111 protein-coding genes (2 of these 111 running past the window's edge) are annotated in these 112,946 nt (G+C 71.9%); 60 read left to right on the top strand and 51 right to left on the bottom strand.

Features of this window, described 5'->3' with window-relative positions; all coding sequences use genetic code 11:
• A protein-coding gene (locus J4557_RS05505; protein ID WP_208265270.1) for a M1 family metallopeptidase crosses the window boundary here: on the bottom strand, positions 1-920 show its 5' portion. It extends 559 nt beyond the left edge of the window; the window shows 920 of its 1,479 coding nt (coding positions 1-920); it begins with the start codon at positions 918-920; its stop codon lies beyond the left edge, outside the window.
• Positions 921-1,177: 257 nt separating this feature from the next.
• Complete coding sequence (locus tag J4557_RS05500; protein WP_243775314.1) at positions 1,178-1,849, bottom strand: class I SAM-dependent methyltransferase; 672 nt, start codon at positions 1,847-1,849, stop codon at positions 1,178-1,180.
• Between the two features lie 63 nt (positions 1,850-1,912).
• Here J4557_RS05500 and J4557_RS05495 point away from each other — a divergent pair, with 63 nt between their 5' ends.
• A complete protein-coding gene (locus tag J4557_RS05495) occupies positions 1,913-2,746 on the top strand; it encodes a TrmB family transcriptional regulator (RefSeq protein ID WP_307799432.1) in 834 nt (277 codons plus the stop codon).
• Positions 2,747-2,751: 5 nt separating this feature from the next.
• On the opposite strand, the gene J4557_RS05490 is transcribed toward J4557_RS05495, so the two are convergent.
• The 4 genes from J4557_RS05490 to J4557_RS05475 all read right to left on the bottom strand — a co-directional run bounded on the left by J4557_RS05490 (position 2,752) and on the right by J4557_RS05475 (position 7,274).
• The gene (locus tag J4557_RS05490) at positions 2,752-3,885 is read right to left on the bottom strand and encodes a carboxylate-amine ligase (RefSeq protein WP_307799430.1); all 1,134 of its coding nucleotides are present in this window, start codon (positions 3,883-3,885) and stop codon (positions 2,752-2,754) included.
• Positions 3,886-3,973: 88 nt separating this feature from the next.
• Positions 3,974-4,741 carry a methyltransferase domain-containing protein gene (locus J4557_RS05485; RefSeq protein WP_208265268.1) on the bottom strand — a complete coding sequence of 256 codons (768 nt, stop codon included), beginning with the start codon at positions 4,739-4,741 and terminating at the stop codon, positions 3,974-3,976.
• 39 nt (positions 4,742-4,780) lie between these two features.
• Positions 4,781-5,560 carry an alpha/beta fold hydrolase gene (locus J4557_RS05480; RefSeq protein WP_208265267.1) on the bottom strand — a complete coding sequence of 260 codons (780 nt, stop codon included), beginning with the start codon at positions 5,558-5,560 and terminating at the stop codon, positions 4,781-4,783.
• An 82-nt stretch (positions 5,561-5,642) separates the two neighbouring features.
• A complete protein-coding gene (locus J4557_RS05475; protein WP_208265265.1) occupies positions 5,643-7,274 on the bottom strand; it encodes a PucR family transcriptional regulator in 1,632 nt (543 codons plus the stop codon).
• A 172-nt stretch (positions 7,275-7,446) separates the two neighbouring features.
• On the opposite strand from J4557_RS05475, the gene J4557_RS05470 reads away from it, so the two are divergent.
• Both J4557_RS05470 and J4557_RS05465 read left to right on the top strand, forming a co-directional pair.
• The gene (locus J4557_RS05470) at positions 7,447-8,775 is read left to right on the top strand and encodes an aspartate aminotransferase family protein (RefSeq protein WP_208265263.1); all 1,329 of its coding nucleotides are present in this window, start codon (positions 7,447-7,449) and stop codon (positions 8,773-8,775) included.
• Complete coding sequence (locus J4557_RS05465; protein ID WP_208265261.1) at positions 8,775-10,292, top strand: CoA-acylating methylmalonate-semialdehyde dehydrogenase; 1,518 nt, start codon at positions 8,775-8,777, stop codon at positions 10,290-10,292. The genes J4557_RS05470 and J4557_RS05465 overlap by 1 nt, the downstream gene beginning before the upstream one ends.
• Here J4557_RS05465 and J4557_RS05460 read toward each other — a convergent pair.
• A complete protein-coding gene (locus tag J4557_RS05460; RefSeq protein WP_208265259.1) occupies positions 10,228-11,766 on the bottom strand; it encodes a phospholipid carrier-dependent glycosyltransferase in 1,539 nt (512 codons plus the stop codon). The two genes, J4557_RS05465 and J4557_RS05460, sit on opposite strands and share 65 nt — an antisense overlap.
• Positions 11,767-12,122: 356 nt before the next feature.
• Here J4557_RS05460 and J4557_RS05455 point away from each other — a divergent pair, with 356 nt between their 5' ends.
• From J4557_RS05455 to J4557_RS05405, 12 genes are all read left to right on the top strand, one after another.
• On the top strand, positions 12,123-12,467 hold the full coding sequence (locus J4557_RS05455) for a hypothetical protein (protein ID WP_208265254.1): 345 nt from the start codon (positions 12,123-12,125) through the stop codon (positions 12,465-12,467).
• A gap of 366 nt (positions 12,468-12,833) precedes the next feature.
• The gene (locus J4557_RS05450; protein ID WP_243775313.1) at positions 12,834-14,096 is read left to right on the top strand and encodes an extracellular solute-binding protein; all 1,263 of its coding nucleotides are present in this window, start codon (positions 12,834-12,836) and stop codon (positions 14,094-14,096) included.
• A 748-nt stretch (positions 14,097-14,844) separates the two neighbouring features.
• Positions 14,845-16,065, top strand: a complete 1,221-nt coding sequence (gene dxr, locus J4557_RS05445; RefSeq protein ID WP_208265479.1) for a 1-deoxy-D-xylulose-5-phosphate reductoisomerase — start codon at positions 14,845-14,847, stop codon at positions 16,063-16,065.
• A gap of 69 nt (positions 16,066-16,134) precedes the next feature.
• Positions 16,135-17,334, top strand: a complete 1,200-nt coding sequence (locus tag J4557_RS05440) for a M50 family metallopeptidase (RefSeq protein ID WP_208265253.1) — start codon at positions 16,135-16,137, stop codon at positions 17,332-17,334.
• A 110-nt stretch (positions 17,335-17,444) separates the two neighbouring features.
• A complete protein-coding gene (ispG, locus tag J4557_RS05435) occupies positions 17,445-18,638 on the top strand; it encodes a flavodoxin-dependent (E)-4-hydroxy-3-methylbut-2-enyl-diphosphate synthase (RefSeq protein WP_279575981.1) in 1,194 nt (397 codons plus the stop codon).
• A 367-nt stretch (positions 18,639-19,005) separates the two neighbouring features.
• Positions 19,006-20,664, top strand: a complete 1,659-nt coding sequence (locus tag J4557_RS05430; RefSeq protein ID WP_208265252.1) for an alpha/beta hydrolase — start codon at positions 19,006-19,008, stop codon at positions 20,662-20,664.
• A gap of 315 nt (positions 20,665-20,979) precedes the next feature.
• Positions 20,980-22,581: an alpha/beta fold hydrolase gene (locus tag J4557_RS05425; RefSeq protein ID WP_307799427.1), complete on the top strand. Its 1,602-nt coding sequence runs from the start codon at positions 20,980-20,982 to the stop codon at positions 22,579-22,581.
• A gap of 138 nt (positions 22,582-22,719) precedes the next feature.
• Positions 22,720-24,315 carry an alpha/beta hydrolase gene (locus J4557_RS05420; protein WP_208265250.1) on the top strand — a complete coding sequence of 532 codons (1,596 nt, stop codon included), beginning with the start codon at positions 22,720-22,722 and terminating at the stop codon, positions 24,313-24,315.
• 60 nt (positions 24,316-24,375) lie between these two features.
• Positions 24,376-24,504: a hypothetical protein gene (locus tag J4557_RS50735; RefSeq protein WP_279575980.1), complete on the top strand. Its 129-nt coding sequence runs from the start codon at positions 24,376-24,378 to the stop codon at positions 24,502-24,504.
• Between the two features lie 8 nt (positions 24,505-24,512).
• Positions 24,513-25,355: a GNAT family N-acetyltransferase gene (locus J4557_RS05415; protein WP_208265476.1), complete on the top strand. Its 843-nt coding sequence runs from the start codon at positions 24,513-24,515 to the stop codon at positions 25,353-25,355.
• A gap of 112 nt (positions 25,356-25,467) precedes the next feature.
• A complete protein-coding gene (locus tag J4557_RS05410) occupies positions 25,468-26,406 on the top strand; it encodes a helix-turn-helix domain-containing protein (protein ID WP_208265248.1) in 939 nt (312 codons plus the stop codon).
• 116 nt (positions 26,407-26,522) lie between these two features.
• Positions 26,523-27,431: a hypothetical protein gene (locus J4557_RS05405; protein WP_208265247.1), complete on the top strand. Its 909-nt coding sequence runs from the start codon at positions 26,523-26,525 to the stop codon at positions 27,429-27,431.
• A 1-nt stretch (position 27,432) separates the two neighbouring features.
• Here the strand turns inward: J4557_RS05405 and J4557_RS05400 are convergent, their stop codons facing one another.
• Both J4557_RS05400 and J4557_RS05395 read right to left on the bottom strand, forming a co-directional pair.
• Complete coding sequence (locus J4557_RS05400) at positions 27,433-27,864, bottom strand: DUF3037 domain-containing protein (RefSeq protein ID WP_372442445.1); 432 nt, start codon at positions 27,862-27,864, stop codon at positions 27,433-27,435.
• A complete protein-coding gene (locus tag J4557_RS05395) occupies positions 27,861-28,688 on the bottom strand; it encodes a HipA family kinase (protein ID WP_208265245.1) in 828 nt (275 codons plus the stop codon). The genes J4557_RS05400 and J4557_RS05395 overlap by 4 nt, the downstream gene beginning before the upstream one ends.
• Before the next feature lie 45 nt (positions 28,689-28,733).
• Here J4557_RS05395 and J4557_RS05390 point away from each other — a divergent pair, with 45 nt between their 5' ends.
• The 3 genes from J4557_RS05390 (at position 28,734) to J4557_RS05380 (ending at position 31,005) form a co-directional block, all read left to right on the top strand.
• Positions 28,734-29,414, top strand: coding sequence for a cyclase family protein (locus J4557_RS05390; protein WP_208265244.1), 681 nt, complete (start codon positions 28,734-28,736; stop codon positions 29,412-29,414).
• Between the two features lie 146 nt (positions 29,415-29,560).
• Positions 29,561-30,259 carry a protein phosphatase 2C domain-containing protein gene (locus J4557_RS05385; RefSeq protein ID WP_307799425.1) on the top strand — a complete coding sequence of 233 codons (699 nt, stop codon included), beginning with the start codon at positions 29,561-29,563 and terminating at the stop codon, positions 30,257-30,259.
• Between the two features lie 269 nt (positions 30,260-30,528).
• The gene (locus J4557_RS05380; protein ID WP_190868621.1) at positions 30,529-31,005 is read left to right on the top strand and encodes a hypothetical protein; all 477 of its coding nucleotides are present in this window, start codon (positions 30,529-30,531) and stop codon (positions 31,003-31,005) included.
• Between the two features lie 348 nt (positions 31,006-31,353).
• On the opposite strand, the gene J4557_RS51550 is transcribed toward J4557_RS05380, so the two are convergent.
• The gene (locus J4557_RS51550; RefSeq protein ID WP_208265240.1) at positions 31,354-32,010 is read right to left on the bottom strand and encodes a TetR/AcrR family transcriptional regulator; all 657 of its coding nucleotides are present in this window, start codon (positions 32,008-32,010) and stop codon (positions 31,354-31,356) included.
• Between the two features lie 111 nt (positions 32,011-32,121).
• Between J4557_RS51550 and J4557_RS05370 the strand changes: the two genes are divergently transcribed.
• Positions 32,122-32,670 carry a carbonic anhydrase gene (locus tag J4557_RS05370; protein WP_208265239.1) on the top strand — a complete coding sequence of 183 codons (549 nt, stop codon included), beginning with the start codon at positions 32,122-32,124 and terminating at the stop codon, positions 32,668-32,670.
• Positions 32,671-32,717: 47 nt separating this feature from the next.
• Complete coding sequence (locus tag J4557_RS05365; protein ID WP_208265237.1) at positions 32,718-33,542, top strand: TIGR03619 family F420-dependent LLM class oxidoreductase; 825 nt, start codon at positions 32,718-32,720, stop codon at positions 33,540-33,542.
• Between the two features lie 27 nt (positions 33,543-33,569).
• Here J4557_RS05365 and J4557_RS05360 read toward each other — a convergent pair whose 3' ends face one another.
• Positions 33,570-34,058 (bottom strand): DUF4870 domain-containing protein, encoded by a 489-nt coding sequence (locus J4557_RS05360; protein ID WP_307799422.1) that lies wholly within the window; start codon positions 34,056-34,058, stop codon positions 33,570-33,572.
• A gap of 141 nt (positions 34,059-34,199) precedes the next feature.
• Here J4557_RS05360 and J4557_RS05355 point away from each other — a divergent pair, with 141 nt between their 5' ends.
• Positions 34,200-34,832, top strand: a complete 633-nt coding sequence (locus J4557_RS05355) for a PaaI family thioesterase (protein ID WP_208265234.1) — start codon at positions 34,200-34,202, stop codon at positions 34,830-34,832.
• A gap of 10 nt (positions 34,833-34,842) precedes the next feature.
• Here the strand turns inward: J4557_RS05355 and J4557_RS05350 are convergent, their stop codons facing one another.
• Positions 34,843-36,180 carry an MFS transporter gene (locus J4557_RS05350; protein WP_208265232.1) on the bottom strand — a complete coding sequence of 446 codons (1,338 nt, stop codon included), beginning with the start codon at positions 36,178-36,180 and terminating at the stop codon, positions 34,843-34,845.
• A gap of 343 nt (positions 36,181-36,523) precedes the next feature.
• Between J4557_RS05350 and J4557_RS05345 the strand changes: the two genes are divergently transcribed.
• The 5 genes from J4557_RS05345 (at position 36,524) to J4557_RS05325 (ending at position 39,646) form a co-directional block, all read left to right on the top strand.
• The gene (locus J4557_RS05345) at positions 36,524-37,213 is read left to right on the top strand and encodes a hypothetical protein (protein WP_208265230.1); all 690 of its coding nucleotides are present in this window, start codon (positions 36,524-36,526) and stop codon (positions 37,211-37,213) included.
• Positions 37,210-38,031 carry an AAA family ATPase gene (locus tag J4557_RS05340; RefSeq protein ID WP_208265228.1) on the top strand — a complete coding sequence of 274 codons (822 nt, stop codon included), beginning with the start codon at positions 37,210-37,212 and terminating at the stop codon, positions 38,029-38,031. Before J4557_RS05345 ends, J4557_RS05340 begins: the two co-directional genes overlap by 4 nt.
• Before the next feature lie 16 nt (positions 38,032-38,047).
• Complete coding sequence (locus J4557_RS05335) at positions 38,048-38,575, top strand: hypothetical protein (RefSeq protein WP_208265226.1); 528 nt, start codon at positions 38,048-38,050, stop codon at positions 38,573-38,575.
• A gap of 139 nt (positions 38,576-38,714) precedes the next feature.
• Entirely contained in the window at positions 38,715-39,272 is a 558-nt protein-coding gene (locus J4557_RS05330; protein WP_208265225.1) for a hypothetical protein, read from the top strand.
• A gap of 11 nt (positions 39,273-39,283) precedes the next feature.
• Complete coding sequence (locus tag J4557_RS05325; protein ID WP_208265223.1) at positions 39,284-39,646, top strand: hypothetical protein; 363 nt, start codon at positions 39,284-39,286, stop codon at positions 39,644-39,646.
• A gap of 107 nt (positions 39,647-39,753) precedes the next feature.
• Here J4557_RS05325 and J4557_RS05320 read toward each other — a convergent pair whose 3' ends face one another.
• Positions 39,754-40,260, bottom strand: coding sequence for a hypothetical protein (locus tag J4557_RS05320; RefSeq protein WP_208265222.1), 507 nt, complete (start codon positions 40,258-40,260; stop codon positions 39,754-39,756).
• Positions 40,261-40,299: 39 nt separating this feature from the next.
• Here J4557_RS05320 and J4557_RS05315 point away from each other — a divergent pair, with 39 nt between their 5' ends.
• Both J4557_RS05315 and J4557_RS05310 read left to right on the top strand, forming a co-directional pair.
• Positions 40,300-40,986: a response regulator transcription factor gene (locus J4557_RS05315; RefSeq protein WP_208265220.1), complete on the top strand. Its 687-nt coding sequence runs from the start codon at positions 40,300-40,302 to the stop codon at positions 40,984-40,986.
• Positions 40,983-42,326 carry a sensor histidine kinase gene (locus J4557_RS05310; protein WP_208265218.1) on the top strand — a complete coding sequence of 448 codons (1,344 nt, stop codon included), beginning with the start codon at positions 40,983-40,985 and terminating at the stop codon, positions 42,324-42,326. The genes J4557_RS05315 and J4557_RS05310 overlap by 4 nt, the downstream gene beginning before the upstream one ends.
• A 16-nt stretch (positions 42,327-42,342) precedes the next feature.
• Here J4557_RS05310 and J4557_RS05305 read toward each other — a convergent pair whose 3' ends face one another.
• Both J4557_RS05305 and J4557_RS05300 read right to left on the bottom strand, forming a co-directional pair.
• Entirely contained in the window at positions 42,343-42,840 is a 498-nt protein-coding gene (locus J4557_RS05305) for a DinB family protein (protein WP_208265217.1), read from the bottom strand.
• 103 nt (positions 42,841-42,943) lie between these two features.
• A complete protein-coding gene (locus J4557_RS05300) occupies positions 42,944-44,164 on the bottom strand; it encodes a serine hydrolase domain-containing protein (RefSeq protein ID WP_208265216.1) in 1,221 nt (406 codons plus the stop codon).
• 323 nt (positions 44,165-44,487) lie between these two features.
• On the opposite strand from J4557_RS05300, the gene J4557_RS05295 reads away from it, so the two are divergent.
• Complete coding sequence (locus J4557_RS05295) at positions 44,488-45,858, top strand: erythromycin esterase family protein (protein WP_208265215.1); 1,371 nt, start codon at positions 44,488-44,490, stop codon at positions 45,856-45,858.
• A 179-nt stretch (positions 45,859-46,037) separates the two neighbouring features.
• Here J4557_RS05295 and J4557_RS05290 read toward each other — a convergent pair whose 3' ends face one another.
• From J4557_RS05290 to J4557_RS05275, 4 genes are all read right to left on the bottom strand, one after another.
• Positions 46,038-46,838, bottom strand: coding sequence for an SDR family NAD(P)-dependent oxidoreductase (locus J4557_RS05290; protein WP_208265214.1), 801 nt, complete (start codon positions 46,836-46,838; stop codon positions 46,038-46,040).
• A gap of 8 nt (positions 46,839-46,846) precedes the next feature.
• Positions 46,847-48,400 carry an AMP-binding protein gene (locus J4557_RS05285; RefSeq protein ID WP_208265212.1) on the bottom strand — a complete coding sequence of 518 codons (1,554 nt, stop codon included), beginning with the start codon at positions 48,398-48,400 and terminating at the stop codon, positions 46,847-46,849.
• Positions 48,401-48,403: 3 nt separating this feature from the next.
• Positions 48,404-49,630: a thiolase family protein gene (locus tag J4557_RS05280; protein WP_208265210.1), complete on the bottom strand. Its 1,227-nt coding sequence runs from the start codon at positions 49,628-49,630 to the stop codon at positions 48,404-48,406.
• Between the two features lie 103 nt (positions 49,631-49,733).
• The gene (locus J4557_RS05275; RefSeq protein ID WP_208265208.1) at positions 49,734-50,717 is read right to left on the bottom strand and encodes an alpha/beta hydrolase; all 984 of its coding nucleotides are present in this window, start codon (positions 50,715-50,717) and stop codon (positions 49,734-49,736) included.
• A gap of 64 nt (positions 50,718-50,781) precedes the next feature.
• Between J4557_RS05275 and J4557_RS05270 the strand changes: the two genes are divergently transcribed.
• A complete protein-coding gene (locus tag J4557_RS05270; RefSeq protein WP_208265206.1) occupies positions 50,782-51,336 on the top strand; it encodes a TetR/AcrR family transcriptional regulator in 555 nt (184 codons plus the stop codon).
• 32 nt (positions 51,337-51,368) lie between these two features.
• Here the strand turns inward: J4557_RS05270 and J4557_RS05265 are convergent, their stop codons facing one another.
• Positions 51,369-52,823, bottom strand: coding sequence for an APC family permease (locus J4557_RS05265; RefSeq protein WP_208265204.1), 1,455 nt, complete (start codon positions 52,821-52,823; stop codon positions 51,369-51,371).
• 199 nt (positions 52,824-53,022) lie between these two features.
• Between J4557_RS05265 and J4557_RS05260 the strand changes: the two genes are divergently transcribed.
• The 4 genes from J4557_RS05260 (at position 53,023) to J4557_RS05245 (ending at position 58,392) form a co-directional block, all read left to right on the top strand.
• Positions 53,023-53,649, top strand: coding sequence for a TetR/AcrR family transcriptional regulator (locus tag J4557_RS05260; RefSeq protein ID WP_208265203.1), 627 nt, complete (start codon positions 53,023-53,025; stop codon positions 53,647-53,649).
• A gap of 122 nt (positions 53,650-53,771) precedes the next feature.
• On the top strand, positions 53,772-55,124 hold the full coding sequence (locus J4557_RS05255) for a flavin monoamine oxidase family protein (RefSeq protein WP_208265202.1): 1,353 nt from the start codon (positions 53,772-53,774) through the stop codon (positions 55,122-55,124).
• A 2-nt stretch (positions 55,125-55,126) separates the two neighbouring features.
• Entirely contained in the window at positions 55,127-56,848 is a 1,722-nt protein-coding gene (locus J4557_RS05250; protein WP_208265201.1) for an aldehyde dehydrogenase family protein, read from the top strand.
• Positions 56,849-56,880: 32 nt separating this feature from the next.
• Positions 56,881-58,392, top strand: a complete 1,512-nt coding sequence (locus J4557_RS05245) for a long-chain-fatty-acid--CoA ligase (RefSeq protein WP_208265200.1) — start codon at positions 56,881-56,883, stop codon at positions 58,390-58,392.
• Between the two features lie 360 nt (positions 58,393-58,752).
• Here the strand turns inward: J4557_RS05245 and J4557_RS05240 are convergent, their stop codons facing one another.
• The 6 genes from J4557_RS05240 to J4557_RS05215 all read right to left on the bottom strand — a co-directional run bounded on the left by J4557_RS05240 (position 58,753) and on the right by J4557_RS05215 (position 63,096).
• Positions 58,753-59,898 (bottom strand): tyrosine-type recombinase/integrase, encoded by a 1,146-nt coding sequence (locus tag J4557_RS05240; RefSeq protein ID WP_208265199.1) that lies wholly within the window; start codon positions 59,896-59,898, stop codon positions 58,753-58,755.
• Positions 59,899-60,017: 119 nt separating this feature from the next.
• Positions 60,018-60,197: a helix-turn-helix domain-containing protein gene (locus tag J4557_RS49305; protein WP_067635957.1), complete on the bottom strand. Its 180-nt coding sequence runs from the start codon at positions 60,195-60,197 to the stop codon at positions 60,018-60,020.
• Positions 60,198-60,354: 157 nt separating this feature from the next.
• Positions 60,355-62,091 carry an FtsK/SpoIIIE domain-containing protein gene (locus J4557_RS05230; protein WP_243775311.1) on the bottom strand — a complete coding sequence of 579 codons (1,737 nt, stop codon included), beginning with the start codon at positions 62,089-62,091 and terminating at the stop codon, positions 60,355-60,357.
• Positions 62,092-62,150: 59 nt separating this feature from the next.
• Positions 62,151-62,495, bottom strand: a complete 345-nt coding sequence (locus tag J4557_RS05225; protein ID WP_208265197.1) for a hypothetical protein — start codon at positions 62,493-62,495, stop codon at positions 62,151-62,153.
• 28 nt (positions 62,496-62,523) lie between these two features.
• Positions 62,524-62,712, bottom strand: a complete 189-nt coding sequence (locus J4557_RS05220) for a hypothetical protein (protein ID WP_151544198.1) — start codon at positions 62,710-62,712, stop codon at positions 62,524-62,526.
• A 159-nt stretch (positions 62,713-62,871) separates the two neighbouring features.
• On the bottom strand, positions 62,872-63,096 hold the full coding sequence (locus J4557_RS05215; protein ID WP_208265196.1) for a hypothetical protein: 225 nt from the start codon (positions 63,094-63,096) through the stop codon (positions 62,872-62,874).
• A 178-nt stretch (positions 63,097-63,274) separates the two neighbouring features.
• On the opposite strand from J4557_RS05215, the gene J4557_RS05210 reads away from it, so the two are divergent.
• Both J4557_RS05210 and J4557_RS05205 read left to right on the top strand, forming a co-directional pair.
• Complete coding sequence (locus J4557_RS05210) at positions 63,275-64,018, top strand: helix-turn-helix domain-containing protein (protein WP_151544200.1); 744 nt, start codon at positions 63,275-63,277, stop codon at positions 64,016-64,018.
• Between the two features lies 1 nt (position 64,019).
• Positions 64,020-64,496, top strand: a complete 477-nt coding sequence (locus J4557_RS05205) for an NUDIX hydrolase (RefSeq protein WP_208265195.1) — start codon at positions 64,020-64,022, stop codon at positions 64,494-64,496.
• 5 nt (positions 64,497-64,501) lie between these two features.
• Here the strand turns inward: J4557_RS05205 and J4557_RS05200 are convergent, their stop codons facing one another.
• From J4557_RS05200 to J4557_RS05190, 3 genes are all read right to left on the bottom strand, one after another.
• Positions 64,502-65,056: an HD domain-containing protein gene (locus J4557_RS05200; protein ID WP_208265194.1), complete on the bottom strand. Its 555-nt coding sequence runs from the start codon at positions 65,054-65,056 to the stop codon at positions 64,502-64,504.
• 53 nt (positions 65,057-65,109) lie between these two features.
• A complete protein-coding gene (locus J4557_RS51545) occupies positions 65,110-65,562 on the bottom strand; it encodes a GntR family transcriptional regulator (RefSeq protein ID WP_208265193.1) in 453 nt (150 codons plus the stop codon).
• Positions 65,563-65,871: 309 nt separating this feature from the next.
• On the bottom strand, positions 65,872-66,234 hold the full coding sequence (locus tag J4557_RS05190) for a hypothetical protein (protein WP_208265192.1): 363 nt from the start codon (positions 66,232-66,234) through the stop codon (positions 65,872-65,874).
• A gap of 175 nt (positions 66,235-66,409) precedes the next feature.
• Here J4557_RS05190 and J4557_RS05185 point away from each other — a divergent pair, with 175 nt between their 5' ends.
• The 3 genes from J4557_RS05185 (at position 66,410) to J4557_RS52130 (ending at position 71,095) form a co-directional block, all read left to right on the top strand.
• Positions 66,410-67,129, top strand: a complete 720-nt coding sequence (locus J4557_RS05185; RefSeq protein WP_208265191.1) for a helix-turn-helix domain-containing protein — start codon at positions 66,410-66,412, stop codon at positions 67,127-67,129.
• 253 nt (positions 67,130-67,382) lie between these two features.
• Complete coding sequence (locus J4557_RS05180; RefSeq protein WP_208265190.1) at positions 67,383-69,929, top strand: ATP-binding protein; 2,547 nt, start codon at positions 67,383-67,385, stop codon at positions 69,927-69,929.
• On the top strand, positions 69,926-71,095 hold the full coding sequence (locus tag J4557_RS52130) for a hypothetical protein (RefSeq protein WP_208265189.1): 1,170 nt from the start codon (positions 69,926-69,928) through the stop codon (positions 71,093-71,095). The genes J4557_RS05180 and J4557_RS52130 overlap by 4 nt, the downstream gene beginning before the upstream one ends.
• 361 nt (positions 71,096-71,456) lie before the next feature.
• On the opposite strand, the gene J4557_RS05170 is transcribed toward J4557_RS52130, so the two are convergent.
• The 3 genes from J4557_RS05170 to J4557_RS05160 form a co-directional block, all read right to left on the bottom strand.
• Positions 71,457-72,059, bottom strand: a complete 603-nt coding sequence (locus J4557_RS05170) for a DUF2637 domain-containing protein (protein ID WP_208265188.1) — start codon at positions 72,057-72,059, stop codon at positions 71,457-71,459.
• Positions 72,052-72,273, bottom strand: a complete 222-nt coding sequence (locus J4557_RS05165; protein ID WP_208265187.1) for a hypothetical protein — start codon at positions 72,271-72,273, stop codon at positions 72,052-72,054. Before J4557_RS05165 ends, J4557_RS05170 begins: the two co-directional genes overlap by 8 nt.
• 397 nt (positions 72,274-72,670) lie before the next feature.
• Complete coding sequence (locus J4557_RS05160) at positions 72,671-73,231, bottom strand: TetR/AcrR family transcriptional regulator (RefSeq protein WP_208265186.1); 561 nt, start codon at positions 73,229-73,231, stop codon at positions 72,671-72,673.
• 72 nt (positions 73,232-73,303) lie between these two features.
• Here J4557_RS05160 and J4557_RS05155 point away from each other — a divergent pair, with 72 nt between their 5' ends.
• Positions 73,304-74,677: an amidase gene (locus J4557_RS05155; RefSeq protein WP_208265185.1), complete on the top strand. Its 1,374-nt coding sequence runs from the start codon at positions 73,304-73,306 to the stop codon at positions 74,675-74,677.
• Between the two features lie 61 nt (positions 74,678-74,738).
• Here J4557_RS05155 and J4557_RS05150 read toward each other — a convergent pair whose 3' ends face one another.
• From J4557_RS05150 to J4557_RS05140, 3 genes are all read right to left on the bottom strand, one after another.
• Positions 74,739-75,500 carry a glucose 1-dehydrogenase gene (locus J4557_RS05150; RefSeq protein WP_208265184.1) on the bottom strand — a complete coding sequence of 254 codons (762 nt, stop codon included), beginning with the start codon at positions 75,498-75,500 and terminating at the stop codon, positions 74,739-74,741.
• A 102-nt stretch (positions 75,501-75,602) separates the two neighbouring features.
• Positions 75,603-76,172, bottom strand: coding sequence for a TetR/AcrR family transcriptional regulator (locus tag J4557_RS05145; protein WP_208265183.1), 570 nt, complete (start codon positions 76,170-76,172; stop codon positions 75,603-75,605).
• A 66-nt stretch (positions 76,173-76,238) separates the two neighbouring features.
• A complete protein-coding gene (locus J4557_RS05140; RefSeq protein WP_208265182.1) occupies positions 76,239-76,964 on the bottom strand; it encodes an endonuclease V in 726 nt (241 codons plus the stop codon).
• An 82-nt stretch (positions 76,965-77,046) separates the two neighbouring features.
• On the opposite strand from J4557_RS05140, the gene J4557_RS05135 reads away from it, so the two are divergent.
• Positions 77,047-77,781: an SDR family NAD(P)-dependent oxidoreductase gene (locus J4557_RS05135; protein ID WP_208265181.1), complete on the top strand. Its 735-nt coding sequence runs from the start codon at positions 77,047-77,049 to the stop codon at positions 77,779-77,781.
• Between the two features lie 24 nt (positions 77,782-77,805).
• Here the strand turns inward: J4557_RS05135 and J4557_RS05130 are convergent, their stop codons facing one another.
• The 4 genes from J4557_RS05130 to J4557_RS51540 all read right to left on the bottom strand — a co-directional run bounded on the left by J4557_RS05130 (position 77,806) and on the right by J4557_RS51540 (position 82,260).
• Entirely contained in the window at positions 77,806-78,975 is a 1,170-nt protein-coding gene (locus tag J4557_RS05130; RefSeq protein WP_208265180.1) for a serine hydrolase domain-containing protein, read from the bottom strand.
• 88 nt (positions 78,976-79,063) lie between these two features.
• A complete protein-coding gene (locus J4557_RS05125; RefSeq protein WP_208265179.1) occupies positions 79,064-79,579 on the bottom strand; it encodes a nitroreductase family protein in 516 nt (171 codons plus the stop codon).
• A gap of 73 nt (positions 79,580-79,652) precedes the next feature.
• Positions 79,653-80,495, bottom strand: coding sequence for an SMP-30/gluconolactonase/LRE family protein (locus tag J4557_RS05120; RefSeq protein WP_208265178.1), 843 nt, complete (start codon positions 80,493-80,495; stop codon positions 79,653-79,655).
• Between the two features lie 109 nt (positions 80,496-80,604).
• Positions 80,605-82,260 carry a bifunctional lysylphosphatidylglycerol flippase/synthetase MprF gene (locus tag J4557_RS51540; protein ID WP_208265177.1) on the bottom strand — a complete coding sequence of 552 codons (1,656 nt, stop codon included), beginning with the start codon at positions 82,258-82,260 and terminating at the stop codon, positions 80,605-80,607.
• 195 nt (positions 82,261-82,455) lie between these two features.
• On the opposite strand from J4557_RS51540, the gene J4557_RS05110 reads away from it, so the two are divergent.
• The 3 genes from J4557_RS05110 (at position 82,456) to J4557_RS05100 (ending at position 84,195) form a co-directional block, all read left to right on the top strand.
• Positions 82,456-82,911 (top strand): flavodoxin family protein, encoded by a 456-nt coding sequence (locus tag J4557_RS05110; RefSeq protein WP_208265176.1) that lies wholly within the window; start codon positions 82,456-82,458, stop codon positions 82,909-82,911.
• 28 nt (positions 82,912-82,939) lie between these two features.
• Entirely contained in the window at positions 82,940-83,239 is a 300-nt protein-coding gene (locus tag J4557_RS05105) for a Dabb family protein (protein ID WP_208265175.1), read from the top strand.
• Positions 83,240-83,520: 281 nt separating this feature from the next.
• On the top strand, positions 83,521-84,195 hold the full coding sequence (locus tag J4557_RS05100; protein WP_208265174.1) for a response regulator transcription factor: 675 nt from the start codon (positions 83,521-83,523) through the stop codon (positions 84,193-84,195).
• Here the strand turns inward: J4557_RS05100 and J4557_RS05095 are convergent.
• Entirely contained in the window at positions 84,170-84,397 is a 228-nt protein-coding gene (locus J4557_RS05095; protein ID WP_208265173.1) for a hypothetical protein, read from the bottom strand. The two genes, J4557_RS05100 and J4557_RS05095, sit on opposite strands and share 26 nt — an antisense overlap.
• Positions 84,398-84,655: 258 nt before the next feature.
• Between J4557_RS05095 and J4557_RS05090 the strand changes: the two genes are divergently transcribed.
• Positions 84,656-86,782 carry an MMPL family transporter gene (locus tag J4557_RS05090; protein WP_208265172.1) on the top strand — a complete coding sequence of 709 codons (2,127 nt, stop codon included), beginning with the start codon at positions 84,656-84,658 and terminating at the stop codon, positions 86,780-86,782.
• A 63-nt stretch (positions 86,783-86,845) separates the two neighbouring features.
• On the opposite strand, the gene J4557_RS05085 is transcribed toward J4557_RS05090, so the two are convergent.
• Entirely contained in the window at positions 86,846-87,514 is a 669-nt protein-coding gene (locus J4557_RS05085; RefSeq protein WP_190864733.1) for a TetR-type transcription factor C-terminal domain-containing protein, read from the bottom strand.
• A gap of 171 nt (positions 87,515-87,685) precedes the next feature.
• On the opposite strand from J4557_RS05085, the gene J4557_RS05080 reads away from it, so the two are divergent.
• Positions 87,686-88,273, top strand: a complete 588-nt coding sequence (locus J4557_RS05080; protein WP_208265171.1) for an HAD family hydrolase — start codon at positions 87,686-87,688, stop codon at positions 88,271-88,273.
• A gap of 36 nt (positions 88,274-88,309) precedes the next feature.
• Here J4557_RS05080 and J4557_RS05075 read toward each other — a convergent pair whose 3' ends face one another.
• Complete coding sequence (locus J4557_RS05075) at positions 88,310-89,287, bottom strand: zinc-binding dehydrogenase (protein WP_307799414.1); 978 nt, start codon at positions 89,285-89,287, stop codon at positions 88,310-88,312.
• A 144-nt stretch (positions 89,288-89,431) separates the two neighbouring features.
• Here J4557_RS05075 and J4557_RS05070 point away from each other — a divergent pair, with 144 nt between their 5' ends.
• Positions 89,432-90,406: a UbiA family prenyltransferase gene (locus J4557_RS05070; protein WP_208265170.1), complete on the top strand. Its 975-nt coding sequence runs from the start codon at positions 89,432-89,434 to the stop codon at positions 90,404-90,406.
• A gap of 4 nt (positions 90,407-90,410) precedes the next feature.
• Here the strand turns inward: J4557_RS05070 and J4557_RS05065 are convergent, their stop codons facing one another.
• Complete coding sequence (locus J4557_RS05065) at positions 90,411-91,484, bottom strand: Rv1352/Rv1906c domain-containing protein (RefSeq protein ID WP_208265169.1); 1,074 nt, start codon at positions 91,482-91,484, stop codon at positions 90,411-90,413.
• Between the two features lie 178 nt (positions 91,485-91,662).
• Here J4557_RS05065 and J4557_RS05060 point away from each other — a divergent pair, with 178 nt between their 5' ends.
• The gene (locus tag J4557_RS05060) at positions 91,663-92,334 is read left to right on the top strand and encodes a hypothetical protein (RefSeq protein ID WP_208265168.1); all 672 of its coding nucleotides are present in this window, start codon (positions 91,663-91,665) and stop codon (positions 92,332-92,334) included.
• 47 nt (positions 92,335-92,381) lie between these two features.
• On the opposite strand, the gene J4557_RS05055 is transcribed toward J4557_RS05060, so the two are convergent.
• Positions 92,382-93,026, bottom strand: coding sequence for a hypothetical protein (locus J4557_RS05055; RefSeq protein ID WP_208265167.1), 645 nt, complete (start codon positions 93,024-93,026; stop codon positions 92,382-92,384).
• A gap of 209 nt (positions 93,027-93,235) precedes the next feature.
• On the opposite strand from J4557_RS05055, the gene J4557_RS05050 reads away from it, so the two are divergent.
• The 6 genes from J4557_RS05050 (at position 93,236) to J4557_RS05025 (ending at position 99,665) form a co-directional block, all read left to right on the top strand.
• A complete protein-coding gene (locus J4557_RS05050; RefSeq protein WP_208265166.1) occupies positions 93,236-93,532 on the top strand; it encodes a hypothetical protein in 297 nt (98 codons plus the stop codon).
• A 527-nt stretch (positions 93,533-94,059) separates the two neighbouring features.
• Positions 94,060-95,151: a sugar ABC transporter substrate-binding protein gene (locus J4557_RS05045; protein WP_208265165.1), complete on the top strand. Its 1,092-nt coding sequence runs from the start codon at positions 94,060-94,062 to the stop codon at positions 95,149-95,151.
• A gap of 194 nt (positions 95,152-95,345) precedes the next feature.
• Positions 95,346-96,131 (top strand): ATP-binding cassette domain-containing protein, encoded by a 786-nt coding sequence (locus J4557_RS05040; protein WP_208265164.1) that lies wholly within the window; start codon positions 95,346-95,348, stop codon positions 96,129-96,131.
• A gap of 13 nt (positions 96,132-96,144) precedes the next feature.
• A complete protein-coding gene (locus J4557_RS05035) occupies positions 96,145-97,428 on the top strand; it encodes a sugar ABC transporter permease (RefSeq protein WP_208265163.1) in 1,284 nt (427 codons plus the stop codon).
• A 243-nt stretch (positions 97,429-97,671) separates the two neighbouring features.
• Entirely contained in the window at positions 97,672-98,430 is a 759-nt protein-coding gene (locus tag J4557_RS05030) for an ATP-binding cassette domain-containing protein (protein WP_208265162.1), read from the top strand.
• Positions 98,430-99,665 carry an ROK family transcriptional regulator gene (locus tag J4557_RS05025; protein ID WP_208265473.1) on the top strand — a complete coding sequence of 412 codons (1,236 nt, stop codon included), beginning with the start codon at positions 98,430-98,432 and terminating at the stop codon, positions 99,663-99,665. The genes J4557_RS05030 and J4557_RS05025 overlap by 1 nt, the downstream gene beginning before the upstream one ends.
• Before the next feature lie 61 nt (positions 99,666-99,726).
• On the opposite strand, the gene J4557_RS05020 is transcribed toward J4557_RS05025, so the two are convergent.
• Both J4557_RS05020 and J4557_RS05015 read right to left on the bottom strand, forming a co-directional pair.
• On the bottom strand, positions 99,727-100,233 hold the full coding sequence (locus tag J4557_RS05020; protein ID WP_208265161.1) for a flavin reductase family protein: 507 nt from the start codon (positions 100,231-100,233) through the stop codon (positions 99,727-99,729).
• A 243-nt stretch (positions 100,234-100,476) separates the two neighbouring features.
• On the bottom strand, positions 100,477-101,772 hold the full coding sequence (locus tag J4557_RS05015) for a lysylphosphatidylglycerol synthase transmembrane domain-containing protein (RefSeq protein WP_208265160.1): 1,296 nt from the start codon (positions 101,770-101,772) through the stop codon (positions 100,477-100,479).
• A 228-nt stretch (positions 101,773-102,000) separates the two neighbouring features.
• On the opposite strand from J4557_RS05015, the gene J4557_RS05010 reads away from it, so the two are divergent.
• Positions 102,001-103,398: a hypothetical protein gene (locus J4557_RS05010; RefSeq protein ID WP_208265159.1), complete on the top strand. Its 1,398-nt coding sequence runs from the start codon at positions 102,001-102,003 to the stop codon at positions 103,396-103,398.
• A 122-nt stretch (positions 103,399-103,520) separates the two neighbouring features.
• Here J4557_RS05010 and J4557_RS05005 read toward each other — a convergent pair whose 3' ends face one another.
• Both J4557_RS05005 and J4557_RS05000 read right to left on the bottom strand, forming a co-directional pair.
• The gene (locus J4557_RS05005; RefSeq protein ID WP_208265158.1) at positions 103,521-103,787 is read right to left on the bottom strand and encodes a hypothetical protein; all 267 of its coding nucleotides are present in this window, start codon (positions 103,785-103,787) and stop codon (positions 103,521-103,523) included.
• Positions 103,788-103,869: 82 nt separating this feature from the next.
• Complete coding sequence (locus J4557_RS05000) at positions 103,870-105,417, bottom strand: NHL repeat-containing protein (protein ID WP_208265157.1); 1,548 nt, start codon at positions 105,415-105,417, stop codon at positions 103,870-103,872.
• Between the two features lie 109 nt (positions 105,418-105,526).
• On the opposite strand from J4557_RS05000, the gene J4557_RS04995 reads away from it, so the two are divergent.
• Positions 105,527-106,228, top strand: coding sequence for an HAD family hydrolase (locus J4557_RS04995; RefSeq protein WP_208265156.1), 702 nt, complete (start codon positions 105,527-105,529; stop codon positions 106,226-106,228).
• Between the two features lie 7 nt (positions 106,229-106,235).
• On the opposite strand, the gene J4557_RS51535 is transcribed toward J4557_RS04995, so the two are convergent.
• The 3 genes from J4557_RS51535 to J4557_RS49290 all read right to left on the bottom strand — a co-directional run bounded on the left by J4557_RS51535 (position 106,236) and on the right by J4557_RS49290 (position 109,116).
• Positions 106,236-107,306, bottom strand: coding sequence for a TRM11 family SAM-dependent methyltransferase (locus J4557_RS51535; protein ID WP_208265155.1), 1,071 nt, complete (start codon positions 107,304-107,306; stop codon positions 106,236-106,238).
• A gap of 95 nt (positions 107,307-107,401) precedes the next feature.
• Entirely contained in the window at positions 107,402-108,052 is a 651-nt protein-coding gene (locus J4557_RS04985; RefSeq protein ID WP_208265154.1) for a hypothetical protein, read from the bottom strand.
• A gap of 86 nt (positions 108,053-108,138) precedes the next feature.
• Entirely contained in the window at positions 108,139-109,116 is a 978-nt protein-coding gene (locus J4557_RS49290; protein ID WP_243775310.1) for a ferritin-like domain-containing protein, read from the bottom strand.
• 249 nt (positions 109,117-109,365) lie between these two features.
• On the opposite strand from J4557_RS49290, the gene rimP reads away from it, so the two are divergent.
• From rimP to infB, 4 genes are all read left to right on the top strand, one after another.
• Entirely contained in the window at positions 109,366-110,076 is a 711-nt protein-coding gene (gene rimP / locus J4557_RS04975; RefSeq protein WP_208265153.1) for a ribosome maturation factor RimP, read from the top strand.
• Positions 110,077-110,101: 25 nt separating this feature from the next.
• Positions 110,102-111,169 carry a transcription termination factor NusA gene (gene nusA, locus J4557_RS04970; RefSeq protein ID WP_208265471.1) on the top strand — a complete coding sequence of 356 codons (1,068 nt, stop codon included), beginning with the start codon at positions 110,102-110,104 and terminating at the stop codon, positions 111,167-111,169.
• On the top strand, positions 111,135-111,476 hold the full coding sequence (locus J4557_RS04965; RefSeq protein ID WP_307799412.1) for a YlxR family protein: 342 nt from the start codon (positions 111,135-111,137) through the stop codon (positions 111,474-111,476). Before nusA ends, J4557_RS04965 begins: the two co-directional genes overlap by 35 nt.
• 108 nt (positions 111,477-111,584) lie before the next feature.
• Positions 111,585-112,946: the beginning of a translation initiation factor IF-2 gene (gene infB, locus J4557_RS04960; protein ID WP_208265151.1), read on the top strand. 1,635 nt of this gene lie beyond the right edge of the window; the window shows 1,362 of its 2,997 coding nt (coding positions 1-1,362); it begins with the start codon at positions 111,585-111,587; the stop codon falls past the right edge of the window.

Raw genomic sequence — 112,946 nt, 5'->3', positions numbered from 1 at the left:
GCGGCGGGGCTGTAGAAGACCCGGGTCTGCTCCTCCAGCGAGAAGTGCGACGTGACGTTCGGGACGTAGCCGCCGATCGAGGTGAACGGGTAGGGGCCGAAGACCGTGCTCTCCCAGTCGACGACCTCGGGGGTGGTCTCGACGCTGGCCTTGGCCGCCTTGAGCAGGGCCGGGGCGACGTCGGGGCTGTAGGCGGTGATCACGGGCAGGCCGCTCTTCGTGCGGCCCCTGTGGACCTCGAACCTGCCGACCGCGAGGGTCGCCAGGTACGTCGCCTCCGGCTTGGCCTCGTGCCACCTGTCGGTGGTCCAGCCGCCTGCGGTGCGGGTGCCGCGGGGCTCGCCGTTGCTGATCGTCTGAAGGCCCTCGGGCACGGTGACGGTGATGTCGTAGGTGGCCTTGTCGAGCGGGTGGTCGTTGCTGGGGAACCACCACCAGGCGCTCTCCGGCTCCTGGGCTGCGACGGCGCCGTCGGGGGTTTTCGCCCAGCCGACGTAGCCGTTGTACTTCTTCGTCGACGGCACGCCGGAGTAGGTCACCGTTATGTGCATGGGCGCGCCCTTCCGCAGGGCGCGGGCCGGGGTGATCACCAGCTCGTGCGCGCCGGACGTGGTGAACGCCGCCCTGCGGCCGTTGACCGTGACCGACCGCGTGTCGAGCAGGAAGTCGAGGTCGAAACGGGTGAGGTCCTGGGTGGCCCGGGCCGTGATGCGGGCGGTGCCCTGCAGCGTGTCGGTGGCGGGCTGGTACTTCAGGGCGAGGTCGTAGTGGGAGACGTCGTATCCGCCGTTCCCGTAGTCCGGATAGTAGGGGTCGCCGATTCCTGGCGCGCCGGGCCCGGCGGCGGCGCCGGCCGCGGTGGCGGACAGCAGGACGGCGGCGGCGCCGGCGGGGATGGCGAGAAGTCGCGTTCTTTTCATCTGGGAGCCTCCGGTCGCGTTCGTACCAGCGGTCCTGATCTTCGCAGCAATCGCCGCCGCCGTGAAGCTGCCCACATCAGCGGTCCCGGGCCGGGGACCGTTTTGCCAGGACCGCCGGTCCGCGGACGGTATCCGTGGAAGGTTCCGATGCCGTGCGGGCCCCGGAACGCGGTGGAGACGGCCGCGTTCGACGAGATGGTCGCCGCGTGGAAAGCGGGCGCCCGGCCGCCGCTCCTGATCGGGCGGTCAGCGACTGGTTACTGGAACGGCTCGTAGAACGAGTCGACCGCCGGCTGCCCGGTGTAGTTCGGACCCGCCTGGTCGTCGGCGCCCAGGTAGCGGAACGGCAGCCGCACCTCGCGCCGCCCTCGCAGGGAGATCCGCTGGCGCCGCCCGTCGTACCGGAACCCCGCCGCGCGCAGCGCCGCCGCGACCCGCCGCCCGCCCGGAGCCCTGCTCGGAGACCGGTCCGGAGCCTCGCCGGAGGACCCGTCCGCGAGCCGGACGCTTGCGGCGTCGAAGTTCGCCACCAGCAGCCCGTCCGCGCTCAGCCACGACGCGGCGCGCGCCAGGACGCCCAGCTTGTCGCCGACGTAGTGCAGGCCGTGCACGCACGTGATCAGGCCGTACGGCCCGTCCGGCGCCCACTCGGCGACGGACGCCGTGACCAGCCGCACGGCGCTCGCCGCGGGCAGGAAGCGGCCGGCCAGGTCGACGCCCGTGATCCGCGCGCCAGGACGCCGGACGGCGGCCTCGGCCAGCGCCCGTCCCGCGCCGCAGCACAGGTCGAGCCAGCCGCCGCCGATCTCCGCGAGCACGTCGATCCCGAGTTCCCGCCCGTACGACCTGAGCGTCCGCTCCCGGTTCATGGCGCAGTTGGCCACCACCGGCGACCCTTGCAGTGTCATCTCGTCCAGCCGCCGCTCCATGCCCGGATTCTGGCAGCGCGCGGCCCGGCGACGGCGGGCGCCCGAAGAACTAGCATTGCGGCGGTGAGCGCGCGGGACGTCCTTGAGCATCTGCAGCGGCTCGGCATGTCCGGATACGAGGCCAAGGCGTACGTGGCCCTCGTCGGGGCGGGCAGGCCGGTCAACGGGTACGAGGTGGCGAAGCGCTCCGGGGTCCCGCGCAGCACGGTGTACGAGACGCTCGGCAAGCTGGTGGCGCGGGGCGCCGCCTACGAGCTGCGGGGGTCGTCGGACGCGACCGAGTACCTGCCGCTGCCGCCCGACGCGCTCCTCGACCGGATGCGGCGGGAGTTCGACGGGTCGGTGGCCGTGCTGCGGTCGGCGCTGCCCGCCGTGGCGGCGGCCCCCGAGGGCCACCTGATCCACGGGCTGAAGGACGCCGAGGCCATGCTGGACCGGGCGGAGGACGTGGTCGCCGGCGCCCGCCGCGACCTGTTCATGTCGGTGTGGCCGGAGGAGATGCGGCGGCTGCGGGAGGCCGTCGTCGACGCCGCCGGACGGGACGTCGAGGTGTCGGTGGTCTCGTTCGGCGAGGGCGCCGATCCCTTCGGCGGGTACGGGACGGGGGCCGTCTACCAGCACCGGTACTCCGCGCCCGAGGCCGTCCTTGAGGATCTCGGGTACCGGCTCCTGGTGGTCGTCGGCGACCGGCGGGAGGCCGTCGTCGGCGGGTTCGGCGAGGGCGGGGCGTGGGGGATCTACACGGCGGACCCGGCGGTCGCGCTGATGGCGGCCGAGTACGTCCGGCAGGACATCGCCCTGCAGATCCTCGCGGACCGGGTCGGCGGCGGGGAGCTGGACCGCCTGTTCGCCACCGACCCCGGCCTCCTGCGCCTCCTCGGCCGCGGCCGCCACTGACGCGGTCAGGCGGTGGTGCGGCGGACGGCGTCGGAGACGACGGCGGTCACGTCGCGGGTGCGGGCGTACACCGCGCGTTGCACCTGGGCGCCGTTGCCGCGGGCCAGGAGGTGCTGCAGCAGCCGGGTGGCCGTCTCCAGGTCGCCCGCGCGGTCGAGCGCCGGGCCGAGATGCTCCAGCAGCGCGCGGACGACCTCGTGGACGGGCGCGGCCCGGCGGGTCGCGGGGTGCACGAGGTCCTCGCGCAGCCCGGACCGTCCGGCCCGCCACATCGCCAGCCGCATCAGGTCGGCGCGGACGGGGTCGGGCGGCTCGCCCGCGTGCCACGACTCGGCGGCGGTGTCGACCATGGCGCGGACCAGCGCGGCCATGAGCACGGCGTCGTCGGCGCGCATGCACACGTCGGGGACGCGGATCTCCACGGTGGGGTAGCGGCGGGACAGCCGCGCGTCGAAGTAGATCATCCCTTCGTCGACGAGCGCGCCGGTGGCCAGCAGCGCCTCGACGGTCGCGCGGTAGGCCTTGGCGGAGCCGAACAGCTCGGTCGGGCCGCTGGACGGCCACCGCCCCCACACCTGGTAGCGCCAGCTGTCGTAGCCGGTGTCGGCGCCCTGCCAGAACGGGGAGTTGGCGCTGAGGGCCAGCAGCGCCGGCAGCCAGGGCCTGATCCGGTCGAGGACGGCGACGCCCTCGTCCGGCGTCGCGACGCCCACGTGGACGTGGCATCCGCAGGTGAGCTGCTCGTCGGCGGTGGGGCCGTAGGCGTCCGACATGCGCTGGTAGCGGTGCAGCGGGGACAGCGACGGGCGGACGGCGACCGGCGAGGTGCCGAGGGCGGCGACCGCGATGCCGACGCCCGCCGCGGCCTGCGCCGCCGCCTGCCGCGCCGATCTGACGTGCGCCGACACCTCGTCGAGGGTGCGGCAGACCGGGGTGCAGGTCTCCAGCTGCTCGCGCTGGAGCTCGCATTCCAGCGGCTCGGACCACCGCCCGCCGTTGAACAGGACCTCGTCGTGGCGACGGGCGTACTGGAGGACGGAGCCGGAGACCGCCTGCGGCACGCCGCTGACGGGGTCGACGAGAAGGAGCTCCTCTTCCACCCCGAAGGTGCGCATGCCCGCCGAACTGCGAAGTGTCACCAGATGGTTGTGCCCTCAGCGCACTGAAGTACCTCCTCCAGGTGACATCCGGATGGCCGGAGGAGGCGCCCGAAGGGCGCGGAACGGGCTAGCGGACGGCGCCGGGAGCCGCTTGGGCGAGGACGACGATGAACGAGGCCGTCACCATGACCGGACCGCGGTCCAGATGGTCCAGCCAGCGGCGGGCGGCGTCCCGGTCCAGATGGCCCGCCTCGACGGCGCGGCCGGTGTTCCGGCGCAGCCCGAACACCTGTTCGGCCGTGGCCGGGTCGCGGACCACCGGAGCCGCGTTCAGCACCGACAGGACCGCGAACCCCGCCGCCTCCGCCAGCCGCGGGACCTGCCGCCCCATCGCCCGGTTCCGGTTGGCGCTCCCGGCGACGAACCGGGTGAACGCCAGGCTCGTCTCCAGCTCGGGGTGGTCGATCGCGAGGGTGTCCCAGTCGGGTTCGGCGAGCGCCAGCAGCCCGCCCGGCCGCAGGACGCGGTGCAGCTCGCCGAGGGCGCGGGACGGGTCGTCCAGGTGCATCATCACCCGGTCCATCCGGGCCCGGTCCACGGCGCCGGCGTCCAGCGGGAGGGCGTGCGCGTCGGCCCGCTCCACCCGGACGCGCGGCAGGGCCGCGGTGCGGCGGCGCGCCTCCTCCGCCATGGCCGCGTCGTGGTCGACGCCGATCACGGTGCCGGACGGCCCGGCCGCGGAGGCGAGCGCGGCCAGGTCGGTGCCCGGCCCGCAGCCGGCGTCCAGCACCGTGTGGCCGGGCTCGATGGAGAGGGCCTCCAGCATGTGGCGCTTGTAGGCGTGCGCCACGTCCGTTCCGGCGACCCCGTCGAGATAGTCGATGCTCGCTGCCATGCGGCGATCAAACCAGCCGGATGTGGAGGAGATGTGCGCTCACGGTGCCAGCCATGTGCGCAGCAGCGCCCCCGTCTCCTCCAGGCGGTCGATGTAGAGCATGTGGCCGGACTCGATCTCGCTGATCGTCAGAGCGTTCCCGAGGGCGGCGCGGCAGTCCACGACGAACTCCGGCCGCACCAGGTCCGCGAGGGTCGCGATCACCAGGTGGGTCGGCAGGCCGGCGGGCGGCGGGACGTGGGGGCGGGCCATCTCCGAGTACGCCGCGACGATCGCGGCCCGCTCGTAGCGCCAGCGGGTGCGGCCGTCCGGGCCGTGCTCAAGGTGCGCGCCGACCTCGTCGTTCACGGTCTCCTCGGAGGCAAGGGACCAGCGCGCCACCAGCGACGCGCGCGCCTCGACGGCGTCCGCGAAGGACACCTCGGCCATGTACCGGCGCGCGGTGCTCGCGGCGTCCTCCGGGGCGAGGCCGATCGCCGGGTCCAGCAGGACGAGCCGCCGCACCCGGTCCGGCGCGGTCCGCGCCAGATGCACCGCGATCATGCCGCCGTAGGAGTGCCCGACGAGGTCGGTCCTCTCCAGGCCCTCGGCGTCCATGACCGCGAGGACGTCCTCGACGTGCTGCTCGACGCCCCACGGCGGCAGGTGCGGGGAGCGGCCGTGCCCGCGCAGGTCGGGCGCGAGGGTGTACCGGTCCGCGAGGTACCGCTCGGCCGTCCGCCGCCACCGGGCCCCGTGCCCCGTGACGCCGTGCAGGGCGACCAGCGGCTCCCCCGATGGATCTCCGTACCGATGAACATGCAACGCCGCGTCCGTCATGCTGGAAAGGGTAAACGCGGAGTAAGCCCCGGGCCCGCCGTTCGCCGATCGCCTCCCGCCGGTCTCCGGCCTCCCGCGCGGGTCAGGAGCGTTCCCAGCGGACGGAGCTGAGCGCCAGCAGGGCGACGTGGAGGGAGACGCACGACTCGACGTCGTCGAGGTCGGCGTCGAGGACCCGCTCGATGCGGCGGAGCCGCTCGTAGAAGGCCGGGCGGGACAGGTGGGCCTGCTGGGCGGCGACGGCCTTGTTGCGCCCGGACTCCAGGTACAGCTCCAGGATGCGGGTCAGGTCGCTGCCGCGCTGGGCGTCGTACTCCAGCAGCGGGCCGAGCTCGCGCTCGACGAACGTCTGGACGCGGGCGTCGTCGCGCAGCAGGTGCAGCAGGCCGCGCAGCCGCAGGTCGGGCAGCCGGTAGAACAGCCGGGTTCCGGAGCCGCGGGCGGCGACGTCGGCGACCTGCTCGGCCTCCAGGAACGAGCGGCGGACGTCGCGGATCGTCTCCACCACGGACCCGGCGGCCATCACGGTGTCGCCGCCGGACTGCTTGCGGATCCGGGTGGCGACCTCGGTGAGCGCGGTCTCGGCGTCGGCGCGGGCGGGCAGCGAGGCCAGCACGCCGACCCGGGCCTGCGGCCCGCCCTCGTCCAGCACGCCGACCAGGGCGGCGAGGCGGGCGTCCTTGCAGGCGGCGGCGGCCGTCTCGGCGAGCGCCGACAGCTCCCCGACGGGCGGCGCGGACCCGCGGGCCGGGTGGGCGGGGCCGCGGGGCCGCAGCACGGCGCCGAGCAGCCGGCGGCCGGACAGCGGCACGCCCAGCGCGCGGGCGCGCGCGGCGGCCTCCTGCGGGTCGGAGTAGGCGTGCGCGAGGATCCGGGCGATGATCGTGCCGTGCGCCTGCCGCTCGACGCTCTCGGCGTGCCGGTCCAGCAGCCGGCCGAGCGCGAGGGTGGTCGCGGCCCGCTCGATCAGCACGGTCTCGCGCGGCGACGGCGGCGAGCCGAGCACGATGATCAGCCGGCCCCAGTCCTCGCCGCGGGCGCCGACGGTGGTGACGAGCCAGCCGGACGCGGCGTCGTAGCCGGTGCGGGTCCGGGGCCGGACGGCGCGCGAGCGGGTCTCCCACGCCGACAGCAGCTCGGCGGGGTCGCGGCCGTCGGCGTCGGCGGCCAGCACGCGGTGCGAGAGGTTCTCCAGCACGACCGGGTGCCCGCCGATCGCGGCGACCTGCCGGACGACCTCGTCGGTGGAGGCTCCCTCCACCGACAGCTGGGTGAAGATCTCGTGCAGCTGCTCCGAGGCGCGCAGCTCGGCGAACTGCTCCTGGACGATCCGGGCGTGCACGGACTCGGTGATGTCGACGAACGCCGGCTCGTGCGCCAGCACGACCACGGGGAGGCCGAGGTCCTCGGCGGCGGCGACCAGCGCGGCGGGCGGCCGGCTGGCGTAGCGCCGGCCGAGCTCGATCATCAGGCCGCTGACGCCGACCTCGGCGAGCTCGGCGATGTAGGCGCGCAGCCGCTCCGGCTCGTCGGGCAGCGCGATGCCGGTGGTGAGCACCAGCTCGCCGCCGTGCAGCAGGTGCGCGATGTCGGTGACCTCGGCGACGTGCACCCAGCGGACGAGGTTGCCGGTGCGGTCGGCGCCCGCGACGACGCGCGGCTGCCCGCGGCGGACCGCGTCGAGCTGGAGGACGTCGTCGAGTGTGGGCAGCATCGCCCGCGATGATATCCGACAGCCTGTCAACTCGGGTCGCCGTGAGGTTTACAGGATGTAGGCGCCGGGGGGAGGCGTCCGGCGACGCCGGGTTCCACTCCGTCAACCGGCGGCCCGCTGTCGTGACACTCTGCCGCTGGTCCCGCCGTCGCGCCGGACCGAGACTTGGCACATGTCGGAACACGCGAACCTGCTCCGGCGCCACAGGGCGGTCATGCCGTCCTGGATGGCGCTCAACTACCAGGATCCCATCGAGATCGTCGGCGGCAAGGGAAACCGCGTGACCGACGCCGAGGGCAACGGCTACCTCGACTTCTTCACGGGCATCCTCACCAACATGATCGGGTACGACGTGCCCGAGGTGCGGGAGGCGGTGGAGCGGCAGCTCGCCACCGGCGTCGTGCACACCTCCACCGCCTACCTGCTGCGCGGCCAGATCGAGCTGGCCGAGAAGATCGCCCGGCTGTCCGGCATCCCGGACGCGAAGGTGTTCTTCGCCAACTCCGGCACCGAGGCCAACGAGACGGCGCTGCTGCTGGCCGCGTACGCGCGGCGCAGCGACCAGGTCCTCGCGATGCGGCAGAGCTACCACGGCCGCTCGTTCGGCGCGACGGGCATCACCGGCAACCGGGCCTGGACGAACCTGTCCTACTCGCCGCTGAACGTCCACTTCCTGCACGGCGCGGACCGCCACCTCCCGCAGTTCGCCGGCATGCCGGACGAGGCGTACGTCGACGCGTGCGTGCAGGACCTGCGGCACGTCCTCGCGACCGCGACCGGCGGGGACGTCGCGGCGCTGATCGCCGAGCCGATCCAGGGCGTCGGCGGGTTCACGATGCCGCCGGACGGGCTGTTCGCCGCGTACAAGGAGGTCCTGGACGAGGCGGGCATCCTGTTCATCTCCGACGAGGTGCAGACCGCGTGGGGACGGACGGGCCAGGGCTTCTGGGGCATCGACAACCACGGCGTGACGCCGGACATGATGACGTTCGCCAAGGGGCTCGGCAACGGGTTCGCGGTCGGCGGCGTCGTCGCGCGCGGCGACCTGATGGACGCGCTGCACGCCGTCGGGATCTCCACGTTCGGCGGGAACCCGGTCTCGATGGCGGCGGCGAACGCGACCCTCGACTACGTCCTGGACCACGACCTCCAGGCCAACGCCGCGAAGCAGGGCCGGACGATCATCGGCGGGCTGAGGGAGGCGTCGGCGCGGCTCCCCGTCGTCAAGGACGTCCGCGGCAAGGGCCTGATGTTCGCGGTCGAGCTGGCGGACCCGGAGACCGGCGAGCCGAGCCCGCCGCTGGCCGCCGCGCTGATGGAGGCGGCCCGCGAGCGGGGGCTGCTGGTCGGCAAGGGCGGCCTGTACGGCAACGTGGTGCGCATGGCGCCGCCCCTCACCCTGACCGACGCCGAGGCCCTGGAGGGCCTCGGCATCCTGATCGCCTCGCTGGAGTCCGTGACCGCGGACGCCGCGAGGACCGCAACCGGAAAGACCGCCTGATGACCGACGCGCAGTCCCAGAGCAAGCACATCACCCACTGGATCGGCGGCAAGCCGTTCGACGGGGAGGCCGCCCGGCGCGGCGACGTCTACGAGCCCGCGACCGGCCGCGTCGCCGGGCACGTCGACTTCGCCTCCGCCGCCGAGGTGGACGCGGCCGTCGCCGCCGCGAAGGCCGCGTTCCCCGGCTGGCGGGACGCCTCCCTCTCCAAGCGGACGTCGGTGCTGTTCCGGTTCCGCGAGCTGGTCGCCGCGCACCGCGACGAGCTGGCCCGGCTCATCTCGTCCGAGCACGGCAAGGTGGTGTCGGACGCGGCGGGCGAGGTCGCGCGCGGCCTGGAGGTCGTGGAGTTCGCCTGCGGCGTCCCGCACCTGCTCAAGGGCGGGTTCTCGGAGAACGTGTCCACGAGGGTGGACGCCTACTCGATCCTCCAGCCGCTCGGCGTGGTCGCCGGGATCACCCCGTTCAACTTCCCGGCGATGGTCCCGATGTGGATGTTCCCGGTCGCGATCGCGTGCGGGAACACGTTCGTGCTGAAGCCGTCGGAGAAGGACCCGTCGGCGTCGGTGCGGATCGCCGAGCTGTGGGCCGAGGCGGGCCTGCCCGACGGGGTGTTCAACGTCGTCCACGGCGACAAGGCGGCGGTGGACGGCCTGCTGCACCACCCGGACGTGAAGGCCGTCAGCTTCGTCGGCTCGACGCCGATCGCGAAGTACATCTACGGGACGGCCGCGGCGAACGGCAAGCGGGTGCAGGCGCTCGGCGGCGCGAAGAACCACATGCTGGTGCTGCCGGACGCGGACCTGGACCTCGCGGCGGACGCGGCCGTGTCGGCGGGCTTCGGCTCGGCGGGGGAGCGCTGCATGGCGATCTCCGTGGTGGTGGCCGTCGACCCGGTCGGCGACGAGCTGATGGCGAAGATCCGCGAGCGGGTCGCCGGGCTCAAGGTCGGACCGGGCGACGACCCCGAGGCGGAGATGGGACCGCTGGTGACGCGGGCGCACCGCGACAAGGTCGCCTCGTACCTGGACTCGGGGGTCGCGCAGGGCGCCACGCTCGCGATCGACGGCCGCGGGACGCCGGTGCTCGGCGGCGCCGGGGACGGCTTCTGGCTGGGCCCGACCGTCCTCGACCACGTCACCCCGGAGATGGACGCCTACAAGGACGAGATCTTCGGCCCGGTCCTCGCGGTCGTGCGGGCCGGCTCGTACGACGAGGCCATGGAGCTGATCTCCGCGAACCCGTACGGCAACGGCACCGCCATCTTCACCAACGACGGCGGGGCGGCGCGCCGCTTCCAGAACGAGGTGGAGGTCGGCATGGTCGGGATCAACGTCCCGATCCCGGTGCCGATGGCGTACTACTCGTTCGGCGGCTGGAAGGACTCGCTGTTCGGCGACAGCCACGCGCACGGCATGGAGGGCGTGCACTTCTACACGCGCACCAAGGCCGTCACGGCACGCTGGCTCGATCCGAGTCACGGCGGCGTGAACCTAGGGTTCCCCACCAACGGGTGACGGTCTCCGCGTCGTCCGCGCGGTCGGCGTCGTCGCCGGCCGCGCGGCGGCGTACCGCCGACAGGCCGAGGCCCACGGCGAAGCAGGCGAACGGCACCGTGGGGACGACGTAGCGGTAGTCGAAGTCGGCGCTGGCGATGGGGAACAGCAGCAGCGTCGCCGCCGTCCCCCACACCATCAGGACCTCGCGGCGCCGCCCGCGGGCCGCCAGGAAGGCGACCGCCCCGAGCCCGAACACGGCGCCGATCGCCGGTCCCGGCAGGAACCAGTGCCTCTGATAGTCGATCAGGCGGTCCGCGTACGGCCGGACGACCTCGCTCGGCGTGCCCGTCCGGCCGTACCGCATCGCGTCCGCGAGCACGGTGCCCGGCGCGCCGGGCTTGGCGGCGTAGGCGAGCCCGCTGGGGAACAGCTGCGGCCGGCCGGGGAAGTGGTACAGCCGCTCGGTCGTCGAGTTCGGGTAGGGGTACCGGCGCGGGCTGAAGGCGCGCCCGACGCCTTCGCCGACCGCTTCCAGGTAGTCGCCGGGCTGCGCCCGGATCGCGCGGACGGAGAAGTCTCGCAGCGTGCTGTTCGCCTCCGGCGACACCACGGGCGACAGCAGCTCGCGCGGCGGGATGTCGCTGCGCCAGATCAGGTGGCCGGGCGCCTCCCGCCGCTCGTCGGCCGCCGGGGGCAGGCACAGGGCCGCCTCGTCCGGCGGCGGGCGCATCTTCGCGCAGTCGGCGAACCCGGCCGTCCGGCCCCACAGGTAGATGCCGTCGGACGTGGTGAGCGCGTAGGTGCCGCGCCCGGCGTGGAACCACAGCGCGTACGCGACGAGCGGGACCGCGGCGGCCGCGCCGAACGCGAGCGCGGCGCGCCACCCCTGCCGCCACAGCAGGAGGCAGAGCAGCACGACCGGGACCACCGGCGCGCCCGCCGACCGGACCAGCACGGCGTAGCCGAGCAGCAGGCCGGCGGCCAGGGCCGTCCACCACGGCGGGGCCCGCCCGTCGCGGACGCGCCAGAGCAGCAGCGTCAGCGCGCCCGCGATCAGGAACATGAACAGCGTCTCGGACATCAGCAGGTGTTCGAGTTCGATCTGGTACGCGTCGTACAGCACGGGCAGCGTGACGAGGGCGGACGCCCAGGCGGGCAGCCCGGCGCGGCACAGCACCGCGTACGCCATCACGGCGATCGCGAGCCCCATGAGGTGCTGGACGACCACGACGGCGGTCAGGCTGTGCAGCGGTTCCAGCAGCCGCAGCACGAAGGAGTACCCGAGCGTCTTGCTGGGCGACGGCGCGGGCCGCAGCGCGTAGCCGACGTAGAAGTAGGAGTCGCCCGTGAACCACAGCCCGTGCGGGTAGGCGAGCACCGCCGTCCAGCGCAGCGCGGCACCGCCCGCGAGCGCCAGGACGAACGGCGCGTGGCGGAGATACCGACGAAACGCCCAGATAGCAATAAATGGCGCAAAAAGCCTTGACGGCACGCGGGACCGCCTCGCGGTGCTCGATGTCGGAACGCGGGTGCCGGCCACGCTAGCCGCGGGCGGTGACGCGAGGGTGAACGGGGGATTGCGGCCGGTGACCCGCACCGGGGCTCCCGGCGCGAACCGGCAGGCCGGGCCGGGCGTCCGGTACTTTCCCACGGCCGTGGATATCCGTCGTTGATTTTCGTCCGGGCCCTCCCGACGAATAATGGCTCCACCCATTGACGGCGTCTGTGGCGGGCGACACAATCGCACTGTCAATTAAATGGGGCGAAAATAAAAGTCAGGCTCCGGAGTCAGAACGGGATCCGGCGTTCCGGTGACCGGTGGGACGGGACGAGCAGGAGTGCCGCGCTATGACCGCTGACGACCATGCCGCGGAGGTCGACGCGCTCGGCCGGCGGTTCCCGGGCTGGACGATCTGGTTCGGGCCGTTCACCCGGCGCTGGTGGGCGCTCCCGCCCCGCGAGCGCGACGTCGGCGACTTCCTGGAGGCCGACACCCCGCAGAGCCTCATCGCACGGATAGAGGTGGTCAAGCACACCGCACCCAGGCATCCCTCCGACGACGGCCCCAGGCCGTTCCGCGACCCCCGGCAGAGCGCGCGGCGTCCCTCGAATCTCCTCCGTCTCGAGGGCGTCACACCGCCGCCGCCCCGCCGGGCGCCGGTGACCGCGTGGCCAGGCAGCACTGCAAGGTGATCCGCTGTTCCCCAACCTCGCCACGTCCACCGGCTGCACCGCGGCCCCGGGAAGGGCAGCCCGCGCCACATCCCTCTCCAGCAACCTCCGTGTGGCGCGGACACCGGCACCCACCGCCCTCCCGGGGCCGTGGCGTTTCCGTATACGGACCGGAAATGACTTTTATGAATGGTCCGGGCCGGAGTAGCGATCTTCAGTAATATCGCTGCCCGGCGGCCCGAGTCGGAAGAGTCGCCTCCGCAAACCTGCGAATGGCTTGCGGACGGCCCTCGGCACCCTCCTGAATGGCGGCCGGGCCGCGGCGGGCCCGGCGCCCCCGGCGGGGCGGGCGCCGCTCCGCCGTGCCGGAGACGCTACGCTGCGCCGATGGGTCCGTCCGCGACGGGGGACGGCTCTGCGGAGGGGATCGGGAGCGACATGCGGCGGAGGGCCGGCCGGCGGGCGGACGGCGGGAGGCTGGCGGCGCTGGCGGCGGTCGCGGTGCTGGCGGTCGCGGGACTCGGCGCCTGCAGCGAGGAGAACCCGGAACCGGTCGGCGTCGCGAAGATGGCGAGCACGCTCGGCCCCGGCGAGGGCACCCTCGACCTGCTGGCGATGCCGGGCTCGGTGGAGAGCGGCACCACCGATCCGCGCGTCGACTGGGTCACCCCGTTCCAGGAGCGCACCGGCTGCAAGGTCGGCGTGAAGCTGGTCAAGACCCCGCAGGAGATGTACGACCTCATGCGCAACCCGGACCGGCGCTACGACGGCGTCGCCGCGCCGCCCGAGGTCGCCGGCCGGCTCGTCGCCGAGCACCAGGTCACGGCGGTCAACACCAGCCTCGTGGACGGCTACAAGAAGCTGCAGCCGAAGCTGCGGGGCCTGCTGAAGCAGGACGGCAAGTACTACGGCGTCCCCTACGTGTGGGGCGCGAACCTCCTCATGTACGACACGCGGACCGTGCAGCCGCCGGCGAGCTGGTCCGCGCTGTTCGACCCCGAGCAGGCCCGCCGCTACTCCGGCAAGCTGATCGTGCGCGACAGCCCGCTCGCGATCGCCGAGGCCGCGCTCTACCTCAAGGGCCACGACCGCAAGCTCAAGATCGGCGACCCGTACTCGCTGACCCCGCGCCAGCTCGCCGCCGCCGGCCGCGTCCTCGCCTCGCAGCGCCCGCACGTGCTGAAGTACTGGGAGCAGCCCGCCGACGCGATCAGCGCGTTCGCCGGGGGAGCGGCCGTGCTCGGCGAGGGCGGCCCCTACCAGGTGGACGTGCTGGACCGCGCCGGCAAGCCCGTCCAGGCCGCCGAGCCGTCCGAGGGCGTCACCGGCTGGATGGACGCGTGGATGATCGGTGCCCGTGTCCAGCACCCGAACTGCATGTACCAGTGGCTGCAGTGGACCGCGTCCCCGGACGTGCAGCAGCAGGTGGCCGAGTGGACCGGCGTCGCCCCCGCCAACCCGCAGGCGTGCTCCGGCGACCGCCTCCGCGCGGGCTTCTGCGGCGCCTTCCACGTCGGCGACCGCGACTACATCGACAAGATCGTGTTCGCGCACGCGCCCGCCCGCGCCTGCGGCGGCAAGTCCAAGAAGACGGACTGCACCGACTACGCCGAGTGGACCAGGACCTGGATCGAGTCCACCAAGGCGTAGCGCACCCGCCGAGATCTCTCCAGGACGGGCCTCAGCCGTCACGCGAGCGCGTTATCTGACCGGTGCGGCGAGCCGGTGGCGAGCCCCACCGGGAAGCTCGCGAAGCGAGGTCGCGCTCGCCCAAGCCCGGTGGGCCGGGATCGAATAGATCAGGGGTCTCTCCGGCGCGCCCGACCGCCCCCAGTCGGGCGCGCCTCTCGGGTGGTCCCGGGCGTCCCCCCGAAGGCCCGGGTCACCCTTCTCCCTGGAGAGACCTCCACGACGACGGCGTCGATGGCCGCCGTCCGCACCGGGGCCGGTTCCTCGACCGGCCGTCCGGCGTTCGTGAGCGGCTCCCATGGGCCTCGCGGCGTGCGAGGTGCCGGTGGGGCCGGTGCGCAGTCGTCGCACGCGAACACCCCGGTGGAGTCCGGCAGGCGGCCGACGCGGACGCGCGGCCGGGGCCATTTCTTGCGGCAGACGACGCAGGCGTCGCCGAGGCGCTGAGCGGGGCTCAGCGTTCCCGGGTCCAACGTCGGCTCGCCCGTCTGGCCCATGTCCCCATCCCCCTGGCGGGAGTCGAATCACGTCACTCCTTTATAGGCGGGATCGGGTGTTGTCCCTGCTAGTGAAGGTGAAAAGGGCGGCAAAGGCTCTCGTGTCGACCATCCCTTCATGATCATCAAGGGTTAACGGCGGGGCGGGTCGGACGCGCGGGGGCGCCGGGTCCGCCGACACCCGGGCACCGATGTCCGACAATGGTGCGGTGATGTCTCCCTCTGGCGCCGCCGCGCCCTCCGCACGAGAACTCGTCGTCCTCGGCTCCACCGGCTCGATCGGGACGCAGGCCCTCGACGTCGTCCGCCGCAATCCCGGCCGGTTCCGGATCGCGGGCCTCGCGGCCGGCGGCGAGCGGGTGGAGCTGCTGGCCGAGCAGGCGCTGGAGTTCCGCCCGGAGGTCGTCGCGGTGGCCAAGGCGTCCGCCGCGCAGGAGCTCCAGCTGGCGTTCTACGCCGAGGCCAAGCGGCGCGGCTACGCCTCCGGCGACTACGCCATCCCGAAGATCGTCGCCGGCCCGGAGGCGGTCGCCGAGGTCGCGGCGTGGCCGTGCGACGTGGTGCTGAACGGGGTCACGGGCGCGCTCGGCCTGGCCTCCACCCTGGCCGCGCTCGACGCGGGCCGCACGCTCGCGCTCGCCAACAAGGAGTCGCTCATCATCGGCGGGCCGCTGGTGAAGGAGCGGGCGCTGCCGGGCCAGATCGTCCCGGTCGACTCCGAGCACTCGGCGCTCGCGCAGTGCCTGCGCGGCGGCCGGGCCGACGAGGTGCGCCGGCTCGTGCTGACCGCCAGCGGCGGCCCGTTCCGCGGCCGGGCCCGCGCCGAGCTGTCCGGTGTCACGCCCGAGCAGGCGATGAAGCATCCGACCTGGGACATGGGCCCGGTCATCACGATCAACTCCGCGACCCTCGTCAACAAGGGCCTGGAGGTCATCGAGGCGCACCTGCTGTTCGACGTCCCGATGGACCGGATCGAGGTCGTGGTGCACCCGCAGTCGATGATCCACTCGATGGTGGAGTTCACCGACGGGTCGACGCTGGCGCAGGCGAGCCCGCCGGACATGCGGCTGCCGATCGCGCTCGGCATCGACTGGCCGGACCGCGTCCCGGACGCCGCGCCCGGCATGGACTGGACGAAGGCGCACACCTGGGAGTTCTTCCCGCTCGACGACGAGGCGTTCCCGGCCGTCGCGCTCGCCCGCCGCGCGGGCGAGCTGGGCGGGACGGTCCCCGCCGTTTACAACGCGGCCAACGAGGAATGCGTGGAGGCGTTCCGCGCGGGACGGCTTCCGTTCCTGGGGATAGTCGACACGATCACGCGGGTAATGGAGGAGCACGGGTCCGGGACACCGGGCGAGCTGACGCTGGACGACGTGCTGGCCGCCGACGCCTGGGCGCGCGCACGGACAAGGGAAGCGACCGGCCTGGGCTGAGGGCCCCGCGGTGCCGGCCGGACGTCGGAGGAGATCCCCCGGCGGGACCGGACCCGGAAGGGGGATCGGATGGCCTTCGCCTTGGGCGCGGTGGCGTTCGTCATCGCGCTGCTGGTGTCGGTGATGCTCCACGAGGGCGGGCACCTGCTCACCGCCAAGCGGTTCGGGATGAAGGCCACGCAGTACTTCGTCGGGTTCGGCCCGACGCTGTGGTCGCGGACCCGCGGCGAGACCGAGTACGGCGTCAAGGCGATCCCGCTCGGCGGCTTCGTCAAGATCATCGGCTATACGCCGCTGGAGGAGGTCGACGAGGCCGACCGGCCCCGCGCCTTCTACCGCCAGCCCGCGGGGCGCCGCGCGATCGTCATCGCCGCGGGCGTCGTGGTGAACTTCGTGTTCGCGTTCGTGCTGCTGACGGCGATGGCGATGACGGTCGGCGTCCGGCAGCCCGGCACGGTGACCACGACGGTGGACCAGGTCAGCACCTGCGTGCCGGCGCGGCTGCAGGACGGCTGCGGCAGCGGCCGCCCGGCGTCGCCGGCGAAGTCCGCGGGCCTGCGCGCGGGCGACCGGGTGCTCTCCTTCAACGGCACGCCGGTGTCGGACTGGGACGAGCTGCGCGACGCCATCGACAAGGCCAAGCCGGGGCAGACGGTCCCGGTCGTCGTGCAGCGCCCCGGTGCCGGGCGGCCGGTGACGCTGCGGATGCGGCTGGCCGACGTCGGCGGCGAGCCGTTCGTCGGGCTGTCCGCTCGGGTCGTCGGCTCCGGCTACGAACGGACGGGCCCGGTCAACGCGGCGGTGTTCGCGGGCCGCGCCATCGGCAGGACCGTGCAGGGCATGGGGCGGATCGTGGTGGACCTGCCGTCGGCGATCCCGAAGCTGTTCACGCCCGAGCGGCAGAGCTCGCCGGGCGGGCAGGTCGGCAGCGTGGTCGGCGCGACGGAGGTGTCGGGGCAGATCTTCTCCTCGCACAGCACCGTCCGCGACAAGATCGCCCTGTATCTGTCGCTGGTCGTCTCGGTGAATATCTTCTTGGGGGCGCTCAACGTCGTCCCGCTGCTGCCGCTCGACGGCGGGCACCTCGCGGTCGTCGCCTACGAGCGGTTGCGGGTGCGCTTCAACGCCATCAGGGGACGTCCGGATCCGGGCACCGTCGATATGACCAAGCTCATGCCCTTGACATATCTCGCGGTGCTGGTGCTCGTGGGGCTCGGCGTGCTGCTGATCCTCGCGGACCTGGTCAACCCCCTCCAGATGCCGCAATGAGCGAGAACGTTTACCGGGCGTAGCCGAGTGGTCACACTATTCCATGCCGGTCGCCGTCACCTCATCCATGCGGTGCGCCTAGGCTGGGCAGAGCGAGTCAGAGGAGAGGGATGAGTGTTTCACTGGGTATTCCGACGGTCCGCGGCGAGGGCGACGGTCAGGGGGCGCAGAGCCTGGTCGCGACGCGCCGCAAGTCGCGCCAGATCATGGTCGGCGACGTGCCGGTCGGCGGCGACGCGCCCGTGTCGGTGCAGTCCATGACCACGACCCTCACCGCCGACGTCAACGCCACGCTGCAGCAGATCGCGGAGCTGACCGCGTCCGGCTGCCAGATCGTCCGGGTGGCGGTCCCGTCGCAGGACGACGCCGAGGCACTGCCCGCGATCGCCAAGAAGTCCCCGATCCCGGTCATCGCCGACATCCACTTCCAGCCCAAGTACGTGTTCGCGGCGATCGACGCGGGCTGCGCGGCGGTCCGGGTCAACCCGGGCAACATCAAGAAGTTCGACGACAAGGTCGGCGAGATCGCGCGCGCCGCGCAGGACGCGAGCGTGCCGATCCGGATCGGGGTGAACGCCGGCTCGCTGGACAAGCGGCTGCTGGAGAAGTACGGCAAGGCCACCCCGGACGCGCTGGTGGAGTCGGCGCTGTGGGAGTGCTCGCTGTTCGAGGAGCACGGCTTCCGGGACATCAAGATCTCGGTGAAGCACAACGACCCGGTCGTGATGATCCAGGCGTACCGCAAGCTCGCCGCCGCCTGCGAGTACCCGCTGCACCTCGGCGTCACCGAGGCGGGGCCGGCGTTCCAGGGCACGGTGAAGTCGGCGGTGGCGTTCGGCGCGCTGCTGAGCGAGGGGATCGGCGACACGATCCGGGTGTCGCTGTCGGCGCCTCCGGTCGAGGAGGTCAAGGTCGGCACGGCGATCCTGGAGTCGCTCGGGCTGCGGCAGCGCGGCCTGGAGATCGTGTCGTGCCCGTCGTGCGGCCGGGCGCAGGTGGACGTCTACACGCTCGCCGAGCAGGTGACCGCGGGCCTGAAGGACTTCCCGGTGCCGCTGCGCGTCGCGGTGATGGGCTGCGTGGTGAACGGGCCCGGCGAGGCGCGGGAGGCCGATCTCGGCGTCGCGTCCGGCAACGGCAAGGGCCAGATCTTCGTCAAGGGCGAGGTCGTCAAGACCGTGCCGGAGTCGCAGATCGTGGAGACGCTGATCGAGGAGGCCATGCGCATCGCCGACGACATGGGCATCGAGGTCGGCGAGGACGGGTCGGTGTCCGGCCCGGGCGCGCAGGTCGTGGTGAGCTGACGCCGCCCGCGGCGGGCGGCCGGCACGGGCCGGCAGGGCCGGCGCGGTGATGTGACGGCCGCGGCCGCGTAGGCGGTCGGGGACGGACCTGAAGGGTCCTCGGGTGATGAGCCCGAGGGCCCTTTTCTTGTGCGTTGAGGCCGGTGGCCGGGGAGCGGCGTGCCCGGCCCGGCCGGTCGCCGGGCGCACGCCCCCATGGAATGCCCGGAACCTGGACGTTCGGGTGGATCACAAAGTTCCGTGGATCTTGTCACGATTCCGCATCTGGTCACGACAAGCTCTGTCGTCGGACTTGTCCGCAGGACAACAATCTTCACTTGCTTACCCAAATGTCCGACTCATCCGAGTCGACAGGTTAGGGGGATATGTGAAGAGGACTGTCGTCGTGGCCGCGGTGGCCGGGCTCGGCCTTGCCGGGCTCGGCACCGCGAGCGCACAGGCCGCGGGCCCCTCCGCGGCCAGGGGGTTCGACCCCGCCGCGGTCAAGTGGCACGCCTGCCCGGCGGACTTCGTCCAGCAGGTCCACGACCTGTACGACGGGCTGTACCCGGTCTCCAAGATCGTGCAGTGCGGCGAGCTGCAGGTGCCGCTGGACTACGCCAAGCCGAGCGGCACGAAGATCACGCTGCAGCTGACCCGCACCCCGCACACCGGCACGGGCGCCGCCAAGGGCGACATGGTGGTGAACCCGGGCGGTCCGGGCGGCGGCGGCGCGCTGTTCGGCCCGCGGGTGTTCGCGCAGAACTCCGCGGCGCTGAAGGACGCCTACAACGTCATCGGGTTCGACCCGCGCGGCGTCGGCATGAGCGTCCCCTCGCTCAGCTGCGACCCGAACTACACCAACGCCCCCCGCCCCGACTACGGCACCGGCGACCGCGCCTCGGTCTCCGTGTGGCTGAAGAAGTCGAAGGCGTACACGGACGCGTGCAAGAAGGCCGACAAGATCGGCCTGATGAACCACATCAAGACGACCGACTCCGTCCGCGACATGGAGTCGATCCGCAAGGCGCTGAGCGACAAGAAGCTCGACTACTACGGCGCCTCGTACGGCACCTACCTCGGCTCCGTCTACGCGACCATGTTCCCGAAGAACGTGGGCCGGATGGTGCTCGACGGTAACGTCGGCCCGTCGGACGTGTGGTACGACGCCAACCTGAACCAGGACGTCCAGTTCGACAAGAACATGGACTACTACTTCGGGTGGATCGCGAAGTACGACTCCGTCTACCACCTGGGCACCACCCAGACGGCCGTGCGGTCGTTCTTCTACAAGCTGCGCGCCACGCTCAAGACCAAGCCGGTGTACTACACCGACCCGAGCAGCGGCGAGAAGTACGCCGTCGGCCCGGACGAGCTGACCGACGTGATCCAGAACGCCGCGTACCGCCGCAGCCAGGCGCTGTGGAACGCCTACGCGGTGGGCCTGGGCGCCTACAAGTCCGGTGACGCCGCGACCTTCGTGGGCACGTTCGGCGCGCAGACGACCGGCGGTGCGGACGACAACGAGTTCGCCGTCTACAACGCCGTGCAGTGCACCGACGTCCAGTGGCCGACGAGCTGGGCCAAGTGGGAGCGCGACAACGTCCGCATCAACAAGAAGCACCCGTTCCTCACCTGGGGCAACGTGTGGTTCAACGCGCCCTGCCTGACCTGGCCCGCCAAGGCCGGCACGCCGGTGAACGTCGGGCGCAACCGCGAGCTGCCGCGCAACATCCTGCAGTTCGAGGGCAGCGAGGACGCGGCGACGCCGCTCGCCGGCGCGCTCGACATGCACCGCCGGCTCAAGGGCTCGCAGCTGGTGATCCAGGACGGCGACCGCACGCACTGCATCGTGCACCGCGGTTCGGCGGCCGTGGACGCCATCTTCGACCGGTACTTCCTGACCGGGGAGCGTCCGGGCCAGTCCGTCACGCACGTCCCGCAGCTCGGCGACCCCGTGCCGCCGGCGCAGATGTCCGCCAAGGCCAAGTCGCTGTCCACGACGGTGACGAAGGCGGCGCGGCTGAGCGACGACGTCATCCGCTGAGACCCGTGACCGGCTGACCGGGCACCCTGCCCGGCCGGCCCGCGGAACGGCCGAGAGGGCCCGGGGGAGCGATCCCCGGGGCCCTCTTCGCATGCCGGCCGCCGGCCGGTCGCGCGCCGGTGCGGCCCTCGCCGACCAACATCACGAACATTGGTGGATCTTGTCACGATTTCGCATCTGGTCATCAGTGACTCTCCCGCCATATCGCCCAGAACCGCCACAATCACCACGCAATCCACGCATCCGCATGTATCGGCGCTGCTCCCCCCTCCGAGCCCGACCGGGGCTCCGGAGCCGCCGATCCGAGGGGGTCAAGTGAGAAGGATCGTCATCGTCACGGCCGCCGCGGCCGTGGCGGCCGGCGGCACCGTCGCCGCCGTCTCCGCGAACGCCGCCACCGGCCCGTCCGCGGCGAACCTGGTCGCGGCGAGCGGCATCAACTGGGGCAAGTGCGAGGTCAGCGGGCCGGACGACCCGATGAACAAGGCCCAGTGCGCCCAGGTCCAGGTGCCGCTCGACTACGCCAAGCCGAACGGCCGCAAGATCTCCATCGCGGTGTCGCGCTACAAGCACACCGACGACAAGAACTACCAGGGCGTGCTGTTCGTGAACCCGGGCGGCCCCGGCGGCAGCGGCCTCGCGTACGCGCCCGCCCTGGCCCGCTGGATGGGCGGCGTCGGCCACGCCGCCACCGCCGCCAAGTACGACATCATCGGCTTCGACCCCCGCGGCGTCGGATCCAGCCAGCCCGCGCTGACCTGCGACAAGACCTGGTACGACCCGGTGCGGCCGGACTACGTCCCGCACTCGGCGAAGGACGAGGCCGTCTGGAAGGCCAAGGCGCGGAAGTACGCGCAGGACTGCCAGCGCAAGTTCGGCTGGATGCTGCCGCACATGCGCACCACCGACGCCGCCCGCGACGTCGACGCCATCCGCGCCGGGCTCGGCCAGCAGAAGATCAGCTGGTACGGCTTCTCCTACGGCACCTACTTCGGCGCCACCTACGCCACGCTGTTCCCGAACCGCGTGAAGCACATGGTGCTGGACGGCAACGTCAACCCGAAGACGGTCTGGTACGACGCCCAGCTCGAGCAGGACAAGGCGTTCGAGAAGAACATCAAGTCCTGGTGGGCCTGGACCGGCAAGTACGACTCGCTCTACCACCTCGGCAAGACCGAGAAGGCCGTCGAGGCGAAGTACTACGCCGTCCGCGCCGCCGCGAAGAAGTCCCCGATCGCGGGCAAGATCGGCCCGGACGAGCTGGACGACATCGTCCTGACCGCCGGCTACAACACCGGCTACTACATCCCGTTCGCGCAGGCCCTGTCGGACTGGGTGAACAAGAAGGACGCCTCCGGGCTGCTCGACTGGCTGAACACCGGCGGCGAGGACAACGACTTCGTCGTCTACAACGCCGTCCAGGCCGCCGACGCCAGGTGGCCGCGGAACTGGAACAAGTGGCACAACGACGCGGCCAAGCTCTACAAGGAGGGCTACCGCTTCAACACCTGGAGCAACGTCTGGTTCAACGCGCCCATCGCGTTCTGGCCGTTCCAGGGCGGTCCCGCGCTGAAGCTGAAGGCGAGCAAGAGCCTGCCCGGCATGCTGCTCGTCCAGTCGTCGCAGGACGCCGCGACCCCGGTCGCCGGCGGCTACAACATGCACAAGGTGTTCCCGTCCTCGCGGCTCGTCCTCGAGGTCGGCGGCAAGACCCACGCCAACACGCTGAACGGCAACGCGTGCCTGGACGACAAGGTCGCCGCCTACCTGGACACCGGCGCGCTGCCGAAGAGCTCCAAGGGCGCGGACGCCTACTGCAACGCCGTCCCGGCGCTGAACGACCCGAACCCGATGGCGATGACGGCCAAGGCCGCCGGCGCCGTCGCGGGCAAGGACCTGCCGATCGGCCGTCCGTAACGCCCCGGTTCACCGCGTGACGCTCGCGGCGCGCCCGTCCCTCGCCGGACGGGCGCGCCGCGAGATCCGTTTTCGGGCGGAATCGCGCGAAGCCCGCGGTTCCCGCGACACGCGCGGGCGCGCAGGTAGAAAGCGGGGGTGCTGAACCACGCTGGAAGAAGGGCCGCCGCCGGGACCGCCGCCGCGGTCGCGCTCGCCGTCGCCGGTACCGCCGCGCCGTCCCCCGCGACCGCCGCCCCCGGACGGCCCGGTCCCGCCCCCCGGCCCGCCGGACTCGCCTGGCACGCCTGCCCCGCCAAGGACCCGGTCGAGGGCACCCGCCTCAAGGGCCTGCAGTGCGCGACGCTCCGGGTGCCGCTGGACTACGCGCACCCGCACGGCGCGCAGATCACCCTGGCGCTGTCCCGCGCACGGCACACCGCGAGGAAGAGCCAGGGCGCCGTGCTGCTCAACCGGGGCGGGCCCGGCGCGCACGGCCGCGACCTCGCGGGCGTCTTCCACGCGGCGATGCCCCGCGGCGTCGCCGCGTCCTACGACTGGATCGGCTTCGACCCGCGCGGTGTCGGCGCGAGCAGGCCCGCGCTGGTCTGCGACAAGAGCTACCAGGACCCGGGGCGCGCGCGTCCCGACGCCGTCCCGGAGAACGCCGCCGCCGAGCGGGCGTGGCGGAAGCGGGCCCGCGCCTACGCCCGCGACTGCGCGAAGCGGTACCGGACCGTCCTGCCGCACATGGGGACGGCCGACTGGGTGCGCGACCTGGACGCGATCCGGCGCGCGCTGCGCCAGCGGAAGATCAACTACTTCGGCTACTCGTACGGCACCTACCTCGGCGCCGCGTACGCCTCGGCCCACCCGGACCGCGTCCGCCGCATGGTCCTCGACAGCGTCGTCAAGCCCAGCGGCGTCTGGTACGGCGACAACATCGACCAGAACATCGCGTTCGAGAAGCGGATCAAGGTGTTCTTCGCCTGGGTGGCCGAGCACCACGCGCTCTACCGGCTCGGAAAGAGCGAGGGCCGGGTCGCCGCGGCGTACGCGCGCGCCCGCGCCGCGCTGAAGGCCCGGCCGATCGACGGCAAGATCGGCGCGGACGAGCTGGACGACACGTTCCTCGCCGACGGCTACGGCGACTACGGCTGGGCCCCGCACGCCGCCGCGCTGTCGGCGTACGCCGTCCGGCACGACCCGGGCCCGCTCCGCAAGGTGTGGCAGCCGCCGTCCTGGCTGGACCAGAACAACTACGCCGTCTACAACGCCGTCCAGTGCCGCGACGCCGCCTGGCCGCGCGACTGGCACCGCTGGCACTCCGACAGCGTCCGCCTCTATCGCGAGGGCTACAAGTTCGAGACCTGGAGCAACACCTGGTACAACGCGCCCTGCGCGTACTGGGGCGCTCCCGGCGGGCAGCCGCCCAAGGTGGGCGCCGGGTCGTCGCTCGCGCCGATGCTGCTGGTCCAGGGCACCGAGGACGCCGCCACCCCCTACCCGGGCGCGCTGGAGACCCACCGCCTGTTCCCCACGTCCCGGCTGCTCGTGCAGGTCGGCGGCGGCAACCACGGGGTGACGCTCTCGGGCGACAGGTGCGTCGACCGCACCGTCGCCGCCTACCTGGGCAAGGGCGCCCTGCCGCCGGACCGGCCGGGTCCGGACGCCACCTGCAAGGCCCCGGCGCCGCCCGGGCCCGGCCCCGCCAAGAAGCCCGGACGGTCCCACCACGCCGCCGCGCACGGGTGAATCCCCCGGTGGGGGAGCCGGTGGAGGTACGAGCACCGGGGACGTCATAGGCTTGTCGGCGTGGTGCTGACAGTGCTGTACGCCGCGCCGGCCGACGCCGTGCCCGACGCCGTGCCCGCGTCGACGGCCGGCGGGGACGCCGCGCCGGGGGGAGCCGGGCGCGGCCCGGCCCGGTCCGGGAGCCGGTAGCCGTGCGCATGCTGGGGTCGCTGCCGGTACGGGTCCTCGACGACCGGTACCGGGCGGAGGCGCTCGCGATCCTCGACGCCGACCCGGTGGCCAACGTGTTCGTCGGCTCCCGCGTGCACGCGGCCGGGCTCGACCCGCGCCGCCTCGGCGCCCAGATGTGGGGCTACATGCGGGACGGGCGGCTGTCCGCGCTGTGCTACTCGGGCGCCAACCTCATCCCGGTCGCCGCCGGGCCGGAGGCGATCCGCGCGTTCGCCGAGCGGGCGCAGGCGCAGGGCCGGCGCTGCTCGTCGATCGTCGGGCCCGTCGACGCGGTCGGCGACCTGTGGGAGATCCTGGCGCCGTACTGGGGGCCGCCGCGGGCGGTCCGCGCGTCCCAGCCGGTGATGGCCACCTCCACCGTCCCGGACGTCCCGGCCGACCCGGGGGTCCGGCGGGTGCGGATGGAGGAGTTCGACGTCGTGTACCCGGCGTGCGTCGCGATGTTCACCGAGGAGGTCGGCGTCTCCCCGAACAGCGGTGACGGCGGGGTGCTGTACCGTGCCCGGGTCGCCGAGCTGATCCGCGACGGCCGCGCGTTCGCCCGCATCGAGGACGGCCGCGTCATGTTCAAGGCGGAGGTCGGCGCCGTCACTCCGCGCGCCTGCCAGGTGCAGGGCGTGTGGGTGCCGCCGGACCTGCGCGGGCGGGGCCTGTCGGTGGCGGGCATGTCGGCGGTGGTGCGGGAGGCGCTGCGCGGGATCGCGCCGACGGTGTCGCTGTACGTCAACGACTACAACACGCGGGCGCGGGCCGCCTACCGCCGCGTCGGCTTCGCCGAGCACGGCTCGTTCATGTCGATCCTCTTCTAGCCGGCACCGGCGGCCGGCAGGCGGCATGTCCGGAGGCATCGGACCTGTCGGAGCGTGCCGGATCTGCGGTGGACGCCTGACTCGGCGGCTGATCGGCCGGTACGATCCCGCCGTGGAGTTCGCCGAGGCGTTCCGGCAGGCCGTCCAGGCGAGCGGGCTCACCCTGGAGCGGATCCGCCACCGGCTCGGCCGACGCGGGCTCACCGTCAGCGTGGCCACGCTGAGCCACTGGCAGCGCGGCCGCAGCCGTCCGCGCTCCCGCGCCGCCGTCGTGATCCTGGAAGAGGTCCTCGACGTGCCGCCCGGCACGCTGACCGGCCCGCTGGACGAGGCCGGACCCGCCCCCGCCCCGGCGCGCGGCGCCGGGCCGTCCGGCGCCGCGCCCGCCTCGCCGGCCGCGGCGGGCGAGCTGTGGCCCGACCCGCGGCGGTACGCCGACCTCGTCGGGCAGCTCGACCGGTCCGGCGACCACCGGCTCGAACGGCTCAGCGTCCACGACGTCTACCGGCTGGACGCGGACGGCCCCCGCTGGACGCTGTCCGTCCGCGCCGTCCTGCGCGCGGCCGGCGACGACGTCGACCGCGTCGTCTGCGTCCACCGGACGGGCCCCGACGTCCCGGCGGGCGACGCTCCCTCGGAACCGGCCGGGCCGGCGGAGGGCACGGCGGAGCTGACCGCCGTCCGGTACTGCCGGCCCGGACGGGTCCGCGCCGGCGGCGGGCTGATGGCGTTCGAGCTGGTCTTCGACCGCGTGCTCGCGGCCGGGGAGACGGCGGTGATCGAGTACGACCTCCGCCCGGCCGGGCCGGACCCGGGCGGGCCGCCGGACGACTACGATCGGCGCTTCTCCCGGCCCGTCCACGACTACGTCGCGATCGTCCAGTTCGGCGCCGGCCGGCTGCCCGCCCGCTGCTACGGCTTCACCGCCGACGGGCCGCTCGCGCCGCGGCGGCGGCTCGGCGAACTCTGGATCGGCACGTCGGGGAGCGCGAACATCGCGGTCGGGGCCGTCCGGTACGGCATCGTCGGGGTCGAGTGGGAGTGGGAGTGACGGAACGGGCGGTCGACTTCGGGACGGCGGAGCCTTACAGTGAGGCCGAAGGTCGTGAACACGGCGGTCAAGGCCGTTGGGCGGGGGCCGGCCGGAGCGGATCCGGAGGCCGAGCTGTGCAGAGCGTGCCGGAGGACGACCTCCTCCAGGTCGTGCGGTACGGGCCTTTCAACGTGGCCCTGCACGCCGCCATCCAGGCGCGGGGCCTCAGCCTCGAATCGCTGCGCCGCCGCCTCGAGGCGCAGGGCGTCGCCGTCAGCCTGTCCACGCTGAGCTACTGGCAGCGCGGCCGGACCCGTCCCGAACGCGCCGGGTCGCTGCGCGCCGTTCGCAGCCTGGAGGTCATCCTCGAACTGCCCCGGCACTCGCTGCTCACCTTGCTCAAGCCGAACGCCGATCGGCCGCCCGGACCGTGGCCGCCGATCGAGGAGCTGTGCCCCGAGCCCGGCGTCCGCGACCTGCTCGACGAGATCGGCGACGGCGGCGAGCGCCTGCTCACCGGGCTCAGCCTGCACGACCAGCACGTCATCGGCCGCCGCCGGGAGCTGCGCGAGATCCGCACCCGCGCGGTCTTCCAGGCGCAGCGGCGCGGCGTCGACCGCTGGATCGCCGTCTACCACAACCCGCACGGCGTGCTGCCGACGTCGCGCACCGCGCGCGGCTGCCGGTTCGGCCGCGTCCGGATGGACGACTCCAGCGGCCTCATCGCCGCCGAGCTGCTGTTCGACCGGGCGCTCGGCCGCGGCGAGACGTACCTGCTGGAGTACGGCTTCGGGTTCGGCGAGTCCGGCCCGCCCGCCACCGAGGAGGGCCGCGGGTTCCGCACGCCCCAGCACGAGTACCTCATCGAGGTGAGCTTCCACCCGGCCGCGCTGCCCGCCCGCTGCTACCGGACGTGGCGTCCCGACGGCCAGACCGCCCTGCAGGACGCCGCCGACCTGCGGCTGTCCAGCTACCACAACGCGCACTTCATCGAGTTCGGCATGCCGGCCGGCTACCACGGCATCCGCTGGGAGTGGTCCTGACCTAGGTGACGAGGAGGCCGAGGAGGCGGTCGAGCTCGGCGGCCGGATCCCCGGTGAGGCCGGCGTGCACCGGCCCCGGCTGGACGATCGTGCTCCGCGGCGCCGTCAGCCACCGGAACCGCGCGCCCGGCGCCTCCTCGGCGGCCTGCCCGGCGCCGGCGCCGCCGCAGCAGATCGCCTCCACGCCCTTCAGCGCGGACCGCACGCCCTCCAGGTCCAGCGACGGGTCGAGCGCGCGCAGCCGCGGCTTGTCCAGGTGGGTGCGGCAGCCGAGGTAGTCCAGGGCCCGGCAGTACACGACCACGCCCACGTTCATGCTCTCGCCGCGCTCGATCCGGGGGACGACGCGCAGCGCCGCGTACTCGAAGACGGTGGGCTCGCCGGCCCCGCGGATGTTGCTCGTGCGGATGTCGTTCCCGGGGGTGTCGCTCACGAGGGGCCGCCCAGCCAGCCCGGGCGGTTCTCGCCGCGCCGCGCCCCGGTGTCCGGCCGGTGGCCGCTGACGTCCAGGTCGGGCAGCCAGTCGCGGGGCTTGCCGGCGCGCGGCAGCAGGACGTCCACATACGCGTCCCGCAGCTCCTGGGGGCCCGCGAACCCGGGTTCGTTCTCCAGCCACAGGTCGGGCACCAGCGCGGTCACCTCGCGCAGCAGCCCTTCGGTGATCTTCGGCGCGAGCTCGGCCTCCGCCTCCTCCAGCCGCGTCGCGAAGGGGGTGAGCACGTGGTCGTCCACGTCGTAGGCGCCGGAGAACAGCCGCGCGGCGTTCGCCCACGCGTGGTGGAAGATGAGGCTCGCGCCGTGGTCGATCAGCCACACGTCGCCGTGCCAGACCAGCATGTTCGGGTTGCGCCAGCTGCGGTCGACGTTGCCGATGAACGCGTCCAGCCACAGCACCCGCGACGCGAACAGCCGGTCGGGCCGCCAGCCGAGCGGGTCGAACCCGAGCGAGCCGGGCAGGAAGTCGACGCCGAGGTTCCAGCCGGGGCTGGCCTTCAGCAGGTCCTGCACGTCGGGGTCCGGCTCGTGCCGGCCGATGGCCGGGTCGAGGTCGATGAGGACCTGGTCGGGCACCCGGAAGCCGAGGCGCCGCGCCAGCTCGCCCGCGATCACCTCGGCGATCAGCGCCTTGCGGCCCTGCCCGGCGCCGTGGAACTTCATGACGTAGGTGCCGAGGTCGTCGGCCTCGACGACGCCCGGCAGCGACCCGCCCTCGCGCAGCGGCGTCACGTAACGGATGGCGGTCACATGTGGCAACACGCCGCAACGCTACCGGGTGCGCGCGGGCCCGGGATAATCGGCGGCATGGCCGCTGAGCTGCTCGACCTGTCCGTCCCGATCGCCACCGGAATGCCGGTGTACCCGGGCGACCCGGAGGTGGAGGCCGTCCCGGCGCTGACGGTCGCGGACTCCGGGGTGAACGTCCTGCGTCTGCACATGGGCTCGCAGACCGGCACGCACGTGGACGCCCCCTTCCACATCGACGACGCGCTGCCCCGGCTGGACGAACTGCCCCTCACCCGCTTCACCGGCCCGGCGGCCGTCATGGACGCGCGCGGCCTCGCACCCCGCACGCCCATCACGCCGGACCTGCTCCCGGACGGCCTCGCTCCCGGCGTCGTCCTGCTCATCGCGACCGGCTGGTCGTCGCGCTGGGGGACGGACGAGTACCTCGCGCACCCGTACCCGTCGCCGGAGACGGCCGAGGCCATCGTCGCCGCCGGCGTCCGGACGGTCGGCATCGACGCCCTCTCCGCCGACCGGACCCCGCCGCCCGGCTCGGACGGCTTCTCGCTCGCCGCCCACCGGATCCTCTGCGGCGCCGGGGCCGTCATCGCCGAGAACCTGACCGGTCTCGGCCCGCTCGTGGCCGCGCAGACCGAAGGGCGTCCGATCGAGGTCTCCCTCTTCCCGATCGCGCTCGCCGCCGCCGACGGCGCCCCCGTCCGCGCCGTCGCGCGCCTCGGCTCCGCACCCACGCCGTAGGCCGATGGGGCGGGGCGCGCCGTTCGCTCGCCGCGGCGGGCGCGGCCCGTCCATGATGGGGACGCGGGGACGAGCGAGAGGGCGGCGCGATGCGGGTGACGTGGGCGACGGACCAGGGGAGTCCGGAGCGGCTCAATGAGGACTTCGTGGCGGCGGCCCCGGGAGCCGTCGTCGTGCTCGACGGCTGCGGGCTGCCGCTCGGCACCGACCTCGGGTGCGTGCACGGGACGGCCTGGTACGCGCGCTCCCTCGGGACACGGCTGCTCGCGCGGATGCTGGACGGCCTCGGCCCCCAGGCCGGGCCGCCGGTGGCGCCGCCGGAAGGCGTGCACCGCCCGGCGCGGCGCCCGCTGGTGGCGCGGCTGGCCGGGGCGATCGCGGACGTGGCGGCGGCGCACCGGGCGAGCTGCGACCTGACCGTCCCGACCACTCCGGCGGCGACGGTGCTGGCGGTGCGGGTCCGGGGCGACCTGGTGGACTACCTGGTGCTGGCCGACTCGACGATCCTGCTGGAGCGGGCCGCCGGGAACGTCGAGGAGATCACCGGCGGTCCCTACTACGCGGCGGCGGATCCGAGCGTCGCGGACGCCGCGATCACGGGCACGGTGCCGGTGCGGGAACTGCGGCGCGTCTTCATGCTGACGGACGGCGCGACACGGCTCGCGGACATGTTCGGCGCGACCGACTGGCCGGGCCTGGCGCGGCTCGCCGCGGAGCACGGCCCCGGGGAGGTCGTCGAACGGACGCGGGAGGTCGAGCGGACCGACCCCCAGGCGCTGCGGTGGCCGAGGGGCAAGGCGTGCGACGACGCCACGGTCGCCGTCTGCGCGTTCGGCTCCCGCTGACGATCGCCGCGGACCCGAGTGGTCTCGCGTCCGGTCAGGTACCGGACCGCCCTGTGGCATTCCCGCGTGACCAGCATGAATATCGCCGTTCAGTGACGTCGAAAGAGTCGTGCGGATGGGCGCCCGCCGAGCGGTTCCGTGAAATGTGCGTTCACTTCGGGAATCCCCATCGATCTGTTGCGAAAGTGCTCCCCGGCAGGACAGTACCGAGCATGGATCGCATACGCGGCAGCGTGTGCGGCCAATCGATCTCTCAACCGGGAGGAACGTTGTCCACACGCCTGATGGCCCGCCGGATCGGTGTGGCCGCCGCCGGGGTGGCGGCGGTCTCGCTGCTGGCCCCGACCGCGGCCTATGCCGACGGCTCCAAGCGTGTCAAGTTCGACGTGCAGGCCAAGCTCGCGCACGGCGACCCGTATTCGTCGCGCGCCAAGGGAAAAGCCTGGTTCTATGACGGCCTCATCGGGGACCGCGCCGGGTGGGACATCTACGTCTACGACCGCTCGAAGACCGGCCGATGGTGCGGGAAGGTCAAGGTGGTGGCCGATCTCCCCGCGCAGGTCGACGTGCAGTACAACGGCCCGAGGGTCTGCGGATACAACAAGAGCAAGCACTGGGTGGTGAACAAGACGACGGCGTGGACGCTGATCCGCGGTCTCAAGATCCAGCTCTGCGAGATCGAGCCGGTCAGCCAGGCCAACCAGAAGTGCGTCACCAAGAAGTATGTCAAGAACCCGTACTATTAAGCCGAGTTGAATCCGTGGATCATGAGCCGTTCGCGGGCGACCGGAAGCGGCTCTTGATTCGGAGGATCCTGCTCGCGGAGGTGGTGTGACGGGGCGATTCCGCCGAGTCACGGCGTGCCGTTGCCATCGCTGCATGGCAACGGCAGGCCCGCCGCCTCTCGGTGATCCGGCTCGGTCGCTCCGGCGAAAGATCCCCATGCCCGGCGCCGTATGCCATCGGCGATATCCGGATGTCTTCTCCATCCTTTTGTGAGAGTTCTGCAAGGATCTCTTTCCTGTGCCGCCTGTTCCGCGCCGCGGCGATCCGGGTGCCGGTGAGGCGGCCGGCCGGGACGGAGCGGGCCCGCGTCAGAGACCGCGGAGGATGAACGCGAACAGGGCGTCGGCGAGCGCCGCGTTCTCGGCCCGCGGCATGTCGCGCAGGGGGCCGTGGTTGCGGAGCATCGCCATGCCGTGGACGCAGGACCACACGGTGAACTCGGCGCCGGGACGCCGCTCGGCCGGGAGCGCGCCCGCGGTGACGAGCTCGTCGAGGACTCCGCCCAGCACCGACAGCGGCGTCCTGCCCTCCGCGTCGCCGCCGGAAAGGCCCTCGGCGAACCGGAGGTGGCCGGGGACGGCGAAGACGGTGTCGAACAGGCCCGGTTCGGACGCCGCGAAGCCGAGGTAGGCGGTGCCGACGGCGCCGAGCCGGGCGACCGCGCGGTCCCGGCTCCCCGGCCGGGCGGTCACCAGCCCCAGCTCGTGGTCCATCCGCTCGACGAGCGACCGCATCGCCTCGACGCACACGGCGTTCAGGAGCGCGTCCCGGTCGGCGAAGTGCCGGTACGCGGCGTTGGGGGCGACGCCGACGATCCGGGTCGCCTCCCGCAGCGTGACCGCGCCGGGGCCGCCCGTCCGGGCCAGTTCCACGCCGGCCTGGACGAGGCCCGACCGAACCACGCCCTTCGGCCGGCGGCCGCCCCGCCGGGCCGCGCCGGCCGCCGCGACGCCGTCCTCGCTCACGCTGCCGCCCCTGTCGCCGCCGCCGAGCCCATGCCGCTCTCCCCATTTAGTGGACGGCGTCCACTAAGCCGCGTAAGGTGGACGGTGTCCACATAGATGACGGGAGCCGCCGTGACCACCCTCGACACCCTCCTCGACCGGAACCGCCGCTTCGCCGCCGCGGGACCGCCCGCGGACCTGCCATTGTTCCCCAGCCTGAAGACGATCGTGATCTGCTGCGTCGACCCGCGCGCCGACCCGGCCGCCGTCCTCGGCCTCGGGCTGGGCGACGCCCTCGTCATCCGCAACCTCGGCGGCAGGTTCACGCCCGGCACGTTCCGGACGATGGCGGCGCTCCGGACGATCGCCGAGGCCGAGGGCACCGATCCGGGACCGGGGTGGAACCTCGTCATCCTGCACCACACCGACTGCGGGATGATCCGCCTCCGCGAGCACACCGGCCTGCTGGCGGACGTCTTCGGCGTCGACCCCGCCGACCTCGGCGGCAAGGCCGTCGGCGATCCGGCGGCCGCGGTGGCCGCCGACGTCGCGGCGATCAAGGCGGATCCGTTCCTGCCCGCCGCGTTCCTGGTGTCCGGCCTCGTCCACGATGTCGCGACCGGCCTCGTCGACGTCGTCGTGCCGCCGGCCCCGCTCCGGCCCGGGGCGGACGCCGCATGATCGCCGGGAAGTAGGGTGGCGCCGACCGAGGGAGAGGAGCCGCCGCCATGCGGCTGGGCATCACCATGTTCGCGACCGACCTGACCATGCCGCCGCACGAACTGGCCAGGGAGGCCGAGGACCGTGGCTTCGCCTCGCTCTACGTCCCCGAGCACACCCACATCCCGGTGGCGCGGGAGACGCCGCCGCCGACCGGCGACGCGGCACTGGCCCCCGAGTACGCGCGCACGCTCGACCCGTTCGTGGCGCTCGCCGCGGCGGCGGCCGTGACCGAGCGGATCACCCTCGGCACCGGCGTCATGCTGCCCGCCCAGCGCGAGCCGATCGTCACCGCGAAGGCCGTCGCGACGCTCGACCGGATCGCGGGCGGCCGGGTCGCGCTCGGCGTCGGCTACGGCTGGAACGCCGAGGAGGGCGCCGACCACGGCGTTCCCTGGAAGCGGCGGCGCGAGGTCGTGCGCGAGCACGTGCTGGCGATGCGCGAGCTGTGGACGAGGGACGAGGCGTCGTTCACGGGCGAGTTCGTGCGCTTCGAGCCGAGCTGGTCGTGGCCGAAGCCCGCCGGCCGCGTCCCGGTGCTGCTCGGCGGTGCTCCAGGTCCGACGCTGTTCGCGCACATCGCCGAGTACGGGGACGGGTGGATGCCGATCGGCGGGGCGGGCGTCCGCGAGGCGCTCCCGGACCTGCGCCGCGCCTGCGCGGAAGCGGGACGCGACATGGTCCCGGTCGTGCCGTTCGGGACCGTGCCGAGCGTGGAGAAGCTCGGCCACTACGCCTCGATCGGCGTCGAGGAGGTCGTGCTGCGGGTCCCGGGAGGCGGCCGGGACGCGGTCCTGCCGGTGCTGGACGAGTACGCCCGGACCTACCTGTGACCCGCGCCCGGGGACCCCGGCCGCTGGCTAGCGGACCATCCGGAAGCAGAAGAAGGTCGGGAACCGGTAGATCTCGCCCCTGCCGGCCTTGACCGCCCCCAGGATCAGGAACACCCACTGGCCGATCAGCGCCTCCAGGTACGGGAGGACGATCGGGATCAGGAAGGCGGGGGCCTTGGCGATGATCGCCGGCGGGATGCAGACCGCCATCACCGCCAGCAGATGGATGAGCAGCGTGATCTGCACGTTCAGCGCCTGCGCCGCGTGGAAGCGGACGAACGGCGACTCGCGCTTCTTCACCAGGTAGATGATCAGCGGCGCGAGGAACGAGATCACGAGCGTGCCGACGTAGGCGAAGATGGCCCACGTGTTGTCGTCGTTGCGCGGCGGGGCGTACTGCGGCCCGTACGGGACGCCCGGCGGCCCGTAGCCCCAGCGCGGGTCGTACGGTCCTCCGGGCGGGGGTCCCGGAGGCTGCCCGTACGGCTGCCCATAGGGCGGTGGCTGCTCGGTCACGGGGGGATTCCTTCGCGGATGCGGATGTTCGTCCGCATGAATCATAGAGCGCGCCGCCCTCGCCGCCCGCTGGGCGGGACCCGGCGCACCGGGCACCCGCCCGCGCAATTTAGAATCTCGTTCGGCTCAGAAGGAGGCTGAATGAGCGGGGCGACCACCGAACGGCACATGCTCGGCGAGGACGAGGCGGCACCGCTGGCCGGGCTCGCCGCCCGGGTCCGCGAGCTGACCGAGGCGGCCGTCCTCACCGGCGTCGGCGCCGGCGAGGCGCGCGCCGTCGCGGACGAGATCGCCGCGCTCACCGAGCGGCTGCGGGCCGTGCGCCGCGACGCGCCGCCGTTCCTCGTCACCGGCGGGCACCGCATGGACCGGCAGGGCTGCAACCCGGTCACCGGCGCCCTCAACCCCGTCGCGCCGCCGGTCGACCTCGACGTCACCCCCGACGGCATCGTCCGCGCCGAGTTCACCCTCAGCGACGTCTACGAGGGGCCGCCGTCCTACGTGCACGGCGGGGTGTCGGCGATGGTCCTCGACCAGGCGCTCGGCATGGCCGCCGCGCAGACCGGCACCGGCGGGATGACCGCGACCCTCGAGCTGCGCTACCGGCGGCCCACCCCGCTCGGGGTCCTGCTGACCGTCGAGGCCAAGGCCAGCCGCGTCGAGGGCCGCAAGATCTACGCGTCCGGGACGATCGCGGGCCCCGACGGCCGCGTCACCGTCGAGGCCACCGCGATGTTCGTCACGCCGCAGAACTTCCTGGTCCACGAGCGCTGAGCGCGGGCCGTCAGGCGGGCGCGCCCGCCTCCCGGACGGCCCGCGCCCGGGCCGGGTCCGGCAGCAGCGCGAGCGCGCCCAGCGTCAGCACCGACGACACGACCATCGCGACCGCGATCGCCCACCAGCCGTAGTCGTGCAGCAGCCACGTCGCGAGCAGCGGCGCCGGCCCGCCCGCGATCACCGAGGCCAGCTGGTAGCCGATGCCCGCCCCGCCGTACCGCAGCCGGGTCGGGAAGCTCTCCGCGATCAGCGATGCCTGCGGCCCGTACTGCACCGCGTGCGGGATCTGCGCCACGACCACGGCGACGACCACCAGCGCCGCCGCCTTGGTGTTGATCAGCCCGAAGTACGGGAACGCGATCACCGCGATGAGCAGCGATCCGACGGCGTAGACCCGCCGCCCGCCGATCCGGTCGCCGAGATGCCCGGCCGCCGGGATCGTGAACAGCTCCAGCACCGCCGCCGCGGTCACCGCGCTGAGCGCCAGCCCCTGCCTCATCCCGAGGTCCTTATGGATGTACGTCAGGGCGAACGAGGTGAAGATGTAGAACGGCATCTGCTCAGAGCACCGCAGCAGCGCGCTCAGGATGATCTCCTTCGGGTGCTGCCGCACGACCTCGGCGACCGGCACCCGCGCGACCTCCCGCTTCTCCACCACCTCGGCGAACAGCGGCGTCTCCATCACCCGGACCCGCACGAACAGCCCGACCGCGACGAGCACCAGGCTGAACAGGAACGGCACCCGCCACGCCCAGTCGGTGAACGCCTTGTCCGCCGAGAGCGCGATGGCCGTCATCATCCCGGTGCCGAGGATCAGCCCGATCGGCACCCCGATCTGCGGCAGGCTCGCCATCAGCCCGCGCCGCCTCTGGTCGCCCCACTCCATGGAGAGCAGCACCGAGCCGCTCCACTCGCCGCCGACGGCGATGCCCTGCAGGACGCGCAGCAGCACCAGCAGCACCGGCGCCGCGGCGCCGATCGAGTCCGTCCCCGGCAGCAGCCCGATCAGCGCGCTGGAGATCCCCATCAGCACCAGCGTGACGATCAGCATCGCCTTGCGGCCGAGCCGGTCGCCCCAGTGCCCGAAGATCGCCGCCCCGACGGGCCGCGCCGCGAACCCGACCGCGTACGTCGCGAACGCCGACAGCGTCCCCGCGTAGTCGCTCGACTCGGGGAAGAACACGTCCTTGAAGACGATCGCCGCCGCGGTGTTGTAGAGGAAGAAGTCGTACCACTCGATCGAGGTGCCGATCACGCTCGACACCGCGGCCAGCCGCACCTGCCGCCGCCGCTCGCCGCCGCCCGCCGCGCGGGCCCGCGCCGCGTCCCCGGGATCCAGGGCCATGGGAGCCGTCCCTTCCGACCGCCCCCGCCGGTCCCTGCCGTTGTGATCACGGGGATTCCCCGGCCGCCCCGCCCGGAAACCGCTTTCTCCGCCGCCCGCCCGGACGGCGGCGCGGCGCCGGGGCCGGTCGCGGTGCCGACCGGGGCCGGGGCGGGATCGGATGGGGTCCGGCGGGGCGGCGCCGGGCGGCGACCTTCTGTTTGACAATTCGCGCATAATGGGCGAGAGATCTGCGCGACGCCGGCAGGAGCGGTCGAAAATTCCGAGCATATCCCGCGCCCCGCCGGGCCGAACCCGGGGAAATACGGGGTTCACGGCGGCCCCGTATCGCGATCTTCACGCCGTGGACGGCGGAACGCGCGGTGCCGCATTCTGTGGTGAACCATCGTCGCCTGGCCGGCGTCCCATATGGTGGTTCGTCGTCACGCGGATGCGAGGTCGGGAGTTGATCGAGGCTTTTGTGCTCGGGGTGATCGGAAATGTCCTGAGCAATTACATCAGCGGTCTGCTGAGCAACAGGCAGACCGAGCGGAACCGCGGGGAACTGGTGGCGCTCATCGAGGGCGAGATCAAGAAGAACCGGGCGCTGGAGAGACGGCAGGCCATGGGCGTCGCGGTTCGCGAGCTCGACGCGGTGGTGGACAAGGACCGCGACCTGACCTGGCGGGACGACCGCCTGGTCATCCGGCCGTCCGGACGGATCCGCAAGACGCCGCGCGACCCGCAGGCGGCGCTGGAGGAACTGGTCAACAGCGTGACGGCCCGCCGCCGCGAACTGGGCCTGCCGCTCACCGGAGACGAGGCGGCCGCCGGTCCGGCGGGCGCGGCGGCGGCCGTTTCCCGCGACGCGGCGGCCGTTTCCGGCGAGGGGGCGGTGGCCGGTTCCGGCAACGGGCCCGCCGCCGGTGATCTGATTCCCCCCGACGAGTCCGCACCCGGCGATTCCCGGCCCGATCTGCGCGCCGAGATTCTCGGGCTGCCGGCCGAGGTGCTGCGGGAGAAGGAACGGCGCCGGAGGGAATCGGGAGCGTGACCGAATCGATCGCGCGGCGTTTCTCCGACGTCGTCGGCCTGCATCTGATCGCCAATTTCCAGCCCGACGCGCGACCGGGAACCCCGCTTCTCCTGGGCATCCAGGGGCCGCCGGGCGAGGGAAAGACCTATCAGGTCGAGCGCATCCTGGAGGGCGCCGGAATCCATGCCGTCCTGCTGTCCGGCGGCGAGCTGGAGAGCCCGAACGCGGGGGCGCCCGCGGCCCGGATGCGGGCCGCCTACCTGGAGGCCGGCGGCTACGCCGAGGCGGGGACCCCGGCGGCGGTGCTGCTCAACGACGCCGACGCCGCGATCGGCAGCTGGGGCGAGCTGACGCAGTACACCGTCAACACCCAGAACCTGATCACCGAGCTGATGCACCTCGCCGACTACCCGACCCGGGTGGAGGGCAAGCGGATGCGCCGGGTCCCCATCATCCTGACCGGCAACGACTTCACCCGGCTGTACGCGCCGCTGCGGCGCAGCGGCCGCATGCGGATCTTCAGCTGGCGCATGCAGCCCGCGGAGCGGGCGGCGGCGGTCAACTCGCTCTTCCCCTGGCTGAGCGGGGAGCAGGCCGCCGACCTCGTGGGCCGCTTCCCCGACGAACCGATCTCCTTCTGGGCGGCGGTGCGGCGCCGCATGGACGACACCGCGCTCACCACGGCCCTCTACCGGCACGGCCTCGGCGACCTCGCCAGGAGCCTGGTCTCGCGCAGCCGGGTGAGGATCGACGACCGCCCGCACCCGCTCGAGGACATCCTCGCTGTGGCCACGAGCACCGCCGCCGACACGGCACACGACTACCTCTCCTCCTAACCCCCAAGGAACAGGCATGGTCATCGCCAGGACCGCGACGTACACGGCGACGTACGCCCGCGCCGAACTGATCAAACTGCAGGTCGAACGCGTCCTCTCGCGCAGCTCCCGGGACCGCGACTTCGTCCGCCGGCTCCTCCTCGGCGTCGACAGGCGCTGGATCAAGGAGATCTCCGTCTACGGCCTCGACGGGGACGGCGCGTGCCATGTCGAGCTGTTCATCAAGATCGACTGGGAGCGGAACGCGCTGCACCTGTCGGCCGGCCGGGACATGGTCCAGGTCGACGCCGGCTGGGACGGCGGGGTCTCCACCGAGATCGACCTGGCGCTGCAGAAGTTCGAGCTGGTCGCCCGCGAGCTCGGGCTCCGCAAGGTCGTCCACTCCCGGTACGCCGCCGGCGTCGACCGGAGCAGGGCCAACCGGGAGCTCGGCTTCCGCAACGCGGACCCCGTGCAGTGGCGCAGCGGCTTCTACGGCACCACGATGAGCATCCCCGAGCTGGACGAGGTCACCGTCGGCGTCAACCTGGCCGGGCAGGGCTGACGGCCCCCGCCCGCCGCGCCCTTCCCGGTGCGCGCCCTTCCCGAAGCGCGCCTCGCGACGCGTGACGAGCCGCGCGTATACCGGACGTGTACCGGCATCCGCCATCGTGCTCGCTGAGGCTCTGTCGGCGATCGGAGGAATGATGGATGGAGCGGCGACCACGACGATCCCTCCCGACGACGTGACCGGCGCGGCCGCCCGGCACGGGTTCGGCGCGCTCTGCGACGTCCGGCGGGAGGTCACCGCGACGACCGCCGTCGTCCTCGGCGGCGCGACCGCGGCGGGATGCCTCCTGCTCATGTGGCTGCTGTCGCTCGTCCCCGGCTCCACGGACGTCTTCTCCTGGGTCCACTCGCTGGCCTACCCGATCCACTTCGTCCTGCTGATGGGCTTCCTCTGGGGGATCGTCTACGCGATCCGCGGCCTGACCGTCGGGTCCCGGGCGACGTACCTGTTCGACGGCGGCCTGGTCGCCCGGCGCCGCAGCGGCCCGCTGGTGATCGCCTGGCGGGACCTCGCCGCGGTGAAGGCCGTCTACAAGCGCAAGCAGGGCGACGAGGGCAAGGTCGCCGGCTACAAGGTCGAGGGCCGCGACGGCACGACCATCCCCGTCCCGCTGCTGCTGACCGGCGGCCGGGACGCCTTCATCGACCGCATCATCGCCGAGGCGGGCTCGCACGGCCGCCCGGTCACCTGAGGGAGAGCACCATGACCGAGCCGCAGCCCGCCCCGCACTACCAGCAGCCCCCGCAACCGGCCCCGCACTACCAGCAGCCGCCGCAGCCCGCGCCGCAGGACCAGCAGGTCCCGCACTACCAGCAGCCGGCGCAGGCCGCCCCGCACTACCAGCAGGTCAGCGACGAGCAGCGGCGCATCTGGGACACCAAGGGCAAGCGCGGCATGGGCTTCGGCGTCGCATGGTTCGTCGCCGGCCTGCTCATCACGCTGATCACCTACAGCAACGCCTCCGGCCCGAGCGGCGGCGTGTACGTCGTCGCCTGGGGCCCGATGCTCTACGGCGCGTACCGCCTCATCTCCGGCTACCTCATGTTCAGGAAGAGCCAGCAGTAACGGCCGCGGACCGAGGGCGGGCGGCCGGCGCACGGGCCGCCCGCCCTTCCGTGCGCGCCTTGCGCGCGCCCGCTTCTCCGCGCGCCTCCGTCCCGGGGCCGTCTCGCTCAGTACTCGTAGACCTTGACGGCCGGCGGGCGCTGGTCCCAGGTCGCCACGATCGACGACGTGTGCTCGTCGGTGAGGAAGTCGACGCGCAGCCAGCCGGCCGCCTCCGTCACGCGCGTCTCGTAGCCCGGGTTCGGCGTCGCGGACACCAGCTTCACGCGACCGCCCGTGAAGGCCAGCACCGCCTGCCCGCCGCGCGCCGCGAAGCTGCGCACGTCGCCGGACGGCCTCTGCTTGGACGGCTTCCCGGACGGAGACGGCGACGGGGACCGGCTGGGCGTCGGGCCCTGGTCCTCGCCCGCCGCCGGACGCGGCGCCGACGTCGGCGATCCGACGCTCGTCGGCGGACCCGGCAGGGTGGACGGGCTGCCGTGGATGACCGGGCCCGCGATCGGCGGCGGCGCCGACCGCTCCGACACCGCGCCGCGCACGACACCGCGCACCCCGAGCCAGGACAGCGCCACCGCCACCGCGGTCGCGACCGCCCACGGGGCAACATACGACATCGCCCGACGCATCGACACATGGTGGCATACGGTTCCGGCATGGCGAGTGTTCTGGTTGTCGAGGACGACGCGAACGTCCGTACCGCCTTGATCCGCGAGCTGAGCGCGCGCTCGCACGTCGTGCGCAGCGTCGGCACCGCGATGGACGCGCTCCGCGAGGTCACCCAGTCGCCGCCGGACGTGGTCATCCTGGACCTCGGGCTGCCCGACCTCGACGGGGCCGAGGTGCTGAAGATGCTGCGCGGCGTGTCCGACGTCCCCGTCATCATCGCCACCGCCCGCGACGACGAGCCCGAGATCGTCCGGCTGCTCAACGCCGGCGCCGACGACTACCTGATCAAACCGTTCTCCGCCGAGCACCTCAGCGCCCGGCTCGCCGCGGTGCTGCGCCGCTCCGTGCGGTCCGGGCCGTCCGCCGAGATCAGCGTCGGCGGTCTGCACATCGACCTCGACCGCCGGGAGGCGCGGCTGGACGGCGCGCCGCTGGAGCTGACCCGCCGCGAGTTCGACCTGCTCGCCTACCTCGCCGCCCGGCCCGGCCGCGTCGTCGCCCGCCGCGAACTGCTCGCCGAGGTGTGGCGGCAGGCCTACGGCGACGACCAGACCATCGACGTGCACCTGTCCTGGCTGCGCCGCAAGCTCGGCGAGACCGCGGCGAAACCCCGCTACCTGCACACCGTCCGGGGCGTCGGGGTCCGCCTGGCCGAGCCCGGCTCCCGCGCATGAGACGCACGCTGGTGCTGGTGTCCCTCGCGGTCACCTCGATGGTCGCGCTGGCCTTCCTCATCCCGCTCGCGCTGACCGTCCGGGAGATCGCCCGGGACCGGGCCCTGACCACCGCCGAGCGGCAGGCGAGCGCGCTCGGCCCCGTGCTCGTCGTCACCGAGGACCCGGCCGCCCTCGAACGCGCCGTCGCCAGCACCCAGGCCGGCGCCGCCGGACGCATGACCGTGCACATGCCGGACGGCACGCTCGTCCCGAAGCCCGGGCCCGGCGACCCGTCGGCGGGTCCCGAGCAGCTCATGGAGGCGGGCCGCCGCGGCCGCTCCTACACCGCGCGCGTCTCCGGCGGGTACGCGCTGCTGCAGCCGGTGTCGCTGGACGCGGGCCGGACCGCCGTCATCGAGGTGTTCCTGCCCGACGGCGACCTGACCCGCGGCGTGTGGAAGGCGTGGCTGGTGATGACCGCCGTCGCCGCCGCGCTCGTCGCCGGGTCCGTCGCCGTCGCGGACCGGCTCGGCAACCGGATGATCCGCTCCACCCGCCGGCTCGCCGAGGCCGCCGCCGCGTTCGGCGACGGCGAGATGTCGGTCCGGATCGAGCCGGACGGGCCGCCGGAGCTCGTCGAGGCCGGCCTGGCGTTCAACGCGATGGCCGACCACGTCGTCCAGCTGCTGTCCGCCGAACGGGAGATGGCCGCCGACCTGTCGCACCGGCTGCGCACCCCCCTCGCCGCGCTGCGGCTCAACGCCGAGGCGCTCGGGAAGGGACCCGTCCCCGACCAGACCCGCGAGGCCGTCGACCGCCTCGAGCGCGAGGTCGACCAGATCATCCGGACGGTCCGGCGCCCCACCGGGCGCGGCAACTGCGACGCGTCCAAGGTGCTGCGCGACCGCGTCGGGTTCTGGTCCGTGCTCGCCGAGGACGAGGGCCGCTCCTGCGAGCTGATCGGCGCCGAGGGCCCGGCGCCGCTGCCGCTGCCCGGCAGCGAGCTCGCCGCCGCCGTGGACGCGCTGCTCGGCAACGTCTTCCGGCACACCGCCGAGGGCACCGGCTTCGTCGTCACCCTGCACCAGGGGCAGGGCGTCACCGGCATCCTCGTCGCCGACGGCGGCCCCGGCATCGCCGACCCGGACGCCGCCCTCAAACGCGGCAGCAGCGGCGGCGGCTCCACCGGGCTCGGGCTCGACATCGCGCGCCGCGCCGCCGAGTCCACCGGCGGCTACCTGCGCATCCACCGCAGCGTCCTCGGCGGCGCCCAGGTCCAGATGTGGTTCCGCACCAAGTGGCTGCCCCCGGCCCGCCGCTCCCGCCGCCTGGTCCGCCGCCGCCACTCGCGCACCTGATCAGTCCCGCACCCGGTCAGTCCCGCACGTGGTCGCCCGTCGTCCCGTCGACCAGCTCCCGGACGACGTCCATGTGCCCGGCGTGCCGCGCGGTCTCCTCGATCATGTGGATCAGCACCCAGCGCAGGGACACCGTCGGCCCGAACCAGGCCGTGCCCGTCGCGTCGAGGTCCAGCTCGTCGATCACCGCGTCCGCGCCCGCCCGCGCCCGCTCGTAGAACGCGAGGATCCCCTCGGCGGTCTCGTCGGCCTCGACCCGCAGATCCATCTCCGGATCGTCGTCGTCCAGCGGCAGCGGCTCGGTCTCCCGCCCGAACGTGTGGCAGAACCAGAAGTACTCCATGGCCGCCAGGTGCTTCGTCAGCCCGAGCAGGCTCGTGCCCGTCGGCGTCATCCGCCGCCGCGCCTGCTCCTCGTCGAGGCCCTCGAGCTTCCACGGCACCACGTCCCGATGCCGGTCGAGGCTCGCCCGCAGGCTTTCCTTCTCATCGCCGAGAAAAGGCACATTCTTCATCGCTGGACCGTACCAGCGCCGGGGCCGGCGCCCGCCCCGGAAGGCGCCGGCCCCGTTCACCGAGTCGGCGGCAGGGGAGTGCTCAACGTGACACGTGGCCCGGCTACGGCGTCCGCGGCGACCGGCCCGCCTTGGACGAGTGGGAGCAGTACTCGGCGGTCACGGCCTGGGCGGTGAGCTGGACCTGGTTGACGGTGTCGCTGGTGAAGACGAACGACATCATGTGCCGTCCGTCGCGCGTGCTGCCCATCCAGGTCTCCCAGCCGTCCAGGGTCCCGCCGTTGCCGTACACCTTGACGCCGCAGGGCGTCGTGCCGATCACCGTCCCGAGGCCGTAGCGGAACATGTCGCTGCCGGGATAGGGCTGCGATCCCGGCACGGGGCGGAGCATCGCGCGCAGCAGCCGTCCGGGCAGGAGCCGTTCCCTCATCAGGGCGGAGTCGAACCGGTTGAGGTCGCCGACCGTGGAGATCAGGTCGCCGCTGGCGCGCGCGAACGTGGTGTTGACGTTGGTGTTGTCCTCGAGCCGCGTCGGGTCGTCGTCCGCCGGTACGTACGCGTGCAGGTGCGGCGGGCGGATCCGCGGGTTCGCGCCCGGGAAGTAGGTGCTGCGCAGGTGGAGCCGCTGGATGATCCGCCTGGTGACCTCATGGACGTACGACCGGTGGGTGACCTTCTGGATGATCATGCCGAGCAGCGCGTAGTTGGTGTCGGAGTACCTCCAGGAGGTGCCCGGCGGAAAGTAGGGCGGATACTCCACGCCCGCTTCGGCCAGTTCCCGCAAGGTGAAGTCGTGCCGCGGGTCGGTCTCGGCGATCTCCTCGATGCGGGGGTTGTCCGTGTAGTCGGCGATGCCGCTGGTGTGGTTGAGCAGCATGCGTACCGTGATCTTGTCGGGCTGGTACCCGTTGCCCTGGACGACCCCGGGGAGCACCTGGGCGACGGTGTCGCCGAGGCGCAGGCGCCGCTCGGCGACGAGCTGGAGGATCACGGTCGACACGAACGTCTTGGTGACGCTTCCGGCCCGGAATCTCATGGGCGCCCGCGGCGGCCGCCCGGTCGCGATGTCGGCCACCCCGCTGGACAGGTTCAGGACCCGGCGGGGCGTGCGCGACTGGGCGAGCGCGCCCGGGGCGCCCAGCCGCACGGCCTCGTCCAGGACGCGCTGGAGGGCCTTCCCCGACCCGTCGCCACCGGTCTCGGGCGCTCGTTGGGCGGCGGTCGCCGTGCCGCCGGTGAGGTTCAGCCCAACCGTGAGCGCCAGGACCGCGGAGGCGGTGCACCACCTTGCCGACGTTTGTCTGAGAGTTCTCTTGATCAGCATGATGTCACTTTAAGTGAGCTATCGGTAGCAAAGTGCATTCAAATCAAGAAGGAACGGTAATGTCGAAGACCTGGCCATCGGATCTCTGCGGCCTGATCGCGAACATGGTGCGAATACGGCTAAGTCCCCCCAAAGTAGACATCGCGCTTATCTTGGTCGGCGGGTCTTAGGCGCAACATTTACCTTTTCCGGGGCGATGGCAGCGGATCTGACGGAGAGATCACTCCTAGTCCGCGCGTTTGCGGGTCGGCGTCCTTTCGCCCCCTCGGATGGCGGACGAGCTGGACGGACCAGCGTTCACCCTTCTACGAGGTCTGCGGAACATGCCATCTCTTCATGCCGGTAAATGGCCGGCTCTCGTCGCCGTGCTCGCGCTCGGCGTCTCCTCCTTCACGCCGGCGCCCGCGCGTGCCCGGCAACCGGACGCGAAACCGGAAGACGCGGTGGTGCGCGCGCTCGACCAGGCGGCGCATCCCCTGCTGACCACCGAGCCGGACCACGACATGCGCGACCTGCGGGCGCTCGGCCGGATGATCGGCAACGACCCCGTGGTCGGCCTGGGCGAGGCGACCCACGGCACGCACGAGTTCTTCAGCTTCAAGCAGCGCGTCTTCGAGTACCTGGTCAAGGAAAAGGGATTCACCACGTTCATGCTGGAGCTGAGCTGGGGGACCGGACTCCAGCTCAACGACTACGTCCTGTACGGCAAGGGGGACCCGGCCAGGATCATGCGGCAGGAGTTCCAGCAGAACTACCGCCTCTTCGCCAACCAGGACTATCTGCGGCTCATCAGGTGGATGCGGGCCTACAACGAGCGGCACCCGAAGCGGCCGCTGCAGTTCATGGGCGACGACATCTACTTCCCGCACGTGCGGATCTTCAGGGACATCTTCAGGTACGTGCGCGAGCGCGGCCGCCCCGACCTGGTGCCCAAGCTCAAGGCCCTCTACGACGGGCTGATCCCGACCACCGACTTCAACACGTGGGAGGCGCGGTACGACGCGAGGCCGAGGAGCGAGCGGCTGCGGGTGCAGCGCCAGGCCGCGGAGGCTCTGCGGCTGGTCAGGAGCCTGCGCCGGGGTGCGCCCCGGAAGGCGGCCGAATGGGCCGAGCAGCAGGCGAACGTCGCGTTCTGGATCGCCAAGGCGCACGCCGCCGAGGACTTCTCGGGCCCGCGCGACGAGGCCATGGCCATCAACACCGTCTGGTGGCTCCGCCACAAGCACAGCAAGATCCTGCTGTCCGCCCACAACGCCCACGTCGGCTATCTGGGGGAGTCCCCGCCGCACACGTTCAAGCGGCAGGGAACCTGGCTGCGCCAGATCCTCGGCCCCCGCTACCTGGCCATCGGCGCCAGCTTCTACCGGGGGAGGTTCACCGCCATCGACGATAAGACCAGGTATCTGCGGAGATTCACCGTGGGCGCGCCGCCCCGGGAGAACGGCGAGCAGGTCCTCAACAGGGTGCGCTTCCCCAAGTACTACCTCGACATGCGCACCGTGAAAGAGCCGGCGCGCTCGTGGCTCCAGAAGGAACGCCAGGTCCGCTACATCACGGCGGTGTACAACCCGACCGCTCCGGAGGACAACAACATCGTGCAGTCGCTCGGCCGCACCTACAGCGTCCTCGTCGAGCTGCGCGACACGACGGCGTCCAACCTGATCCCGGGAATCCCGCTCGGACCGCAGCCGTAGCGGCCCCGTTCCCGCCCTCCGGCCGGGAACGGGGAGGCGACCGTGCCGACGGCTCGAACCGGGCCGGCCTCGGACGAGGCCCCGGCGCCCCACCCGCACGGGTGGGGCGCCTCTCGTCCGGCGCGGCAACGGCCTCATGAGCCCCGTTGTCTCCGCACCGGCCTGCGGCTACCCGCTGCTCACGCGAAGCCGAGCGCGATACCCCCGTCCACGATGAGTTCGATCCCGGTGACGTACTTCGACCGGTCGCCGGCGAGGAACAGGGCCGCCTCCGCCACGTCCCAGGGCGTGCCCATGTGGCCCATCGGCACCTGGGCGTCCCGCTTGGCCCACATCGCCTCGATGTCGGGACTGTCGTAGGCGTCGGCGAGCATCGCCGTGGTCACCATGGGCGTCTTCATCAGGCCGGGGAGCACCGCGTTCACCCGGACCCGGTGCCTGGCGAACTCCCGCGCCGTCATCCGGGTCAGGTGGTTGAGCCCCGCCTTGCTGGCGTAGTAGCTCGCGTACGGCACGCCGCTCCAGCGGATCCCGGTGATCGAGGAGATGTTGACGATGGACCCGCCGCCCTGCTCGACCATCTGAGGGATGACGTGCTTCATCGTCAGGAACGCTCCCTTGAGGTTGACCGCCAGGACCCGGTCCCAGTCGGCCTCGTCGAGCTCGGTGACGCCGCCGACGGTTCCGATTCCGACGTTGTTGTCGAGCACGTCGAGGCGCCCGTGCTCGCTGACGACGGCGTCGACGACGGCACGGACCTGCGACTCCCGGGTGACGTCGAGTTCCACCGCGTCGGCGTCACCGCCCTCGGCCCGGATCAGCCGGACGGTCTCGTGCGCCGAGGGGAGATCGATGTCGGCGCAGATCACGGTGGCGCCCTCCCGGGCGAAGGCCAGCGCCGTGGCACGGCCGTTGCCGATCCCCTCGCCCACGCAGCCCGCACCGGCGATGAGCGCGACCCGGCCCGTCAGTTCCTTCATGATGCTCCTCAGATTCTCGTGCGACGGTCGGCCCAGAACGCTTCCCGGACCTCGCGTTTCAGGACCTTGCCGTTGCCGCTGCGCGGGAGCCGGTCAGTGAAGACGACCTGCTTGGGCGCCCGGACGGAGCCGAGCCGCTCGCGGCAGCGGTCGATCAGTTCCGCCTCCCCGGCGTCCTGTCCGGCCTTGAGTTCGACCACGGCCGTCACGGCCTCGCCCCAGTCGGGGTGCGGGGTGCCGACCACGGCGCAGTCCTGCACCGCGGGATGGCTCCAGATCACCTGCTCGACCTCGCTGGGGTAGACGTTGAAGCCGCCCGAGATGATGAGGTCCTTCTTCCGGTCGGTGATGTGGAGGTAGCCCTCGGCATCGCGATGCCCGAGATCGCCGGTGTGCAGCCATCCGTCGACGACGGTCTCCGCGGTGCGCACCGGGTCCTTGTAGTAGCCCTTCATCACGAGGTCGCCCCGAACGCATATCTCGCCCGTCCGGCCCTGCGGCACTTCCGCCCCGTCCCGGTCGAGGATCGCCACCGTGACCAGCGGGTAGGGACGTCCGCACGACCGCAGCCGCTCCTCCGGCGCCACCTCGCCGCCGATCAGGTGCTCGTCGGGCCGCAGGAACGAGATCGCCGCGAAGGCCTCCGTCTGCCCGTAGCCCCCCAGGAAGACGGGCCCGAGGCGACCGATGCCGGCGCGGAGCTTCTCGGTCGACATCGGTGCCGCGCCGTACACCAGGTAGCGCAGGGACGAGGTGTCCGCGGTCCGGTGCTCCAGGGTCTCCATGAGCCGGTAGACCACTGTCGGCGGGAGGAACACCTCCGTGACCCGATGCCGTTCGACGGCGTCCAGGACGCCGTCCGGAGTCGCGCGCGGGATGATGACGACCATGCCGCCGCGCGCGGTGGTCTGCAGGCTGAAGAGCCCGGCCGTGTGCGTCATCGGTGCGGCGGCGAGGTTGACGATGGGCGCGCCCGCGGGATAGGTCAGCGCCATCATCTGGTGGGCGACCATCACCGACAGGCTGCGGTGGGTGTTCATCACGCCCTTCGGCTCGCCGGTCGTTCCGCCGGTCGGTGCCACGACGGCCACGTCGTCCATGGCGAAGCGGACGGGCGGTGGTGTGTCCGGCCGGTCGGCGGTCCAGTCGTCCAGGGAGAGATCGTCGGTTCCCGCCCCGAGGGCCACGTAGAGGCCGACTCCGTGCGACGCGGACTTCATCTCCGCTACCTGATGGGCCAGATCGGGATGGTAGAAGAGCACTTCCACGTCGAAGCGCCGCAGCAGCCGGACGTTGTCCTGCACCGGGTCGGCCGGGTTCAAGGGGACCCAGGCCGCGCCGGCGCGCCATGTCCCGAGTACGCAGATCCATGCCAGCGGGGCGTTGGGGGACAGGACGGCGACCTTCGACTCGTGCCGCGCTCCCGCGCCCAGCAGCGCGTGCGCGATCCGGCACGACAGCGCCCCGGCGTCGTCGAAAGTCCACGTCTCGTCGCCGGCCCGATAGGCGACGCCCGCCGGGTCGATCGCCCGGCCGCGGTCGAAGAAGTCGATGACGGCCATCGCTCATGCCCTCCTCAGGACGACCACGGAGGTGACCGCCTCTTCGCCGCGGTGGAAGCCCCCGCCGTTCTCGGCCAGGGCGATCCGGGCCCCGTCCACCCGGCGGGGACCTGCGGTCCCGCGCAACTGCTCGGTGAGTTCGAAGATCTGCCCGAGCCCGCTCGCCCCGAGGGGGTGGCCCTTGGACTCCAGGCCGCCGGAGGGGTTCACCGGGATCCTGCCTCCGAGGGCGGTCTCGCCCCGCAGTGCCGCCGGACCGCCTTCGCCGGGCGGGACGAGGCCGAGCATCTCGGTCTGGAGGACCTCGCCGAACGCCGTGGCGTCGTGGACCTCGGCCACGTCGACATCGTCCGGGCCGACCCCGGCCTGTTCGTAGGCGCGTGCGGCCAGCAGGCGGGCCTGGTGCCCCTCGAAGGTGCGCGTGTCGCGGTCCGTCCCGGTGCCGATCACGCTGGCGAGGACCTCGACCCGCTTCGGCGCGCCCAGCCGCCGGAGCCCGGCCTCGCTGCACACGACGACCGCGGCGGCCCCGTCGGTGATCGGCGCGCACATCGGGACGGTGAGCGGGTACGACAGCCTGCGCGCCGCCAGCACGTCCGAGACCGTCATCGGCCTGCGGTAGTGCGCCCGCGGGTTCGCGGCCGCGTGGTCGTGGTTCTTGGCCGCGACCGCCGCGATCTGCTCCTGGGTCGTGCCGTACAGGCGCATGTGGTTGCGCGCGACGGCGGCGTAGACGTCCATGAAGATCGAACGGGGCCCGAGGTCGGGTTCGTCGACCTCGCCGCCGAGGTCCAGCAGGGTCCGGGCGAGGGCCGCGGGATCGGCGATGTCGTAGGCGCCGTCGAACACCGACATGGTCCGCTCGGGGTCCCCGACGTTCATCCGTTCCACCCCGATGGCCAGCGCGACCTCGGCGGCTCCGGCGCGGATCTGGTTCACGGCGAGTGCGAACGCGGAGGCGCCGGTGGCGCAGGCGTTCTCGACGTTCACGACGGGGATGCGCTGGATGCCCATCGCGCGCAGGGCGATCTGCCCCGGGATCATGTGCTGGCCTTCGAGCGCGCCCTGGGCGGCGGTGCCGAAGAACGCGGCGTCCAGGTCGTTCGCGGCGGCGCCGCAGTCCCGCAGCGCGTCGGTGACGGCCCACCGGGTGAGGTCGCTGACGCTCTTTCCGGAATGTCTGCCGAAGGGGGTCATCCCGACTCCGGCGATCCAGACGGGGGTGGTCATGGCTTCCTTTCGGCTCGGGAGCCGGCGCGTCCGCGTGTGCGCGATCCGATGCCGTCCCGGCGCGCTCGCGGGCCGCGCCTACGCCCCGCGCGGTCGGTGCCGGTCATCGCTCCTGCGTTCTCGCCGAGTCCACCGCAGGGTGCAGGTGGCGGCGCAGGAAGGCGAGGACCTCGCGGCGTGCGGGGCGGGCGTCCGGGATCAGCCCGGGCATGCTGAGGAATCCGTGGATGGCCCTCGGGAAGCGGGCCACGCGGGCGTCGGTGCCGGCCGCGCGGAGGCGTTCGACGTAGCGGCGTCCGTGGTCGTCTCCGGGGTCCAGTGCGCCGGTGATGACCAGCGTCGGGGGCAGGCCCGCGAGATCCTCGAACTTCACCGGTGACACGCTGCGCGGGTCGAGGGTCGGCGGCACGCTCAGCCTGCGGGCCGTGCGCCATTCGGACACCGACAGCCCGGGGTTGCCGGCGTTCGCCGCCACCGAGGGGTAGTCGGCCATGCTGTCGGTCCAGTCCGTGCTCGGGTAGGCGAGCACCTGGGCGTGCAGCGGCGGGCCGTCCTCGCGGGCGCGGAGCGCGACGAGCGCGGCGAGCGTGCCGCCGGAGCTCTCGCCGAGGACCGCGACGGCCGCGGGGTCGATGCCCCAGCCGAAGGGGTCGTCGACCAGCCTGACGAGCGTGTCGTAGCCGTCGTCGAGCGGCTCCGGCAGCGGGTGCTCGGGGGCGAGGCGGTATTCCACCGACACCACGACCGCCGGGCAGTGGGCCGCGAGGTGGCTGTTGAGCCAGTCGTTCTGTGCGGGCGTGCCCACGATGAAGCCGCCGCCGTGCAACGACAGGATCAGCGGCAGTCCCGGACGGGCGTCCTTCGGGCGGTGCACCCGCAGCCGGAGGCGGCGGCCCGGCAGGTCGATCGTCTGCTCCTCGATGCGGGCGCGGCGGTCGGGCAGGCCGGTGATGACCCGTACCGCGCGGGACGCGCGCAGGCGGTTGACCTTGCCGCGCGCGGCGATCACCTGCTCCTCGGTGAGCGCCTCCCAGTCCAGCTTGTCCCTGAGGATGATGCGGGCGCCGAGCGGTGCCTTGGCTGTCATGATGTCCTCCTGGTTAATTACGCTACTAGCGGTAGCGTAATGCGGGTAGGTTAGCCTGAGCCGGGTGCGGACTTCCACCTCCACCACGGCGGGACGCCCTCGCTCGGACGTGACCGCGACCGTCTTCGCGGCCACCCTGCGGTCAGTGCGGGAGCTGGGCTATGCGGGCGCGACGATGGATCGCATCGCGGCGGCGGCGGGGGTCGCGAAGACGACCATCTACCGCCGATGGCCCTCGAAGGGCGCGCTGGTCGTGGACTGCCTCCTGGACGCGTTCGGCCCGGTTCCCCTGGAGGGCGCGAGCCGGGAGGAGGTCATGTCGTCGGCCGTCCACTGGATCGCGGGGAAGATCGGAGAACCGGGCGTGGGCGCCGCGTTCGCGGGCGTGTTCAGCGACGCCGTCAGCGATCCGGCCCTGCGCGAGATCCTGTCCACGCGGTTGCAGGAGCCGTACCGGCTGGCGCTCCAGGAAGCGCTGGACGAGCCGGACCACCGGGTCCTGCTCTTCATCGACGTCGTCACGGGGACCCTGCTGCACCGGATGGGCATGACCGGTGAGCCGATGGTCGACGCCGACGTCTCCGCGCTGATCGAGATGGTGCTGGGCCCGTACCGCTGAAAGTGCCCGCCCCGCCCCGGCGTACGTCGCCCTCAGCCGGCGGCGAGGTCGGGCTGGTTCGGCGCCAGGTCCTGGTCGGACGCCTCGGCGCCGTGCCGCCGGCCGGCCATGGCCGCCCCGGCGACGGCGGCTGCGGGCATGAGCCAGGGCAGGGAGTTGACCCAGGTGAGGTCGCTGCCGGTCAGGGTCGGGTAGTTGACGATCATCAGGACGAGCCCGGCGGCCAGGCCGAGGGCGCCGAGCGCCGGCGCAGCGATGGCGCCCCAGATCGACTCGCCCCGGCGGTGGCGGAGGAAGAACCCGACGATCGAGAGGGCGGCGATCGCCTGGAGGAGGACGATGCCGAGCACGCCGAGGCCGTAGAGGCTGATGCCCATGCCGAGGTAGGGGTCCTGGCCGGCGAGGGCGAAGCCGAGGGTGGCCGCCGCGACCAGGCCGAGCTGCCAGGTGCTCGCCACGACGGGGGAGCCGTGCCGGGCATGGATCCGGGCCATCGACCCCGGGAGAAGGCCGTCGCGGGCGAGCGCCACCTGGTAGCGGGCGGTGTTGCAGTGGAAGGCCAGGAACGCGGCGAACAGGCTGGTCATCACGAGGATGCCCATGACGTCGGCGAAGGTCTGGCCGAGCTGGTCGGCGCCGGCGTTGAAGATGAAGTTCTCGGGGTCGGCCTTGGCCGCGGCCCGGGCGTGGTCGGCGCCGTACGCCGAGATCGCGGCCCACGTGGTGACCAGGTAGAAGCCGGCGATGACGGCCAGCGAGAGATAGGTGGCGCGCGGGACCGTGCGGTGCGGGTCACGAGCCTCCTCCCCGTAGAGGGCGGTGGCCTCGAATCCGACGAAGGAACCGAAGGCGAGCATGAGGCTGACGCCGAAGCCGCCGCCGAACACCACCGCGGGTTCGAACACCTCCAGGGAGAAGCCGCGGGGCCCGTCGTGGACGAGCACCGCCGCGTCGAAGCCCAGCAGGACCAGCACCTCGGCGGCGAGCGCCACGCCGAGCACCTTGGCGCTCATGGTGACCTCGAAGTAGGCGAGGACCGCGGTGACCAGGAAGAAGGCGAGGGCGCAGACCTGCCAGGAGACGTGCGCGCCGGCGATGTCGCTGATGACTTCGCTGCCGAAGTACGCCAGCGCGCCGAAGATGCCGATGGTGGCGGCGTTGTAGGCCAGCAGCGCGACGTAGGCGGTGGCGCCGCCCGCCCGCCGTCCCAGCCCCTGCCGGGCGAAGGTGTAGAAGCCCCCGGCGTTGGTGATGCGGCGGCTCATCCGCACGTATCCGGCGCTGAACAGGGCGAGCACCACTCCCGCGATCAGGTAGGTGCCCGGGACCCCGGCGCCGTTGCCCAGGGCGATCGACAGGGTGAGCAGCGCGACCACGACGCCCATCGGGGCGACGCCGGCCAGGACGAAGAACACGATGTCGGCCGTGCCCATGGCACCGCCGTCGAACTTCCCCTCGCGGGGGCGGATGGAGTCCACCGTCGACATGGACGGTCCCCTTTCTCTCGGGACGACGACCCGTGCGGCGCGAGCGCTTCCGCCCCCGGCCACGTGCCGCGGGTCTCGGAAGGGAGGTCGTCCAAATCGGTCAGCTGACCGATAGGGGAGGACTGTAAGCACGCCCTGCGACCCTTGACAAGGCGCTGTGGCAAAATTTCGGTCATCCGACCGAGCTTGGGGAGAGTGAATGGCGTACATGGAGGCCACGGCCCGCGGCAGGCAGCTCGTGGCGGCGGCCCGGAGCGTGCTGTCCCGGGAGGGGGTGGCCCGCACCTCGTTGCGCGCCGTCGCCGCGGAGGGCGGGGTCTCGCTCGGGACGCTGCAGTACGTCTTCCCTTCCAAGGAACTCCTGCTGCGGGCCGTCATCGAGGACGTGGTCGACGAGATCGCCGGAGTGCTCAAGGACTCGGTCCAGGTCGAGGGCGGTCTGGAGCACGCGATCCGCCAGGGTCTCACCAACTTCTGGTCCCAGCTGGTGGCGGAGCAGTCCAACCTGCAGGTCATGCAGTACGAGCTGACCACCTACGCCCTGCGCACCCCGGGCCAGGAGTGGCTGGCGCGCTGGCAGTACGAGCGCTACGCCGGAATCGTGGCCCAGTGGTGCCAGGAGGCCGCGGGCAATGCCGGCGAGATCTGCGCGGTCCCGTTCGCCCGGCTGGCCAGGGTGGTGGTCGCCAGTGTCGACGGGCTCATCCTGCAGCACGTCTGCGATCCCAATCCCGCACGGTCGCGCGAGGACCTCGACGGCGTCATCGAGATGCTCATCGCGCTGGCCCGGGTGCGGCCCGCGGGGGCCCGCGCCGCGGACGACTGAGCCGAACACGGGCCGCAACCTCGGTCAACTGCATGAATCTGTCCGCTTGAGGTCTTGCCTCGGCGGACGGGCCATGCCTATCGTCGCCCTAAGTCATACGACCGAATTATTTGGAGGCGTACATGGGCGACGTCGATGTGGCCGTGGTCGGTGCCGGCCTCGCCGGTCTCAGCGCGGCCCGCAGGCTGGTGGCCGCCGGCCGGACGGTGACCGTTCTGGAGGCCCGTGACCGGGTGGCGGGCCGCAATCTCGGCGGCTTCCTGAGCAACGGGGTGCCGGTGGAGATGGGCGGCCAGTGGGTCGGCCCGACCCAGGACGCCGTCCTGGGGCTCATCGAGGAACTCGGCCTGGAGACCTTCCCGAGCTTCGACGAGGGCGAGGCCCTCACCGTCTACGACGGCAGGGCGGTGCGCTACTCCGACGAGACCTTCGGCCTGCCCCTCGACTCCGCGCTGGAGGTCGGCCGGATCTGGGAGCGGATCGAGGGACTGGCGTCCGCCGTCACCACGGCCGCGCCGTGGGAGACCGAGGGCGCCGAGGACCTCGATCGCCAGACCCTCGACCAGTGGCTGGTCGCCAACACCGACGACGGCATCGCCTTGCGCTTCTTCCACCTGCTGGTGCCGGCCCTCTTCTCCGCGGAGTCTCCGGAGCTGTCGCTGCTGCACTTCCTCTTCTACGTCAGGTCCGGCACCAGCCTCGAGACCCTCGTCGCCACCACCGGCGGAGCCCAGGAGACCCGCGTGGTCGGCGGCACCCACCGCATCTCGGAGCGGATGGCGGAGGAACTCGGCGACCGCGTGCGGCTCGGTGCCGTGGTCCGCTCCATCGTCCAGGACGACGCCGGAGTCACCGTCGCCTACGAGGGCGGGGAGGTCACCGCGAGGCACGTGATCGTCGCGGTCCCCCCGACGCTCGCGGGCCGCATCCGCTACACCCCGGCCCTGCCTGCACTGCGCGACGGCCTGACCCAGCAGATGCCGGCCGGTTCCGTGATCAAGTTCCAGGTCGGCTACGACACTCCGTTCTGGCGCGAGGAGGGACTCAACGGGTTCGTGCTCAGCCTCGACGACACGTGCAACGTCGTGCTGGACAACTCCCCGCCCGATGCGTCCTGCGGCGTCCTGGTCGGCTTCCTGGAGGGCGCCCACGCCCGCGCCGCCGGCCGGGCGACCCCCGGCGAGCGCCGGGAGCTGGTCGTCGCCGACCTGGTGAAGTACTTCGGAGCGAAGGCCGCCCACCCGTTCGATGTGGTGGAGCAGGACTGGACCACCGAGGAGTTCACCCGGGGCTGCTACGGAGGACGACTCGGCGCCGGCGTCTGGACCCAGTACGGCAAGGCCCTCGCGGCACCGGTCGGCCGCATCCACTGGGCCGGCGCGGAGACCTCCGACGTCTGGAACGGCTACATGGACGGCGCGGTCCGCTCCGGCCGCCGCGCCGCCGACGAGGTCCTCGCCGAGACGAGGACCTGATCATGAGGCTGACCGAACCGGCCCACCCCCACCTCGATCTCGACGCCGTCGTCCACCGCCTCGCCGCCGGTGAGCGGGCCTGGGCCGGCTCACCCCTTGCCGAGCGCCGCGACGTGCTGCTCCAGGTGATGGAGGCCGCCGACGCGAACGCGGCGGAGTGGGTTCGCATCGCTGCGCGGATCAAGCAGCTCGATCCGGCGTCTCCGCTTGTGGGCGAGGAATGGGTCAGCGGCCCCTACGCCCTGATCGGCTACGCCCAGGCGCTGCAGGAGACACTGAAGCGCCTGGCCGACGGCGCCCCGGTCCTCGCGGGCTACGACGTCGGTCAAGCGCCCGGTGGTCGGCTCGCCGTCCGGGTGCTGCCCCACGGCACCTTCGACAGGCTCCTGCTCAACGGATTCCACGCCGAGGTCTGGACGAAGCCGGGCGTCACCGAGGAGCGGTTGCACGGCGATGCAGGGCTCGGCCAGCGGGCGCCGCGGCGGACCAACGGCGTGGCGCTGGTCCTGGGCGCCGGCAACATCTTCTCCATCCCCCCGCTCGACGTGCTGTACCAGCTGTACGCCGGCAACCGCACCGTCGTGCTCAAGCTCAACCCCGTCACCGATCCCCTCCTCCCGGTCTTCCGCGCCGTCTTCCAGCCGATGATCGACCGCGACCTCGTCGAGATCGTCGGCGGCGGTCCCGAGGCCGGCTCGGCGCTGGCGCACCACCCGGGCGTCACGGCGGTGCACATGACCGGCAGCGAGGCGACCCACGACGCCATCGTGTGGGGCGGCGGCGAAGAGGCGGCTGCCGCGAAGGCGGCCGGCACCCCGAAGCTGCGCAAGCCGATGACCAGCGAACTCGGCGGGGTCTGTCCCATCATCGTGGTGCCCGGGAAGTGGTCCGCGGCGGACCTGCGCCACCAGGCCGAGCACGTGGCCACCCAACGCCTGCACAACAGCGGGTGCAACTGCATCGCCGGTCAGATCCTGATCATCAGCAGCGACTGGGCGCAGAAGGACCACTTCCTCACCGAGCTCCGCCGGGCGCTGAAGGCGGCCCCGGCCCGCCCGGCGTGGTACCCCGGGTGCGACGCACGCGTCCGGTCCGCCCGCGGCCTGCATCCGGCGGCCGAGGCCGTCGGCGGGACGCCGGAGCGCACGCTGCTCACCGGCCTGGACCTCGCCGACCCGGGCGAGACGGCGTTCTCCACCGAGTACTTCGGTCCCGTGCTCGGAGTCGCCGAGCTGCCCGGAACCGGCGCGGAGTTCCTCGACGCCGCGGTGACGGCCGCCAACGAGCGGCTGCGGGGCACCCTGGGCGCCGGCATCATCGCGCATCCGAGGACCATCAAGGCGCTCGGCGGCCACCTCCGCACCGCCATCGCCAACCTGCGCTACGGGGCGATCGGGGTGAACGCCTGGACCGGTCTCGGCTTCCTCACCCCGCGCGCGACCTGGGGCGCCTACCCGGGACACACGCCGGAGGACGTGCAGAGCGGCATCGGCGTGGTCCACAACGCCCTGCTTCTGGACCACGCCGAACGCACCGTCCTCGTGGGGCCGTTCCGGCCCTCGCCGCGGTCGGTCCTGCACGGGGAGATGTCGATCTCCCCCAAGCCCCTGTGGTTCGTCACGAACCGCACCGCCGCCGCGACCGGACGGCGGCTGACACGTTTCACGGCGCGGCCGCGCTGGCGCGCGCTGCCGGCGATCTTCGCCTCGGCCCTGCGCGGCTGAGAACCAGGACCGTTTCGAACTCAGGGGAAGCTGTGAACCACAACCTGTTCGGCCTCTTCGCGCGCAGCGCGGCGGCCCACCCCGATCGCGTCGCGATCCGCTTCGGTGACGAGCAGATCACCTACGGAGAGCTCGACGCCCTGACCGCGCGGACGGCCGGGATGCTGCGCGCGGCCGGCATCGAGGCGGGAGACCGGATCGCCGTCATGCTGCCCAACCGTCCGGAGTTCGCGGCGGCCTACTACGGTGCCCTGCGCGCCGGTGCCGTCGTCGTGCCCATGAATCCGCTCCTCAAGGGACGCGAGATCCGCCACCACCTGTCCGATCCCGGAGTGAAGCTGATCTTCGCCTGGCACGGCTGCCGTGCGGAGGTCGCGGCAGGCTCCGGCGGCCTGGACACCGAGGTCGTCTCCGTGGCTCCGGGGGAGTTCGAGGCGCTGATGGCCGAGCAGACGCCGTACGGCGACGTGGCCGAGCGCGGGCCACGGGACACCGCGGTCATCCTCTACACCTCCGGCACCACCGGCCGGCCGAAGGGCGCCGAGCTCACCCACGCCAACCTGACCCGCAACGCCGAGGCCGGCGCCCGCCTGTTCGCCCTCACGGGCGACGACGCGGTGATCGGCGCGCTCCCGCTGTTCCACTCCTTCGGCCAGACCTGCGGCCTCAACGCGACGCTGGCCGCCGGCGGCCGGCTCTCCCTGGTCGCCCGCTTCGAGCCGGGCCTGGTGCTCAGGACCATCGACGAGCACCGCGCGACGGTGTTCATGGGGGTGCCGACGATGTACACCGCGCTGCTCCACCGCCCCGAGCGCGACGGCTTCGACGTCTCCCGTCTGCGGATGTGCGTCTCCGGCGGGGCAGCGCTGCCGGTCGAGGTCCTGCACGGCTTCGAGGACGCCTTCGACTGCGTGATCCTGGAGGGGTACGGCCTGTCCGAGACCTCGCCCATCGCCTCGTTCAACCTGCCCGAGGTCAGAAAGCCCGGCAGTATCGGCCTGCCCATCGAGGGCACCGAGATGCGGGTCGTCGACGAGAACGGCGCCGAGGTTGCGACCGGGGAGGTCGGTGAGATCGCCGTCCGCGGCCACAACGTGATGAAGGGCTACTGGCGCCGCCCCGAGGCCACCGCCGAGGTGCTCGACGCCGGCGGCTGGTTCCGCACGGGCGACATGGGCCGCGTCGACGAGGACGGTTTCTTCTACATCGTCGACCGCAAAAAGGAACTCATCATCCGCGGCGGCTACAACGTCTATCCGCGTGAGATCGAGGAAGTGCTCTACGAGCACCGCGCCGTACGCGAGTGCGCGGTCGTCGGAGTGCCCCACGCAGAGCTCGGCGAGGAGGTCGGCGCCGCCGTCGTGCTGACCCAGCCCGGAGCGATCAGCGCCGACGAGCTCCGCGCCCATGCGCGCGAGCGCTTGGCGGCCTACAAGTACCCCCGCCACATCTGGTTCCTCGGCGAGCTACCCAAGGGCCCCACCAACAAGATCCTCAAGCGTGAGATCGAGGTCCCACCGACGACCGTCGGACAGGATGCCTGACCCGACGCCGCCGCCGAGACGCACGGCTGTTCCTGCCGCCGTGTGAGCGGACGAGTCCGCAGGCGGCCGTCCCCGCACCCTCCTCCCAGGTGGAGGGGAGCCGATCTCGGGAGCCGACGGGGGTCGAGGTCACTCGCCTGGGGTCGACTGTGCCGGACGGTTCCCCTGGGCTGCATCCCTTGTTTTTGCAGGTGAGCGGCTACCGAATCGACTTCCCCGGACGGCCCTGGACGGTGCCTGAATAAGGCTTGCTCAGCGGTTCCCTAAGTGAGGCCCACGGATGGGGCGTGTGGCGCCGCAGGTAAGGGAGTGCGCTACGTCTGTCGAGGGTCTTGGGGAGCCAACACGGGAGCCACACGCCTACGCGGACTTGACGGGCTTGCTCGCGAAGATGTCGTTCATGTGCTCGGCGCCGTCGCGGATCTCGGGCCTGAGCTGGTGGCGGTAGACGGTCTCGGTGATCTTCGTGCTGGAGTGCCCGACGAGGATGCTGATCTTCTCTATGGGCACGTCGTGGTCACTCATGATGGAGACGAACGTGTGCCGCAACTCGCGTGGGCACCACTCGCGGGGGTCGAGGTCCGCCGCCTTGAGCACTTTGGCGAACCGGTACCGGACGTGTTGCGCGGAGTACGGGCGCCCGTCCTCGTGGCAGAACACGAGGTCGTGTTCCTGGTATGCCTCGCCGGCCTTGAGTCGCTCCGCCGCCTGCCTCGTCTTGAGACTGCGGAGCGCGTCAACGGCCATGTCCGCGATGCCGAGCCCGCGACGGCTCAGCGTCGTCTTGGTCTCGCCCTTGTGCCGATCGGCGCGCAGGACATAGACGGTCGCCTTGTCGAGGTCGACGTCACTCCACTTGAGCGTGCGGAGTTCCTCCGTCCGAAGCCCGGACATCACCGCGAGGATGATGTAGGCGCCGAGACGATGCTTGGGCTTGCTCGCCTCGTCGAGGAGAGTCTTCGCCTGCACGAGGCTGAGTGACCGCGACTTGCGCCCCGCCTTGCCGTTCGGCGTGTCCACCAGTTCGGCGACGTTCCGCGCGATCCTGTCGTGGCGCGCCGCTCTGCGGATCGACCGCTTGAGGACGCTGTGAACGATGCCGAGCGAGGACGAGGTGAGGTGCTCCGCTCGTCCGTTGAGCCACGTCTCGACGTCGTCGGCCGTGAGTTCCTTGAGGCGCGTCCGGCCGATGAACGGGATGAGTTGGTGTGTGGCGAGTGACCGGTAGACCTCGCTCGTTGCCGGTGACTTGCCGGTTCTGGCGAACGCGGCGAGGAATTCGTTCACCGCGTCTTCCACGTAGTAGTTGCGTTCCGTCTTGACGCCCTTGCTGAGGTCTTCGACGGCTTGCCTGAGCTTGTCCTTGACCTCTGTCTTCGTCCGTCCCTTCCTCTTGAGCCGCTTGCGCTTACCGTCCGGGCCGAACCCGAGCGAGATGGCGCCGGTGTATCCGTCGCCCTCCTCGTAGATCGTCCCCTCGTACTTGCCGATGAGGATCTTCGCCAACCGGATCCCTCCTCGTATCGGTCGAGGTCACCACCGACCATAACTCAAGACGTCCCTAGACGTCCCTCGTGTGGGAGGTCCGTTCGCGGTCATGTGCGGGACGGACCTCCCGGCGGTTGTCAGCGGTTGGCCTCTTCGAGGGAGGTGACGAACTCGGCGATGTGCCGATCGGTGATGCGGCGCAGCTTGCCGATCTTGATGCTGTGGAGTTGGCCGGTGCGGATCAGGAAGTAGACCTTGTCTCGGCCGATGTTGAGTATCTCGGCCACTTGTTCGACGGTGTACGCCTGCACGGTCACCACCTCCTCTCGCCCGAGCGGTGGTCTCGGGCGCGTGCTTGGTGCGGGTTGGCGATCATCTCCTTGGTTGCGGACGGTGCTCGTCTCCGTCTCGTCTCACGGACGTCTCTTGGCTCCTTACGTGCAGGCGCGCGCGTGAGACGAGACGTTGAGACGATCACGGGGTGTGGTCGGACGCCTTGTAGCGGCCTCGTCCGACCTGGACGGCGCGGCCGGTCTTCACCAGCTCGTTGAGGCGCCGGTAGAGGGTGGGCCGGCTCACCTCGGTGATCATGAGTAGGTGAGCGATCGGAAGCCCCTCGTCCGGCGCGCCGTCCAGAGCTTCCCGCAAGACGCTCTCGGCACGGTCTTCCCTGGACGGCCTCAGCGGTACGGACGCTGCCGAGACGGGCCGCAGAAGCGGCGTAGCAGCCTCGTCCAGCGCGCGCCGCGAGACCTCATCCAGGACGGGACGTAGAGCCTCGTGTCGCTGCGCGGCCTCACTCACCGCGTCGTCGGTGAGCAGGTAGGCGCGGCCTCGTCGGGGCGTGTCGTGTTCGGGTGCGGAGAGCAGGAACTTGCCGGGTGCGTTGAGGGTGTGGGCGTGCCATCCGGCGTTGAGCATCCCCTGCCCAAGGATGAGGTCGACGTCTTTGCGCTCGCGGACGCGGAAGCTCACCCGGACGTCCATTTGCGAGCGGACGGCGCCCTTGCCCATGGCCTTCTGCGTGGGGCGCTGCGTGGCCGCGATGAGCGTCACGGCGACCGCACGCCCACGGCGCGCGATCGAGTCCGTGTCGCTTGCCGCGTCCGGTGCGTCGTCGGCGAGTTCGGCGTACTCGTCCACGACGATGACGAGCGCGGGAAGCTCGGGCGTCGGATCCCAGACGCGTCGTCCGTTCGCGGTGAGCCACTCGGCGCGCGCCTCCAGAATCGTCACCGCGTCGCGCAGCATGGCGCGGGCCTGCTCGGGCGTGGTGGCGAGCCGATCGATACAGGATGCCCACGGCTGCAATTCCATGCCGCGCTTGAGGTCGATGGCCCAGATGACCACGTCGCTGCACGCGCTGAGGTTGCCCATCAGGACGTTGATCCCGCCGCTCTTACCCGAGCCGGCTACGCCTCCGATGAGCCCGTGACGTCGCAGCAGCAGAACGCGTGCGCTGGTCGCGTCCTCGAACGGCCCGAGGTCGATCGGCTCGGTAACCGAGGAGACGGACGGTCCAGGCCATGGGATCGCGTCGGCGTGCGGGTCGGTGTTGAGCACCCGGAGTTCGAACCGGTTGGCCTTGTCGTCGCGTGTGGGGAAGACGCGCACCGCGCCGCGGAATGTCCCGAGTGCCGATTCGATCGCGGGGACTTTCGCGGTGACGTCCTGGATGGTCTGGCCACGGGCGAGGGCGAAGCGTGCGCGCCATCCCCACACGTCCACCACGGCGGACTGTGCGCGGGAGCCGGCGAGCCCGATCGACTGCGCGATCTCAGGCCATGCGGCGATCTGGCGATCGACGCGCACCTTGGCGCGCCGGCGCCGATGAACCCACCAAGGCCCAGCGAGCACGAACCCGCCCACGGCGAGCACCTGGGGGAGCGGCGAGAACGCGATGCCGAGCGCGGTCACCGCAGCCAGCCACCCACCGGCACCCATGACCACGGCCGCGCCATAGAGCCGTTCGGTGCGGAGAGCGAGCCCGAACCGGTCCCCGAACATGGCCACCACCCACGCGGCCATCGTCGCGAGGACGAGCAGGTACGGCCACCAGTGCGGACGCGCGACGTGCAGGACGAGGCTCGAGACGACGAGCGCGGTCACCAGGTACAGGGGAGCGAGTTCGGACCGGTATCGCCACAGTGCCCGAGCCAGCAGCACAGCGGCGATGTCGGGGAACTGGTCGTCACGGTCGATGATGACCATCGGTTGAAGTCCGTTGCGGCGCATCTTCTGTGCGTGCCGCCGCATCTGCCGCGCCCGACTCATGAACGCCCCCACCCGTCCGGCGGAAGGTGGCCTTGCGCGCGCAGCTCATCGCGCAGGTAGTACAGCGGATCGGGATCGGCGTCACGTGCGGCCTTGAGGGTGGCGCGCCCTGCCGCCGCCAGGTTCGCGCGGTCACGGCGCACCTTCACCAATTCGGCCGTGAGCCTGGACAGTTCGGAGACCAGGGCGGGGGAATCGGCGAGCGCGGCATTGAGGCGAAGCCACAGATCGGCGATGTACGGCATGGCCTCCGACAGAGCGGAGACGATTTCACGGGCGGCGAGGTTGCGGGCACGAACCCCCTGAAGGTCGATCTTGACGTGCTGAGGGATGTCGGGCACTGGGGCATCACTCCCTTCCAGCGGGACGTCAGTTCTGAGAGAGGGACTGGACGAGCACGGTCACCAGCCGGCGGATCTCCGGCGCGGCGCTGGTCGCGGCGAGGAAGAACCCGAACAGCAGGCACACCACGACGTGCCACGCGCGCAGTCCCATGTAGCGCCACGCGAGCCACACCACAGCGCCGAGGATGGCGACCAGCGGAATCGAGACGTTCACGCGCTCACCCCTCCGGCCACACGTCGGGGTGCCGGTGGCCGCGTCCGCGCCGCAGCCAACGGGCGCGGGCGCGGCACTTGCGGCACCTGCGGTTGCCGGGGTCGACTCGCGCGCCGCACGGGCAGCGGTGACCGGTGATGAGGCGCGGCATCCGCACGCTCATCGACCCGCCGGGACCCGCGTCGGAGCCTCGTCACACGTTCGCGTGGTGAGCAGCCGCCGCGACACCGCGCCAGCGCGGGACGACTCGGTACGGGACGGGTTGGAGCGGTTCCGCATCACGCGGCGCTCCTCGGCGTGGATGCCGATGACGAGCATGGCGAAGATGCCGCAGGTGGAACCGGCGAGGAACACGGCGATGATCGATGCCAGAACGAGGATCATGTGCGATCACTCCTCTCGTACGGCCCGTGTCCGGCGGGGGCGGCTCGGGCGTTCAGCGGGCTACGAGAAAGAGAGTGCGCGTGACGTGCGGGACGAGATCACTACATGACTGGACGTGTTCATGACGTCCTCATAGGGTTGACCGCGTCCCAGGACGTCCCGCAATCCGGACGGGTGCATGCCGAACGAACGCCTTCGCGCCACACTGCTAGAGCAGGGCCTGACCATCGCCACGCTCGCAGAGTCGATCGGCGTCGACCAAAAGACCGTGGAACGGTGGATCACCAAGGACCGCACCCCCTACCGCCGGCACCGCTACGCAGTGGCTTCACGCCTGGGCGTTGACGAGACGTTCCTTTGGCCCGACGCGCTCACCAACGAGCAAGTCACCGCGGCCTCCAGCAGCGAACTGGTCACCATCTACCCGCGCCGCACCATGGTCCCCAGGGACGCATGGGGACGTCTGTTCGCCACAGCCAAAGAAGACATCGGCGTCCTGGTCTACTCCGGCCTCTTCCTCTCCGAAGACTCCGGCATCCAACGCACCTTCGCCGAGAAAGCCAAGGCCGGCGTCCGCGTCCGCATCCTCCTCGGCGACCCCGACAGCCCCCAGGTAGCCGAACGCGGCGCAGACGAGGGCGTAGGCGACGCCCAAGCCGCCAAAATCCGCAACGCCCTCGTCCTCTACAAGAACCTGCGCAAACAAGACGGGGTCGAGTTCCGCTACCACAACACGGTGCTCTACAACTCCATCTACCGCGCCGACGACCAGCTCTTGGTCAACACCCACGTCTACGGCATCACAGCCGCACTCGCCCCCGTCTGGCACCTACGCCGCATAGCCGGCGGCGACCTGGTGAACACCTACCTCGACAGCTTCGAACGCGTCTGGGAAAACGCCACACCCATACCGGGGGACTGACATGGGCCGCAGGATCGACTACTACGACGACCCCAACGCCCCCAAAGCCAACAGCCTCGTCCCGTCTGTCAACGTCGTCGTCACCAACGACAACGGCGACATCCTCATGATCCGCCGGACGGACAACGACAACTGGGCAGTACCGGGAGGCGCGATCGACCTGGGCGAATCCGTTGCACAGGCCGCGGTCCGCGAGACCAAGGAAGAGACCGGCGTCGACTGCGAGATCACGGGGATCGTCGGGATCTACTCGGACCCCAAGCACTTGATCCACTACACGAGCAACGACGAGGTCCGCCAAGAGTTCTCGATCCTGCTCACAGGGCGCCCCACAGGCGGCGAACCTCGCCGGAGCGACGAGTCAAGCGAAGTCCTCTGGATCCCCGCTGACGAGGCTGCAGACAGGCAGATGGACCGATCGATGAAGCTTCGTATCGGCCACTATCTGGAGAACAGGCAACAGCCGGTCATCACCTGACCGACTCAACGGCGCGACATCAACTCGTCCCGAACGCGATGAACGGCGCCAACGATGTACGGGGACGACGTAGTGATGGAGCGGGTGACGAGATGACCGTCACCGTACCGGGAAAGGATCTCCGAAAGCCGCTCCTCTACCGCCAACTCCTCGCCGTCTGGACTCGTGGTCATGTCGCAGTAGATGAGTGAATCCGTAAGCTCCGGAGGCTCGGTCCCGAACTCGCTCGTCAACTCGTCAACGAGCCCTCGTTCCCGAGCCTCCACGACCGCACAGGTGTGGTGAGCCACGAGCCGACACAGATGCTCGTCCGCATGGTGAGCCTCCCGCAGAAAGCGCGCACCATCGAGGGGATGGAAGCCGGTCACAACCAGGTCGGGCGCATACCCGACGTCGTGTAGCCAAGCGGCGGCCTCAAGCAAGTCTGCGCGGTCGCCGAGTACAGGCGCGAGAGTCCTAGCCTGGCGCGCGACACCTTGCGTGTGCGCCCAGCGGCGCGGCAATGCGCTCTCCAGGTGATGACGTGCGATCTCGTGTGCCCACTCGACGATGCTGTTCATGTCTCTGACGCTACGGGCACGTCACTGGACATCCACGGACGCCAACGGCTCATCTAGGGACGTCTTGGCAGCACGAACCGTCCCCGACCGTGAACGCACTCCACCAGGCCAGCGGCCTCCAACTGTTCGAGGGCTCGCCTTGCGGTGAACCGCGCGACGCCGTAGCGCTCACAGATCCGCGCCTCGCTCGGCAGGACACTGCCCACCGACAACGAGCCGCTCTCAATTAGTGCTCTCAGGTCGGCTGCGATGCGCTCGTACGTCGGCCGCACGTTGTCCGCGGGGACGGACTGCACGAACCTGCCCAGGCCCGTCACGACCGCGATCAGGCGTTCGTCCTGGAGGACCCGCAGTGCGCGGCGGACCGTGTCACGAGCAACGGCGAACTCTCTGCTCAGCTCATGCTCTCCAGGCAATCGCCCGCCGGCTGGGTAGGTCCCGTCTGCGACACGTCCGCGCAGTACCTCAGCGATCTCTCGGTAAGCGGCCCCCGAGGTACGTGTCACCGCGCACCCCACCTCATGCGCGTGAGGCCCAGAGCGGCGACCGCTCCAGGCCTCACCTCACCTCCGAACTTCACCCCAGATCCACGAAGGCGCCGAGGATGCGTCGGGCGAGCCCGCGCCGATGCCTTCCGCCTCCGCCGTCGGTGCTCGACACAGGTGGGCGGCAAGCAACATGGCGCGCGGGTCTGCTCGCGGGGGAGACAGCAACCCACCGCCCCGTCGCGTCCCTCTGCGGACGAGGGCTGACAGCCCTACGGGAGGGGGCCGCTGGCGGGCAGGTGCGTCGATGCCGTCCAGCGGGCCGCGCCATCAGAGCGTGCCCTCTGCCGCAGGAAGGCCGTCTCGATTGGCGAGCCTGCCCTTGACCCACACGACCGCGTCGACGGTGCGCTCGGCTTCGGTGATCGGATGCCCCGACGAGTCGAAGAACCAGAGGTGACCGCCGTCCCGAGCGAAGGGCCGGCACGTGATCTTGTCGGACAGCACCGGGTTTTCGTCGCAGCAACCCGGCGCGTCCAGATTGCGGACCTTCAGGCCCGTCGAGGTCAGTTCGACGACGAGACGATGTGCGCGCAGGTGAGCGCCCAGCGCGGCCAGCCGCGCCTCGGCCACGCTCAATCCAGAGAAGGACGTCGACTCGGCATCGGTCTCACGGGGCTGGTCGAAGGACATGGGGCCTCCTCAACGAGGTTGCTTGGGGGACTTGACCGCCCAGAAACCGCAGGTGCGGCACCTCGGGCGTGTCCAGAAGCCTCGTTGGCAGGCCGGGATCTCTCCACGGGCAACTAGGGACGTCTAGGGACGTCTTCTGTTAGCGTCAGTCCTACCTTGCATCTCGGGAGGTCCGGTGAACGACCTGTTGCGGCGAGCCCTCGAAGAGGCCCGACTAACCGAAGAGGATGTAGCCAAGCGTCTCGACGTAGACCCCAAGACCGTCCGCCGCTGGCTGTCTGGCCGCATCCCCTACCCCCGCCACCGAGCGACCCTCTGTGACCTCCTGGACCACACCGCCGATGACCTGTGGCCCCAACTCTCCGCACCGCGCCCACTCCCCGAACCACCGGGAGCTCAGATCCTCGCCACCTACCCGCACCGCTGGGCCGTCCCCCGAGCCGTCTGGCAACACCACTTCGCCAGCGCACGTCATGAGATCGGCATCCTCGCCTACGCCGGCCTCTTCCTCGCCGAAGACCAAGGCGTCATGCGAACCATCGCCGACAAGGCCCGAGACGGCGTCACCGTCCGCATCCTTCTCGGCAACCCAGACGGTCCCCGCATCTCCGAACGGGGCGCAGACGAGGGCGTAGGCGACTCCCTAGCAGCCAAGATCCGCAACGCCTTGGTTCTCTACGAACCTCTACGCGACCTCGACAACGTAGAGATCCGCCTACACGACACGGTCCTCTACAACTCCATCTACCGAGCCGACAACGACCTCTTGATCAACCCCCACGCCTACGGCATCCCCGCATCCCACGCCCCCATCCTCCATCTCCGCACCACCCACACCGACGACATGGGTGCCACCTACCGACACAGCTTCGACCGCGTCTGGCACGGGACTTGAGCGTCAAGCACAGTCCGTCAGTCGCCAAGCGCGCTGGCGGAATGAATGAGGACCTTCAATACGTCTTGCAGTGTGCCCGTCACACGGCCCTCTGGTCAGTCCGGCCATTTAGGTCAAGTTGCAAATAATATTTCGGTCATCCAAAAAAGTAAAGTCTGGGCGAAGTGAGAGTTTGCTTACCAAGATCGGCGCGATCCGGCCACGATTGCGGCAAAGGCTTCACACGAGATTCGAACATAACTAACCTGAGCGCATGCACGATGCCACCTCCCAACAGGTCTCTCTCGCGGACTCGGAAGCTCAGGCCCTGGATGAGTACGTAGACGGGCTTCAAGGGGGCCAGGGCAGTGCGAAGATTCCTGTACATGTTAGTTACGAGATCATTCGACTGTTCTCGGAAGGCTTGTACCAAAGCCCACAGAAAGCCGTGGAGGAACTCGTAAGTAACAGCTATGACGCTGGAGCCTCCGAGGCGCATGTTATCCTACCGCTAGTTGACTCTTCCTCAGAGGAGCCTACAAGTCCCCTTTGGGTGATAGACGACGGGCACGGCCTAGACGAAGAAGGCTTCTTCGGCCTTTGGCGTGTCGCGGGGTCGAGGAAAGCGCAACCGGGAAGCGCGGTAAAAGGCCGTGCCCCCATCGGCCAGTTCGGCATAGGTAAGCTTGCTGCGTACGTACTGGCTTGGCGCCTAACGCATATCAGTAGCGTGGATGGCGCTATTAGAGTCACCTCAATGAACTTCCGACGGCTGCAAGACATACATCAGTATGACGCGGCCAGTCCTCTCGACCTCGATCTTAAGTCTCTGACTGTGGACGAGGCAAAGCGGATACTGTCAAGTATCGAAGAACGGGATCCTCAAGCATGGGCTTTGATGTTTGGTCCCGATGCTGCGCCTTCATGGACGGCCGCCGGTCTCACCGACTTCAAAGATCTATATAACAAACTCTCAACGGGGCGGCTCGCGTGGGTTCTGAGCTCAGGTCTTCCTCTGCACAGTAACTTCAGGATCTTCCTGCAAGGGAAAGAGATATCCTCCAGCAAAGAGGACTTGGAGCCGCTCAAGCTATACAAGATCGGTGGTGCGGAGGACGAAGTTGCACGGGAGTTGGGCCTAGAAGTGTCGGATACTGGGGTCCTGATTTCGGGAATTGCGGGCGAAATCAGTGGAGAAGCGCGCATCTATGAGAAAAAGCTGACAGAAGGGAAATCGGATCAGTACAGTCGCAGCAACGGCTTCTTCATAAGAGTGCGAGGGCGGGTGATAAACCTTGAGGACTCGCTCTTTGGACTTCCTGCGCTCAATCACGCGGCGTGGTCGAGGTTCTCGATGGAAATACAAGCCGATGGCTTGCGCGAGCATCTCCTTTCTTCGAGGGAAGGTGTCCGGGATTCGAGTGCGATACAAACGCTGAGAAGGTATTTGCACCTGGTATTTAATGTGTGCAGGAACGCCTATGCTGATTCAGTTGAGAAAGCAACGAGATCTCTAGATGTTGAACGTCTACTGAATGATGAGCCGAGCGCTTTCATTACTGAACCACTATTGGAGGGCGTCACTAAGATAGTCGATGCAAATGAGGAGTCATTCTACGTTGGAAGGCCGGCTTTAGAGGAAGGAAGTTCGCCTCGTCAGTGGCTCAGGGATTTCGCGGACGAGTCGAGCGCGGTTCCATTTGAGCGAGTGCTAGTCGAACCTACGGGAGTCTACGACCGGGCAGTCCGGTACATGCCGGAGTCGCGGATTCTACTTGTCAACTCAGACCATCCGTTCGTCGAAAAATTGATGGCAACCTCAAAAACAGATGCACCTGCTAAACTTTTCGGATCTGCCGAGGTTTTTGTTGACCTATTGATGCAGGAGCATGGTTTTCACCGCGCTTCGATCGTCGATTTCCTCAAAGAGAGGGATCGAATCCTTCGTATAGCTGCAGGTGACGAACCCTCTACAGCGAGCGAAGTCCTGAGATTGCTGCAGAGTGCGATCACACATGAGACAGCTCTTGAACGAGCAGTTGGCTTGGCTTTCCGCGTACTGGGTTTCGAGTATGAGCGTCGGGGAGGCAATGTTCCGGGAGCTGACGGAGTTCTATATGCCCGGCTAGGGAAGGGCGGGGGTGAGGCCCTGTCTGATTACAAGCTTGTCTATGACTCCAAGCAAACCAATCAGCCGGCAGTGCCAGCCGACAAGATAAATCTCGACAGTCTGGACGATTTCAGAAGAAAAGAGAAGGCCGACTACGGGTTCTTCATAGCCGTTGCTTACGCCAACCAGGATGACCCAGAGGGTAAGCTAGGGAGACTGGTCTCCAACGCTGTACGGGCTGGCCGGCGAGCCACGTTGATGCGAATTGAAGACGTTCGACGCCTGGTCGAATTGCACTATCGTTTTGGTGTTACTCTCACTCAATTGAGGGGTCTCTTTGAAAAGGCGCATATGGTCCATGAAGTCAAGGCATGGATCGACGACCTTGAGAGGGAGTTCTCGGAGCAGACGCCACGTGTGCCGCTAAGCCGCATACTACTTGGATTGGAGGACGCGAAGAGTGATGCTCTTGCGACGCCAAATATTCACTATGTGCGAGCCTTGGATAATGTTCTTAAGGAGTTTCCTCCTGAGAGACTAATTGCCTCTCTGCAAGCTATCGAGACTATTATCGGCTCGAAGTGGCTTGAGGTGGCCAAGAGCGGTGAGGTGCACCTTCATCATACGGCGCACCAGATCGTTGTTGAGGTAGAACGCAACTTGCGCGACTTGTTCGGTGTGGACGCGACGGAGAGATCAAACATCAAATGACGGTGTCGACGCTTAAGACTATCCATCCTTTTCCTGCGCGGATGGCACCCGAGATTGCTAGGGCCGCGGTTCAGTCTCTCAAGCCGAGGAGCACTCTGCTTGATCCCATGTGTGGATCTGGGACAGTGTTGCGATGCGCTGTTGAGTCCGAGGTCCGGGCGATTGGTTTTGACCTAGATCCGCTAGCAGTTCTTATGGCTAGGTCTTGGGTAACGCCAGTCGATCCTGCCCGACTTATGCATGACGCGCATGTTGTCTTGCAGGCGGCGAAAGAGTTGCCGTTGGATGAGATCAAACTTTTTTGGCATGATCAGGAGACCAGTGCCTTCGTGGGCTACTGGTTCGCTCGTCAGCAGCGTCTTCAGTTGGGCGCACTTGCCGCAGTGCTCAGGAACACAATGCTTCCTACGCGCGATGCTCTCATGGTCGCACTAAGTCGTATGATCGTTACCAAGGAGGGTGGAGCGTCTCTGGCTAGAGACGTGTCGCATAGTCGGCCTCATAGGGTGGCGATGGAGAACACCTATGACGTCTACGAGGGTTTCATTACTAGCGTCCGTGCGCTACTGCGAAGACTTCAACCTGAATTGATTCGCTCGGAGGCGGAAGTATCGCAAGGTGACTGCAGAGACTTGGGGCAGGTGGGCGATTCGTCCATCGACTGCGTCATAACTTCACCCCCATACTTGAATGCTATCGATTACCTTCGAGGTCATCGCCTAAGCTTGGTTTGGCTTGGGTTCAGTGCCTCCGAAATTCGTTCCATAAGGAGCGACAGTGTAGGCGCCGAGCGATCGGCTCCAACTTGCCTAGTAGACGTTGAGCAGTACGTTAGTAGCGAGTCCGGCAGTAGTCTCCCGGGGCGCTATATCGGCTGGATTCGGCGTTATTATGCAGATGCCTCTCTTATTGTGCGCGAGATCACACGTGTTCTGAAGCCTGGTGGTCAACTCGTTCTTGTGGTGGGAAATTCATTTTTGCGTGGCTGTGTCGTCGACAATGCCCGTATCGTTCGTGATCTGCTAGAAGAGCATGGCTTGCAGGGCATTGAGTGGCGAGAGCGCGAGATACCCGCCCGGCGTAGGTATCTGCCACCGCCCTCTGGCAATTCGCCCCTGGCTTTCCGAATGCGCGCTGAGGTCGTACTGTCAGGCACCATGTCCTGATCGGGTGAGTCGAGTTTGTAGCGCTTCATGAGTTGAGTGCAACCGGCTAAGCAGGCCGAAGGGGAACCTTGCGGGCTCTCAGCTTCCGCGGTCGCGCACTCACCCGTGCGAAGCGCTCTGTCACCTTGTTGGCCGTTCGCGCAGGAGAGCGCTGCGGGTCGACTTGTACAGCTCTGTTGCTGCTGTGTCCAATGTTGAAAGTCTGGTGGCTGATCGGCGTTAACACGGTCAGGGGCTTGGGGGCGGGCGGCAATGAGGTGCGGGCACCGGGGTTCGCATCGAGATTGTCAACATAGTGAGCCGCAACTTGTGAGCGCAGGCCCGGAGCCTTGCCCTGGGCCTGCGCCTGCTGTGTTCCTGATCAGCTATGGAGGGCTGTGGAGATGATCTGTTTGACCTTGCGGCGGTCGATGTTGTGTTTCTCGGCTAGGTAGCGCTGGGAGACGGGGCGACCTGGGCCGTCCAGGCTTGCTAGGTACTCGGCGAGTACCGCCTCTTCTGGGGTTTGCTCCACTTCGGTGCGCGGTGGTGCAGGGGGCTCCGTCGTGGTGCGTTGCTCGTTCCGCTGTGGTGCGGTGTGGGTTGCGGCGGCGCGGGTGAGGGTCATGAGGAGTTCGAACGAGCCCACGAGGGCGAGGGCCGGCCATGCGCTCACTAGGGCGCCTATGACGCCGTGGGACGCGCCGTGCGCCACGTTGGCGCCTACCGTCGCCACGATGCCCACGGCGAGACTCCACTTGGCTAGGGCCGGTGCTGGTTGCTTCCGGCGGCTCGCGTCCAGGATCACCATGGAGGCCGCCCAGATGAGGCCGTCCACCGTGAAGGGGACGAGGCGTGCGGTGGTGCCTGCCTCGCCGTGGGAGCAGACGAGTTCGTAGGCGTGGCGGTAGGAGATGATCGCGGCCACGCCGGCGACCGCCACGACGGCGAGGGCCGTTGTGATGCGGGTTAGGCGGTCAACCACGCGTCAGCTCCTCTCGGAGGTCGATGACGCAGGGGTCGTCTTCGCCGTGGGTGAGGGTGAGTTCCGCGAGGGTCAGGGCCGTGATGGCGCCGTTGCGGTCTAGGGGCGTTGGCCATGTGGTGGCGTGCCAGACCTTGCCGGTGCGGGTGGCTGTGGCTATGGCCTTGTCGTTTGTGGTGGCGGTCGGCGTGAGGCCGGTGAGTTCGCGGGCCATGGGTTGGGCCTCCTCCCTGCTGGGAGGGAGGGAGCCAGGGGAGCCAATCTCGGGAGCCAACGTGAGTCGAGATGGTCCGACTCGTTTCGACTGTGCCGGACGGTTCCCCTGGGCTCCTTCCCTTGTTTGCGCAGGTGAGTGGCTACCGGAGCGGCTTCCCGGACGACCCCGGACGGTGCCTGAATAAGGCTTGCTCAGCGGTTCCCTAAGTGAGGCTTAAGGGGGTTCTGGGGTGGGCGGGGGCGGCTTAGCGTTGGGCTTGTTCACATCGGAACACGGCGGAGGTGCACAGGCGGAGAGCAGAGCGAACGTCGACTGAGGTTCCTGTTTGAGACAGGTCTCTGGCCTGCACGGCCCCGTTACCCCGCTCTGGGGCCGTGCGGGCCAGAGGCCTTTCTCAGTCGCGGGGGAGGGCGCCCAGGAGGAGGAGGCGGAAGGCGTCCGCGGTGCCGGTGGCGGCGGTGTCGCCGGTGGCCAGGCGGCGGACGGCGAGGCCGTAGAGCATCGCGACGATCGCCGGGGCGTGCCGCTCCGCGTCGGGGATGCCGAGGGCGGTGAGGACGGCGGTGGCGAGCCGGTCATAGGCCTCGACGGAGCGGACCGAGGTGTCGCGGATGGCCGGGTCGCGGGCGGCGTGCAGGTGCAGTTCCAGGTTGGCGATCTGCTCGGGGCCGTAGGCGAAGTCGACGACGGCCTTCTCCACCAGGTCGGCTGCGTCGACCGGGGCGATGCCCGACTCGCGGAGGCTCTCGGCGTAGGCGGTGATGCGGGCGATCTCGGCGTCCACGAAGTTGCGCAGCGCCTCGCGGAGCAGCTCGTCCTGGCTGGGGAAGTGGTAGGTGAGGGAGCCGAGGGAGACGCCGGCCGCGCGGGCGACCGCGCGGTTGGTCACGGCGCCGATGCCCTGCTCGCCGATCAGGCGGAGGGTGGCGTGGAGGATCTGGTCGCGGGCGCTCATTGCTGCACAGTCTTCCCCAAAGACGACACGGGCGCTATCGTTCGTTCGAACGAACGATAGCGGAGGTGGGGCGTGGAGCTGGGTCTGGCCGGTCAGGCGGACGCGCTGCGGAAGGGCGAGGTGTCCTCCGCGGAACTGGTGGAGGCGTCGCTGGACGGCATCCGGCGGCAGGAGTCCCTCGGGGCCTTCCGGGTCGTGCGGGAGGCCGCGGTGGAGGAGGCACGGGAGGCCGACAAGCGGCTGGCCGAGGGGGAGCGGCTGCCGCTGCTCGGGGTGCCCGTCGCGATCAAGGACGACACGGACATCGAGGGGGAGACCACGCCGTTCGCGGTGGCCGGCGACCACCGGCCGGCCGTGCGCGACGGGGAGGTGGTCCGCAAGCTGCGGGCCGCCGGCGCGATCGTGGTGGGCAAGACGACGACGTGCGAGATCGGGCTGTGGCCGTTCAGCGAGTCGCCGGAGTACGGGGCCGCGCGGAACCCGTGGAACCCGGAGTACACGCCGGGCGGGTCGTCGGGCGGGTCCGCGGCGGCGGTGGCGGCGGGGATGGTCGCGGGGGCCGTGGGGTCCGACGGGGCGGGGTCGATCCGGATCCCCGCCGCGTGGACCGGGCTGGTCGGCATCAAGCCGCAGCGGGGGCGCGTCTCCGGTCATCCCCACACCGATCCCTTCAACGGGATCACCGTCTGGGGTCCGCTGGCGAGGAGCGTCAAGGACGCGGCGCTGCTGCTGGACGTGCTCTCGGGCAGCCATCCGGAGGACGCGTACCAGGTGGGGCGCCCGGTGCTGCCCTTCGTGGACGCGACGAGGCGGGAGCCGGGGCGGCTGCGCATCGCGGTCTCGTACCGGACGGCCTTCGGGGTGAGCGGGAAGCTCGATCCGGAGATCCGGGCGGCGGTCGAGCGCGTCTCCCGGCGGCTGACCGAGCTGGGGCACAGGGTGTTCCCCGCGGACCCGGACTACGGGCTGGTGGGCCTCGGCCTCATCCCGCGCGGGACGGCCGGCGTCGCGGACTGGCTCGACTCGATCCCGAACGCGCGCCCCGAGGCGCGGACGGAGGTCGAGGCGCGGATCGGGCGCGTCGCCGGCAAGCGGCTGCTCCCGCTGGCCAGGAGGATGGACCCCTACCTGCGGAAGAAGGTCGGGCGCATCTTCCGGTTCGCCGACGTGGTGCTGACGCCGACCACCGCGCAGCCGCCGTTGAAGGTCGGCGCCTTCGAGGGCGCCGGTTACCGCAAGACCCAGTCGGGCGTCGCCGCGGCGTGCCCCTATGCGTGGACGTGGAACGTGCTCGGGTGGCCCGGCGTGAACGTCCCGGCGGGGTTCACGAAGAAGGGCCTGCCGATCGGGGCGCAGTTGCTCGGCCATGACTCCGACGAGGCGACGCTGATCTCGCTCGCGGCGCAGCTTGAGGCCGTCGAGCGGTGGACGGAGCGCCGTCCATGACGAAGGCCCGCGTCGGGCCGCCGGTGCGGGGGTCCCGTCCGTCACCGGCGGCCCGGCGCGCTCAGTAGCCGGCGCCGGTCAGCAGGCCGCCGTCGACGAGGACCTCGCTGCCGGTGCAGTACGACGAGTCGTCCGACGCCAGGTAGACGATCAGGCCGGACACCTCCTTGGTCTTGCCCATCCGGCCGAGGGGGAGCGCCTTCATCAGCGCGTCGGCGCTGTCGGCCTTGGCCGCGATGATGTCGTCCTGCATGAACAGCGGGGTGATGATGCCGCCGGGGTGGACGGAGTTGACGCGGATGCCGTACCCGCCGAGCTCGCGGGCCGCGGACTTGGTGAGGCCGCGGACGCCGAACTTGCTGGCGCTGTAGGCGGCGAGGCCGTCCGCGCCGACGAAGCCCTCGGTCGAGGAGACGTTGACGATCGAGCCGCCGCCGGCCTCGCGCATCGCCGCCGTCACCGACTTCACGCCGAGCCACTGGCCCATCAGGTTGACGTCGATGATCCGCCGGAACTCGTCCAGCGACATGTCCTCGATGGTCTTGTAGCGGATGATGCCGGCGTTGTTCACCAGGACGTGCAGCGCCCCGAACGCCGACGTCGCGGTGCCGACGGCGTTCTCCCAGTCGTCGGGCGACGTCACGTCCATGCGGACGAAGCGGACGTCGTCCCCGAGTTCGGCGGCGAGCTTGCCGCCCTCCTCCTCCAGGACGTCGCCGAACACGACCTTCGCGCCCTCGGCGACGAAGCGCTTCACATGGGCCTTGCCCATGCCGCGCGCCCCACCGGTGATCAGCGCCACCTTGCCGTCAAGCTGCCCCATCAACGCTCCTCGTTCCCAGCGGCGACCGCGACCGCGGCGCCCCACCAAACTAGCGAACGCTTGGTTCGGGGAACAAGGCGGCCCGGAGCCGGGGGGCGCCGGTCAGCGCGCGCGCAGCCCGTCGAACAGCAGCGCCAGCATCCGGTCGGCATACCCCGCGGGGTCCTGGGTGCGCTCGGCCGCGACACCGATCGCGTTCGTCAGCCGCAGCAGGTCGGCGGCGTCGGCGTCCGCCCGGATCCCGCCCGCGCGCTGCGCCCGCTCCAGCAGCCCGCCGGCCGCGTCCCGGATCGCGGCGGCCGCGGTGCCGAGCCGCGTCGCCGACCACCGCGGCGACATCGCCTCGATGAGCACGGTCGAGGTGCCGCGCGGCGTCATCGCGCCGGCCAGGTAGCCGCGCAGCCAGCCCGCAAGCGCGGCGTCCGCGTCCGGCTCGCTCATCAGCGCGGCGGCGTGCGCGAGCAGCCCCTCGATCCGCTCGCGCAGCACCGCGTGCAGCAGGTCGTCGCGGGTGGGGAAGTGCCGGTACAGCGTCCCGGACCCGACGCCCGCGCGCCGCGCGATGTCGTCCAGGGACGCGCCCGTGCCGTGTTCCATGAAGGCCGCGCGGGCCGTGCTGATCAGTCGTTCGTAGTTGCGGCGGGCGTCCGCCCGCATCGGGCGCGGTTGCATGGGCACCGTCCAGCGGTGGCGCGGACGGCCGGACCGGCCGCCGCGTGTTAACGAAAGCCTGCCATCTCACCGCGCCGACGTCGAGGAAGGCGCCGTCGCGCGCCTTCGGCCTCCGAGTGCGTCGCGGGACAGCCGGTCCGCCCGGCGAGTCGTCTCCGGAAGGCGGTAATCGGGCGTCACCGCGAGGACGGCGCGGCACGCCGAGTCGAGGTCGGTGCGGTGGCCGACCGACACGAACACCGGCTTCACGTCGTCGCGGGTCCGCAGCACCCGCCCGACCTCCTCGCCGCCGTCCAGCAGCGGGCTGGCGTCGCCGCGACGGCGTCCGGGCGCGTCGTAGGCGCCGACGAACGCGGTCTTGCCCACGCCGATCGCCGGCAGCCCGGTCAGCACCCCGAGATGGCACGCCAGCCCGAACCTGCGGGGGTGCGCGACCCCGAACCCGTCGCAGACGAGCAGGTCGGGCGTGGTGTCCAGGGCCCGGAGCGCGTCCAGCAGGGTGGGCAGCTCGCGGAACGCGAACAGGCCGGGCACGTAGGGGAACGCGGCCGTCCCGACGGCGACCGACTCCTCCACGACGTCGAGGGTCGCCGCGTCGAGGACGACCACCGCGGCGGCCAGCCGGGCCCCGGTCCCGCCGCCGTCGCCCGCGTACGAGACGTCCAGCCCGGCGACGGTGCGCGGGTTCGCCGGTCCGGGGACGCCGAGTTCGAGCATCGGGCGCAGCCGGTCCTGGATCGCCTCCGCCTCCTCGGGCGTCGACGGCCACGGGTGCAGGTCGCGTACCTCCATGAACCGGCACGCTACCGCCCCTGCCGGCGCGGGCGCGGGCGGCGGCTACGGTGAGGGCACGAGCAGCCGGAGCGGAGGACCGATGGACGGCACGACCCTCGGCGGACGCACCGCCGTCGTCACCGGCGGGGCCGGCGGCATCGGCCGGGCGATCTGCGCCGACCTCGCCGCGCTCGGCGCCCGCGTCGTCGTCGCGGACGTCGACCTCGCCGCCGCCGAGGACGTCGCGGAGCGCACCGGCGGCGCCGCCGCCCGCGTCGACCTCACCGATCCGGCGTCCATCGACGCGTTCACCGCCGGCGCCGGGCCGGTGGACGTCCTCGTCCACAACGCGGGCGTCAGCATCGTCGAGCCGTTCGCCGACAGCGACCCGGCCGACTGGGACCTGATGTGGCACGTCAACCTGCGCGCGCCGATGCAGCTCACCCGCGCCCTGCTGCCCGGGATGACCGAGCGCGGCTGGGGCCGGCTGGTGTTCGTCTCCTCCGACGGCGCCCGCGCCGGCGCCGGCGGCGAGGGCGCCTACGCGGCCACCAAGTCCGGGCTGTTCGGGCTCGCCAAGTCCCTCGCCCGCGAGGCGGCGGGCGGCGGCGTCACGTCCAACGTGGTGTGCCCCGGGCCCACGGACACGCCGATGGTCCGGGCGGTGTCCGACCGGCACCCGGACCTGCTGGCGAAGCTCGCCAGGCAGATCCCGCTGCGCCGCATCGGCCGCCCGGACGACGTCTCCGGCCTGGTCGCGTTCCTGTGCACCGACCGCGCCGGCTACATCACCGGCCAGACCGTGTCCGTGAGCGGCGGCATCACCATGCAGTGACCCGGCCCGGCCCCGGCGGCCCGCTCAGCTCAGCGACGCGTACACGGCCTCGGTGAGGCGGAACGCCCGCAGGTCGCCGGACAGCTGCTCGCCCATCCGGTTCGGCAGGTACGCCATCGCCAGGCCGGCGTCCGGGTCGCCGAGCCCGATCGAGCCGCCGGCGCCGGTGTGGCCGAACGCCGTCTCCCGCGCCGCCTTCGGGACGAAGAACGTCTGCGACGGGCGCATGAACCCGAGCCCGAACGAGCTGTCCACGAGGAGCGTCCGGTCGGGGCCGGACACCCGGCGGCGCACGGCCTCGCGGAGCGTGTCCGGGCGCACGATCCGGCCCGCCACCAGGTCGCGGTAGAACCCCGCGAACGCGGGCGCGGTCGCGAGCATCCCCGCGGACGGCCAGCCGGCCCGCAGGACCACCGGGTTGTTGTAGCCGCCCTTGCCCGGATGCGGGTTGTTCAGCGCCCGGTTCGTCGGGCTCTGCGGGTCGGTGTACGCCGCGGCGAGCCGCTTCAGGATGTCGCCGGCCGCGGTCTTCGGCCCGTCGGCCGCGCCCGAGACGCGGCCCCGCGCGGTCATCTTCGCGGCGCGTCCGATCACCTCGTCCGGCGCCCCGATCCACATGTCCAGGCCGCCGGTGAACTCCTGCTTCGCGAACGCGCCGACCGTCGTGCCGGACAGCCGCCGGACGATCTCCCCGGCCAGCCAGCCGTAGGTCAGCGCGTGGTAGCCGTGCGTCTCGCCCGGCGCCCACTCGGGCGCCTGCGCGGCGAGCAGGTCCGCGAGCGCCTTCGGGTCCGCCGCCTCCTCCGCCGACACGGGACGGCCGAACGCGGGCAGCCCCGCCTGATGCGACAGCAGGTGCGCCGCCGTCGCGCCGTCCTTGCCGTGCGCGCCGAACTCCGGCCACCACGCGGTGACCGGGCCGTCCACCTCGTAGGCGCCGCGCTCGGCGAGCAGCAGCGCCGCCGCGGCCGTCACCGCCTTGGTGCAGGAGAAGCCGAAGCACGGCGTGTCGGCGGCCCAGGCGCGTCCGGTCCGGTGGTCGGCGACGCCGCCCCACAGGTCCACGACCCTGCGGTCGCCGGCGTACACGGCGACGGCGGCGCCGAGCTCGCGCCCGTCGGCGAAATGCTGCTCGAACACCTCACGGACGGCGGCGAACGCCGGATCGCAGTGCCCCTGCACAGTGCTGCTCATGCCCGGTCCTCTCCACGGGGGTTTCTAGAATCATGCTCGAAGATTCCAGAAGACCGGGCATCGGCCCCGCGTCAGTCCCTCCGGACGGTCACCAGCGGCCGCGGTGCACCACGTCCTCGAACGCCCGCCGGGCCGGGTTCCGGACGGGCTTCAGCGGACGGCCCGCCGGGTAGCCCAGCGCGACCAGGTAGGCGCAGAACCGGTCGTCCGGCAGGCCGAGCACGCGGCGCGCCACCGCCTGGTCCATCACCGTCGCGTGCCCGCTGCCGATCCCCAGGTCGACGGCCGCGATCATGATGCTCAGCATCGCCTGCCCGAGGTCGAACCGCGCGGTCTCCCGCTCGTCCGGGTCGTCGTAGTCCCGCATGACCAGCGCTATCGTCGCCGCCGAACCGGGGACGTGCGCCGCGTACTCGCCCGCCGCGGCCAGTTCCCCGAGCCGGTCGCGGTCCGTCACGACGACGAAGTCCCACGGCTGCCAGTTCCTGGACGACGGCGCCCGCCGCGCCGCCTCCAGGACGCGGTCGAGGTCATCGGGCGGGATCGGCTCGTCGCGGTACTCCCGGACGTTGCGCCGGGACGTGATGGCGTTCCAGGTCTCCACCCGATCGCGCTACCCGCCGCCCACCCCGGGGAAACGGCCAGGTCGCCGAAGGCCCGCGGAGGGAGCGGTGCGGTCAGGGCCATCCCGCGCCAGGCACCTCGACGTCCGCGGCCAGGAGGCGGCCGCTGCCCGGCCGCACCGGCTCCGGTTCGGTCATGCCCTGCCACTCCGCCGCCGTGATGAACAGCGTCGTCCCGCCGGGACCGCCGAGCGCGCAGGCGAACGCGCCCCGCTCCACCTCGACGGCATCCAGGACCGCGCCGCCCTCGGCGACGCGCACGCACCTCTCATGGGGCACGTCGGCGTACCAGACGGCGCCTTCCGCGTCGGCGCAGATGCCGTCCGGCGTCCCGTCGCCCAGGTCGGCCCAGACACGCCGGTCCGACAGCCCGCCGCCGGCGCCGATCGCGAACGCCACCAGCTCACCGCTGTAGGAGTCGGCGACGATCAGCGTCGAGCCGTCCGGAGTCACCGCCATCCCGTTGGGGAACGCGATGTCCCCGGCCACCTCCCGGACCGTCCCGTCGGGCGCGGCGAGGAACACGGACCCGGGGCGGAACTCCTCCCCGGCCATCGGGTCGAACCCGGCGCGGTTGACGTAGGCGTTGCCGCGGCCGTCCGCCACGATGTCGTTCCAGCCCGCCCGGCCGAGATCCGCGTGCACGGTCCGCGTCCCGTCGCCGTCCTGCCGCAGCAGCCGCCCGCCGGGCGAATCGACCAGCAGCAGCCCGCCGTCCGGGAGCCACGCCGTGCACAGCGGCAGCGACTTCACCCGCGCGACCACCTCGCAGCGCCCGTCCGGGTCCGCGGCGAGGACCTCGCCCGCCGTCCAGTCGGAGAAGTACACCCGCCCGTCGTGCCACCGCGGCGACTCCACCAGCCCCCGCCCGCCGACCAGCGTCCGGATCTCCCGCATCGTCATCACCCTCGCCCCTCGCCGGGAACATCTCACCCTCTACACGAACGACCTCCGCCGGTATCGACAGGGTCGCGGCGGAGGCCGGTCCGGAGGGCCGGGCAGTCGGCTAGCGGCTGTAGTGGTGGGCGGGTTCGGTGACGGGCTCCTCGGCGGCGGCCGCCGGCTTCGTGCGGCCGAACTCCAGGGTCAGCAGCGCCGCCGCCAGCCACACGATGTCGAACCACGACCGGAAGACGATGCTGCGCGGCTTGTAGGCGGGCCGGAACTTCTTGTCGAACAGGTACAGCGACTCGACCGCGATCAGCGGGTCCAGCAGGTGCAGGGCCTGGTAGCCGGCCTTCTCGAGCGCGCCGCGCTCCTCGGCGTCCAGCAGCTCGCGGAAGGCCGCGAAGTTCAGCGAGACGAGCGCGTGGCCGTGCTCGCCCGCGTACTCGATCATCTCGACGATCAGCCGCTCGTTGACGCCGTTCGGCCCGCCGGGCGAGCGCCGCATCGCGTCGAGGCTGATGCCCTCGCCCGCCGTCACGTACCGCTGGAAGGCGATCGGCTTCTTGTCCTCGTCGTAGGCGACCGCGACGACCGCGCCGGGGTGGTAGCCGGTGAGCAGCTCGTCGAGGTTCATCGAGAAGCCGCGCTCGGCGGCACCGCCCAGCGAGCCGGACGCGACCTCCAGCAGCTCGGCGCGCAGGTCCGCGGACAGCTCGCGCTCGGGCAGGATCCCGGTGGTGACGCCGGCGTTGGCGGTGCGCTTGACGGCCTGCCGGACGTTGCGCATCTGCCGGCCCGACAGCGTGAACTCCTCCGGCCGGACGACGACCTCGTCGCCGAAGCCGAACGAGCGCAGCGGGCCCCACTCCGGCAGCAGGTCGGCGCTCGCGCCGAGCACCGCGGGCCGCCAGCCGGACGTCCGGCACAGCCGCAGGAACTCCTCGATGGCGGCGGCGTGCGACGCCGGGTCGCCGACGGGGTCGCCGCCCGCCACCGCGATGCCGAACAGCACCCGGTAGCCGATCGCGGCGCGCCCGTCCGGGCTGAACACGTACGACTTGTCGCGGCGCAGCGCGAACGGGGCCAGGGTGTCCGAGCCGGGGTGCGCGACCAGGCCGGCGACGCGGCGCCGCTCGTCCTCGCCGCCGGGCGGCGGCGCCGGGTCGGGCGCCAGCAGCGTCATCACCAGGGCGAGCAGGCCCACCGCGCCGGCGAGGCCGAGCACGCCGGGCAGCCAGGAGGCGCCGTCGATGCGCGCGCCGGTGGCGCCGAGGCCGCTCGCGACGACCCGCACGGACCGCACGGAGACGCCGCCGACGAGCACCGAGCCGACCACCGCGCCGATCACCAGGAGCGCGCCGGTCTTCACCGCGGTGCGGACCCGGTCGGGGTGCGGGCGGACGGGGAACCGGTCGCGCTCCACCCAGAGCCCGACCAGGACGGCCGCGAGGAGCGGCACCCGCCACGGCGCGTCGTCGCCCGCGACGACGGCGAGCAGGCCGAGGACGACCAGCGCGACCAGGCCGTACCAGGCGGCCCGGCGGCGCAGCAGGACGCCGCGCGCGATCAGGAGGAGCACCAGGCCCAGGGACACGGCGTGCGCGGGGGCGAGCGGGGTTCCGGTCACCACCGCCGAGAGCCGGTCGAGCCAGTGCGGGGACCATGCCATGGCGGGCACGGCGATCAGGACGGCGACGAACGCGGCGACGAGCGCCAGCGGCCAGACGGGCAGCGCCTCGCCGTCCGCGCGTTCGGCCGATTTCGCTGCATGCACGAGAAGCACACCTCCGCTGAGCCCCAACCATGATCTTTTGGAACTCATTCCCCGGATCGGACGTTATCTTTGGCCGCTCATGGTCAGCGTCGTCCGGACACCTCCTATGACGTCGCGTTCGGCGACTCCGGCGCTTCTCGTCCCCACGTCGGCCGTACCCGGCCACCCGGAGGGAAACTGGTTAGTCTCGTGAGGGTGAAGAGGCTCCTGCTCGTTCATCACACGCCCTCGCCGTCCGTCCAGGCGATGGTCGAGGCGGTGCGCGCGGGGGCGCGCACGGACGAGATCGAGGGCGTGGAGGTCGTCTCCCGTCCGGCGCTGACCGCCTCCGCCGTGGACGTCCTCGAGGCGGACGGCTACCTCCTCGGCTCCCCTGTGAACCTCGGTTATCTCTCCGGGGCGCTCAAGCACTTCTTCGACCAGATTTATTACCCGTGCTTGGAGGAGACAATCCGCCGGCCGTTCGGGGCCTTCCTGCACGGGAACAACGACGCCACCGGTGCGCTGCGCGCGCTGGAGGCCATCACGACGGGGCTGAAGTGGAAGGCGGTCCAGCCGCCGGTGGTGGTGACGGGGGAGCCGGGCAAGGCCGACCTGGAGGCGTGCTGGGAGCTCGGCGCGGTCACGGCTGCGGAGCTCGGGACCGTGTGAGCCCGCCGGTTCCCGGTAGCGTGCCCGCATGAGCGGTTTCCGGCACGTGGTGCTGTACAGGTGGGCCGAGGGCACGACGATCGGCCAGCAGGAGGAGGTCGCGGCGAGGCTGCGGGAGGTGGCCGGGACCATCCCGGAGGTCCGCGGGTTCAGCGCCGGCCTGGACGCGGGCGTGAGCCCGGGGGCCTACGAGTTCGTCGTGGTCGCGGACTTCGCGGGCAAGGACGGCTACCTGGCGTACCGCGACCATCCGGCGCACCGCGCGGTGGTCGAGGAGTTCATCGCGCCGATCGCCGCGGAGCGGGCCGCCATCCAGTACGAGACCTGACGCGCGCCCCGCCCGGAGACGGGGCGGGGGCGATGTGCGCTGTCCCACACAACGCTTACCGAGCAAGCGCTTGTGTTGGAGCACATTTCAGGTTAGTTTCACAAAACGCCCGCCGGGAACGGATCGCGCCCCGTTCCCGGCGGACGGCCTTCGCCCGCCCTCCTCCGCCGTCCGGCGGCGCCCTCGTGGGAACGGTCCGATTCCTCCCGCCGCCCGAATCGTCGTACGGTTGCGCCGTCGCATCCGGGCCGGACGGGGGCCCGGCGGACGGGGGAGCAGGCGTGATCACAGTGGTGCTGGCCGACGACCAGTCGCTGGTGCGGGCCGGGTTCCGGATGCTGCTGTCCGGCGAGGACGGCATCGAGGTCGTGGGCGAGGCCGAGGACGGCGACGCGGCGGTGGAGCTGGCCCGCCGGCTGCGGCCCGACGTCGTCCTCATGGACCTGCGGATGCCCGGGACGGACGGGCTCGCCGCCACCCGCCGGATCGCCTCCGACCCCGCGCTCGACGACGTGCGCGTCCTCGCCCTCACCACCTACACCGACGACGAGCACATCTACCTGGCGCTGCGCGCCGGAGCGGCGGGCTTCCTCGTCAAGGACATGGAGCCCGCCGAGCTGGTGAACGCCGTCCGGGTGGTGGCGGGCGGCGAGTCGCTGCTCGCCCCCGCCGTCACGCGCGCCGTCATCGAGGGCTTCGTCGGCGGACGTCCCGGACCCGCCCCCGCCGCCGTCGGCCGGCTCGAGGTCCTCACCGACCGGGAGCGGGAGGTCGTGCGGCTGGTCGGCCGGGGGCTGTCCAACGCCGAGATCGCGAGCGCCCTCGCGGTCAGCCCGCTCACCGCCAAGACGCACGTCAGCCGGGCCATGAGCAAGCTCGCGGTGCGCGACCGGGCCCGGCTGGTGGTGCTCGCCTACGAGTCGGGGCTGGTCACCCCCGGGTCCGCGAGTTCATGATCTCGTCGCGGAGCTGCTGCGGAGTGGGGGCCTCCAGCAGCCGCGGGCCGTTCCGCAGCGGGACCAGGGCCCACCAGGACCCGGTCGCCTCGCCGAACCAGACGCGCACGCCCGGGAACTGCTCCTGCAGGCCGCGCGCCGTGGCGGCGCGGAACGCCGCGGGCGTGGGCTCGTCCCGGCCGGCGCCTTGTGGAGCCGTCATGCCGCCCTCCCCCCGATGATCTCCTCAGTAACAGCGTCCCCACGGACCAATGCGTGACCCCTACTCGGCAAATTGTGACTAAGCACACTATGGAGGTTCGGGGGGCCCAACGGTGGGATACCGCGCCGGATGTACTCCTCCGGAAGTAGCGGGCCCGCCGGAAGACGCCGCCCGCCGGACGACGCGGGCCGGGTGCGGGAGCCACGCTTTCGGGAACGACGTGTTCTCTACCCGCGGACTCCCGCGAAGGTGGTTCCCATGAAACTGGCCAGGCTCGCCCGGGTCTGCTACCAAAGGCGGCGGCTCGTCGTCGTCGCCTGGATCGTCGGCGCGCTCGCCGTGCTGGTCCTCGGCTTCGGCTTCGCCGCCAAGCCGCTCAACGACTTCACCGGAGGCTCCTCCCAGTCCGCGACCGCGAAGAAGCTGCTCGACGAGCACTTCCCCAAGCGCAGCGGCGACACGGTCACGCTCGCCGTGCGGGCGGACGCCGGAGTGCGCTCGGCCGCCGTGAAGGCGCGCGTGACCAAGGCGATCGACCGGCTCGCCCGGACACCGCACGTCGCCTCCGTCACCTCGCCCTACGACGTCCCCGGCCAGATCTCCAAGGACGGCCGGACGGCGTTCGCCACCGCGAACCTCGACGTCCCCACCGACGACGTGCCCACCACGGACGTCACCAAGCTCATCGACGACGTCCGCAGCGACTCCGGGCCCGTCCGGATCGAGCTCGGCGGCGCCGCGATCGACAAGGCCGAGACCGCGGGCGGCGGGTCGTCGGAGGGGATCGGCGTGCTCGCCGCCGTCGTCATCCTGCTGATCGCCTTCGGCTCGGTGCTGGCGATGGGACTGCCGATCGTGACCGCGCTGCTCGGCATCGGCTCCGGGCTCGGGCTCATCGCGCTGATCGCGCACCTGCTGCCCGCGCCGTCGTTCGGGCCCATCGTCGCCGCGCTCATCGGCATCGGCGTCGGCATCGACTACGCGCTGTTCATCGTCACCCGCTACCGGGAGGAGCTCGCCGCCGGGAAGGAACCGGAGGAGGCGACCGTCACCGCCGTCACCACCGCCGGACGCGCCGTCCTGTTCGCCGGCAGCACCGTCGTGATCGCCCTGATGGGCCTGTTCGTCATGCAGCAGAAGCTGTTCGACGCCGTCGCCGTCGCCGCCGGCGTGGCGGTGCTGATGACGATGCTCGCCGCCGTCACCCTGCTGCCCGCGCTGCTCGGCTTCACCGGCCGGGCCATCGACCGGCTGCGCGTGCCGGGGCTCGGCCGCGCGCGCCGCCCCCTCGCCGAACGCTGGGCCCGGCTCGTGCAGCGCCACCCGGTCGTCACCGGGCTGTCCGCGGCGGCCCTGCTGCTCGTCCTCGCGGTGCCGGCGCTGTCGATGCGGCTCAGCCTGCCGGACTCCAGCACCCAGCCGCACGACACCAGCGGCTACGCCGCGAACCAGCTCATGTCCGAGGGCTTCGGGCCCGGCACCGCCGCGCCGCTGGTCATCGTCACCCGGGGCGGGAACCCGGCGCCGGTCGCCGCGGCCGTCGGCGCCGCACGGGGCGTCGCGGCCGTCCAGCCGCCGCGCACCAGCCCCGACGGGGCCGTCTCGGTGATCATGGCGTTCCCGACCACCGGCGCGCAGGACGAGGCCACCCCGCGGCTGGTGCACCGGCTCCGCGACGACGTGCTGCCCGGCGTCGCCCGCGGCACGGACCTGCGCGCCTACGTCGGCGGTCAGAACGCGGCGTCCATCGACTTCGCCGACGACGTGCAGAACCGGCTGCCGCTGCTCATCGCGATCGTGGTCGGGCTGTCGCTGCTGCTGCTGGTCGCGCTCGTCCGCTCGCTCACCGTGGCGCTGCAGGCCGCGCTGATGAACCTGCTGTCGATCGCCGCCGCCTACGGGGTGCTGACCGGCGTCGTCCAGCACGGCTGGGCGGGCAAGGCGCTCGGCTTCCCCACCTCGATGCCGGTCACCACCTGGGTGCCGCTGATGATGTTCCCGATCCTGTTCGGGCTGTCCATGGACTACGAGGTGTTCCTCGTGTCGCGGATCCGCGAGTCGCACGAGGCGGGCATGCCCACCCGGGAGGCCGTCGCGCGCGGCCTCGCCGGCACCGCGCGGGTCATCACCGCCGCCGCCGCGATCATGGTGATGGTGTTCCTGTCGGTGCTGCTCGGCGCGAACGTCGCCGTCAAGCAGATCGGCCTCGGCCTCGGCGTCGCCATCCTGATCGACGCGACCGTCGTGCGGATGGTGCTCGTCCCCGCCCTGATGGAGCTGTTCGGCGAGAAGAACTGGTGGCTGCCCGGTCCGATCGCGCGGCTGCTGCCGCGCCGCGCCGCCGAACCCGCGCCGGAGCGCCCGGGCGTTCCCGTGCGGGGATAGCGGGCCCTGCCGCCGGGGGCACGGCGGGCGCCGGGCCTGCGGCCGCGGGCGTCCGCCCGGGGGCTAGTGGGTGTTGATCCCGTCGAACATGACCTTGATGTAGTGCTCGCCGAGGCTCTGGGCGTCGAGCCGTCCGCCGGGCTTGAACCAGCGGACGGCCACCCAGATCGTGTCGCGGATCATCCGGTAGGTCAGCTTCGGGTCGAGGTCCTCGCGGAACAGCCCCTGCTCCTGGCCGGCCGCGATGGTCTCGACCCACATCTTCTCCACCTCGTCCTCGGACTTGGTGAGGTAGGCGAAGCGGTCCATGCCCTGGAGGTAGTTCCAGTCGTTCTGCATCACCGTGATCGCGGCGCGGTGCGGCTCGAGGGAGTTGAACGCGATGCGGACGAGCCCGGCGATCGTCTCGCGCGGGTCGCGGCCCGCGTCGATCTCGGCCCGGTAGGCGGCCATGATCTCGTCGAAGAAGCCGGTCAGGATCTCGTCCACGATCGACTCCTTGGAGTCGAAGTGGTGGTAGAGGCTGCCGGACAGGATGCCGGCCTCGTCGGCGATGTTGCGGACCGTGGTGGCCTGGAAGCCCTTCTCCGCGAACAGGTCCGCGGCCAGCCTGACCAGGTGCTCGCGGCGCTCCGACGCCAGGGCCGGCGAGCCCTTGCCGCGGCGGCGCGCGCCGCCCTCGCCGGCGGCCCGGGGCCTCGCCCGCCCGGAATTCGCGCTCGTGGTCGTCACCCTCTCATTATGCCGTGCGCGCCCAACCGCTTGCTCAGTCCGCGCGTCAGCGGCAGTTTACGGTCTGCCCAAGCGCTTGTTCCATCACCCGCGGCTCCCACATCGCGACGCGGCGCGACGCCGCCCCGCCCCACGACGGCGGCACCGCCCCGCCCCGCATACCCTCGGACCATGCCCGATGTGATCGTCTTCGACCTGTTCGGCGTCATCGCCCGCACCCAGACCCCCGAGGCCGTGCGGGAGATCGAGGAGATCGCCGGCGTCTCCGGCGCCCCGTTCTGGGACGCGTACTGGGCGCTGCGCCCCGCCTACGACGCCGGCCGGGACGCCGCGGCCTACTGGGCGGACGTCGCCGCCGCCCTCGGCACCGGGTTCCCCGACGTGCCCGCGCTGATCGACGCCGACCTGCGGAGCTGGACGAACGTCGACGAGCGCATGGTCTCCCTCGTGCACGAGCTGGCCGACGGCGGCCGCACCCTGGGCCTGCTCTCCAACATCATCGCCGACCTCGTCCCCCGCTTCGAGGCGCGGCACGAGGGCTGGCTGTCCCGGTTCGACGCGCTCACCTACTCGTGCGCCATCGGCGTCGCCAAGCCCGACCCGCGCGCCTACCGCATCTGCGCCGAACGCCTCGGCGTGGAGCCCGCCGACGTCCTGTTCATCGACGACACCGAGCGCAACGTCCTCGCCGCCCGCGAGACCGGCATGGCCGCCGAGGTCTTCACCGGCCCCGACCAGATCCGCGCCCTGCTCGGCTGACCCTGCTCGGCTGACCCGGCTCCGCACGCCCGGCGGCTAGAGGCGCACGACGAGCTTGCCGGCCGCCTCGTCGGCCTCCATGTACCGGTGCGCGTCGGCGATCTCGTCCAGTGCGAAGACCCGGTCGACGTTCGGCCGGAACCGGCCGCTCTCGACCCCGTCCACGAGCCGCTGCAGCGTCGCGGCGCCCGCCGCGCCCTGCACGTCGTCGCTGTGGAACACGGTGAGCCGCGTCCCGCTCCGCATCGCCTGCATCGGCTCGAACTCCGGGAGCACCCACTCGCCGCCCAGGATGCCCGTCATGCACACCGCGCCGCCCTTGCGGACGAGGCCGAGCGAGTCCACGAGGGTCGAGGCGCCGACGAGTTCGAGCACGTGGTCGGGACCGTCCGGGACGATCTCCCGCACCCCGTCCGCGATGCCGCCGTCGTCCAGGACGACGTGGTCGGCGCCCGCCTCCTCCAGCGCGCCGGCCTTGCCGGGGTTGCGGGTCGTCGCGATCGTCCGCAGGCCCAGCCCCCTGGCGAGCGACAGCGCCGCCATGCCGACCGACGACGTCCCGCCCCGCACCAGCAGCGTGCCGCCGTCCGCGCCGAGCGCGTCCAGCGACCCCTGCGCGGTCAGGTACGTCTCGGGCAGCGCCGCGAAGACCTCCCAGTCCAGCCCGGTCGTGACGGGGATCAGCAGGTCGTCGGGGAGCAGCGCGTACTCGGCGTAGCCGCCGTCGAACGCGCGCCCCATCTCGCCCATGACCGCCGCGACCCGCGTCCCCGGCGCGAGCACGCCGCCCGCGGCGACCTCCCCGACGCACTCGATCCCGAGCACGCGCGGGAACCGCACGCCGGGGGAGTGCCCCTGCCGGGTGAACATCTCCGACCGGTTCAGCCCGAACGCCCCGACCTTCACCAGCGTCCACCCCGGCCGCGGCCCGGGAACCGGCACCTCGCGCACCCGTAGCACGTCCGGCGGCCCCGGCCGCTCCGCCACGGCCGCCCGCATCATGATCGACTCCACACCGGGTCCAACGACCCGCGCCACCGAGATCATCCCGGCCGGCGGCGCAGGGGAGGCGAATTCGCGGGCACTGGCCACCGCGGAGCATGTGGACGTAGTGTCCAATAGGGGTGGGGGCGCGTCGCGATCCCTGGGGGTGACGGCATGCGCGCTTCTCAGACACGGCACCGGGTGCCGGTGCGGGCGGCCGTGCGGCGGTGGCGGGTGCTGCTCGACCTGTGGCTCATCGCGAGGCCGGCGATCTGGCTCGTCTCGCTCGTGCCGTTCTACGTCGGGCACCTGCTCGCGACGCGGTGGCTGATCGCCGGGCAGGACGCGTGCGCGCCGATGAGCGGCGGGTGCCTGGACGCGGCCGCGCCCGTGCTGACCGGGCTGGTCGTGTGGGGGCCGCTGGTCTGGCTGGCGGTGCCGGCCATCAACGACGCCTTCGACCTGGACGGCGACCTCGAGAATCCGCGCAAGGACGGCGCGCCGCTCGTCGGCGGGCGGCTGAGCGTGCACGGCGCGCTGGTCGCCGCGCACGTGACCGCGGCGGCGGCGCTGCTCGTCGCGCTGACGGTGCGGCCGGCGTTCGCGCTGGTCACGCTCGGGTTCCTGGTGCTCGGCTGGCTGTACAGCGTGCCGCCGATCCGGTTGAAGGACCGGCCGGGGTTCGACGTGGCGACCAACGCGGCCGGCGTCGGCGGCTTCGCGCTGGTGGCCGGCTGGACGGTCGTGCGCCCCATCGAGGGCTTCCCGTGGGTGATGGCCGCCGAGGGCGTCCTGGTCGCGACCGCCCTGTACGTCCCGACGACCGTCACCGACTACAGGGCCGACCTCGCCAGCGGGTACCGGACCATCGCCGTGCGGCTCGGCCCGCGCGGCGCGTACCGGATCGGGCTCGCCGCGTGGACGGCGTCGTGCGCGCTCGCGGTGACGCTGGCCGCGACCGGGCACGTGTTCCCGCACCGGACGCTGTGGACGCAGGCCGTGTCCGCGCCGGTGCTGGTCCGGGTGTACCACCGCTTCCTCGGCCGGGCGCGCGAACCGGAGGAGGTGCTCCACGGCATCATCGTGACGAGCTGGGTGTTCCTCGTCCCGTACCTGGTGTTCGCGCTGATGTACGCGCGGGTGCTGTGAGCGGTCAGGCGGGCGGGGGCGGGAGCTCGCCGCCCGCCTCGGCGGCCTTCGCGAGCCGCTCGCGCAGCGTCCGGACGAGCGCGTCGCCCTGCTCGGTGAGCCGCTCGATCGCGGGCAGCGCCAGGTCGTCGCGGACGGTGTCGGCGAGCAGCTCGTCGTACTCGTGCGCCTTCGCCGCCAGGGACTCCAGGTGGCGGTGCGCGGCCAGGGCCTCGTCGGCGGCGCGGGCACGCTCGGCGTACCGCTCGAGGGCCTCGATCCGGCGCGTCACCGCCTCGACGGAGATGTCGAGCTTCTCGCGGAGCGGCAGCAGCGCGGCCGCCACCTCGGGCAGCGGCGCGGCCTCCGCCATCTCCTCCTGCTCCCTGCGCAGCTTCGACTGCCGCGCCAGGACCTGCGCGATCTCCCACTCCTGCCGGGGCAGGGTGACCGCGTTGTCGACGGCGTCCAGCAGGCCCTCCCGGTTGACCTGCGAGTCGCGGACGGCGTCGACCGCGGCCTGCACGCGGACGAGCAGCGCGCGGCCCGGCCCGTCGAAGTCCTCGGGGGTGAGGTAGCGGTGCCGGCGGCGCTCCAGCTCGCGGGCGCGCCGCAGGTCCAGCGAGACCGACGGGGTGCCGAGCGCGACCAGGACCGCGAGCATGCCGAGGCCGATCAGCCACAGCGAGCCGAGCAGCGGCGACCCCAGCAGGCCCAGCCCGAGGACGGTCAGCGGCGCCAGCCACAGCAGCGGGCGGCGGCGCGCCACGAGCGTGTCGAGCTCGGCGCGCAGTCCGGGGTCGGCGACCGGGCGCGGTTCCGCCGCCGGGCCGTCCCCGGCGCGGCGCGGCGGGGCGATCCGCCGCCAGTACGCGCCGACGTGGGTCTCGAACGCGAAGTCGGTCGGCTCGATCTCGACCTCGGCGCCGCCGGCGGGCAGCGGCCACATGCCGACCGGGTCGCCCCCTCCGGGGCCGGTGAAGCGGACCCACCAGCCGCCCGCGGCGTCGTCGCACCGGTACCGCCCCGGGGCGACGTCGATGCCGACGAAGAACGTACCGACTCCGGGGATGGACTCGTTCCACGCGCCACTGGTCACCGGCGACCTCCGACCCGACCTCTCGCCGTGCCCCTCGCCCCCCTCCGGCGAGGGCCGTCCCACGGTGCTGCGCCCGCTACAGGATCGACGTCCGGGAGACGGCAACAGTTGCATTACCCACATCGTCCCCGGGAAAGCGGCGTCACGGACATCGGAACCGGTTTGGAATACTCCATGGGTGCGACCTGCTCACGACCCTCTCGACGACCCGCCCTGGGCGATGCAACTGGTGGTACGCGCGGAGAAGGCCGATCCGCCCACTCACGGCGCCGTCTGCGAGGCCGCGGCGACCGCCGTCGTCCGGCTGCTCACCGACCCGCGCGCGACCGACCCCGACGGGGAGTGGCGCCTGCCGGTGCACGAATGGGAGTCGCGGCGGATCCGGAAGGTGACGCGGCGCGCGCGCGGCGTCCGCTGGCCGGAGGCGCAGGCGCTGCCGGGAGTGACGGTCGAGCACGCGGGCGCGCAGGTGCGGGCGTTCCCGCCGGGCCCGGTCGCGGACGTCCCGCCGGAGCTGGCGAAGCTCCAGGTGGCCGGGCTCGACCTCGCGGACGCCGAGGAGCCGGCGCCGCCGCCCGCGCCGCCGTACGCCGCGCTCGCCCTGAACCCGGACGTGACGATGACGACCGGCAAGGCCGCGGCGCAGAGCGGGCACGCCGCGCAGCTGCTGCTGCGGCAGGGCCGGCGCAAGGACGTCGCGGCGTGGATCGAGGCGGGCGCGCCCGTGCACCTGGTCAGGGACGTCGCGTGGTCGCGATGCGTCAAGGAGGCGGCCGTCGCGGTCCGGGACGGCGGCTTCACCGAGGTACCGCCGGGGACGATGACCGCCATCGCGTGGATCGTCCGCTGACGTCCGGACCCTCCCGTCCCGTCCGGGCGCGCCGGGGCGCGCCCGGTTCAGCGGCGCGGCAGCCGGTTGAGCGCGGCGAGCGCGAACTCCTGCGTCCGGGTGAGCCGCCGCGGCCCGCCGTCCCCGACGGCGTCGCCGCCACCGTCCTGTCCGGGTCCGTCCGGCGCGGGCGGCACGGCCGACGCGCGGACCGCCGCACCGCTGCCGACCTGCGCCTTCGCGCTCAGCCCGTACGAGACGAAGAGCAGCACCACGAAGCCCGCGAGGTAGAGCAGGTGCTCCAGGAGCCCGCCCCACCGGCCGTCGAACACGTCCAGGACCGCGAACACCGCGAAGCCCGCCATCCAGCCTGCCAGGGCCGGGACGAACCACATGTCGCGGCGGCGGGCGATCCCCGCGGCGGTCACCGCGACGAGCACGGCCTCGGCCGCCTTGGCCAGGATCAGCAGCGTGCCGGCGTTCCCGGAGCCGAAGTAGTCGCCGAGTTCCTTGCGCCGGTCGCCCCACAGCAGCGCCGCGCCGGCCAGGCCCGCCACCCCGTACGCGATGAGGAAGACGCCGACCGCGTAGTGCATCCGGTGCCAGGTGCCGGCCGGGGAGGACGGAGCGGTCCCCTCCGCCGGGCGCCGCTCGGGCAGCCGCTGGTCGGGCCGGGTCCACTCCGGGTTCGCGCCCGCGCTCGCCATCGCCATACGCCCCAACTTCCCCCTTCGAGTGCCATGCGCAACATATCCCGGATGCCGTTCGCGGCGGCCGGGCACCGCGCCCTTTGCGACGCTCGCCGCGGCGCCGGAGTTCGCGGCGCACCCGCGCCGACCGGGCCGCAGTGCTTGCACCCGGGCCGGGGAAGGGGGAGGGTGAGATCTCGTCGGGCCGCGCGGAGTCCATGGGGAAGACAAGGATGACGCCTGACGATACGGGAACCGCCGCGCCCGCTCGGACGCGGATCGAATATCTGGAAGAGCTGGGCGCCGAGCTGGTCGAACGCGGCCTGCGGGTGCGCCTCACACTGCCTCGGGGCCAGTCGCCCAGCCTGCACGTGATGAATCCGGACGCCTCCGCCCTGACGGAGAACATCCTCGCGGAACGGGGCGCCGACGGATGGTGGTACTGGTGGTCGTGGGCGGAGCGCATCGCACCCGCCGACGACGTCGCCGCCGCGGCCGACCGGGTCGCGCTGGTCCTCGCCGTTTCGTAGCGACCCCGGCCCAAGGGCCTCGCCCAGCGGCTCGGCCCTTGACCGGGCTCGCGCGGGCACGGCATCGCTTCGCGGTCTTCTCCCGGTGAGGCTCGCCTTCGGCGTCGCCTCACCGGTCAGGTGACGCGCTCGCGCGACGGTCGAGGCGCCGGGTCATGCGGCACAGTCTCGGTGCGCTCCGGGACGCCGCCGCATGGCCGCGGCGTTGGTCGCGCGCGGCGGGTCGCCCGCGGGCCGGGGCTGAATGTTGACCCGCCGAACATATGCCGCGCGCGGCCCGGACCCGTCCTGACCTCCGGTTCTCCCTCCCCGATCAGCGCCCTCCACTGTTTCCCCCGTGTTGATCTCGCGTTACGGGATTGTTACTGCCCACAACAAATTGGCCGGGCGACAGGTCTGGCGTTCAGGACGAGTCGGACATAAGTTGCGGGACACAACATTCACGCCGGTGGATGTGCGACCTCGCTCACCGGCGCTGCGAACCCCCGGCCGCGCCACGCGGCCGCCCCCAAGAAAGGACCCGGGCAATGCGCAAGGGGATCCTCAGCTTCATGGCCCTCTCGGCCGCCGCGGCGCTCACCCTGTCCGCGTGCGGGGACGACAACGGCGGCGGCGACAAGGGCTCCGGCTCCGGCTCCGGCGCGGTGAAGGGCAAGGTCGGCGTGATCCTGCCCGACACCACCTCGTCCGTCCGCTACGAGAGCTTCGACCGGCCCTATCTCGAGCAGGCGTTCAAGACGGCCGGCGTCCAGTACGACATCCAGAACGCCGAGGGCTCGACCCAGCGGTTCCAGACGATCGCGGACCAGATGATCACCAGCGGCGTCACCGTGCTGATCGTCGACGGCATCGACTCCAACTCCGCCGGCGCCGTCCAGCGCAAGGCGCAGTCCCAGGGCGTCAAGACGATCGACTACGACCGGCTCACCCTCGGCGGCGTCTCCGACTACTACGTCTCCTTCGACAACGTGAAGGTCGGCGAGGAGCTCGGCAAGGGCCTGCAGAAGTGCCTCGGCGACAAGAGCGCCAACATCGCCTACCTGAACGGCTCGCCGACCGACAACAACGCGACGCTGTTCGCCAAGGGCGCGCACAACATCCTCGACCAGGTGTCGAACTACAAGAAGGTCGCCGAGCAGGCCGTCCCGGACTGGAAGCCGGACAAGGCCGCGACGATCTTCGAGCAGATGTACACCGAGCAGCACGGCAAGATCGACGGCGTGCTGGCCGCCAACGACGGCCTCGGCAACGCCGCGATCTCCATCCTGAAGAAGAACCAGCAGGCCGGCAAGGTCGCGGTCACCGGCCAGGACGCCACCCTCCAGGGACTCCAGAACATCCTGGACGGCACCCAGTGCATGACCGTGTACAAGCCCGTCAAGCAGGAGGCCGACGCGGTCGCCAAGCTCGCCGTCGCCCTCATCAAGGGCCAGAAGGGCGAGACCAACGGCACCACCAACGACCCGCAGGGCAAGCGCGACGTCCCCTCGGTGCTGCTGAACCCGATCGGCGTCTTCAAGGACAACGTCAAGCAGGTCACCGACGACCAGTTCGTCAAGGCCGCCGACCTGTGCAAGGGCGCCTACGCGGCCAAGTGCAAGGCCGCCGGCATCCAGTGACCTCCCACTGATCTCGTCGACGTCGCCCAGGAGGTGCGGGGGTCGCCCCCCTGGGCGGTACTGACCCTCGTGGCGGGCCCCACCGCTGAGGACGCCCCGGGAGCCCGGAACCCCGGGACGTCCACGGGGCCCGCCACGGGCCCGCGCCAACCCCCGGAAGGAAACGGGCCCGCGCTACCCCTGGAAGGAATCACGTGGCAGAAAACGGAGACCCCGTCCTCCGCCTGACCGGGCTCAACAAGAGCTTCGGCGCCGTCCATGTGCTGCACGACGTGGACTTCGCCGTGCGGCTGGGCGAGGTGATGGCCCTCGTCGGCGACAACGGCGCGGGCAAGTCCACCCTCATCAAGTGCATCGCCGGGATCTACCCGATCGACTCGGGGACGATCGAGTTCGACGGCCGGGAGGTGACCGTCGACGGGCCGCGCGCCGCGGCCGACCTCGGCATCGAGGTCGTCTACCAGGACCTCGCGCTCGCCGACAACCTCGACATCGTGCAGAACATGTTCCTCGGCCGCGAACGCCGCCGGGGCATCGTGCTGGACGAGGCGTCCATGGAGGAGGCGGCCCGGCAGACCCTCGCCCGGCTGTCCGTCCGCACCGTCAAGTCGGTGCGCCAGCAGGTCGCCAGCCTGTCCGGCGGGCAGCGGCAGACCGTCGCGATCGCCAAGGCGGCGCTCTGGGAGTCCAAGGTCGTCATCCTCGACGAGCCGACCGCCGCGCTCGGCGTCGCGCAGACCCGGCAGGTGCTCGACCTCGTCCGGCGGCTCGCCGACACCGGGCACGCCGTCGTGCTCATCTCGCACAACATGAACGACGTGTTCGAGGTGGCCGACCGCATCACCGCGCTCTACCTTGGCCGGGTCGCCGCGGACGTGGCACGCTCCGAGGTCACCCACGGCCAGATCGTGGAGCTCATCACCGCCGGCCGTTCCGGTGATCTCGGCCTCGCGCCGCAGACCGCCGCCGAGAGCATCTGAAAGGGGGACCGAGGTGTCCACCGAACTCCCCGAGGGCAAGGAGGCCGCCGTGAAGCTGGCGGACTCGGACTTCGCCGCCGACCACCGCGACCACGACGTGCGCTCGGCGCTACTGGACTACTGGGGCCGCATCCGGGCCGGTGAGCTGGGCGCGCTGCCCGCGATCCTCGGCCTCGCCGCGCTCATCGTGCTGTTCTTCGCGCTGCGGCCCAACACCTTCCTCAGCAACCAGAACATCGCGAACCTGTGCACCCAGGCGCTGCCCATCGTGATCCTCGCGATGGGCCTGGTCTTCGTCCTGCTGCTGGGCGAGATCGACCTGTCCGCCGGTGTCGCGAGCGGCGTCTGCGCCGCCGTGATGGCCAAGCTGATCGTCGACAGCGGCCAGCCCTGGTACGTCGCGGTGATCTCCGCGCTGGCGGTCGGCGTCGTCATCGGCACCGCGATCGGCTGGCTGGTCGCGGTCGTGCGCATCCCGTCGTTCGTCGTCTCGCTGGCGTTCTTCCTCGGCATCCAGGGCATCACGCTGAAGCTGATCGGCGACGGCGGCACGGTGCCCGTCCGCGACGACTTCATCGTGGCGCTGGCCAACAAGAACATGCCGGTCTGGCTCGGCTGGACGCTCGCCGCCGTCTGCGCGGTCGGCTACGCCGCGACGCAGCTGCTGCGCTGGCGCCGCCAGCAGGCCCGCAACCTGCACTCGCGGCCGGTCGAGCTGGTGATCGCCCAGTCGGTCGTGGTCGCCGCGGCGCTGCTGCTCGGCACCTACCTGCTCAGCCAGGACCGCGCCGCCAGCCCGCTGATCTTCCTCGGCGGCGTGCCGTGGGGCGTCCCGCTGGTCGGCGTGCTGCTCATCGTCTGCACGTTCGTGCTCGGCCGCACCCCGTACGGCCGGCACATCTACGCGGTCGGCGGCAACGCCGAGGCGGCCCGCCGCGCGGGCATCAACGTCACCCGGATCCGGATCTCGGTGTTCATCATCGCGTCCGGGTTCGCGGCGGTCAGCGGCATCGTCGCCGCGTCCCGGCTGAACTCGGTCACCCCCGACGCCGGCGGCGGCAACACCCTGCTGTACGCGGTCGGCGCCGCGGTCATCGGCGGGACGAGCCTGTTCGGCGGGCGCGGCAAGGCCCGCGACGCGGTCCTCGGCGGCCTCGTCATCGCCATCATCGACAACGGTCTCGGGCTGCTCGGCACCAAGGCGTACCTGAGCTTCCTCATCACCGGGATCGTGCTGCTGTTCGCGGCGAGCATCGACGCCCTGGCGCGGCGCCGCCGCAGCAACACCGGCCGGTGACCCCGTGCCGGCCCACCCCCTGAAGGCCGGGACCCCGTGAACGCGGGAGACGCCCGGGAGCCGGCGGCGCGCGCCGCCGGCCCCCGGGCCCTGCCGTACGGTCCCGCCCTGCCGTCCGACCCGGCGGTCCCGCCGTTCCCGGACGGCGCCGCGCGCGTTTCCCGGCCCGCGAACGCGGCTGATACGCTCACTGCCCACGACCGATCGGCGCGCGCCGACGCGGCACGGTGGGAGCCCCTCGGCATGGCAGTGACGCCCGTCCTCGACCTGCGCGGCATCGACAAGAGCTTCGGTTCCGTCAAGGTCCTGCACGACATCGCCTTCTCCGCGTACCCGGGCGAGGTCACCGCGCTGGTCGGCGACAACGGCGCCGGCAAGACCACCCTCGTCAAGTGCATCGGCGGCATCCACGCGCCGGACGCGGGGGAGTACCGCTTCGAGGGCCGCCCGGTGCGGCTCGGCAGCCCGCGCGACGCCGCCGCCCTCGGCATCGAGGTCGTCCACCAGGACCTGGCGCTCTGCGAGAACCTCGACATCGTCCAGAACCTGTTCCTCGGCCGCGAGCAGCGGCGCGGCATCGCGCTCGACGAGTCCGGGATGGAGGAGCTGGCCCGCAGGACCCTGTCCGGCCTGTCCGTCCGCACGATGGGCTCGGTGCGGCAGAAGATCTCCACGCTGTCGGGCGGGCAGCGGCAGACCGTCGCGATCGCCCGCGCCGTGCTGTGGGACAGCAAGCTCGTCGTGCTGGACGAGCCCGCCGCCGCGCTCGGCGTCGCGCAGACCCAGCAGGTCCTGGAGATCGTCCGGCGGCTCGCCGACAAGGGCCTCGCCGTCGTGCTCATCTCGCACAACATGAACGACGTGTTCGCGGTCTCCGACCGGATCGCCGCGCTGTACCTCGGCCGCATGGTCGCGCAGGTGCGCACCGCCGACGTCACCCACCGGCAGGTCGTCGAGCTGATCACCTCCGGCGTCAGCGGCGACCTGGGGCTGCGGCGATGATGAAGGCGGGCCCGTCACAGGAGGACATCCGGCGGCACAACCTCGGGACGCTGCTGCGCTTCGTGCACCTGCGCGGCCCCGCGTCCCGCGCGACGCTCGCCGAGTCCCTCGGGCTGAACCGCAGCACCATCATGGCGCTGACCTCCGACCTCACCGCCGCCGGCCTCGTCCGGGAGGAGCTGCCGCGCGGGCCGGGGCGGCGCGCCGGGCGGCCGTCCCTCGTCGTGCGGCCCGAGTCGACCCGGGTCTACGTGCTGGCGTTCGAGGTCGGCGTCGACCGGCTCGTCGTCGCGCGTGTCGGCCTCGGCGGCGTCGTCCTGGACCGCCGGGAGGGCACCCGCGCCCGCGACTCCGACCCGTCCGACCTGCTCGGCATGCTCGTCGCCGGCGCCCGCTCGCTGGTCCGCAAGGCCGAGCGCGACGCGGTCTGCGTCGGCGCCGCGCTCGGCTTCCCGGGGACCGTGCGCCGCTCCGACGACACCATCATGTTCGGCCCCAACCTCGACGTCGGCGACCTGCGGCTCGGCGACGCCCTGTCGCGCCGGCTCGGCCTCGGCATCCCGGTGTCGGTGTGCAACGACGCCAACCTCGGCGCGCTCGCCGAGCACGAACGCGGCGCCGGCGTGAACTGCGACAACCTCATCTACCTGCACGGCGACGTCGGCGTCGGCGGCGGCATCATCGCGCACGGCCGGCTGCTCGGCGGCGACGAGGGCTTCGGCGGCGAGATCGGCCACATGATCGTCAACCCGGGCGGCCGGCAGTGCGCCTGCGGTTCCAAGGGCTGCCTGGAGGCCGAGGTGGGGGAGCGGACGCTGCTCGCCCACGCCGGCCGCGAGGAGCCGACGAACAAGGCGGGCCGCGACGCCGTCCGCGACGTGGTGGACGCCGCCGACCGCGGCGACATCGTCGCCCGCGAGGCGCTGCACCGCGTCGGCACCTGGCTCGGCCTCGGCGTCGCCAACCTCGTCAACGTGTTCAACCCCGGCCTGATCATCTTCGGCGGGACGCTGCGCGACATCTACCTCGGCGCCGCCGCGCAGATCCGCAGCGTGCTCGCGACCGGCGCGCTGGACGCGCCCCGCGAGAAGGTCCGGCTGCGCACCGCCGCCCTCGGCGACGACACCACCCTGGTCGGCGCCGCCGAGTTCGCGTTCGCCGAGGTGCTGTCCGACCCCGTCCAGGTCCTCGCCCGCCTCCGTAGCGCCGAGATCCCCTCCCCCTCGGCGCGCTAGGGACCCGTCCGCACAGGGCGCCCTGAACACAGGGCGCGCCTTGAACACAGGGCGCCTCGGGTCAGGCGATGCCTCCGTAGGCGCCCCGGTAGAACACCAGGGGGCGGCCGTCGTGGTTCTCGTCCAGGGCGTGGACGCGGGCGACGACGATGACGTGGTCGCCCGCGACGTGCTCCTGCTCGACGGAGCACTCGATCCAGGCGAGGGCGCCGTCGATGGCGGGGGCGCCGCTCGGGCTCTCCGTCCAGTCGATGCCGTCGAACTTGTCGCCGCCCTTCAGCGCGAGCCGCCGGCAGACGTCGAGCTGCGGCTCACCGAGGATGTTGATGCAGAGCCGGTCCGAGGCGCGCAGCCGGGGCCAGGTGGTGCTGGTGTGGGCGACGCAGAACGCCACGAGGGGAGGATCGAGCGAGACCGAGGTGAAGGAGTTGGCGGCGATCCCCGTCGGCCGCCCGGTGCCGGGTTCGACGGCCGTGATGGCGACCACGCCGGTCGCGAACCGGCCCATCACCTGCCGGAACCGTGCGCCGTCGAGGTCCGCCGCCGGCGTGATGGCTCCGTGCGCCATGGGGGCTCGATCCCTTCTGTCGACCAACTGCTTGCTCAGGCATCGGGGCCCGCCGGTCCGGCTCGCACGCGGGCGTGTCGCCGGGAGGAGGGGGTGCGGCCTGCATGACCACTAAAGCCGCTCTCCGGGAATGATGATTCCCAAAAGGGACGATCTCCGTCAAAGGTCCCGGTCGGGTCTCGGTCGCGGGACGGAGCCCCGGACCGTCCCGCGGTCCGGGGCTCTGCGGATCGGGTCGGGCGGCTATGGCCGGCGCGCCTCGGCCGGGACGACGAGCGGCACCGCGCTGTACGGGTTGAGGGTCGCGGTCGAGGTCAGGCCGTCCAGGAGGAGCCGTCCCGCCCCGGCGAGCCGGGCCTTCACCGGAGCCGGCAGCCGCGGCCCCTCGTGCAGCGCGAGCCAGGCGATCCAGCCGGCGCCGACGACGCCCCAGTACGAGACGAGCCGGTACAGGCCCACCGCCGCGGCGGCGGGGGACAGTGCCGCACCGAACGCGACGAGCGAGGCGGCCATGCTGCCCTCGACCGCGCCGAGGCCGCCCGGCAGCAGCGGCAGCACGCTGCCCGCGGCCTGCGCGGCGAAGTAGGCGAGCGCGGCGGCGTTCGGATCGACGTCGATGCCGACGGCGTGGGCCGCGGCCAGCAGCGCCAGGATGTCCAGCACCCAGTTCAGCGTCGCGAGCGTGATCAGCGCGGCCCAGTCGCGCCGGTTCGGGCGCAGCACGTCGCGGACGCCGGCGAGCCGTTCGGCCCACGGGCCGAGTTTCGGATGCGCCAGCGCCGCGCGGTGGGCGCGGCGCAGCGGCGCCGTCAGCACCGCGCGCGGGCGCGGCCACCGCAGCAGCGGCACCAGCAGCAGGAGCAGGACGCCCGGGACGGCGAGCCCGGTCAGCGCCGGGCCGCGCGTGGCCGGGTCGGCCAGCAGCGCCAGCAGGCCGATCACCGAGTAGGTCGCCGTGGTGATGACGCCCCCGGCGATGATCACGGCCGTGGCGAGCTTCGCCGACGCCCCGCCCCGGCGGAACTGCCGGAACGTGTAGACGACGCTCACCGCGGGCCCCGCCGGCAGCGTGGTGGACAGCGCGTTGCCCGCGTAGGTGATCGCGAACGCGCGGCGCAGCGGCATCCGCAGCCCGCCGACGCGCAGCAGCCGCCGCTGGAGCCGGGCGAACGCGCCCATCGAGCCCGCCACCGCGAGCACCACCATCGTCAGCCAGCCGGGATCGGCGTGCCGGAGCGAACGCCACATGGCGCCGAGATCGGGAAGCGAGTCGCGGTAGAGCGGCAGCGCCGCGACGGCGAGGAGCAGCACTCCCCACTGGAGCAGCAGACCCGCCTTGCGCCGCCACCAGGGGCGCTGCGGAGCGCCGTCCGAGGTGTGCGCGCCGGCCGGTCGTTCGGGGAACGGCTCGTCGGCGAACGGTTCGTCGGGGGACGGTCGGTCCGTGTCCGGTTCGTCCCATCGTGCTCCGTCCGGATGTGGACGGGGTGAGGCGACGTCGGCCGGGGGGTGTGCCGGTGCCGCGACTGTCTCGTACATGTCCCGGTCACCTCGCAAGCTCGCCCGTCTAGCGCAACCTACGGCTCCGGTATGACATTCCCCCGGAGCGGGTCACGGAACCACAAAGTGATCTTTACCACGGGGACCGCGCCGGGCGCGCCCGGCGGGTTCGTCGGCAACCTCTCGCGTTGCTCTGACAGCTGATCGCCCTTCTGTCTAGGATCTCCCCTCTGTCCTGGTTGTTCCCGCCCCGACGGAAAGGACTCCATGCCCGCCTCCCGAAGGACGGCCGCCCTCGCAGCCGCCGCCGGCGCGGCCGCCCTCGCCGTGGCCGGCGCCGTCGCCCTGCCGTCCGGCTCCGCCGAGCACGTCACCGCCTCCCCGGCCGCCGCGTCCACCGGCGTCGGCGACACCGCCCCGCTCCCCGGCGTCGCGTTCACGCTGAAGTCCACGCCCGTCTCCGCCGCCGCGCTCAAGCAGCTCGACGACATGGCGGCGATCCCGGCCCGCGGCATGAAGCGGCAGGCGAACCTCGTCGCCGCGGCGAGCGGCGCCAGGAACGGCCTGATCTGGAAGAGCGGCTGCGGAGCCAACGACGCGGTCAAGGCGATGAACGCCAAGCTGACGGTCGGCGCCTGGTGCTTCGCCAACGGCGACAAGAGCAGCAAGTACTGGATCCCGCAGGGCGTGGCGACCAGCCGCACCGCCCAGCTCGACGGGTTCGTGCTCAGCTGGTACCACCGGCACCTGTCCGGCTCCGACTGGGTGACCGACGGCTCGCGCCTCACCGTCGGCAAGCGTCCGCTGGTCGGGAAGGCGGGCGCCTACCAGCCCGTCACGCTCGCCATCCCGACCGCGACCGCCGCCGGCAAGCTCGCCGTCAAGGACGTCCGTCCCGCCGCCCCCGCGCCCGGCGCCGCGTCGGCCCAGGGCGTCGCCGACGCGCCCCAGCACCAGGGCGGCGTCGCCCTCGCCGGCGACTACGTCTACACCGCCGACACCTCGGGCCTGCGGGTCTACGACATCCGCCGCACCTACCAGGTGGCCACCGGCAAGACCGGGCTGGGCGTCGACTCCACGGACGGCAAGTTCTACGCGCACGGCGAGAAGTACGTGCTGTTCCAGACCGGCATGTACCGGCCGTCCAACGCCGGGGCCTGCCCCGCCTGGGACAAGGCGCCGTCCGCCAAGAACAAGGACCTGTGCTTCAGCACGGTCACCTACGACCCGACCACCTCGCCCAAGAGCCTGCTGACGGCCGAGTACAAGACCAAGGGCGGCGTGACGTCGGCCAGGCCGATGCGCGTCGTCCGGTGGCCCCTCAACGGCGACGGCTCGCTGAAGGCGGACTCGTCAGGCCAGGTCCAGTCCACGGTCGTGTACGGGACCAACCTCACGAACGTCCAGGGCGTCGCCGGCTACCACGGCGGTGGCGGCGACACAATCTACTACAGCACGACCCTCACCGCCCCCGGCGCGTTCTACAGCGATCGGAACGGGGACGGCAAGGCGCCGTTCAAGATCGTCGGGCCGATCGGCGGGGAGTCCCTCGCCTTCGACCCGTACTCCGGCGGCGACCGGATCTACGGTGTCACGGAACGTCCCAACCAGCGGATGTTCTTCTGGACCTACCGCAAGCAGTTGCAGCGGCCGGGCATGCCCTAGCGTCCAGCCGGAGAACGCCCCGCGGCGCCCGTACGGCACTTGTCCGTACGGGCGCCGCGGCGTCTCGGGGCCCCAGCTGTGCCGAGCCGGAGCGCCGCGCCGAGCCTGCCGCGAGCGGCGGGCTACGGGCGGCGGGTGGGGTTGACGGCGTCGGACTCGGCGGCCGTGTCGGGCTCCGGCCGCTCTTCGCCGTCCCGCTCCGCCTCCCGCTCGTACTCGTCGATGCTCAGCCCGTCCGGGTCCGGCTGGGGGTCCTCGATCCTCAGGTCGTCGGGCGGGTCGTTCACGTACTCCTCGGTCAGGCCGATCTCGATGTCCTGATCGTTGTCGCCCATGTCGTCGACGTCCTCGCGGAAGTCGCGGCTCTCCCCGGGCTTGCGCGCCCTCATGGCTCCTCCACGGTCCGGTCGGGTTCGTCCGATCAGTCCTGTATCCCCGCTCCCGCCGCGCCTACTCACGGTCGCGGCGGGCCTAGCCGCGGTCACGGACGGCGACGAGCCCGCCGATCACGCCGACGTACGCGGTCCCGTTCGGGCCGATGGTGACGGGCGCCCAGTTGTTGTCGAACCACTTGCCCGTGCCGGTCAGCACCTTGTAGACGGTCCTGCCCGTGCGGGCGTCCACCGCCGTGAGGTACCAGGCGTCGATCAGGTCCTTGCGCGGGTCCTTGGTGTACAGGTACAGCAGCCCCGCCGGGACGGAGATCTTCGCCACCGTGGACGGCGACCGCTCCGGGCTCGTCCAGACCGTGCGGCAGCCCTTCCCGCCGGCGTTCACGTCCACCCGGCTCACCCCGCCCGTGGACGACCCGCCGGGCGGCAGCTCGAAGAAGTTCCTGTACCCGTAGTTGTTCTCGACGAACAGGCTGCTCCCGTAGCCGATGAGGGAGTTGTCCGTCGCGCTCGCCCCGCTGCCGAAGACGGGGACCCGGCAGACCAGCCCGCCGTCGTCGCGGCGCCGCACGATCACGTGCATCCGGTCGTCGGCGTTGTCGGTGATCGCCACGTACCGGTCGCCGAGGAACGTCGGGGTCGTCCCCGAACCCTGGTCGATCTGCCCCGGCTTGCGGCCGGTGCCGCGGTCGTAGGTCTCGCGCCACAGCACCTTCGGCGTCCCGTCCGGGCCCGCCTTCATCTGGTAGAGCGCGTGGTCCGACACGATCGAGACGCCGTCCGCCGCGGCAGCGAACGAGTTCTGGATCTGCTCGCCCGGCAGCCGCGTCGTCTTCACCGCGCCCGACTCCGGGTTCACGGTGCCGATGCGGCCGGCCCGCGTGATCCACCAGATCAGGCCCGTCCAGTCCGGGCCGACCGCGGTGATCGGGTCGCACTCGCCCTTCGGCCACGGGTTCGTCCAGGTGGCGCAGTCGTGCGGGAGGTAGCGGGACAGGTCCCAGTCGTCGGTGACCGTGAACCGCCACTCGCCGTCCGGGCCCTTGGCATGGGCGAAGCGGCGCAGATGGAACCGCGAGTCGGCGAGCACCGCCCGGTCCTGCGGGTCCAGGTAGTAGTAGGCGCCGCCGGACGTGTCGGTGAAGATCTTGTCGAGGCTGCCGGAGAACACCGCCTGCACCGTCGACGACCTGGGCGGGAGCTGGTAGGTGGCGAGGTCCTTCAGCGTCGCCGGGTCGATCAGCCGCAGCATGAAGTTCTGCCCCTGCGTGCACTGCGCGACGATCAGGCCCGTCCGCTTCGCGAAGGTGACCGTCGAGCACAGGCCCGGAAGCCCGCCGCCCTTGGCATCGTCGAGCACCTCCGGGTTCCGGCCGAGCGGCCCCATGAACGGGTAGGTGTCGGAGGCGTAGGCGTCCGCGTGCATCGACGACGTGCCGACCGGACCCTGGTACGGGTTGGCGGGCACGGGCTTCCCGGCCAGCGCCTTCGGCGTCGCCGGACCGCCGATGTACCGCGGGACCAGGCCCTTCCCCGGACCGTCGGGGATGGCGCCGGCGGCCGCGGGCACGGCGGCGGCGCCGAGCAGGACGGCCGACAGGGCGGAGGCGACGAGCGGTCTGCGCATGGAGGGGCTCCTAAGCCGGGACAAGGACCGCCCCGGCCGCGCCCTCCGGGACTGGTCCACCGCGTCAACGGATCATCGTGCGGAGTGCCTGAATGGTTACGATTCCGGCATGGCCCTACAAGCAGTGATCTTCGACTGGGGCGGCACGCTGACCCCCTGGCACGACGTCGAGCTGCCCGAGATGTGGCGGACGATCTGCTCCCCGCACCTGCCCGCCGACAGCGTCGAGACCGTCGCCGCCGCCCTCGCCGAGGCGGAGCTCGAGCTGTGGCGGCGCGGCGCCGAGGAGCACCGCAGCGCCACCCTCGCGGAGCTGTTCGCGCTCGCCGGCGTCGAACCGACCGAGGCCCTGCTCGACACCCACTACGAGACGTGGACCCCGCACACCTGGACCGACCCGTCCGTCCCCGGCCTGCTCCGCGAGCTGCGCGAGCGCGGCATCAAGGTCGGCGTCCTGTCCAACACCATGTGGAGCCGCGAGCTGCACGAGCGGATCTTCGCCCGCGACGAGGTCCTCGGCCTGCTCGACGGCGCCGTCTACTCCAGCGAGATCCCGTGGACCAAGCCGCACGCCGAGGCGTTCCAGGCCGCCATGGACGCGGTCGGCGCCACCGACCCGGCCGCCTGCGTCTTCGTCGGCGACCGCCCCTACGACGACATCCACGGCGCGAAGTCCGCCGGGCTGCGGGCCGTCCAGATCTGGCACCAGACGACGCACGCCTTCACCCGTCCCGGCCTCGCGCCCCCGGACGCGCTGATCCACGCCATCGACGAGCTGCTCCCGCACGTGGAGACCTGGCACGCCCCCTAGAAGAGGGTCAGGATCGGCGGGCGACGATCAGGTCGCGGGAGATCGCCTGGTCGACGCGGTGCCGGAAGCCCAGGTAGGGCTCGGAGTCCTGCACCTCCAGCCCGCTGGAGGTCAGGATCTCCGCCAGCTCCTCGCGGCGCCCCACGAACGTGTTCCAGGAGATCCCGATCGCGCCGCCGCGCCGCAGCAGCGGCGTCCACTCCGGCACCGCCGCCTCCAGCAGCTCCACCGGGCTGCGCGACAGCCGCGGCCCGTCCTTCTGGCCCGGCCGCGCGCCCTTCGACCGGCCGCCCGACCGGCTGCCGTGCTGCACCCCGTACGGCGCGTCCGTCACGATCAGGTCGAACGACCCGGGCCGGAAGAACCTCCCGGCCCCGGCCGCGTCGGCGTTCACGACGGTGATCTCCATCGTCTCGCCGCTCTTGTACAGCTCCTTGGACGCGCCGAGGGTGACGTGCAGCCGCCGTCCCAGCACCGCCTTCTCCCGCCGGACGGGCGCGATCTCCGCCTGGTGCTTCACGCGGTTGTTCTTCAGCCACGTCTTGAGGAACGCCGCGTAGGCGTCGAAGTCCTTGCCGTCGACGTCCATGCCGGCCGCGTCCAGCCCGTACATCATCGCCTGGTTCAGCGTGGTGCCCCGCCCGCACATCGGGTCGAGCAGCCGTGGCCTGCCGGTCACCAGGTCCATGGGGGAGTCGGTCGCCATCGCGGTGACGTTCAGCAGCAGCTTCGTGAAGTACTCATTGGTCTTCCCCGAGTACTTCTGGATGGTCAGCAGGTCGCTGGGGAACAGGTCCAGGGGCTTCAGCGCGACCGGCCTGAGCAGCTCGCCCTCGATCTCGAACAGCGCGTACAGCGACGACAGGTTCGACAGGAGCCGGACGTCGGTGTCCGTCAGGCCGTCCGCCGAGAACGTCACGTAGGGGACGCCGCCGATGGACGTCTCCTCGATGTCGCGGACGCGTCCGCCGAGGGCCCGCTCGCCGAACACCGCCAGCTCGGCCTTCACCAGGCCGGAGGCGGCCTGCGCGTAGACCCGGTTGTGCGAGGGGGAGACGAGGAGGCCGTACGAGGTCACCGCAGGACATTAGCAGTCCGGGGACGTGGAGAGGCCGCCGGGAGATCCCGCCCGGCGGCCTCCGCGCGGCCCGTGTGCGGGCCGCTCCTCCCCGGTCAACCCGTCCGGACGCTCCTGCGTCCGGCCTTGCGTGACTTGCGCCTGTTCTGGTGCCGGGCCGGCTCGCCGCCGGCCCGCTCGGCCGGGTGTTCGGCTCCCGCCGTCTCCGCCGCGGCGACCGCCCGCGCCGGGGCCGCGTGTCGGGTTTCGTGCGTATCGTCCGGATCGCCCGCTGGGCGGCGCGTGCCGGACACGGCGGCCGCTCCCACGGGCACGGGACGCGCGTCCCCGGGGCGGACGGCGGCCGCGGACTCCGCGGCGGCCGGCTCGATCGCCGCCGGTCCGTTCTCGGGGCGCTCGCTCCCGGTGCCCTCGGCCCTGGCGGGCTCGGGGACCGGGAGCGCGCGGGACGCGGCGGACGCGGCCTCGATCTCGGCCGGACGCTCCGCCGGCGCCACGGCCGGGAGGTCCGGCAGGTGCCGCGCGGCGGCGGCCAGCAGCTCCTGGACGCGGCTCTGCAGGCTCGCCAGATCGGCGCGGGCGACGGCGGCCTGCGCCTTCGCGCGGCGGGCCTGGCGGCGGGCCTCGTCGCGCTCGGCCGCGAGCTGGTTCAGCTGCTCCCGGTAGGCGGCGCGCAGCTCGTCCAGCGCACTGGGCGCGCGGGTGGCGGGCCCGTCGGTCTCGTACCGGTGCGGGGTGCTGGTCATGGCAGGTCTGGGCTCCTCCCCCGAGTAGGCCAGTGCAGAAACGACAACGAGTACATGGAGCGCATTCGTTCCCGGCGTGCTGAAGATCACTCACCCGGTTCGGGACGGGGTGACAGGGCCGTCGACGGCAGGCCCGGGAAGGGCGCGGAGGGGGCTCCGTCGCCCGCGCTCGCCCGCCATTTCGCCGACCGCGCCATCGCCCGCTCGGCACTGTCGGCGGCGAAGACGCGCAGGTCGGCCGCCGGCGCGCCGGCGAGCCCCACGTAGGCGGGGACGAGGTCGTCCTCCAGCGCGGCGGCGAGCCGGGCGGCGCTGCGCGCGTTGGTGACCTTGACCGGCAGCCGGTATCCGGCCGCCGCGGCCACCGGCCGCACCGACAGGATCGACACCAGCTTGTCGCGCTGCGCGCGATGGGCGTCCCAGTACGTCTTCGCGGCCTGCTGGAGCGCGCCCCGCAGCCTGCCGCCCAGGACGCCGTAGCCGTACACGGCGGCGTGCTCGGCGGCGAGGGCCGTCTGGATCGCCTGGGTCGCCGACTCGGCCGGGTCGGCGGGCGGATGCGCGCGGACCGTCTCGGCGTGCCCCGCCTCGCACGCGCCGATGCTCGCCAGAAGCTGCGCCAGGCCGGGCGGGGCCTTGGCGGTGTCGGCGCGGCGGGCGGCGGCGGCGCGGTCCTCCGCGAGGCGCAGCGCCGTGAGGATCTCCGCGGGCCCCTGGGGCAGTTCGGCCGCGTGCGGCGGCGGGATCGTGCCGCCCTCGTGGGCCCTTCGCCCCGAGCCGGGCACGTAGTGCCGCTTCAACACGGTCAGATGCAGCCGGTGGTGCGCCAGGACGGGATCGAGGCGGCGGGCCAGCGACGAGTCCGCGGCCTTCGCCGCCTCGTAGGTGGCGATGAGGTCCTGCTCGGAGGTGATCGCGCCGACGAGCGTCGACACGTCCGGACGGGGCCCGGCCGCCTCCGCCGCGCAGCCCGCCAGCCAGGGCGCCGCGAGCACGGCGCCGCCGCCCAGCAGCAGCCCCCGGCGCGACACGGTTCCCGGCAGGCGCGGCACGGCCTCTGGCAAGGGAGTCTCCTCACCCGGTGGTGTGGTGGTGGCGGCCCGCGCCGCGCCGCGGCTCCGTCCCGGTCGCCGGACGCGTCCATCGGGCCAGCTCAAGCATTCCATATCCGGCGCGCCGGTGAGCTGTTCGAAAGGCCGCTGAGGTGTCCGGCTCTCGATAGTCTTGAGGAGTCAGCGGACAAGCGGTGACTTCAGCGACAGGTCCCGCCGCCCTCACCGGCGAGCGGGAAGGCACAACAGGAGGAGGGTCCCATGAGCGTCGAGTCCCGCGGTGGCCGCGCTCAGGGGGGCCGCGCCCGGGGCGCGCGCGGCGACGCCCCGGCCCGGCCGGCCCGCGACGCCGCCATCGCGGAGCTGACCGATCTGCTCGCCCCCGCGGTCGCCGCGGCCGGCTTCGACCTCGAGGAGGTCGACGTGCGGCCCGCCGGGCGCCGCCGCCTCGTCAAGATCGTCGTGGACGGCGACGGCGGGGTGGGCCTGGACGACATCGCCCGGCTGAGCGAGACCGCCTCCGGGCTGCTGGACGGCTCCGACGTGATGGGCGCCTCGCCGTACGTGCTGGAGGTGACCTCGCCCGGCGTCGACCGTCCCCTCACCGAGCCGCGGCACTGGCGCCGCGCCGTCGGCAGGCTGGTCGTCGTACCGCTGGCCGAGGGCGGCCAGATCGAGGGCCGCGTGGTCGCGGCCGACGACGAGGCCGTCGAGATCGACGTCGCCCCGGTCCGGGCCAAGGGGTCCGGCAAGGGCGGCGGCAAGTCCGCCGGACCGGGGAGCACCGGGACTCGGCGCCGCCGGTTCGGCCTCGGCGAGCTGGGGCGCGGCCGCGTCCAGGTGGAGTTCAAACCCCTCTCCGGGGAGTCCGGGGGGCCGTCCTCCCGGGATGACACGTCCCCCGAGGGGGACGGCTCGCCCGTTCCGCCCGGCGAGGCCGAGGAAACGCGTTCTCCGGCTGAGCCGGACTAGAGGGGGGAACCTCGTGGACATCGACATGACCGCCCTGCGGGGCCTGGAGAGCGAGAAGGACATCTCGCTCGACGTGGCCGTCAAGGCCATCGAAGACGCCCTGCTGATCGCCTACCACCGGACGGAGGGCGCCGCGCCCCGCGCGCGCGTCGAGCTGGACCGGCGGAGCGGGCACGTGACCGTGTGGGCGACGGAGACCGACGAGGAGGGCAACGCCCTCCGCGAGTACGACGACACCCCGACCGGCTTCGGCCGGATCGCGGCGACCACCGCCAAGCAGGTCATCCTGCAGCGGCTGCGCGACGCCGAGGACGAGCTGACGTTCGGCGAGTACGCCGGGCGCGAGGGCGACATCGTCAGCGGCATCATCCAGCAGGGCAAGGACCCGCGGAACGTGCTGGTCGACCTCGGCCGGCTGGAGGCCGTGCTCCCGCCGCAGGAGCAGGTGCCCGGCGAGCGCTACGACCACGGCGAGCGGCTGCGCGCCTACGTGGTGCAGGTCCGCAAGGGCCACCGCGGCCCGTCGGTGCAGCTGTCGCGCACGCACCCGAACCTCGTCCGCAAGCTGTTCGCGCTGGAGGTCCCGGAGATCGCCGACGGCACCGTGGAGATCGCCGCGATCGCCCGCGAGGCCGGCCACCGCACCAAGATCGCGGTGCGGTCGCGCAAGCCCGGCGTGAACGCCAAGGGCGCCTGCATCGGCCCGCTCGGCAGCCGGGTCCGCAACGTGATGGCCGAGCTGCACGGCGAGAAGATCGACATCGTGGACTGGTCGGACGACCCCGCCGAGTTCGTCGGGAATGCGCTGTCCCCGGCCCGTGTTTCAGCCGTCGAGGTGGTCGACCTCGACGGCCGTGTGGCACGGGTGATCGTCCCCGACTACCAGCTCTCGCTGGCGATCGGCAAGGAGGGGCAGAACGCCCGGCTCGCGGCCCGGCTGACCGGCTGGCGGATCGACATCCGGTCCGACACCGAGCCGGCGGGCGGCGGGCCGTCCGGGCGGACCCCCTCGAAGGCGCCCGAGGCCGGTGAATCCGGATCTTCCGAATCAGGAGAGCATGCGACAGGTCCCGCAGACGCCTCGGCGCGGTAGACTCATGGAACGTGGCCGGGTGGTTCCACAACGCACGTGTGTGGGCTGCCGGGTTCGCACGGCCAAGTCCGACCTGTTGCGCCTGGTGGTGGTCGAGGGCGAGATCGTCCCCGATCCCCGCGGGCGGCTCCCGGGACGGGGAGCGCATCTGCATCCCGACCCGCGGTGCCTCGAACTCGCAGAGCGACGTCGGGCGTTCCCGCGGGCTTTCCGCCTGCCCGGACCGCTCGACGGTACGGCGCTGCGGGACCGGCTTGCGGCGAACGCCGCGCAGCAGCAGGATGGCCGAATGGTAAGCGACGTCTAGTCGGAAGCAGGTCGAGATTGCTATGAGCGCTCGATGAGCACGCCGCGATGAGTACGGCAGGTTAACGACGGTCCGGTGGCCGCACCCCCGGACCGAGTAGGGAGTGCAGTGGCCAAGGTCCGGGTTTACGAACTCGCCAAGGAGTTCGGTGTCGAGAGCAAGGTCGTCATGGCCAAGCTCCAGGAGATGGGCGAGTTCGTACGGTCGGCGTCCTCCACGATCGAGGCGCCGGTCGTTCGCAGGCTCACTGAAGCCTTTTCAAACGGTTCCTCCTCCAAGCAGGGGGACAAGCGCGTAGGCGGCCAGAAGCGGCCCCAGGGGCCCCGCCCGTCCGCGCCGCGTCCCGGTCCGCCCGGCGGCGGATCGGAATCTCAGGGTGCCCGCCCGCAGGCGGCGCCTCGGCCCGCCGCGCCGCGCCCGGCCGGGCCGCGCCCCGGCCCCGGTGGTGCCGCCGGAGCCCCGAAGCCGGGTCCGCGTCCGCCGGTCCCGCCCGCGCCCAGCCAGCCGGCGCCGGGCCAGCCGAGCCAGCCGGCTCCGCAGGTCCCGGCCGCCAAGGCCCCGAGCGCCCCGCCGTCCGGCGGCGCCGGCGCTCCGGCGGGCCCGCGTCCGGGTCCCCGTTCGCCCAAGCCGGGCCCGCGTCCGGGCCCGCGCCAGGGCGGCCAGGGAGGCGGCGGCGGCCGTCCGCGTCCCGGCAACAACCCGTTCAGTTCGACCAACACCGGCATGGGCCAGGCGCCCAAGCCGGGTCCGCGTCCCGGCCCGCGGCCGGGCGGTGACCGTCCCGAGCGCGACGAACGCCCGCGCGGCGGCGACCGTCCCGGCGGTCCGCGTCCGGGCGGTCCGCGTCCCGGCGCCCCGGGCGCCGGCGGCCCGCGGCCGAGTCCGGCCGGCGGCATGCCGCCCCGTCCGGGCGGTCCGCGGCCGAGCCCGATGAACATGCCGTCCTCGCGGCCGGCCGGCGCCCCCGGGCGCGGCGGTCCCGGTGGCGGCGGCCGCGGTCCCGGTGGCGGCGGCGGTGGCCGTCCGGGTGGCGGCGGCCGCGGTCCCGGTGGCGGCGGCCGTCCCGGCGGCGGTGGCGGCGGCTTCGGCGCGCCCCGCGCGGGCGGCGGTGGCCGTCCAGGCGGTGGCGGCGGCTTCGGCCCCCGTCCGGGTGGCGGCGGCCGCGGTCGCGGCGGCACGCAGGGCGCGTTCGGACGTCCGGGCGGGCGTCCCACGCGCGGCCGCAAGTCGAAGCGGGCGCGTCGTCAAGAGTTCGAGAACATGCAGGCGCCCGCCGTCGGCGGCGTCTCGGCTCCGCGCGGCAACGGAAAGGCCATCAGCCTTCCGCAGGGCGCGTCGCTGACCGACTTCGCCGAGAAGATCGGCGCCAACCCGGCGTCGCTCGTCGCGATCATGATGCACCTCGGCAAGATGCTCACCGCGACGCAGTCGGTCGACCCCGACGACCTGCAGGCCCTGGGCCTGGAGTTG

Origin of the sequence: Actinomadura nitritigenes (assembly GCF_017573545.1) — a bacterium.
GTDB lineage: Bacteria > Actinomycetota > Actinomycetes > Streptosporangiales > Streptosporangiaceae > Spirillospora > Spirillospora nitritigenes.
This window is presented reverse-complemented; position numbering and strand designations above follow the sequence as displayed.

Bases quoted from the DNA above. Each gene is read 5' to 3' on its own strand.
- dxr (WP_208265479.1), top strand. From the start codon at position 14,845: ATGTCTCCCTCTGGCGCCGCCGCGCCCTCCGCACGAGAACTCGTCGTC.
- J4557_RS05335 (WP_208265226.1), top strand. From the start codon at position 38,048: ATGGTCATCGCCAGGACCGCGACGTACACGGCGACGTACGCCCGCGCC.
- J4557_RS05120 (WP_208265178.1), bottom strand. From the start codon at position 80,495: ATGCGGGAGATCCGGACGCTGGTCGGCGGGCGGGGGCTGGTGGAGTCG.
- J4557_RS05105 (WP_208265175.1), top strand. From the start codon at position 82,940: ATGAGCGGTTTCCGGCACGTGGTGCTGTACAGGTGGGCCGAGGGCACG.
- J4557_RS05470 (WP_208265263.1), top strand. From the start codon at position 7,447: ATGTCGGAACACGCGAACCTGCTCCGGCGCCACAGGGCGGTCATGCCG.
- J4557_RS05450 (WP_243775313.1), top strand. From the start codon at position 12,834: ATGGGTCCGTCCGCGACGGGGGACGGCTCTGCGGAGGGGATCGGGAGC.
- J4557_RS05230 (WP_243775311.1), bottom strand. From the start codon at position 62,091: ATGGTCATCATCGACCGTGACGACCAGTTCCCCGACATCGCCGCTGTG.
- J4557_RS05465 (WP_208265261.1), top strand. From the start codon at position 8,775: ATGACCGACGCGCAGTCCCAGAGCAAGCACATCACCCACTGGATCGGC.
- J4557_RS05485 (WP_208265268.1), bottom strand. From the start codon at position 4,741: ATGGCAGCGAGCATCGACTATCTCGACGGGGTCGCCGGAACGGACGTG.
- J4557_RS52130 (WP_208265189.1), top strand. From the start codon at position 69,926: ATGACGGTGTCGACGCTTAAGACTATCCATCCTTTTCCTGCGCGGATG.
- J4557_RS05480 (WP_208265267.1), bottom strand. From the start codon at position 5,560: ATGACGGACGCGGCGTTGCATGTTCATCGGTACGGAGATCCATCGGGG.
- J4557_RS05045 (WP_208265165.1), top strand. From the start codon at position 94,060: ATGCGCAAGGGGATCCTCAGCTTCATGGCCCTCTCGGCCGCCGCGGCG.
- J4557_RS05475 (WP_208265265.1), bottom strand. From the start codon at position 7,274: ATGCTGCCCACACTCGACGACGTCCTCCAGCTCGACGCGGTCCGCCGC.
- J4557_RS05285 (WP_208265212.1), bottom strand. From the start codon at position 48,400: ATGGCCGTCATCGACTTCTTCGACCGCGGCCGGGCGATCGACCCGGCG.
- J4557_RS05130 (WP_208265180.1), bottom strand. From the start codon at position 78,975: ATGAGCAGCACTGTGCAGGGGCACTGCGATCCGGCGTTCGCCGCCGTC.
- J4557_RS05015 (WP_208265160.1), bottom strand. From the start codon at position 101,772: ATGTACGAGACAGTCGCGGCACCGGCACACCCCCCGGCCGACGTCGCC.
- J4557_RS05055 (WP_208265167.1), bottom strand. From the start codon at position 93,026: ATGGCGATGGCGAGCGCGGGCGCGAACCCGGAGTGGACCCGGCCCGAC.
- ispG (WP_279575981.1), top strand. From the start codon at position 17,445: ATGAGTGTTTCACTGGGTATTCCGACGGTCCGCGGCGAGGGCGACGGT.
- J4557_RS05180 (WP_208265190.1), top strand. From the start codon at position 67,383: ATGCACGATGCCACCTCCCAACAGGTCTCTCTCGCGGACTCGGAAGCT.
- J4557_RS05000 (WP_208265157.1), bottom strand. From the start codon at position 105,417: ATGCGCAGACCGCTCGTCGCCTCCGCCCTGTCGGCCGTCCTGCTCGGC.
- J4557_RS05140 (WP_208265182.1), bottom strand. From the start codon at position 76,964: ATGGAGGTACGCGACCTGCACCCGTGGCCGTCGACGCCCGAGGAGGCG.
- J4557_RS05305 (WP_208265217.1), bottom strand. From the start codon at position 42,840: ATGAAGAATGTGCCTTTTCTCGGCGATGAGAAGGAAAGCCTGCGGGCG.
- J4557_RS05415 (WP_208265476.1), top strand. From the start codon at position 24,513: ATGCTGGGGTCGCTGCCGGTACGGGTCCTCGACGACCGGTACCGGGCG.
- J4557_RS05020 (WP_208265161.1), bottom strand. From the start codon at position 100,233: ATGGCGCACGGAGCCATCACGCCGGCGGCGGACCTCGACGGCGCACGG.
- J4557_RS05005 (WP_208265158.1), bottom strand. From the start codon at position 103,787: ATGAGGGCGCGCAAGCCCGGGGAGAGCCGCGACTTCCGCGAGGACGTC.
- J4557_RS05275 (WP_208265208.1), bottom strand. From the start codon at position 50,717: ATGACAGCCAAGGCACCGCTCGGCGCCCGCATCATCCTCAGGGACAAG.
- J4557_RS05205 (WP_208265195.1), top strand. From the start codon at position 64,020: ATGGGCCGCAGGATCGACTACTACGACGACCCCAACGCCCCCAAAGCC.
- nusA (WP_208265471.1), top strand. From the start codon at position 110,102: ATGACCGCCCTGCGGGGCCTGGAGAGCGAGAAGGACATCTCGCTCGAC.
- rimP (WP_208265153.1), top strand. From the start codon at position 109,366: ATGAGCGTCGAGTCCCGCGGTGGCCGCGCTCAGGGGGGCCGCGCCCGG.
- J4557_RS05165 (WP_208265187.1), bottom strand. From the start codon at position 72,273: ATGGCCCGCGAACTCACCGGCCTCACGCCGACCGCCACCACAAACGAC.
- J4557_RS05325 (WP_208265223.1), top strand. From the start codon at position 39,284: ATGACCGAGCCGCAGCCCGCCCCGCACTACCAGCAGCCCCCGCAACCG.
- J4557_RS05290 (WP_208265214.1), bottom strand. From the start codon at position 46,838: ATGAAGGAACTGACGGGCCGGGTCGCGCTCATCGCCGGTGCGGGCTGC.
- J4557_RS04995 (WP_208265156.1), top strand. From the start codon at position 105,527: ATGGCCCTACAAGCAGTGATCTTCGACTGGGGCGGCACGCTGACCCCC.
- J4557_RS05260 (WP_208265203.1), top strand. From the start codon at position 53,023: ATGGCGTACATGGAGGCCACGGCCCGCGGCAGGCAGCTCGTGGCGGCG.
- J4557_RS05095 (WP_208265173.1), bottom strand. From the start codon at position 84,397: ATGACGGCTCCACAAGGCGCCGGCCGGGACGAGCCCACGCCCGCGGCG.
- J4557_RS05295 (WP_208265215.1), top strand. From the start codon at position 44,488: ATGCCATCTCTTCATGCCGGTAAATGGCCGGCTCTCGTCGCCGTGCTC.
- J4557_RS05210 (WP_151544200.1), top strand. From the start codon at position 63,275: ATGCCGAACGAACGCCTTCGCGCCACACTGCTAGAGCAGGGCCTGACC.
- J4557_RS05355 (WP_208265234.1), top strand. From the start codon at position 34,200: ATGAGCGGGGCGACCACCGAACGGCACATGCTCGGCGAGGACGAGGCG.
- J4557_RS05330 (WP_208265225.1), top strand. From the start codon at position 38,715: ATGATGGATGGAGCGGCGACCACGACGATCCCTCCCGACGACGTGACC.
- J4557_RS05255 (WP_208265202.1), top strand. From the start codon at position 53,772: ATGGGCGACGTCGATGTGGCCGTGGTCGGTGCCGGCCTCGCCGGTCTC.
- J4557_RS05440 (WP_208265253.1), top strand. From the start codon at position 16,135: ATGGCCTTCGCCTTGGGCGCGGTGGCGTTCGTCATCGCGCTGCTGGTG.
- J4557_RS05300 (WP_208265216.1), bottom strand. From the start codon at position 44,164: ATGCTGATCAAGAGAACTCTCAGACAAACGTCGGCAAGGTGGTGCACC.
- J4557_RS05280 (WP_208265210.1), bottom strand. From the start codon at position 49,630: ATGACCACCCCCGTCTGGATCGCCGGAGTCGGGATGACCCCCTTCGGC.
- J4557_RS05010 (WP_208265159.1), top strand. From the start codon at position 102,001: ATGCCCGCCTCCCGAAGGACGGCCGCCCTCGCAGCCGCCGCCGGCGCG.
- J4557_RS05160 (WP_208265186.1), bottom strand. From the start codon at position 73,231: ATGAGCGCCCGCGACCAGATCCTCCACGCCACCCTCCGCCTGATCGGC.
- J4557_RS05500 (WP_243775314.1), bottom strand. From the start codon at position 1,849: ATGGAGCGGCGGCTGGACGAGATGACACTGCAAGGGTCGCCGGTGGTG.
- J4557_RS05050 (WP_208265166.1), top strand. From the start codon at position 93,236: ATGACGCCTGACGATACGGGAACCGCCGCGCCCGCTCGGACGCGGATC.
- J4557_RS05025 (WP_208265473.1), top strand. From the start codon at position 98,430: ATGAAGGCGGGCCCGTCACAGGAGGACATCCGGCGGCACAACCTCGGG.
- J4557_RS05135 (WP_208265181.1), top strand. From the start codon at position 77,047: ATGGACGGCACGACCCTCGGCGGACGCACCGCCGTCGTCACCGGCGGG.
- J4557_RS05390 (WP_208265244.1), top strand. From the start codon at position 28,734: ATGGCCGCTGAGCTGCTCGACCTGTCCGTCCCGATCGCCACCGGAATG.
- J4557_RS05030 (WP_208265162.1), top strand. From the start codon at position 97,672: ATGGCAGTGACGCCCGTCCTCGACCTGCGCGGCATCGACAAGAGCTTC.
- J4557_RS05365 (WP_208265237.1), top strand. From the start codon at position 32,718: ATGCGGCTGGGCATCACCATGTTCGCGACCGACCTGACCATGCCGCCG.
- J4557_RS05215 (WP_208265196.1), bottom strand. From the start codon at position 63,096: ATGATCCTCGTTCTGGCATCGATCATCGCCGTGTTCCTCGCCGGTTCC.
- J4557_RS05145 (WP_208265183.1), bottom strand. From the start codon at position 76,172: ATGCAACCGCGCCCGATGCGGGCGGACGCCCGCCGCAACTACGAACGA.
- J4557_RS04985 (WP_208265154.1), bottom strand. From the start codon at position 108,052: ATGACCAGCACCCCGCACCGGTACGAGACCGACGGGCCCGCCACCCGC.
- J4557_RS05455 (WP_208265254.1), top strand. From the start codon at position 12,123: ATGACCGCTGACGACCATGCCGCGGAGGTCGACGCGCTCGGCCGGCGG.
- J4557_RS05315 (WP_208265220.1), top strand. From the start codon at position 40,300: ATGGCGAGTGTTCTGGTTGTCGAGGACGACGCGAACGTCCGTACCGCC.
- J4557_RS05250 (WP_208265201.1), top strand. From the start codon at position 55,127: ATGAGGCTGACCGAACCGGCCCACCCCCACCTCGATCTCGACGCCGTC.
- J4557_RS05080 (WP_208265171.1), top strand. From the start codon at position 87,686: ATGCCCGATGTGATCGTCTTCGACCTGTTCGGCGTCATCGCCCGCACC.
- J4557_RS04965 (WP_307799412.1), top strand. From the start codon at position 111,135: ATGCGACAGGTCCCGCAGACGCCTCGGCGCGGTAGACTCATGGAACGT.
- J4557_RS05090 (WP_208265172.1), top strand. From the start codon at position 84,656: ATGAAACTGGCCAGGCTCGCCCGGGTCTGCTACCAAAGGCGGCGGCTC.
- J4557_RS05070 (WP_208265170.1), top strand. From the start codon at position 89,432: ATGCGCGCTTCTCAGACACGGCACCGGGTGCCGGTGCGGGCGGCCGTG.
- J4557_RS05200 (WP_208265194.1), bottom strand. From the start codon at position 65,056: ATGAACAGCATCGTCGAGTGGGCACACGAGATCGCACGTCATCACCTG.
- J4557_RS05310 (WP_208265218.1), top strand. From the start codon at position 40,983: ATGAGACGCACGCTGGTGCTGGTGTCCCTCGCGGTCACCTCGATGGTC.
- J4557_RS05350 (WP_208265232.1), bottom strand. From the start codon at position 36,180: ATGGCCCTGGATCCCGGGGACGCGGCGCGGGCCCGCGCGGCGGGCGGC.
- J4557_RS05320 (WP_208265222.1), bottom strand. From the start codon at position 40,260: ATGTCGTATGTTGCCCCGTGGGCGGTCGCGACCGCGGTGGCGGTGGCG.
- J4557_RS05150 (WP_208265184.1), bottom strand. From the start codon at position 75,500: ATGGGGCAGCTTGACGGCAAGGTGGCGCTGATCACCGGTGGGGCGCGC.
- J4557_RS05265 (WP_208265204.1), bottom strand. From the start codon at position 52,823: ATGTCGACGGTGGACTCCATCCGCCCCCGCGAGGGGAAGTTCGACGGC.
- J4557_RS05190 (WP_208265192.1), bottom strand. From the start codon at position 66,234: ATGTCCTTCGACCAGCCCCGTGAGACCGATGCCGAGTCGACGTCCTTC.